This window comes from Sphingomonas sp. OTU376 (genome assembly GCF_038440415.1).
In the GTDB taxonomy this organism is placed as follows: Bacteria; Pseudomonadota; Alphaproteobacteria; order Sphingomonadales; family Sphingomonadaceae; genus Sphingomonas; species Sphingomonas kyeonggiensis_A.
Genome location: NZ_JASATQ010000018.1, coordinates 1 through 81,513, shown reverse-complemented (window position 1 = coordinate 81,513; position 81,513 = coordinate 1). Strand labels below are relative to the sequence as shown.

Sequence of the window (81,513 nt, the reverse complement as noted above, 5' to 3'; positions counted from 1 at the left end):
TCCGCGGGTACCACGGCTACCTCAGACCCGCTCCACCACCAGCGCGATGCCCTGACCGCCGCCGATGCACATCGTCGCGAGGCCATAGCGCCCGCCCACACGCGCCAGTTCATGGACCAGCTTGGTCACGATGATCGCACCCGTTGCTCCCACGGGATGGCCGAGCGAAATGCCGCTGCCATTGGGGTTCACCTTGGCGGGGTCGAAACCGAGCGCATCGGAAACCGCACAGGCCTGTGCCGCGAACGCCTCGTTCGATTCGATCACGTCCATGTCCGCGACCGACAGCCCTGCCCGGGCCAGCGCCGCCCGGGTCGCCGGCACCGGGCCCATGCCCATGTAATCCGGATCGACCCCGGCATGGCCATAGGCGACGATCCGCGCCATCGGCGTCAGTCCGTGCTCGGCCACGGCCTTCTCGCTCGCCAGCACGACGGCAGCGGCACCGTCGTTGATCCCCGAGGCGTTGCCGGCGGTCACGCTGCCGTCCGCCTTGAAGATCGTGCGCAGCTTCGCGAGATCGGCCGCATTGGCGTCCGCCCGGACATGCTCGTCGACATCAAAGACCCTGGTTGCGCGCCCCGCCTTCACCTCGATCGGCACGATCTGTCCGTCGAACCGCCCTTCCGCGATCGCTCGTACTGCACGGGCATGGCTCTCCGCAGCATAGGCGTCCTGGCGGGCCCGATCGATGCCGTGGCGCTCGGCGACATTCTCGGCGGTCACGCCCATCAGCCCGCCGCCGAACGGATCGGTCAGCGCGCCGTTGAGGCCATCGACCAGAGTAGCATCGCCCATCTTCTGCCCCCAGCGGGTGGCCGGTGCATAATAAGGCGCGCGGCTCATCACCTCGGCACCGCCGGCCACCGCGATCTCGGCATCCCCGAGCATCAGCATCTGCGCCGCCGACACGATCGCCTGCACGCCCGAACCGCATAGCCGGTTGACGGTAAGCGCCGGCACTTCCTTGGGGATACCCGCCTCGATACCGGCCACGCGGGCCAGATAGGCGTCACGCGGCGCGGTCGGGATCACCTGGCCGAACACGACATGGCCCACCGCCTCCGGTGCCACGCCCGCGGCATCGAGCGCCGCCCGCGTGACCGTGGCAGCGAGATTGCCAGGCGCCTCGGCCCCGAGCGCCCCGCCAAAGGTGCCGATCGCGGTGCGCCGCGCAGCGACGATGAAGACCTCGGCAGTCATGCGCGCTCCATGCTGGCGGCGCGCGCCGACATCTCATACTGATATTGTTCCTCGCCGCGGGCCGGGATCACTTCCCCTGCCCGGTCGCCGACGGCATCCAGCCGATCGAGCAGCGTGTCGGCCACCCCCGCGCCATCGCCGAGGAACAGCCCTCGCGTCATGCTGACATGCGCCTGCTCGAAGCTGCCGGCGCCGGCCAGCAGGATCGCGCGGTTGGGGGCGTCCTCGGCCGCCAGCGCCACTACCGCCGGGCTCACCAGCGATGCGTCGAGCCCCGCCAGCATCTCTTCCGAATAGAGCCCGTTGGTCATCCCCGTCGCCGCGCTCGGCGCCAGGCTGTTGACCCGGATACCGTAGCGCTCGCCCTCGATTGCCAGGGTCTGCATCAGCCCGACCAGTGCCATCTTGGCAGCGCCGTAATTCGCCTGGCCGAAATTGCCGTAGAGGCCCGAGGACGAGGTGGTGAAGATGATCCGCCCGTAATTCTGGGCGCGCATCGTGTCCCACACCGCCTTGGTGCAGTGGACCGAGCCCATCAGGTGGACGTCGAGCACCAGCCGGAAATCGTCCAGATCCATCTTGGCGAAGCTCTTGTCGCGCAGGATGCCCGCATTGTTGACGAGGATATCGATCCGGCCCCAGCGCGCCAGCGTATCCTCGCACATAGCCTGGACGCCGGCGAAATCGGTGACGCTCACCGCCACCGCCATCGCCTCGCCGCCCTCGGCCTCGATCCGCGCGCAGACGGCGCGGGCCGCATCGCCGTTCATGTCGGCAACGACCACCTTCGCGCCGCGCTTCGCCAATGCGATCGCATGCGCCGCGCCCAGCCCGCCGCCGGCACCGGTGACGATCGCCACCCGGGTCGAGAGATCGATCCCCATCCTATTTTCCTTTCAGAGAGTGGCCGCATCGAGCGACGCGAAGGTGCGCCCCGAAGCCGCGAGTTCGACGAGCAGAGGCGCCGGCGCCCAGGCCCAGCCCTGCGGACCGGCGGCGAATTGTTCGATGCGTTCCAGCACCCTGGGCAAGCCGATCCGGTCGGCGAGATACATCGGCCCGCCGCGCTCGCCGGGGAAGCCATAGCCGTCGAGATAGACGACATCGATATCGACCGCGCGCCAGGCTATCCTCTCGCCGAGGATTTTCGCGCCTTCATTGACCAGGGCATAGATGCAGCGCTCGACGATCTCTTCGTCGCCGATCTCGCGCCGCTCGATGCCCAGCCGCGCGGATTCAGCAAGGATCAGCGCGTCGATCTCCGGGTCTGGCTCGGCGGTGCGTCCATCCGGATAGCGATAGAAGCCCGCCCCGGTCTTCTGCCCGAACCGCCCGAGTTCACAGACCAGATCGGGGATCTTCGAATAGGGCCGGTCAGGCTGGTCCACCGCGCGGCGCTTGCGGATGCTCCAGCCGATATCCTGCCCGGCCAGGTCCATCACCGCGACCGGCCCCATCGCCATGCCCCAGCGCTTGAGCGCACCGTCCAGCTGGCCCGGCAGCGCACCTTCCTCGAGCAGGTACCAGGCCTGGCGGAGATATTCCTCGAACATCCGGTTGCCGACGAACCCGTCGCAAACGCCGACCGCCACCGGGCTCTTGCCGATCGCCTTGCCGAACGCCATTGCCGTCGCCAGCGTCTCGGGCACGGTTTTCGCGCCGCGCACCACTTCCAGCAGCTTCATCACATTGGCGGGCGAGAAGAAGTGCAGCCCCACCACCCGCTCCGGCGTGGCCGTGAAGCCGGCGATCGCATCGAGGTCGAGCGTCGAGGTGTTGCTCGCAAGGATCGCGTCCGTCCGGGCAACCCGCTCCATGCCCTCGAACACCTGGCGCTTCACTTCCATGTCCTCGAACGCCGCCTCGATCAGCAGGTCGGCACCGGCAGCCGCATCGATCTCCGATGCGGCGGTGAGGGCAGCCAGACGGGCATCGGCGACATCCGCCCCGATCCGCCCCTTCTCGACCTCGCGCAGGATGGCTTTGGCGATCGTTGCGCGCGCCCTGTCGAGCGCCTCGGCACGCGGCTCGACCAGCACTATCTTCAGCCCCGCATTGAGCAGTGCCAACGCGATGCCGGTGCCCATCAACCCGCCGCCGATCACCGCGACCTGCCCGATCTTCCCCGGTTTCGCCTCACCCAGCCCGGGCACGCGCGCGGCAATCCGGCGGCCAAAGAAGGCGTGCCGCAATCCGCGTGACTCCTCCGAGCCCAGCAACTCGCTGAACAGATCCGCCTCGACCCGCAGTCCGGCGACGAAATCATGCGTCCCGATCGCCGCTACGCATTCGACGATCCGCCGCTGGGCCAGCGAGCGCGGCCTGGCAGCGGCCAGTGCCTCGGCAAGGTCACCCGGTGCCGGCATCTCGCCGGTGCGGCGCACCGCCGGCACCAGCTCCGCCAGGGCGAGCGCCGCCGCCTCGGCATCTCCCGTCACCACATCATCGACCACGCCTGCCGCCTTGGCCTGGGCACCGTCGAGCACACGCCCGCTCAGCATCAGCTCGAGCCCTGCCTTCGCCCCGATCAGGCGCGGCAGCCGCTGGGTACCGCCGCCGCCGGGCAGCACACCGAGCGTCACTTCGGTCAGCCCGATCCGGGCGTTTCCGGCACTGACCCGATAGTGGCAGGCCAGCGCCAGTTCGAGCCCGCCGCCCATGCAGACGCCGTTAATCGCCGCGACCACAGGCTTGGGCGAGGCCTCGATCGCCTCGATCATCGCGCGATTGGCGTCGATCTTCGACGGATCGCCATCGAACTCGGTGATCTGCGCGCCCGCACTGAAGATCTTCGGCCCGCCGCTGACGACGATCGCGGCCACTGCCGGGTCCGTCACCAGCGCGGCAAACGCCGCGGCGATCACCCCCACCCCGGCAACCGACTGGGTGTTCACCGGCGGATTGGAGAAGCGCAGCAGCGCAACCTTGTCCCGCCGTTCGACCTCGACTTGCAAAGCACCCCTCCCATTGGCAGCGTTGGGCTGCGACCTATCAAATGTTGGATTGTTGGACAAAGGGATTCTGATGGCACTTGGCAAGCTCACGATCGCGCGTGCCTATCAGGCGGTGCAGCAGGCGCTGGAGGAGGCGATCCTCAGCGGCGAACTGGCACCGGGCCAGCCGCTGCCGACCGAAACCGAACTGGCGGAGAAGTTCGGCGTGACGCGCCACACGGTGCGCGAGGGCATGCGTGCGCTCGAGCAAAGCGGCCTGGTGAAGCGCGATGCCGGGCGGCGGCTGCACGTCACGCGGCCGAAGCATGACGCGCTCGCCTCGCAAAGCTCGCGCGCGCTGATGATGCAGCAGGTCTCGTTCCGCGAGATCTGGGAAGTCGCGATGCAGCTCGAACTGCTGGCGATGGACCTGCTCGAGGGGCGGATCGACGATACACTGGTCGAGGCGCTGGAAGCCAATGCCGCGGCCATGGGCGAGGCGCTGGAGCGCGGCGAATCTATCTCGGCGCTCGACGTCGAGTTCCATGCGCTGATCGCCCAGGCCACCGGCAACCGCGTGCTGCTGATGTCCCGCGAACCGGTGTCGCTGCTTTTCTACCCCTCGCTCGACCGGCTGTTCACGCATCCGAGGACGCGCGATCGCTCGCCCTGGCGCATCCTCGAGGCGCATCGCGAGATCGTCGCCGCGCTCAGGGCGCGCGACCTGGCTACCGCCCGGCTATGGATGGAGCGGCATATGGCCGATTTCCGCCGCGGCTACGAACATGCCGGCTTGCCGCTGGATGCGCCGGTGGCGCCCTGAGCTCGCCAATCGGGTCATCTTCGTTTCGCCTGCCCCGGCACGAAGAATACGGAGCGTGCGGCCCTCGGGCAGGCGGATCGTCACCTGCCGGGCGGCTTGCCCTGGTCGGGTGCGGTGCGGTCTGACCGTCTTCGCCCTGCCCGCTCGCGCTCCTATCCGGCATCGCCCGATCAGCGGACGGTGAACTCCACGGGAACCGAGAGCTGCAGTTCGTCCGCCCGGTCCTCGGGGATCGCCGGCAGCGGCTGGGCGCGGCGGATCGTCTCCATCGCGGCGCGATCGAGCGCGGCATTGCCCGACGAACGGAGCAGCGCCGCGTCGAGCACCCGCCCTGCCCGGTTCATCCGGAAGCGCACATAGGCGACGCCCTGCTCGCGCCGCGCCCGGGCCGATGCCGGATAGCGGCGATATTTCTCGAGATGCGCGAGCAGCCGCGCCTCCCAGCTCGCCGGCGCATCGCTGGACATGCGCGGGGCCGGCGGCGCGGGCGTCGATTTGGGCGCGGTCGTCTCGGGCACCGGATCGGCATTGGGCGCGGGCTCGACCGGCGGCGCCGGCGCGGTCGGCTGGGTGAGCAGGTGGGGCACGATCACCTTGGGCGGCTCGGGGCGCACGGGCTCGGCCATCCTGCGCGCCTTGCGTTCCTCCTGCACCCGCCCTTCCGGCACTTCGCGAACCGGTTCGGGCGGCGCGGCGAGCGGCAGCAGCTCCACCATCATCGGTGCCGGCCGCGCCGGGATCGTCGCAGGTGTCGCCCAGCGCAGCACGGCAAGCGCGAGCATCGCCGCCGGCACGGCAAGCGCACCACCCAGCCCGATCGACCGCGTCCGCCAATCCTGCGCACGATAGCCCTGCCGCTGCACCGGCAGGAGCAAAGGCGACGCGACAACATCCTCCGGGAGCATCAGCTTCACGGCAGCCCCGCCCCGCTAGGCAGCGGTCGGGTGACAATCCACAGCGCACAGCCGCCCATCATCACGGCAACGGTGAGCGCCAGGGGCCAATGCGGCCGCGCGCCGAGCCAGAACAGGCCATAGCCGAGCGCGATCCCCATGCAGGCCGCCCGCTTCGCCCGCGCCGGGATCGCCCGCTCGGCCTGCCAGGCGCGGATCGGGGGGCCGAAGCGCGGGTGGGTGCGCAACCAGGCATCGAGCCGCGGCGAGGATCGGGCGAAACACCCGGCGGCGAGGATGACGAAGATCGTCGTCGGCATCAGCGGCACGACGATGCCGACACCGCCCAGGCCCAGGCAGGCGAGCCCGGCGACCAGCCAGGCCGCCCGCGTCGCGCGTCCGCCGCGCGGCGTTGCCGGTTCGGCGTCAGGCAAGGACGCTGTCGGCATGGCGCTGCACCCGGGCAAAGGCCGCCTTCGCCCCTTCGACGGCACGCGCCTCCGCTGCCTCGTCGAGCGGTATCGCGTCGAGCGCGGCGGTGAAGCTGCGCCACTGCGCGGCCGGCCCTTCCGGCGCCGGCGCCAGGTGTCGCGCGCCATGCGTATCGGACAGGCCAAGCTTCGCCGCCGCCTTGCGCAGCAGCGCCGCCCCCATGTTCGATCCTTCCGCGACATAGAGCCAGCCGAGCGCCGTGGCGGGGTCCACCTGGCCGGCCGCGAACGCCGGCGCATCGGCCTCCGCCTCGCCCAGTCCGAGATCGGCCAGGTCGGCTTCGATCAGCGGCAACCGGCGCCGGTCGGCCAGCCCGGGCAGCAGCGCGCGCATCGCGGGATCGGCGTAGAGCGCGTCGATGTCGCGGTGGAAACGCCGCTGCATCGCGACGAAGCGGACATAGCCGGGCAGGCTCTCGAACAGGCCGGCGTCCATGATCGAGCGATCGAGCCCGTCATGCACTTCCCGCGTCGCCTGCTTGAGCCGCTGCGATCGCGGCAGGTTCGTCACATCGGTCATCCACATGCTCCTTCAGAACCGGAAGTTCACGCCGAGACGGATGCTGTGCGCATCGGCATTGCTGCGCGTGCGCCGCCCGTTCACCGTGCTCGACGTGCCGGTGTAGCTGGTCATCTCGCGCAGGATCGCGCCGGTCACCGGATCGCGCAGGATGGCGTTGGTCACCGGATCGCGGAGAACCGCGCCGGCTACGGTGAAGTTCCGCCCCACGCCCGCGCGGGCATCGTCGAACCGGAAGGCGCCGCTGCCATAGCGCGCATAGCCATAGTCGCCGCGCACCGACCAGTTGTTGCCGAGCGCCCACTCGACACCGCCGCCTACGCTCCAGCCGGTCGCCAGCCGCCGGTCCTTCTCCGAGAACATCGGCGCCGAATTCTGGCTGAAACGGCGATTGGCGTTGAAATAGGACGCTGCCGCATTGTCCAGATACTGGGTGCGCGTCTGCACTTCCTGCATCAGCGCAAGACCCGCGCTGCCGAACACCAGCACCGGCCCCGTCGCATAGCCCAGCCGCGCGCGCAGCCCGCCGGTCCAGTCCGAAGCGAACTCGGTATCGGCCTGGTTGCGCATGTCCTGCGGCGTGATGATCGACGTGTTGACCAGCAGCTCGGTCGAGTTGGTGTAGAGCCGCGACCGCGCCCGGCTCAGGCCGAAATCGCCTTCGATGCCGACCACCCAGTGCCGCGCCAGCTGCCAGGTGTAGCCGCCGAGCAGCCCGATCCGGCTGCCATTGCCCTCGGCCTCGCCGACTTCGGTGGCGGGGATGCCGCCGGTCGCGCCGTTGCCGGCGGTCGAGCGGGTGCGGCGGCTTTTGACGAAGTCGTGCCCCGCCGCGAGCCCGATATAGGGGCCGGACCAGTCGCCGTCGAAAGCGGCCAGCGCCGGGCGCCCGTTCAGCGCCTCGATCGCCCGCTGGCGGGCATCGCGCGACCGGTTGTGCGCGGGGCCGCCAAAGCCGGCGGTCATCCCGATCCGGACCGTCCGCCCCGGCGAAGGCATCAGCCCCAGCGTCAGCGCGTCCATGTAATAGCGATCGGTCAGGTTATCGATCGCCACGTCGAGCCGCAGATCGTCGCTGATGTCGAAACTGCCATAGACGTCGAACAGGTCGTACGGCGACCAGTCGATGCTGGTCATCGAGCCGCCAAAGGTGATGATCGGCGTGTCGCGCCCGCCGACATGGCGATAGCGCCCGCCCAGGGTGAGCCGCTCGTCGAGCAGGCGGACGCCCGCGTTGACGTTCAGGCTCAGCTTGGGCGGCAAATGCGCCGGGACATAGCTGTCCGCCGTGCCCCCCTCGCGGCAGGTGTGGTTGGTCCCGCAGAACTGCTTGAAGGTGTAATAGGTGCCGCCGAAATCGGCGAAGACCACGCCGGCATCATATTGGAACGATGCCTCCACACCCTGCAGCCGCGCCTTCTCGATATTGATGATCGAGGTCATGCCCTCGCTGATGCCGCGGGTCAGGTAGTCGTCGATATCGTTGCTGAAATAGGCAAGCTTGGCCTGAAGCAGGTCGCCGGTCTTCGCCAGGTTCGCCAGTTGCAGGTTCGCGCCGACTTCGCTGTTGCGGGCATGCTCCGGCCGGATCGGGTTGCGCGGATCGGGGTAGAAGGAAAAACCCGTGGTGGATTCGAACAGGCTGGGGTTGCGGATCGCCTCGGCATAGCGGGCGTAGAATTGCAGGCCCTTCACGGGCTCGATCAGGAAGGACGCGATCGGCGCGAAGCCGGCATTGCTTTCGCGGTTATAGCCGGTGACCTCGACCTGCGGCGTGCCGGCCCAGGTATGCGTCTCGGTCAGATCCTGCGAGACGGTGTTGGTGTAGCGCAGCGCGGCGTTGAAGGTCACCCAGTCGTTCGGCTTCAGCTCGCCGCCGATGAAGCCGCTGAACTCGTCGCGCCAGCCATGCCGCGGCTCGACGAACGAAGTGTAGCCCGAATTGCCCTTGTAGGTGTCCCAGCCGCGCGGAGGAGTCATGTCCTCGCGCGCATAGCTGCCGCCATAGTCTAGATCGAGCCGGCCGAGCGGCGTGTGCAGCGTCGAGCGGTTCGAGAGGTTGACGCCCCAGCGGGTCGACTGGCTCTGATAGGCCGCGTCGGTCACGCTGACATTGCCGTTGGGGAAGACGTATCGGTACAGCGTCTCGATGCTGGTGAAGCTGTCGGTCTTCCAGGCGTCGATCTTCAGGTTGATCAGGTCGGTGCTGTCCGGATCCCAGCGATAGCGCGCGGTATAGGTGTTGACCTCGGCGCGGCTGAGCGGCGCCTGCAGCGCCCCGCCGAAGCGGATGATCTGCGAGGGCATCATCTCGCCGAAATCGCTTTCGTAGCGGACATAGGACAGGTCGATCCCATGCCCGTCGCCGAAACGCCAGGTGCCGCGCAGCAGGTAGGAGCTGTTGTCCTGCGAGGTGCTGAGCACTTCCTCGCCCAGATTGTAGCGCTGGAGGACATTGCCGAGCGTGCCGGTGCCGCCCGGCGGCACGGTGCCGTGCTCGCCGCCGAAATAGTTGCCGAGCTTGCGCCGCGCGACCGCGCCGACCAGCTCGATATCGCCGACACGCCCGGCGGCAGCGACGCTGAAGTTCCAGCCACCCAGGTCGAGCGCCCCGGGCCGGTCGAACCGCTCGGCGCTGCCCGTGCCGGTGCCCGGCGTCGCCGTCGGCGGCGGCGCGACATTGTTGCCGGACAGTCCGCCGCGGAAGCGGATGCCGAAGTCGTTACCCTCGGCGATCAGGTCCTTCGCGCCGATCGTATCGACACGCACCAGGCCGCCGGTCGCGCCGACGCCGTCGGCAGCGGCGCTCGGCCCCTTCTCGATCGTCACGCTGCCGACCAGGTCGGGATCGAGATAGGTGCGCCCCGCCACGCCGGAATAGCCGCGATAGACGGTCGATTGCTGGAGCGATCCGTCGATAACCACCGGCACGCGGTCCATCCCCTGCATGCCGCGGATGTTGACGTCGAGCGCGCCCGAATTGCGGTTGTCGCCGTTGAGCACGCCCGGCGTGCCGCTCAGGAAGTCGCCCGGCGAGGTGCCGCGGAAGCGCTCGATCCGCTCCCGGCTGAAATAGGCGGTGGACTGGGCGCCGGTGAAGGTCCGTCCCTCGCCCGCATTGCCGGCGACCGTGCCGCCCGCACCCCGGGCACCGCCACCCGCACCGTCATTCGCACCCTCGACGCGCAGCGTGCCGAGCTGGACCGTACCGGCATCGGCACGCGGCGCGGCTTCCAGGATCGCCGAGGTCGCGGCGGTGAAGCGATAGGTCAGCCCCGTCCCCTCGAGCAGCCGGCTCAGCGCGGCTGCGGCGGAGAGATTGCCCTTAACTGCGTTCACCCGGATCGCGGTGCCGTCGATCCCGCTCCAGGATACCTGCACGCCCGATTGCCGCATATAGATACGCAGCGCTTCCTCGAGCGTCGCCGCCGGAATATCGAATCCCTGCACCACCGCACCATTGCCGCTCTGGGCGTGCGCGACGGTCGCGCCCATGGCGAGCGCGATCACGCTCGCGCTGCGCAGGCAGCGAATGGCAACGGACATGGCGAAGTTGGAACGAAGCATGGAGCCCCCGGTTCGATGAGCGCCGCCCCGCGCGGCCCCTTCAAATGCATATGCTAATCATTATCAGTTATGCATCTGAGAGACTGGCGCCGGAGAGAAACACCCAACCCCCTTTCGGTGATTTTTATCGGATCAGCAGAATCCCGCCCGGCAGGCGGGTCATCCGCAGCCCCGCGGCGGCGGCAATCGCGGCCAGCGCATCGTCGGGACGATCGATCCGGAACACGCCGCTGACCGGCTTTGCCCGGCCAAGATCGGCCATCAGTATCACCGGCGCGGCACGATAGCGGCGGATCTCGGCGATTGCGGCAGCGGCGGGCTGCCGATCGATAAGCAGCTCGCCCTCACGCCAGGCCGCAATCCGATCGGGCCGCACGTCCGCCAGCCGCGCAACAGCCCCATCGCCATAATGTGCGCGCTGCCCGGCAGTCAGCGGCGTCGCCCCGCGCGCCGCGATCACCCGTACCGCGCCCTGGCTAACCGCGACATCGGCGCCCTCGCCATTGCCGGTCGAGACTTCGAAGGCGGTGCCGACATCCTCGGTAGTGCCGCCCGCCGCATCGACGCGGAACGGCCGCCGGTCGTCATGCGCGACGTTGAACCAGGCTCGCCCGCGCAGCAGCCGCACCCGGCGCTCGCCCTGGGCATACTCGACGGCAATCGCCGATCCGCTGTCGAGCATGGCGGCGGAACCGTCCGCCAGCGCGACCGAACGGATCTCGCCGGTGCCGGTCAGGTGATCAGCCCGCAGCCGGACGTTCAGCTCAGGTGCGGCGACCAGCACGGCCAGGCAGGCCGCCATTCCCGCCCCCACCAGCCCGCGCCGCACCGGCCGCGGCAGCGCGCGCCATCCGCCTCCACTCCGGCGATCCCGCCGCGCGGTCACCGGCGAAAGCTCGGGCTGGGCGAACAGGCCGCGATGCACCTCCAGTTCCTGCCAGAAGGCCCGCTCGCGCTCGAAGGCGCGGGCATGCGCAGGGTCCGCCGCCAGCCACTGCCGGAGTTCCGCCAGCGCCCCGCCGCGCATCTCACCCGAGACGAGCAGCCGCACCCATTCGCGCGCGCGCTCGGCAATCTCGCCGGACCTGTCCATCGATCCCGTCATCCGTTCGCGCAAGAGCCCCTCCGCGCATAGGACTGTCGGTCGCGCCAAACACCCAACCCCCGATACCGCGATTTCCTCATTCGCCGTCGCGCGCCCTGGCCAGCAGTTGCATCGCGCGCCGCATATGCTTCTCGACCGTGGTGGTCGAAACCCCCAGCCGCTCGGCGACCGCACGCTGCGACAGCCCTTCATAGCGATGCAGCTCGAACACCCGCCGCGTCTGCTCGGGCAGCGCCCGCGCCGCCGCCTCCACCCGGGCGAGCGTGTCGTTGGCGATCGCCACCCGCTCGGCCGCAAGCGCTTCGTCGCATCCCCAGAGCAGCGCCTGCGCCTCGACCTCGATGTCGGATCGGCGCGCCTCGCCCTTGAGGTGATCGATCGCGAGATTGGTGGCGAGGCGATAGAGATAGGCGCGTTGATTGGTGATCGGCGGATCGTCCGCGATGCGCTGCGCCCGCAGCCACAGGCTCTGCGTCACATCCTCAGCCGCCGCCGGATTGCCGACAATCCGCCCGATCAGCCGCAACAGGGACGGCCTCTCCGAAACTACGAGCCGGGATATGACGAGTGCGTTCGTCCGCATGTCGCGGCTCTAGTAAGTTTGCGAATGACTCGCAACAACCAGCGAAGATCGGTCGCTGCGGATCAGGTCCCGCTCAGGCGATGATCCGTCCCGCGGCCAGCGCCCCCTCGCCATAGGCGCGCAGCGACCGGTCCGCCTGGAAGAGCAGGTCCCGTTCGATCGCCAGGCCCAGCGGCCCGCGAAACTTGCCGAGTTCGGCAAGCGAAACCGTGCACACGCGTGGGGCGCCGGGAAGCGGATCGCACAGCCCAAAGGCCCGGTCGGGATCCCTCGGGTCGAGTTCCGTCAGGAGCCAGATGCCCCCGGTATCGGGGCAGTGCAGCTTGACGACGGGCATGGGGTCATGGGCGATACCTGCCAGGGTCTTCTCGCCATTTTCGAGGAGCGCGCCCAGGATCGCGGTGGGCAAATCAAGCGTCATATGGTTTCCGTTACTGACATGCGACGCGGTCCCCGCGCCTCGCCGCCGTTCGGATCCCGGCACTCCGCCGGTCTTCCCCAGGTAAATCAGGGCCTTGGCCCGGACAATCGGAAGCCCGCCTGCCTGACAAGATTTTACATCGGGATGGGGCGCTCCCCTGTCGGCCATGCGCCTAGCCCCGCCGGGCCGGGGGACCCGGCGGGGCAGCACGGCCCGACAATCGAGGGAGAGTCGGACCGGCCGGGACTCCGGGAGCACGTGGGGCGTGCTGTCCGGAGGGGGGCGAATATCGTCTGCACGAACGCGCGCACCCCTGAGCCACGCGTCCCGAGACGGCCCGCCAATATCCCATCCGCCTGGGCAAAGCCCGATCAAATGAGCTTCGGTTACAACAGTTTACAATCGCACTCCGCGACGATTGCGCCAGCGCGCGGACAGGAGGGCTCGAACCGCACCTTCCCGTTACAACAGTTTACACCGGCAATGACTGTCCCCGTGGGCAGCGCTTTGCTAGCACCTCACCATGAGGCGAGTTGGTAGCAGCCCAGGAAAGCCCCGCGTCCATTCGGCGCGATCGATCTGGAGGAAACGCACGCGACACCGACATCTGGAGTTCGGGAATAAGTGCTCGCTCTCAATGACAAAGGACGAGACGTACTTGCGTAACGGTTTCAGCCGCGATGGTCGCTGTTAAGCCGGGGTTCCCGGACCAGAACGGTGCGATGCACATCGCCGTGGTCGACGATGACGAGGAGATCATCGACTTCGTCAGTGCCGCGCTGACCGCAGCCGGATATGTCTGCACCCCGTTCCGGACCGGCGCCGCCCTGCTCGCCGCGCTGCGCCGCCAGACCTTCGACCTCATCCTGCTCGACTGGAACCTGCCCGACAGCCTGGGCATCGACCTGCTCCGCTCGATCCGCGGCACAGGAGCGCATTCGACCGCGATCATCATGCTGACCAGCCGCTCGGACAAGGACGACATCGCCGTCGCCCTGCAGACCGGAGCCGATGACTATGTGGTCAAGCCCGAAAGCTCGATCGTGATCGCCGCGCGCGTTGGCGCGGTGCTCCGCCGCTCGTTGCCCGATGCCGCGCAGCAGCGCGTCTCGATCTTCGGCAAATACGGCTTCGACCGGCTGACCGGCCATGTGCGCTTCGAGGGCGCCGATATCCCGCTCAGCGCCAAGGAGTTCGGGCTCGCGCTGCTGCTCTTCGAGAACATGCACCGGCCGCTGTCGCGCAGCTATCTGCTCGAGAAGATCTGGCAGAGCGCGGGCGACCTCCCTACCCGCACGCTCGACATGCACGTCTCGCGCATCCGCGCCAAACTCAACCTGACCCCCGCCAATGGCTACCGCATCGTGGCGATCTCCGGCTTCGGCTATCGCATGGAGCAGTTCGGCGCGGAGGAGTTGCAATGATCCTCGACACGCCCCCACCCGTCACGCGGCCCGCGCCGCATGCCAATGCCATCGCCTATGTCATCCGGCGCGGCGATACGGCCGACCAGCTGAGCCGCAAATATCTGGTCGAGGGACGCGACTGGCGCGCGCTGCTCAAGCTCGCCCGGGTGCAGAACCCGCGCCGCCTGCCGACGGGTCGGCAGCTCCTGATCCCGCGAAGCTGGCTGCGCTACCGGATCGAGCCCGCCCGGCTGGCCAGCTATCGCGGCAAGGTGGCGATTACCGCCAACGGGCGCGAAGCCTCCGCGGTGATCGGCGCGAGCATCGACGAGGGCATGTTCATCGCCACTGCCGCCAACAGCTTCGCCACGCTGATCCTTGCCGACCAGTCGCGGATCGTTTTGCCCTCGCAAAGCCGTGTGCGGGTCCGTGAATTGCGCCGCATCCTGCTCACGAACGCGATCGACTATCGCCTGGAAATCACCAGCGGCCGGCTGGAGACCAAGGTCCAGCCGCTGGAGGGACCGTCCGGCAGGTACCGGATCGAGACGCCGGTGAGCATGACAGCCGTGCGCGGCACCGAGTTCCGCGTGTCGTTCGCGGCGGGAACGGCGATCACCGAAGTGCTGAGCGGCCATGTGCTCGTCACCGACAGCGACGGGCAGACGCGCGCGCTGGCGCTCGATCCCGGCATCGGCGCGGCCCGCGACGGCGACGGCGCGGTGCGTACCGAGCCGCTGCTCCCTGCCCCCGCGCTCGAGGATCCGGGCGCCGTGCAGCTCGACGACAATGTCGCGTTCCGCGCCGCGCCGACGCCGGGCGCCGCGCGCTATCGGCTGGTCATCGCCAGCGATGCGGGCTTCATCGACAATAATGTCGAGCAGATCTCCGAGGATGGCCGTTTCACCTTCACCGACATTCCCAATGGCAACCAGTTCGCGCGCATCTCGGCGATCGCGCCGAGCGGTGTCGAAGGCTTTGCCCAGAGCTATGGCTTCAAGCGCCGCCTCGCCTCGCTCCACGCCTCGGTCGACATGGCGGACGATGGTTATCGCTTCCGCTGGTGGGGCTCGGGCAATGGCACTCGCCGCTATCGCTTCCAGCTGCTGAGCGACACGCCCGAGGCCCCTCCGATCGTCGATCGAGTCGGGCTCGAGCAGGACTCGCTCACGCTCCACCGGCTCACGCCCGGCGTCTATCACTGGCGCGTCGGCCTGCTGCAGATCGAGACGGACGACACCGTCGAGACCTGGACCAATCCGGAGAAGCTGACGATCGCCGGCCCGTCCGCCAGGCGCAAGGCGGATCGCTGACCTTGGCCCGCACCCGGCTGCTGCTGGAGTGGACGGCGATCGCCCTGCTGGCACTGGCCGTTTCCAGCGGCCTGGTGCTGGGTGGCGGCGTCTCCCGGCTGGACAGTGCGCTCTATGACGGCCTGGTCCGCTTCCGTGCCGCGCCGCCCTCCGACCGGATACTGATCGTCGCGATCGACGATGCCAGCGTTGCCGCGCTCGGCCATTGGCCTTGGCGCCGCGACATCCATGCCCAGGCGCTCGCGCGCATGACGGCGGCCCGGCCCGCCGCGATCGCCTATGACGTGCTCTTTACCGAGCCCGCCGCGCGCCCCGCCGAGGATCGGGCACTGGCCGGGTCGATGCGCCGCGTGCCGATCGCCCTGCCCATCCTTCTCGAGGCACCCGGCACCGCCGGCAGGGAATTCGACGCGACCCTTCCCATCTCGCCCGAGCGCGAGGCTGCGGCGGCGCTCGGCCACGTCGCGCTGCCGCACGATCCGGACGGCAGCGCCCGCGCCGCGCTGCTCGCCCTCGACATCGACGGCCACCCCTTCCCGCATCTCGCCGAGACGGCCTATCGGCTGGCCAACCGCGCGCCCTCGCCGGCCTTTGCCCACGCCGCCGCGCAGGGCGACTACCGGGTGTTCGTGCCCTATGCCGCAGCGGGCAGCTTCCGCACCGTGCCGTTCAAGGACGTGCTCGCGGGCGACGTTCCCCATGGCTTCCTCGAGAACAAGCTGATCCTGGTCGGCGCCACCGCGGCGGGCCTTGGCGACCGGCATTTCGTCGCGGGCGCGGGCACCCTGCCCGGCGTGGAGGTGCAGGCCAATCTGCTGAACGCGCTGCTCGCCGACCGCTTCGTCCAGCTCGCATCGACGCCGTGGCGCCTGCTCTTCGCCGGATTGCCCAGCATCATCCTGCTGCTGCTCTTCCTGCGGTTGCGGCCGACCCAGTCCCTGCTCGCAGCGCTGGCGATCTTCGCGGTGACGGCGACGCTGCCCATCATCCTGCTCCTGCTCGCCGGCATCTGGATCCCGCCGGTATCGGCACTGCTGGCGCTCGCGCTGGTCTATCCGCTCTGGGGATGGCGCCGGTTGAGCGCCATCCACCGCGCGATGTCCGATGAGCTGACCCGCTTCGGGGCGGACAGCGCCATCGCCCCTTCCGCGCCCGTGGGGCTCGATCCGACGGGCAGCAATGCGCTGGCGCTGAGCAGCTCGATTGCGCGCCTGCGCGATCTCAAGCAGTTCGTCGCGGACACGATCGAGGGGGTTGCCGATCCATTGATCGTGACGACCCTGTCAGGCGAGGTGCTCCTGGCCAACCAGCCCGCACAGCTGCTGCTCGACGGCCCGCTCGACCTGTCGGAAGTGGCGCGGCTGATCCAGGAACCGCCGGCGGAGGACTTGCGCCTTTCCGACGGACGCAGCTTCTCGCCGCGCAAGACCGCCCTCACCGGTGCGACTGCCGAGCAGCGCGGCTGGATTCTGCTGCTCGCCGACATCAGCGCGATCCGCGCCGCGGAGCGCGACCGCGAGGTCGCGATCGAGTTCCTCAGCCACGACATGCGCTCCCCCCAGGCCGCGATCGTGGCGCTGGTCGAGGGCGAACCGGGCAAGGATATTCCCGATAGTCTCGCGCGCCGGCTCACCGGCCATGCCCGCCGAACGCTGCGCCTGGCCGAGGATTTCGTACAGTTTGCCCGGCTGGAGACCGCTGCCTTCCAGCCCGAGGAAATCGACGTGGCGGATTGCCTGGCCGAAGCGAGCGACGCGGTCTGGCCGCTCGCCAACGCCAAGGGCGTGCGCGTCGTCGTCGATGCCGGCTTGGAACCGCACTGCATCCAGGGCGAGCACCAGGCATTGACGCGCACGCTGCTCAACCTGCTCGACAATGCCGTGAAATTCAGCCCCGAAGGGGGCGAGGTTCATTGCACCCTGGAAGCGGTTACGGAGGAAGGCGCACGCTGGCAGCGCGTCGAGGTACGGGACGCCGGATCCGGTGTGCCCGCCGAACAGCTGCCCTGGCTGTTCGAGCGCTTCGGCCCGACATCGAAGGAGAAGAAGGGCCTAAGCGCCGGCCTGGGCCTCGCCTATGCCCGTACCGTGGCGGAGCGCCACAACGGCGTCCTGGTCTATCGCGCCGCACCAGGCGGCGGCGCCTGCTTCACCCTAGTCCTTCCCGCCAGTCCAGGGGCTGCCTGACAGGGCGGCGCGGGCCAGCAGCGGCAGCACCTTCCGGACCGAGCGCGGGCAGCGATGCGCGGTCGCCGCGCTCCGGAAGAGCACCCGACCGCTGTCCCGCGCGATCATCGCGACCGACAGGACATACTGGCTACGACGGCAGGTGGCGATGCCTTCGGGATCGTCGGGAACCGGCCTGACGCCCGGAAGCGCTACCTGGAGCGCCTTGCGCGCTACCGCGAACCCCACATCGACGCGGACCGACGCGGCAGGATCCTCCTGCAGGCCGGCTGCGACCAGGGCGCGACGCACTTCCTCGCGCGCCTCGATGCCGATCGGCGTACTGGTGTCCGTGCCGGCGATGGTGAAGCGCGTCGCTGGCGGCACCGAAGGCTCGCCGACGATCAGGTCGCTCCGCTCGATCGGCGCGACGCAACCGGCCAGAAGGGCGCAGGAGGCAGCCGTGATCCAGAAAGCACAACGCAATTCGTTCCCCCTCATGGTCCACCGGGGAGAACCATAGAGATGCCGCCGCCGAGCCTCAACTCGGCGGCGACCGCGACCGATGGGAGGTTCGCAACCATGCGTGTAACCGGTTAGATCATAGGAAGTCGCGCGCCATTTCGCCCGCTTTACAAGGTTTTACAAAGCCCGATCAGAAGCGGGTAACCACGACCCGGTCTCGCCCTTCCTTCTTCGCCCGGTACAATGCCTTGTCGCTCTCCCCGATGATGTCTGCAGGCGCGATCGCGCCGGGATCGGTCACCACAACACAGCCGCAGCTCATCGTCACGAAGGGCGAAATGGGCGACGCGGCATGCGGGAGCCGCGCCCGTGCCAGTTCGGTCGCGATATCCTCGAGCAGCTGTCGGGGCTGGTCTGTGCCGGGCAGCAACAGCATGAACTCCTCACCGCCATAGCGCGCGGCAAGGTCATAAGGCCGCCGGGCCGCGTCGGCGAGGATATCGGCGATCCGCTTCAGCGCGGCATCGCCCCGCACATGGCCGTAGCAATCATTGTAGAGCTTGAAGAAATCGACATCGACCATCGCCAGGGCAAGCGGCTGGCCCGTGCGCGCGGCATGCAGGCAGGCCCGTTTCAACGCTTCGTCGAAGCGGCGGCGGTTGGCGATACCGGTCAGCGCATCCTCGCCGGCCTGCCGCCCCAGCTCGGCGGTGCGCAGGGAAAGCGCCAGCTTCTCCTCTTCCAGCGAGAGATTCGCCTGCGTCAACCGTGCCTCGACCAGGCGGGCGCGCTCGCGAAGATCGGTGACGTCGCGGGCGATACTCACCAGGCCGTCGATCTCGCCCCGTTCGTTGCGATGCGGACTCCGGGTGATGAGGAAGATCCGTTCCCCGCCATCCACCCGGAAGACTTCCTCGGTGACGGAGCAGATGCCAGTCGACAGGACCTGCTCCTCCCCCGCGCGAAGGCGCATGCCGATCGCGTCGCCGAAGATCTCGATCGCGTTCCGGCCGAGGATTTCCCCGCGCGGCAACCCCGCCAGCGCCTCCGCGCTGCGATTGAGCATCAGGCAACGGCCCAGCCGATCCTGGAAAGCGATGACGTCGTCGGCGCTGTCCATAACCGCGCGCAGCTTTCCATGGACCGACTGGGCCTCTCGCGCCCTGTCGCGGGTGGAGATCCCGGGCGATGTGACACGGGGCGATGCGGGGAAGCCCAGGTTCCGCACGAACGCCATGAACAACTTGCGGCCGGCGACCATCTGGCAGGCAAGGCGAACCTCGGCCGGATAGGTGGTGCGATCCTTGCGGACGACGATCTGCGACAAGGTGGCGGCGGCCCCCGGAACCGCGGCGGCCCACAGCCTTGCGTTCGCAGCCGGCGCCCTGCCGCAGGATATCTCGTCGACCGTCAGCCCGGTCAGCTCCGCCCGGCTATAGCCCAGGTCGCGGCAGAAGCGGTCGTTCACGTCGAGGATGCGCCCGGTCATGTCATGCACCAGGAAACCGTCCGGCGAACCTTCGATCAGGATGCGGAGGCTGTCCGCGCCCATCGCCGGCACGTCCGGCACGATCTCCAGGGGATGCGCGCCCATCAGGCCCTGCGCCGCGCGCACGGGATCGCGCGCCCTTCCCCGTTCAGTTCCGGCCGATACCGGCAATAGTTGATCACGCCCCACCCAAGCTCTTCGCAAACCCGATACAGATCGCTGAGCCCATCCGGGATCAGCGCACCCACCGTATCCGCCAAAAGCTTTACCGAAGAACAGCCCCGCAATGTAAAATTCGTTTTACATTACAAGATTTTACAACGGCAATATCCGAGTCAAAGTGAGTTCGTTCTGCAGCTGGTTGCCCGCCCCGGTCGTCGCGAGCCGGCCATGGTTGGCCGCGGAGACCAGTGCGACGAGGTCCGCAGCGTCGGCCTGTGAAAGCGATCCGGGGTCGTCCTGTGGCATCGAGCGCCGGATCTTCTCGTAGAGCCTCACCGTCTGGCCGCGCCACTTCGCTTCGAACCGCGCCCCGGTCAGCGCCGGGGCTTCCTCGACGCCTTCGAAGCTGCGGCCGTGGCAATCGGCGCAGCGGGCGAGATAGACCGAGCGCCCGCGCTCCCCGACGGCAGGCCGGGGCAGCGCCGCCGCTGACAGCAACGCCACCACGCCCGGAAGCAGCAGGTGCAAATGCAGGCGCCTCACTTGATTCGCTTGCGCGTGCCCTTCTCCTGCACCGGTAGCTGCTGTTCCGCGCCCGGCACCGGCGGATTGGGCAGGTTGGCCGCCGCATAGGTCGCGCGGTCAAGCATCGCCTGGGTGCCGGGCAGCGGCGGAAATCTGGTCGCGGACTGCTGGAAGCGGAATGCCGCGGTCAGGTCGCCGAATGCCTGGCGGCGCCATGCGCTGATATTGGGCTCGCGCACGCCGGTCACCTGCTCGCAGAACTGGAGCACCGAGGTATGGTCGAAGGGCTGGCTGCACACCCAGCCACCCGCCGTCCAGGGCGAGATCAGGATGCAAGGCACGCGGAAGCCGCCGCCGATCGGCAGGCCGTTGACGAACTCCTGCGGCGTGCCCGGCGCGGGCACCGGCGGCGCCACGTGATCGAACAGCCCGTCATTCTCGTCATAGTTGAGGATGAAGACGGTCTTGGCCCAGACTTCTGGATTGGCGGCGAGCTCGTTCAGCCGGTCGGCGATGAACTTGGCGCCGGCCGCCGGCATGTGTTCGGGGTGCTCGTTCGCCTCGGCGCTCGGCATGATCCAGGAGACGGCGGGCAAGCGGTCGTGCAGCACGTCCTGCGCGAAGGCGCCCTCGTCGGTGTCGGGCATGCCCTTCACCGCCAGCGGCGAGCCCGCCGGCGCTCCCCGGAACTGGGCGAAATACTTGAACAGATTGTGCGCGCGCTTGCCCTGCTCGCCATATTGATAGACCCGCCACGGCACGCCCGCCGCCTCGAGCCGCTCGGCATAGGTGGTCCAGCGGAAGCCCTCGGGCGGGGCCTTGTTGCTGATCACCGGGCCGCCACCGGTCGCCTCGGTGTCGATCATGCCGGTCATCCAGTAGAGCCGGTTCGGCCAGGTCGGCCCCATCACCGAGCAGTGATAGGCGTCGCAGATCGTGAACGCCTCGGCCAGCGCATAGTGGAACGGGATGTCCTCGCGCTTGAAATAGCCCATGGTGTAGGGCCCATCGGTGCCGTCCGCCGCGCGGTGCGCCGGCAGCCACTGGTCCATCCTGCCTCCGTTCCATGCCTGGTGCTGCACCTTCCAGGCATGGCTGGTCGAGGGCAGCTTCTGCGCGTTGGTGGTCGCGGTATCGAGGTGGAAGGGCAGCAGGTAGCCGGCCGGGTTCTCGGCGTCCGGCTGGTGGAACACGCTCCTGCCGTCCGGCAGCTTCAGCGCATCGGGATCGCCGAAGCCGCGCACGCCGGAGAGCGTGCCGAAATAGTGATCGAAGGAGCGGTTCTCCTGCATCAGCATCACCACATGCTTGATGTCCTTGATCGATCCGGCGCGGTTCGGCGCCTGCGCCAGCGCCTTCTGCACGTTTGGCGGCATCAGCGTGGTGGCGGCGGCGAGCGAGGCGAGCTGCGCTGCATCGGCGATCAGGCGGCGGCGGGTTAAGATCGGGGTATCTGCCATGGGAAGGTTCCGCTGGTTGCGATGAAAGGAGTACGCGCGCCCTAGAAGCGTGCGCGGATGCCGAACGTGCCGGTGCGGCCGTTCTGGACGAAGATGGCGCTGTGGTTCGGGAAGCTGCTCGCGCTGGTGGCAAGCGTGCCCGGCACGATCACGTTGTAGGGCTGGCTGAGCAGGTTGTTCACCGAGAAATAGGCCTCCCAATGCTTCACCAGCTTGATCCGGCCCGACACGCTCAGATCGGTGCGCGCCTGGAACCAGCTCGGCGTGGTGGAGCGGTATTTGTCGTCGTTCCACAGCATGTTGACGAAGAGCTTTACCGGCCCCTTCTCGTACATCAGCGCCGCCGATCCGATGTTCTTGCCGACACGGGTGATCGGCTCGCTCGGCTCGTTGTGCATGAAGCCGCCGCGTACCGACAGCCCGTCGAACGGCGCGGGCAGCCAGCTCAGCGAATGCTGGAACGAGACCTCGATCCCCTTGATGCTCACCACGCCGAGCTGGCGATAGGTGGTGTAGGTATAGTCGGCATAGGACGGGTCGTCGGCGTAGCCGCCGGCCGCGCTGCCCACCTCCGCGGCGCTCAGCCCCTCCTGCAGGTCGGCCAGGCCGTCGATGCGGTTGTAGTAGAAGCCCGCGGTGAACAGGCCGACCGACTTGAAATAGTGCGAGAGCCGGACCGAGATATTGTCCGACATCGCCGGGGTCAGGCCGGGATTGGGCACCGAGATCACCTTGTCGGCATCGTCCACGCTGGCGCTGCCGGCGATCGCGTTGAGGCCCGGGCGCAGGATGGTGCGGCTATACCCCACTTCGGCATCGGTGCTGCGGGCGAAGGTGAACTTGGCCGAGGCGCTCGGATAGAGCTTGAAATAGTCGCCCTTGATCGCCTGATAGCCATTGGTCCGGAACTGATAGTCGACACAGGGAATGGTCGTGGCGATCCCGGTCGAGGCGGTGACCGCGCACTTCACGCCGTTCACCGTCGCTGCCTTAACGTCGGTGGCCGAGAGCGGCGACCAGCCCCAGCTGGTGTTGGCGGTCCATTCGGCACGCAGGCCGGCACGCAGCTTGAGCTTGCCGATCTGCGCGGTCGCCATGCCATAGGCGGCCTTGATGTTCTCCTGGAACCGCGTGTTGTTCGAATAATTGGCCGCGGCGTAGTTCGCGGCGGTGAGCGTGTGCGTCCACTCGTCCGGATGGGTGGCGTACATCTCGTAGAGCTTGCTCATGTCGATCATCGGCACATAGGACGAGCCCGAGATCGAGGTGAAGCTGGCGTTGCTCTTGTCCCACGAGGTGCGGGTGTAGGGGCCGGTCACCGCCGCGAGGAACGCCGCATTCGAGAGGCCGCCCGTATAGGTGTAGAGATTGTCGCCCGAGGTCTCGCCGAAGCGGTAGACCGTGTCGGTGACCTTGAAGCCCGCCTTGAAGGTGATCGGCACATTGCCGAACTGCGCGTCATAGCTGGCGTTCAGCCCGCCCGACTTCTCGTAGATAAAGGCATTGGCGCCGCTGGTGGTGCGGATCTGCGGCGCGGCGGAAAGAGTATAGGAGCCCGTCTTGCTCCAGTCCGGCCCGCTCACCTGGGTGATGTCCCAATCGGTATAGGCCAGGCTCGAGCTGCCCTTCACCGCCGAGAAGTTGCCGGTCGAGGTCACCGTCGGGATGAACGAGGTGACCTGCCCCATGTGCGGCGAGTCATAATAGGACCTGGAATCCGAATAGGCGAAATAGCCGTCGAGATGCAGGTTGCCGCGGTTCCACTCGAAGCTCGGCGCGATGATATTGCCCTTGTTGACCTTGTACTGGGTGGAGTTCGCCGCCTGGAAGGTCTTGGTCGTGGCCGGGTTCAGCGTCGTATAGTCGCTGAGGATATCGCCGCTCACGCCATTGGTGCGGGCGCCGGTGGTGAAGGTCGCGTCGGACTGGTTCTGATAGACATTGCCGCGATAGGCGATGCCGAGCAGAGACACGGTCAGCCGGTCGTCCACCTTGAAGTCGATCACCGTCGAGGCGGTGCGCCGCGTCGTCTGGCGCGCCGAGGTCTCGAACTCCATCGACGTGAAGGCGAGCGGATCAGGGCTCTTGGCGGTCGGCACATAGTTGCGGCTCATGGTGAGCTGCTCGCGCTCGATATAGCTGTTGTTGTAGCCCAGCGAGAGCATCACGCCGAGCCGCCGGTTGAAGAAGCTGTTGGCGTAGAAGAACGATGCCTCGGGCAGGAAGCGATCCTTCCCATAGCCGCGCGGATCGGGGCCGGTGTGGATGGTGCCGTCGAGCATGTTCTCGTGGCTGAAGCCGCCGACCGAGATTACCAGCGCCTGCTTCTTCCGGTCATAGGCATGCTTGGTACGCAGATCGATGATGCCGGCCGGGGCATCGGCATTGTTGTCGGCGCTGACAGTCTTGTAGACCGTCACGGAATCGATCGCCGACATCGAGATCGATTCATAGCTGAAGATCCGCGCGGCGGCCGCCGAATTGGCATAGCCCGACGGCGCATTGGCATTGGCCGACACCACGTCCATGCCGTTCAGCTGGGTGCGGGTATATTCCGCCGGCAGGCCGCGCAGGAAGGCGTAGAGCGAGCTGCCATTGGTGCCGTCCACATCGATGCCCGGCATGAATTTCAGGAACTCGGCCGGATTGCCGCCGGCGATGTCGCCATAGGCATCGGTCGACAGCACATCGACGATGTTCATCGACTTGCGCTGCTGCATGATCTCCTGCGCATAGTCCTCGCGCGCGCCGTTCACGACGATGCGGTTGCTCGCCTGCTCGCCGTCCGCCCCGCTCTCGCTCAGGCTGAAGTCGAGCTTCGCGGTCTTGCGCGGCTGGACCTCCACGTCCGCTTCCTCGGTCGCATAGCCGGTGAAATGGACCGACACCCTGGCCGGCCCGGCCGGCACGTCGTTGAAGCGATAGGCGCCGCCTTCGCCCGAAGTGGCCGAACGGCGTTCCCCGTTGGCAGCGACCAGCTCGACGATCGCGGCGCGCAGATAGTCGCCGCTCGTCGTGTTAGCGACCTGGCCGGCAACCGTACCCCGCCCGCTCACCTGCGCCGCATTGTGCCCGGGCGCCCGGCGCGAGCGCAACGTGATGACCTGGCCATCGTCGCTGGCGATCTCCAGCGCGGTGCCGGCAATCAGGCGATGCAGGGCCTGCCGCACATCCATGGCCCCCTTGATCGCCGGCGTGCGCACACCGGCCAGGTCACGGGCCGACGCGATGACCTGGATCTGCGCCTGGCGGGCGAATTCCGGAATGGCCTTGACCGCGGTCTGTGCGGGAATGTCGAAGCTGCGGACCTGCGCGAAAGCCGGCGCCGTTGCCGTGCATGCGGCAAGGATCGCCGTGGTCGAGAGAATGGCATTCCGGGAAAACATGGTTCTGGGACCCCCAATCCGTGCGGCGGGCGCCGCACCCTTTGGTGGCTGAGAGACCTGGCGGAGAAAGTTCCGCCATTCCGGCGCTAAATTTAGGGACGTCCCTGGGTTCGGCTGAGCACCACCGTGTTGCCGCTCTGCTCGATCCGCGCTCCGAACAGGCTGGCAACCGCGCGGCTGAAGCCGATCGGATCGCTGGCTGCGAACAGTCCGGCAACGGGTTCGCGCGCCAGCGAAGGATCGCGGATCTCGATGCGGACCTTGCTGTAGCGCGCGAACTCGGCGGCGGCGTCGATCAGCGCCTCCCCCTCAAAGGCGATCTTGCCTTCACGCCAGACAAGCTCGCGCGAGACGAGGTCCGGCGCGATCGCTTGCGGGATGGGCAGCTGCCCGATCGGACTTTCCAACGGGAATACCAGCCGGCTGCCCTGGGGAAGCTGCAACGGCGCAGAGGCGCTTGCCGCCACCAACGCGAGCCCGCCCTGATCGGCCAGGATATCGACCGGCTTGCCCTCGAGCTTGCGCACGCGGAAGGTGCCGCGCGTAGCGCGAACCCTTTTGCCGGGCAGCTCGACGAAAAAGGGGCGGCCCGGGTCGGCGAGAACGGTGAAGAAGGCTTCGCCGTAGAGCAGCTCGACGCTGCGCTCGCGGGGCCCGTAGTGCACCTTCACGCTGGTCTGCGTGTTGAGCATCATCGTCGATCCATCCTCGAGCGTGACGAGGCGGACCTCCCCCAGTTCGGTGGTGATCGCGGCGGCTGGCAGGCTGATCCCCAGTGCCACGACCGACGCCGCGATCGCGCCTCCCGTACCGATCATCGCGAGCATCGATCGTCGGGTGACGCGCCGGGTGCGCGGCTGCGGTGCGGGTTCGGGCACGGCAAACTGCTTCGGGTCGAACTGCGGGCCCAATGCTCGGGCGGACTCGCTCAGCATCCCCAGGGCATTGGCGCGCAGCATCGCGCCGCGCCGGCGGGGATCGCCGGCCAGCCAGTCGTTCAGCGCCTGCGATTCCGCTTCCGATAGCCCCCGATCGAGCCTGGCGATCCAGTCGGCGGCTTGCTCGTCAATGGATCGACTGGTTTCTCGCTCGATCGTCAAAAGCGCTACTCTCCATTTCCCTTTCCCTAGAGGCTTTTGCCAGAGCTTTTCCGCCATGGCCAAACCAATCGATCAGGAAACGAAGCCCCCGCGAGATATGCTTCTCGACCGTATTCTCCGAAATCGCCATGCGCGCGGCGATCTCGCGCTGGGACAGTCCGTCCACCCGGCGCAGCATGAAGGCCTGCTGCGTCTTCGCCGGCATCGCCCCGATCGCCTGGGCCAGCCGCCCCAGTTCGTCGCGATCGATCGAAACCTGTTCGGGGGATGGGCGATCATCCGCCATATCCAGCTCGCCGAGATCCTCCACGGTGTGGATCGACACGACCCGGGCGCGGCGGACATGGCGGGTGATTACTGAACGGGCGACCTGGAACAGATAGGCGCGCGGATTGCGGATGCCGTCGATCCCGTCGAGATCGGCCAGGATCGCATAGGATTCCTGGATGATGTCGTCGACATCGAGGCCGATCGGCTGGCGCCGGGCAAGCCAGCTGCGCAGCGCCGGTTCATGCGGCAGGATGTTGCGCAGGAACCATCGCGTCCGTTCGCGGTCAATCGCGTGCATCGGCCATCCCTGCTGGGTGCAACTCGATCCCGCCGGGCGGCGAGTCGGCATTCCGTTAGGCGGCGAATGTGACAGTCTGAGTTTGGAGAACTGCTCAATCAAGCCCGGCGAATATCCCCCGGAGCTGGTCCAGGTCGACCGGCTTGGACAGGACGAAATCGACATGGGCGGGCGCCTGGTCGTCCGTCGCCATCCGGCGCCCCCATCCCGTCAGCAGGATCACCGGGGTGTCGGGGAATATCGCCTTGGCCGTACGCGCGACCTGGTTGCCGTCGACATGCGGCATGCCCAGGTCGGTGATGATGACATCGAAACCCTCGCCCTTCCGCGATGCGTGCTGCATGGCATCGATCCCCGCCTGACCGCCTCCCGCGGCGGTGACGCCATGCCCGCTCAGACAAGAAAGTCGGCATCCGCTGCCACTTGAGGCACGTCCGGTCCGGTCACAAAGCACCAGACCACGAAAGAGCAGATACAGACATATCTTCCCTCGAACCGATCTTAACCTGGATCATACAGGGAAATACTTTGCAATCCACCCTCATCACTTCCACGAGATAGCTTAGGTATATTTCCTGATGCCCAATTTCTCCAAGCATCGCGGGCCGGACGGGCGCATTCACCTGCCTGCGGTGCACGCCGTTATCTTGTGAATGCTCCGCCCCTTCGTCAAAACGAGGCACGCGCCAGCAGGTTCTTCCGCAATCCGGTCCGCATGTTGCGCTTGAGCAGTTGATGCCTGTCGATTCCACGCCATAGTGGCGGCAATGACGAAGAAATCGGCAAGCAAGAACGAACAGCGCCCCAAGCCCGGTGCCCGCCTGACGATGCAGGACATCGCGCGGCTGGCGCAGGTCTCCACGCCCACCGTCTCACGCGTGCTGAACGGCAGCCCGCTGGTGACCGAGGAGACGCGCGAGCGCGTGATGGCAGTGGCGCAGGCGCATGGCTATGCGGTCAACCGCAACGCCGCCAAGCTGCGCCACACCCGCACCAATACCGTGGCGGTGATGCTTGATTTCGGCTCGCACCGGCATGGCGCGATCGGCGATCCCTTCATCTTCGAGCTGCTCGCCGGGGTGTCCGAGGCGCTGTCGATCCGCAACCAGGATCTCCTCCTTTCCCCGCCCGGGCTCGAGGACGTCCGCGCCTTTCGCGATTTCTACCAGGCACGCGGCGCCGACGGGTTCATCGTGCTCGGCCAGGGCACGCGGGACGCGATGCTGCGCGAGCTGGGCCGCGCCGATGTGCCGCTGGTCGTCTGGGGGGCGGTCGCCCCCGATGCCGGCTATTGTGCGATCGGCAGCGACAATTTCCTGGGCGGCGAGCTGGCCGGGCGGCATTTCCTGGCGAAGAAGCGCAAGCACTGGCTGTTCGTCGGCGACATCCGGCATGAGGAGCTGCGCCTCCGCTATGAGGGCCTGTGCGCGGCGGCGAAGGAGCAGGACGACGTCACCGTCGATTTCCTGCCGATCGCCTCGATGGCCTTCCACGCCACCGCCGATACGGTGACTGCCTATCTCGCCGCGGGCCGCCTGCCCGATGCGGTGTTCGCCTTTTCGGACACCGCCGCGATGGCGGTGATCGGTGCGTTCAAGGAACGCGGCCTCGCCGCCCCCACCGATTATTCGCTGGTCGGCTACAACAACATCCCGCCTGCAGCGCATTTCAGCCCTGCGATCACCACGATCAACCAGAAGACCGACGTGGCCGGCGCACTGCTCGTCGAGAAGCTGATGCAGCAAGTCGATGGCGGCCGCGCGCGCTCGACCACGCTGCCGACGGAGATCGTGGTTCGGGATACCTGACCGGCGGCGGCCCAACTCTCCCTCGTCATCCGAAACTGGAAACACCAACCGGTCCTTTATCCTTGAAAACGATATCAAAGACCCTGTATCGCACCACTCGATAAGAGTTGGGGAGCGGGTGTTGGCTCGAGTATTGAACGGCGCGGACGATGGTGTGCTCTTCGCGGAGGACGGCTGGTCGCTCGATGTGATCGGCGACGACCCCGCCCGCGAAGGCTGGGCCGCGACGATTCTCGCTCTCTCGAACGGCGCACTGGGTGTGCGCGGCGCCATCGAGGAGCGCGCCGAGGCGACGACCTTCCTTGCCCATGCCTATGAACAGGCGCCGATCCATTATCACGAAAAGCTGAAGGGCTTTGCCGCCACCTCCGATTCGCGCGTCCCCGTTGCCGAGGCGCTCGGCCTCGAGGTCCGGCTGGACGGCGAAGCAATCGATTTCAGCGCCCTCCGCTCGGCCACCCGCCGCACGCTCGACCTGCGCGCCGGCATGCTCCGCCGCGAGACGCGCTGGTCCTTTCCCGATGGACGGCTGCTGCGCATCCGCAGCGAGCGGATCGTGCCGCTCGATGGCAGCACCCTGCTGCTCCGCCGTTTCCAGGCCGAGATCGACGGGGAGGCCGACGTCACCCTCCACCCCCGCCTCGCCCCCGCTCCCAGCGGCGCCGCGCAGTCGGACGACCCGCGCATCGGCGTGAACCTTGCCTCGCGCGGGTTCGAGACCGAACAGGCAACCGATGAACAGATCGTCGAGCGGCTGCCCGGCAGCGGCATCGGTGTCGCCGCGGTTCAGCGGATTGGCGAGGAAGATGGCTGGCTGCTGGTCGCCACCGGCTTCGCGGCAGGCCGCGACGCTTCCGAGACACTGGTCGCCGATGCCGGCGCGCTGGCCGGCACCGCGCTGGCCGACGGCTTCGTCGCCGCCGCCGCTACCCAGGCCGCCTTGCTCGACCGCTTCTGGGCCGCCGCCGACCTTTCCATCGCCGGAGAGCCGCGCCTTGCCGCGACGCTGCGCGCCAACCTGTTCCACCTCTTCGCCTCTGCGGGCCGCGACGGCCGCTCGAGCGCCGCCGCCAAGGGCCTGACCGGCGAAGGCTATGAGGGCCATTATTTCTGGGACACCGAAGCGTTCATGCTGCCGGTGCTCTCGGTACTGGCGCCGGAGATCGCCCGGGCGATGCTGGTGTACCGCGCCGGCACGCTCGATGCGGCCTTCGCCAATGCCCGCGCGCTCGACCACAAGCAGGGCGCGCTATACGCCTGGCGGACGATCGAGGGCCGCGAATGCTCGGCCCATTATCCGAGCGGATCGGCGCAATATCACATCAATGCGGCCATCGCCTTCGCGATCGGCGCCTATGTCGATGCGACCGGCGACGATGCTTTCCTGGTCGAGCACGGCGTGCGCATGCTCGTCGAGACCGCACGGATCTGGCTGGCGCTGGGCGATTGGGCGGATGGCAAGTTCCACCTGCGCGGCGTCACCGGCCCGGACGAATATACCGCGCTGATTGACGATAACTGGTACACCAACCGGATGGCCCAGAAGCATCTGCGCCTCGCCATCTCGGCCGCCGACCGGGTCTCCGCGCTCGATCCGGAAGCCTGGGGTTGGCTCGCCGCCGAGATGCAGCTCGGCGCCGAGGAACTGGCGGAGTTCACGCGCGTCGCCGATGCGATGCATTTGCCGTTCGATGCCGAACGCAACCTCGATGCGCAGGATGCGAGCTTCCTCGACAAGCCGCGCTGGGACGTTGCCGGCACGCCCGCATCGGACTTCCCGCTGCTGCTCAACTACCACCCGATGACGCTCTACCGGCATCAGGTCTCGAAGCAGGCGGATATCGTCCTCGCCATGGTGCTGGGCGGCGAGGAGGTCTCGGCGGAGCGCAAGCGCCGGGTGTTCGACCATTACGAGCCGATCACCACGCACGATTCCACCCTCTCCGCTTCCACCTTCGCGATCCTCGCCAGTGAGGTCGGGCACGAGGCACAGGCGCTCGATTTCTTCGCCGAGACCAGCCTGGTCGATATCGACGATCGTCACGGCAATACCGGCCACGGCGTCCATATGGCCGCGCTTGCCGGCTCCTGGCTGGCACTGGTCTGGGGGTTCGCGGGTTTCCGCCCCTATGGCCCGCAGCTCCGCTTCCGCCCGACCCGTCCGGCCGCCTGGCCCGGCTACAGCTTCGGCCTCAACTGGCGCGGCACGCTGGTGCGCGTCGAAGTGGCGGGCGAGCAGATCACCTATAGCGCCGTCTCGGGGCCCGCGATCGTGATCGGCCACCACGATGCCGAGATCGCCCTCGCTCCCGGCGAGAGCTGGACGGGCCTGCTGGCATGAACCTCAAGGGTGTCGCCTTCGACCTGGACGGGGTGCTGACCGACACCGCCCGTGCGCATTACCGCGCCTGGAAGAAGCTTGCCGACAGTCTTGGCATCCGCTTCGACGAGGAAGCGAACGAAGCGCTAAAGGGGGTAGACCGGATGGGCAGCCTGGCGCTGATCCTCGGCGACCGTCCCGGCTATGGCGAGACCAAGCGCCTCCGCCTCGCTGCGCAGAAGAACGACTGGTATCTCCAGGAGATCGCCCATTTCGGGCCTGCGGACCTGTTCCCCGGCGCCCGCGAGGCGCTGGAGCAGTGCCGCGCCGCCGGACTGCGCATCGCCCTCGCCTCGGCCAGCCGCAACGCGCCGTTGCTGGTCGCACGGATGCAGGTGGCCGACCTGTTCGACACGATCATCGACCCCGCCAGCCTCGCCGCCGGCAAGCCCGCGCCAGACATCTTCCTTGCCGCCGCCCGGGCGCTGGGCGCCGCTCCCGCCGAGATGCTCGGCGTCGAGGATGCTCCCGCGGGGGTCGAGGCGATCCATGCCGCCGGCATGAAGGCCGTCGGGGTCGGCACCCCGGCCGCGCTCCCCAAAGCCGACTGGATCATCCCGGCGATCGCCGACTTCGACCTGGCCGCCTACTCGGCCTGACGGCTCCCTCCCGCCATCCCTTCCCCCACACCCCGGGGATGGCGGACCTAGTTCCCCGGCGAGGGCCCAGTAGCGCGCCGCTTGCCAGGCCCGGCCTTCTCCGGGGAACCATCTTTTCCAGAAGCATTCCAACCCTGTTCCCCGGCTTCCGCCGGGGAACAGGTAGCGCCTAAATCTTCCGCGTCAGGCGCTCGAGCCGCACCAGTGCGAGCGCAATCAGCACCAGCGGCACCAGCACCAGGTAGAAGGCGGTCTGGCCCGAGAAGCGGTCGAAGGTGAAGCCGGTGATGAACGATCCGATCGTGCCGCCCAGCGCCGAGAAGATCACCATCAGCCCGACCATCGCGGCGTGCCTTTCACGCGGCAGCGCGCTCAGCACCACCGAGGAGACGATCGGGTAGATCGGCGCCATGAACACGCCGATCAGCGGGAAGATGTACGCGGCGATCGGCGCGTCGAACCAGCCCATCTCCGCGCGCGGCTGCAGCCCCTGGGTGGTCGGCAGGGTTAGCAGCACCAAGGCCGCGATCAGGCCCAGGCAACCGAGCAGCAGCTTGAGCCAACCGAGCCGGGCGACCAGCCCGCTCGCGCTCAGCCGCCCCACTGCAAGCGCGGCGATGAAGATGCTCGACGCCTGCACGCTCATCGCGCCGGGCAGGTGGAGCACCTGGTTGTTGAAGGTCGGCAGCCAGGTGCCGACGCCCTGCTCGATCAGCACATAGAGGAAGATCGCGGTGAGGAAGGCGATGGTCGAGGGCAGCACCAGCAGCGCCACCGCGTCGCGGTAGCCGCCGGCCGCCTGGCCTTCGACGGCACGGGCGCCACTCTCGTCGAGATCGGCGAACCACCACAGGATCGCGGCCAGCACCGCCAGCACCGCGACCACCCGGTAGACGCCCAGCCAGCCCTGCCCGGTCGCGTCCTGGCCGATGAACCAGCCGAACAGCCAGATGCCGGCGAGGATGCCGACCATGAACACGCCTTCGATCAGCGAGGTCAGGCTGGCGTGGCGGGCGGGATCCGGACGAACCAGCCCGATCGAGCTGTAGGTCGCCACCTTGGCGATGCCGAAGCACAGGCCGACCAGCACGAAGAACAGCTGCATCGCCCAGAAGCTGTTGGCGAAGCTGATCGCCACCGCCCCGGCCGCCACCGCCAGCATCACCCCGATCTGTGCGCGGCGGAAACCGAAGCGCGGCAGCGTGGTCGCGAACAGGAACGAGGCGACCACCACCGACAGGTCCTTGCACGCCTCGAGCGTCGCGGCATGGGTCTTGGTGACGCCGTAATGCGCGATCGACTGGAGGATCACGGTGCCGACGCTGTTCATCAGCAGCCCGAGCAGGGCGTAGCTGGTGATCAGGGCGGGTACCGCCCAGGCTGCGCGCTTCATGGATGATCCTCTCTCGTCTCTTTGTCCGGCGCAGCCAAGCAGATCATGCAATGCATTTCAACGCCTGCTTCACAGGGCCTCGAATTGGCTGTGGAGTTCCTCGCCGCCGGCGCCGACCCACAGGTCGAAACGCCCCGGCTCGACTCGCCACTGATTGTCGGCGGCGACCAGCGCGAGCTCGGCATAGGGGATGGTCAGCGTCACGATGCGGCGTTCGCCGGGATCGAGGGTGATGCGGGCATAGGCCTTCATCTGCCGCACCGGCCGGGTCCGGCTGGCGACACGATCATGCACATCAGCCCGCACGAACGCCGCGCCGCGCCGGAGCCCGGCATTGGTGACGGCAACGCGGACCTGCACCGCCTCGCCCTTCGCCACCCGCGACGGCACCTGCAGCTCGCCCAGCGCAAAACGCGTATAGCCCTGGCCGCTGCCGAACTCGAACAGCGCCCGGTCCGGCGCATCGCGCCAATGGCTGCGGCCCGGCTCCATCGGATCAGCGTCTCCCGCCGGCCGCCCGGTGCTGCGCCGGTCATAGGACCAGGGCTGCTGCCCGGTGGCGAGCGGGAAGCTGACCGGCAGCCGCCCGGTCGGCTCACGCACCCCGAACAGGACATCCGCCACTGCCGGCCCGGTCTGCTCGCCGAGGAACCAGGTGCAGAGGATCGCCGGCGCATCGCGCACCGCCCCTTCCAGCGCCAGCGCACGCCCGTGGCGCAGCAGCACCACCACCGGCTTGCCCGTGTTCGAAACCGCTTCGGCCAACGCCTGCTGCGCCGCCGGCACAGTGATCTCAACCCGGCTATTGCCCTCACCCGACATGTCGCCCGCCTCGCCGATCGCGAGCAACACCACATCCGCCGCCTTGGCCGCCGCCACCGCCCGCGCGACACCTCCGGCGAGCGGTTCGTGGATCCCGCTCCCCGCCTCCACCGCCAGCGCTGCGGGATCGGCGAGCATCGCGCGGATGCCGGTCGCCAGGTCGATCCCGTCCCCAGCATCGCCAGCAAAGGACCAGGGTCCATTGAGGTTCGCCTTGTCCGCCCCGAACGGGCCGATCAGCGCGATCTTCTTCCCCTTCACCGGCAGCGGCAGCAGATCTCCCGCGTTCCGCAACAGCACGATCGAGCGCGTCGCCACTTCCCGCGCAATCGCCTTGATCGCAGGCGTCGCAGTCCGCTTCTTCTCGGCGACGGCATCGAGCGAGCGGAAGGGATCGTCGAACAGGCCCAGCGTTTCCTTGAGCGCCAGCACCCGCCGCACCGCCTCGTCCACCCGCGCCATCGGCACCTTGCCGTTCTCGACCAGCGCCGGGAGATATTTGTTGTAGAGCCCGCTCTGCATCGAGACATCGACGCCCGCCAGGATCGCCAGCCGCACCGCATCCGCCTCGTCCGCGGCAACGCCGTGCGCGATCAGTTCGCGATCGGCATCATAGTCGGAGACGCAGACGCCCGCGAAGCCCAGCTCGCCGCGCAGCACATCGGTGAGCAGCCAGCGATTGGCGGTTGCCGGCACGCCATTGAAGTCGGTGAACGACGCGATCGTCGCCAGCGCACCCGCGCCGAACCCGGCGGCAAAGGGCGGGAGATAGGTCTCACGCAGCTCGGCCAGGCTCATGTCGACCGCAGCATATTCCATGCCGCCGCGCACCGCCGAATAGCCGGCGAAATGCTTGGGCGTCGCGAGCAGGCTGTCCGCCCGGCGCAGATCCTTCCCCTGGAAACCGCGCACTCGCGCGGCGGCAAGCTGGCGGTTGAGCAGCACGTCCTCGCCCGCCCCCTCGGCCACCCGCCCCCAGCGCTGGTCGCGCGCGACATCGACCACCGGCGCGAAGGTCCAGTGCAGTCCGCCGGCGCTGGCCTCCTCCGCCACCGCCCGTGCCGCGCGCTCGGACAGCGCGGGATCGAACGCCGCCGCCTCGGCCAACGGGATCGGGAAGACGGTGCGACAGCCATGGATCACGTCGGCCGCGAAGATCAGCGGGATGCCGAGCCGGCTCCGTAGCGCCGCGGCCTGCGCCTTGCGCGCGCCAGCCACGCCATAGCCGTTGAACAACATCCCCACCCGACCGGCGGTGATATCGGCGAGCATCGCATCGGCGCCGCGCGGATCGACCACCGGATTGAACACCGCGCCGACCGGACGGATCTCGTCGTTGAAGCAGCTGAGCTGTCCCGCCTTCTCCGCGATCGTCATCCGCGCGATCAGCCCCTCGATCCGCGCCGATGCCGCGCGCGCCCGGACCGGCAGCAAACCGAGCAGCGCCGCCTGCGCCGATCCCGCCATCAAGGCACGCCGGTTGATTCGCATGCCCCCCGCGCCACCCGCGCTTTTCTGTGTCAAAATCTCTCTCCCGCGTGGCGTAGCATTGCAACGAAGCCCGCCGAAATCCGTTGGTTTCGGCACCTGTTGCACCAGCGCACCAGTGCTTGGCAAATTCCGCGTGACAGTTGCAGAAAACGATTTCATTATGCGGGCGTCGTGATTAATCGAGCGGGATCAACCCGCCGGACTGTCCGGCATAAACTCGGTTGGGGAGGATATATGTTGCTTTCCGTTCGCGCTGGCGTTCGCGCCGCGCTGTTGGCCAGTGCCGCGCTCGCGCCGCTCGCCGCCCAGGCCCAGACGGCCACCACTGATGCGGCTGCTCCCGCCGCGCAGGATGACGCCGCCGATGAAGGCCAGATCGTCGTCACCGGCCAGACCACGCCGAACCGCCCGCTGATCACCTCGTCGGCCGACATCACGCTCGCCAATCGCGAGTTGATCGACCAGAAGGCCCCGCGCTCGACCGCCGACCTGCTCGAAATGGTCCCGGGCATCTTCGTCGAGGCGACCGCCGGCGCGGTTTCGAACAACTATTCGGTCCGCGGCCTCCAGGGCGGCGGCCAGCGCTTCGTCCAGCTGCAGGAAGACGGCATGCCGATCCTGTACGGCGGCGGCGGCGCCGACTTCTTCTTCGACCAGGACCTGACCATCGATCGCCTCGAAGCGGTCAAGGGCGGTTCGTCGGGCGTGCTCACCGTCAACGGCGCGGGCGCGACGATCAACTTCATCTCCAAGGCCGTGAACCATGAGCGCCCCGAGGGCGCGGTCCGCTTCACCGGCTATAATTACGGCCTGAAGCGCGCCGACGGCTATTACTCGCAGCCGATCACCGACAAGCTGGCCTTCAGCGTCGGCGGCTATTTCCAGTCGAGCCCGGGCGTTCGCAAGAACACCAACGACTATACCGGCTGGCGCATCAAGGGCGCGCTCGAATACAAGTTCGACGACGGTGGCTATGTCCGCCTGTCGGCCAAGGGCGGCGACATGAAGAACGCCTATTACGCCGACCAGCCGTACAAGTTCACGGATGGCGAGCCGGGCGGCGTGCCGAGCCTCGACACCCAGTTCGGCAATGTCGGCGGCCGCGCCTTCTCGAACATCGCGGTGCCGGTTTCGACCAACGCGCATTCGAGCGGCTATCGCGAATTCAACTATGACGACGGCATCGTCTCGAAGACCTGGCAGGTCCGCCTCGACTTCGAGAAGCCGATCTCGGACTCGTTCACGCTGTTCGGCCATGGCCGCTATCTCGACTACAGCTACGACTTCAACGGCCTGTTCCCCGGCTCGGGCACCGGCAATGCCGGCCTGACCAGCGCGGTGAACTACCTGACCCCGGGCAGCAGCTCGCCGATCAACGACCTGCTGACGCTCGGCCAGGCCGCCTTCCCGACCACCGTGCGCTATGGCATCAAGAACCTGCGCACCGGCCAGGTGATCGGCTCGAACCAGACGGCGCTGCTCAACGCGCTGAACGGCAACGGCTTCCTGCAGCGTACCACGCTCAACCACGACGCGATCGACGCCTATGACCTGGGCTTCAACGTCGGCGGCCGCTGGAACTTCGAGAGCGGCAGCTTCAAGAACTCGCTCACCGCGGGCGTGATGTACTACAAGACCAAGCGCAACCAGGACCAGTCGGCGACGGCGAGCGTGGTCAACGATGTGCGCACCAACAGCGATGTCTATGACATCGTCGCGCTCAACGCGAACAACCAGGTGATCGGCACCCTGTCCGACAACGGCCTGGTCTCGTACGGCGACTGGGGCGCGGGCATCCGCAGCCGCCAGGATTCGAGCCTGTCGCTCTATGTGAACGACGAGTTCTCGATCGGCGACCTGCACATCGACGCCGGCGTGCGCTGGGAGCATGACAGCGCGACGGCGTGGGACGGCAACACCGCGGCGGTGAACCAGGCGGTGCAGCCGGGCACGGCCGGCGTGCTGACCACGGTCGGCTCGACCTGGGACGGCACCTATGCGGTGCGCAAGGCGAACAAGAAGGCGGTGGCCTACACCGTCGGCGCGAACTACCTGATCACGCCGAACTTCTCGATCTATGCCCGCTACGCCAACGGCTTCCAGATGAACAATGTCGATCCCATCACCGGGATCGAGCTGTACGAAGCCGGCGTCCGCTACCAGATGGGCCGCCTGGTCTCGGCTTCGGCGACGGTGTTCCGCACCAACTTCCGCAACCAGAACTACAACTTCGCCGATCCGGTGAACCCGTCGCAGCAGAGCAACATCAACGCCGATCTGCGTACCAACGGCGTCGAGCTCAACCTCAACGTCCGTCCGGTCGATGCCTTCAGCATCGACTTCCAGGGCGTGTTCCAGGATCCGAAGCTCGTCAACCTGGCGATCAACGGCGCCAACCAGCAGGGCTTCGAGGGCAATCGCCCCGAGCGCACGCCGGCACGCCTGTTCACGATCACGCCGAGCTACAAGCTGCCGAACGGTCTCGGTGAGATCTATGGCCGCTACAAGTATATCGGCAAGATCTACGCCGATGCCGGCAACGGCGTGGCGCTGCCGAGCTACGGCGTGACCAGCGTGGGTGCCTCGTTCAACCTCAGCAAGCAGCTGCAGCTGAGCGTGAACGCGGACAACATCTTCAACGTCATCGGCCTGACCGAGGGTAATCCCCGCCAGGGCCAGACGCAGGCGATCACCGACGGCTATTTCTATGCCCGCGGCATCGTCGGCGCCACCTATGGCGGCACGATCACGTTCAAGTTCTGATAAACCCCGCAAGGGTCGCAAAAGGGAGGGCGCGGCAACTGAAAGGTTCGCCGCGCCTTTCCATTTCTGGATTAAGAGGAGAGAGACGGATGCGAGGTTCGATGCGGTTGCTGCTGGCGGGCGGGCTGCTGCTCGCGGGCACCAGCACGGTGGCGATGGCGCAGAAGGCGGCCAGGGCGCCGGAGCTGGCCTACAGCCTGACCGAGGGCCAGAACCTCAACGCGTTCGTGCGCGAGGGCAAGGTCGCGGCGCACCTGCTGCTGCGCAACGGCAGCGATCCGCGCATCCTGGTCGCCTTCCCGGCCGGCAACAGCGGCGTCGGCCTGTGGTTCCAGCCACTTGCCCGCCCCGCCACCTGGCGGCTCGACCAGGCGCCGCGCCCGGTGACCTTCGCCGACGCCAGGGGCCGCCCGCTCCACGGCATCGAGAGCATCGCCACGATCGACACCCCGCGCCTCGCCCCAAAGCAGGCCGTGCTCTCCAATGTCCGCTTCCTGCGCGATTACCAGTCGGTCAGCCGCTTTCCCGCCGAAGTGGCGGCACCGGTCCGCATCGAGGGTAATCGCATCCTCTACGCCCGTGACCGTGTTGACGGTGCGCCGGGCTACAGCCTGGAGATTCAGGTGCTGAGCGGCCGGATCGAGAAGGGCGAGATCGTCGCCGGCGCGAATGGACGCATTCAGTTGCGGATCGTTGCAGCGACCGGCGATACGCCGCTGACCGGCCTCAGCAAGGCAGAGCTGCTCAATAGCAAAGCAGCCTCCGATCCGGCAGCGCGCAACGCGCTCGCTTTCCTCAGCTACCGCGAGAAGTTTCTGGCCGGCTCGTGGCGCTTCGACACCTATTTCGGCCGCGACACGCTGATGTCGGTTCGCCTGCTGATGCCTGCGCTCAAGGGCGCTGCGGTGGAAGCGGGCCTGGGCGCGGTGCTCGCCCGGCTCGATCGGGACGGCGAAGTCGCGCATGAGGAGGGGCTCTCCGAATTCGCGCTGATCGACCATGCCCAGCACAAGCAGCCGGGCGGTGCCGCTGCGACTCTCGATTATGGTATGATCGACGACGATTACATGCTCGGTCCCGTCTCCGCCGATTATCTGCTCGGCTCGGCAACCCGGGCCGCCGCGCAAACTTTCCTGGCCAGAACGGTACAGAGCGAAGCGAATCCGGGCAGTGCGGCGTCGGCAGGAACCCTCCTGGTGCGCAACCTTCGCTACGTTATCGATCAAGTGCGTCCATTCGCCGAGGATCCGCGCTGGAACAACCTCGTGGCGATCCACAAGGGCCGCCTGACCGGCCAGTGGCGCGATAGTGAGGAAGGTTTGGGCCGTGGCCGCTATCCCTATGATGTGAATGCGGTTTTTGTCCCCGCCGCGCTCGAGGCCGCCGACAAACTGCTCCGCGCCGGCCTGCTCGATCGCTTCCTCACCCCGGACGACCGCGCCGCGCTGGAGCGCGCCCACGCCATGGCGGCGACCTGGCGGAGCAAGGCCCCCGGCCTGTTCGCCGTCGAGACCCCCGGCCCCGAGGCCGCAGCCCAGGTCCGCGCCTATGCCGCCCGCGTCGGCGTCCCCGCCGCGCCGGCCCTCGCCTCGCTCAAGGGCCAGCCCCTGCGCTACCACGCGATCGCGCTCGACGATCATGGCAAGCCGGTGCCTATTATCAATTCGGATGAAGGCTTTAGCCTGCTGTTCGGCCATCCCGACCCGGCCGATCTCCAGGCCTATGTCGGCGCGCTGGCACGGCCGTTCCCGGCCGGGCTGATGACCGATATCGGCCTGCTCGTCGCCAATCCGGCGCTGGCCGGCACCGAGGTGCAGGACCGCTTCACCCCGGCCGCCTATCACGGTGCGGTGGTGTGGTCGTGGCAGCAGGCCCTGTTCGCCGCCGGCCTCGAGCGCCAGCTCGCCCGTACCGACCTGCCCCCCGCCACTCGCGCGGTGCTGAAGGATGCGCAGGCCAGGCTGTGGCGCGCGATCCAGGCCACTCGGGCGACGCAGAGCTCCGAGCTCTGGTCCTGGGCGTTCGAGAATGGCCGCTACAAGGTCGTCGCCTTCGGCGCCGGCAAGGCGGACGTCGATGAGTCCAACGCCGCGCAGCTGTGGAGCACGGTCTATCTCGCCGTACAGCCACCCAAGGCTGCGGCGAAGAAGAAGCACTGAGCTGCGCTAACCCTACACCCCACCTCGACCCGTCATCCCTCCCCAGGGATGGCGGGTGATTTTTATGTGGCGGAGAGGAACGCCGTCACCGTCAGCCGCCCGGTCGCCGGATCGCCGTCCAGCACCGCATCCGGCGAGATCGCGCCGCTATGGAGCAGCGCGCTGCGGTAGATCACCGCGCGATTATAGCGTGCCTCGACATGCGCGATCCGCTCGAAAAGCTTCGTATCGCCAAAGGGATAGGCCGCTTCCGGCGGATCAGCGCGCAGCTCGGCGTTGAGCGTGGCGAGATAGCCGGCCGAGCGCGCCGCATCGATCGTCTCGAACCCCGTCGCCCGGTGTCGGAAGAACGCCGTGCCGTCGCCTTCCGACAGATAATGGACCAGCGCGATCAGCCCGGGCTGCACCGCATCGATATGCGGCAGCCGCTGCTCCGCGCCGAGTTCGGCGGGCGGGGTGGTCACCATCGAGAAGCTGGCATCGAGCAGCTCCACGCTCGCAGCCCCCAGCACCTCGCGCAGCACCGGCACCAGCGCCGGGCGCACCTGGGCGAAATACTCGGCCGGCAGCGGCGCGCGGATGCCTGGATAGTGATGCCGTCCTGGCTCGAACGTCGCCGCCAGCGCCGCCGCGCGCAAGGCGTCCGGGTCGGGATGGAAGCCGTCGACGATCGCGATCGGCTGGCCTTCGCTGCCGATCCGCCGCGCGACGATGTCCGGCTTGATCACCCGCCCATCGCCGCCGCAAGCGCCGCGTCGTGCAGCGGTAGCGTCGGCGCGGCGCGCTGGATGACTTCGGCGACCTGACGGACCTGCGCGCTGTTGGCCGCGCTGTCGAGCACGTCGGCGAGCGGGTTATAGTCCTCCGCCACGATCTCCTGCCCGTTGAGCACCGCCAGCCAGCTCGCGTCGCGGAACAGCTCCTCGGGGCCGAGCATCAGCCGCCCGGAGCGGCGATATTGCTCCTCGCGCGCCACCAGCGTCTCGGGCAACGCCATCTCGCGCCGCTCCACCCAGAACGGATCGGTGCGGCCGGGATTGGCGTGGTAGTGCAGGATCAGGAAGTCCTTGATATTGTCCATATCGGCATTGAGGAGCGCATTGTACCGCTCGGCCAGCGCCGGATCCATGTCGCGGTCCGGGAATAGCGTCAGCAGCTTGGCGATGCCGCTCTGGATCAGGTGGATCGACGTCGATTCCAGCGGTTCGAGGAAGCCCGAGGACAAGCCGATCGCGATAACATTGCCGATCCAGGCCTTGCGCCGCGTGCCCGCGGTGAAGCGCAGCGTGCGCGGCTCGGCCAGCGCCTCGCCGTCGAGGTTCGCCAGCAGCATCCCCGTCGCCTCGTCCTCGCTCATGAAGCGGCTGGAGAAGACATGCCCATTGCCGATCCGGTGCTGGAGCGGAATGCGCCACTGCCAGCCCGCGGGGCGCGCGGTGGAGCGGGTGAAAGGCGTGGTATGCTCGGTCCGCGCGCAGGGCACCGCCACGGCACGGTCGCAGGGCAGCCAGTGCGACCAGTCCTCGAACCCACCGCCCATCGTTCCGTCGATCAGCAGCGCGCGGAAGCCCGAACAGTCGATGAACAGGTCGCCCTCGATCCGCTCGCCGCGCTGGGTGGTGAGCGCGGTGACCAGCCCGCTCTCGCCGTCGCACGCGACGTCCTGCAGCTTGCCCTCGATGCGGGTGACGCCCGCCGCCTCGGCAATGCCGCGCAGGTGGCGGGCATAGAGGCTGGCGTCGAAATGATAGGCATAGCCGAGCGTCGACAGGATCGAGCGCGCGTCACCCGTCGGCATGGCGAAACGCCCCTGTCCGGCCAGTTCGGTCGCCAGCGAGAAGGCGGCAAGCGGCAGGTCGAGGCCCTCCGCCCTGGCCTTCATCCAGCGATGGTGGAAGGCCACGCCCGGGAAGCGCACGCCATAGTCGCCGAACGGGTGGAAATAGCGATGCCCCGGCCGCACCCAGTCGACGAACTCGATGCCCAGCTTGAAGCTCGCCTTGGTCTCGCGGAGGAACGCCGCCTCGTCGAGCCCGATCAGCTGGTTGAACCAGTGGATCGTCGGGATCGTCGCTTCACCGACGCCGACCGTGCCGATCTCCTCGGACTCGAGCAGGGTGATATCCAGCGTCCGGCCGAACTGGCGCGCCAGCGCCGTCGCGGTCATCCAGCCGGCCGTTCCACCACCCAGGATGACGACGGAACGCACGCGCCGCGAAGGGGTATCGGACAGGCTCATGGAATCGATTTCTCACTCGTAGTTTCACGAGTGTTTAGCCGAGCGATTTCCTGCTGACGACCTCGGATTTCGATGTTCTACGGGTGACTCCGCCGGGCATGCACCGGCTAGGGATGCGCCGCGGCGGACGCGGCAACCGCCTGGCGCCAGCGCGCCATCAGGTGCGCGCGATCGGCACCGGCGATGCCCGGCTCGAAGCGGTCCTGATCCACTATTGCCCAGGCATTGCCACCCAGCTTCCCGGCAGCCAGCTGCGCCACCCCGCGCGCGCCCAGCTCGAGCTGGCACGGGCGCAGGACCGGGCGATCGATCACGTCGGCGAGGATCTGGACGAGCAGGTCATTCGCCGCAGCACCCCCATCGACGGACAACACATCAAGCGGCGCGCCGAGATCGGCGTCCATCGCGAAGACGATATCGGCGATCTGCAGCGCGATGCCCTCCAGCACGGCGCGGGCGACGTGCGCCGGGCTGGTGCCGAGCGACATGCCGCTGAGCAGCCCCCGCGCTTCCGAGCGCCAGTGCGGCGCGCCGAGCCCGGCCAGCGCGGGTACGAAGGTCACGCCCTGGCTGTCGGGCACTTCGGCGGCGAGCCGGGTCAGCTCGCCCTCGTCGCGCAGGTTGAGCAGGCGCACCGCAAAGGCCGCGGCATGGCCCGACACCGCGACATTGCCTTCGAGCGCATGAAAGACGTCATGCCCGCGTGCCCAGGCGATCGTGCTCCACAGGCCGTGCGCGGAGGTGACGCGCGCCGGCGTCACCGCCATCAGCGAGGAACCGGTGCCGCAGGTGACCTTGGCCTGTCCGGGCGCCGCAAAGCCGTGGCCGAGCAGGGCCGCGTGTGAATCGCCGAGCAGCACTTCGATCGGCAGGCCCGAGGGCACGCCGCTCGCGGCGGTGAAGCCAAACTGGGCGTCGGACGGGCGGATCGTCGGCAGCACCAGCCGGGGCACCCCGAACAGCGCGAGCATCGAGCGGTCCCAGTCGAGCGCGTCGAGCGACATCAGCTGGGTACGCGAGGCGTTGCTCACATCGGTCGCGTGCTGCGCGCCGTTGGTGAGCTTCCACAACAGCCAGCTGTCGATCGTGCCGGCGCGGAGCAGCCCGGCCTCGGCCCTGGCGCGCGCGCCCGGCGTCTCGTCGAGTAGCCAGGCAAGCTTGGTGCTGGGCGCCAGCGGATCGATGCCGAGCCCGGTCGCCGCAATGATTTCGTGCGCACGCGGCGCCAGCGCGGCACAGCGATCGGCGGTGCGCCGGCATTGCCAGCTGATCGCGGGTGCCACCGCCTCGCCGCTCTCGGCGTCCCACAGCACGATCGTCTCGCGCTGGTTGGCGATGGCGAGCGAGGCGACTTCGGCGCCCGGCGTCGTGGCGATGACTTCGCCGATCGCGCCGGCGACGCTGCCCCAGATCGCTTCGGCCGATTGCTCGGCCCAGCCGGGACGCGGATGGACCACGCCCAGCGGGTGCGAGGCACGGCCCAGTACTTCGCCGGTGTCCGCCGCGAACAGCAGCGCCTTGGTGTTGGTCGTGCCCTGGTCGACCGCCAGGATCGCCGGGCGCGCCATCAGCCGAGCTTCTCGACCAGCTCGCGCGCCGCAGCCGCGATGCCTGCCGGTGTCAGCCCGTGCCGCTCGAACAGCCATTCGGCCGAGCCAGTCTCCAGGAAGCCGGGGAAACCCAGGACGCGCATCGGAACCGGCCTCTCCTCCACCACGACTTCGGCCACGGCGCCGCCCAGGCCACCGCGCACGACATGTTCTTCAGCGGTGACGATAGCACCCGTGCCGGCCGCGGCAACGATCGCCTCGCGGTCGATCGGCGAGACCGTCGCCATGTTGAGCACGCGGGCCGAGATGCCTTCCGCCGCCAGCGCGTCGGCGGCGTCGAGCGCACGGTGCACCAGCGTGCCGCAGGCGATGATTGCGACGTCATCGCCTTCGCGCAGCACTTCGGCCTTGCCGGCCTCGAAGCGCGCGCCTTCCGGACGGGCCAGTGCGGGCACTGCCATGCGGCTCACCCGGATGAAGACCGGACCGTCATAGCCGGCGGCCCAGCGGATCGCCTCGGCGGTTTCCCAGGGATCGGACGGCACGATCACCGTCAGCCCCTTCATCGCGCGCAGCCAGGCCAGGTCCTCGATGCTGTGATGCGTCGCGCCAAGCTCACCATAGGCGACGCCGCTCGAGATGCCGCACAGCTTCACATTGACGTTGCTGTACGCGATGTCCGCCTTGATCTGCTCGAGCGCGCGGCCGGTGAGGAAGCACGAGGCGCCGCTGACGAACGGCACCTTGCCGCCATTGGCCAGGCCCGCACCGACGCCGACCATGTTCTGCTCGGCGATGCCGACATTGACCAGCCGCTCGGGAAACTGGTCGCGAAACTTGTTGAGCTTCGACGAACCGACCGAGTCATTGACCACCGCGACGATCCGGGGATCCTCGGCCGCCAGAGCCTCCAAAGTCTCGACATAGGCATTGCGGCAATCGAAGCCCTTGCCCTGCGGCGCCGCACTCATGCCGCAAGCTCCGCGTCGAGTTCGGCGAAAGCCTGGGCCAGCTGCGCGTCATTGGGCGTGCCATGATGCCAGCCCGCCTGATTTTCCATATAGCTCACGCCGCGTCCCTTGATCGTATGCGCGATGATGCAAAGCGGCTTGCCGTCGGCGCCACGCGGTGCGGAGAGCAGTTCGAGCAGGGCCGCGGGATCATGGCCGTCGACATCGGCGACTTCCCAGCCAAAGGCTGCCCATTTGTCGGCGAGCGGCTCGAGCGAATTGGTATCCTCGGTAGGCGCGCCCTGCTGCAGCCGGTTGCGATCGATGATGACCGTCAGCTTGCCGAGCCTGCGATGCCCGGCGAACATCGCCGCTTCCCACATGCTGCCTTCCTGCAGCTCGCCGTCGCCAGTGAGCGCAAAGACCCGGAAGTCCGCCGCGTCGATCTGCCCGGCCACCGCCATGCCGACCGCGACGGGCAGGCCATGACCGAGCGGGCCGGTATTGGTCTCGACGCCCGGCAGGTAATTGCGGTTCGGGTGGCCGTTCAGCCGCGAGCCCGGCTGGAGATAGGTCTCCAGATCGGCGACCGGAAAATAGCCCGCACCTGCAAGCGCCGAATAGAAGGCACCGGTGCAGTGGCCCTTGCTCATCACGAAGCGATCGCGCGCCGGGTCCTGCGGATTGGCGGGATCGAAGCGCAGCACGGCGGAATAGAGCGTCGCCAGGATATCCGCGCACGACATATCGCCGCCCGGATGCCCCTGCTTCGCGCGGTGCGCCATCGTCAGCGCCTGGCGCCGTATCCAGTCCGCGCGGCGGCGAATGTCCGCCACCCGCGCATCGACGAATTCCTCGGTTGCTACTGCCTTGCCCATGGCCGGGCCTTAACCGAGGACGGACATAAACGGCAACCGACTTCTTACGATTATTTTCGTTTACCTCCATTTCACAACGAATCTCGGTTCGTTCGTTGACACTTCGCTGCGTTACCGCTTAGCGTTGCGCAAAATCCGGCGATCAGAGCTGCGATACGGAAGAGGATAGGCTGTGCGGCGTTTCGGCATGGAAAATGGTGAGCAGGCGGGCGCGCCTCCTGCCCTTGCCGCAGCCTCGGAAGTGCGCCGCATCTATGCCGCACGCGCCCGCATGCTAGAGCCACTGCAGCTCCGCATCGCAGGCGGGGATTGGAGACAGGCATGAACACTCGAACCGGAACGCCCGGGCTGCTTGGCGAAGCCCGCCGGATGAAGATCCTGGAATGGATGCAGGAAGAAGGCGCCGCCCGCGTCCGCACGCTTGCGGATGCTTTCGGCGTGTCCGAAGTAACGGTGCGCCAGGACCTGGAGAAGCTCGAGGCGGAAGGCCATGTCGTGCGCGAGCATGGCGGGGCATTCCTCAAGTCGGTCACCCAGCAGGTGCGCGCGATGGCGCTGCACCACATGGTGCACATGGAAGCCAAGCGCCGGATCGGCCGCGCGGCGGCGGCGCTGGTGCAGGATGGCGAGACGATCATCCTCGATTCCGGATCGACCACCACCGAGATCTCGTCCCACCTCGCCACCCGCAGCGGGCTGACGGTGATCACCAACGCGCTCAACATCGCGCTGGCGCTCGGCGGCCTGCCAGGGTTCGACGTCCATATGCCGGGCGGCCATTTCAAGGCACCGACCCTGTCACTCAGCGGCGAGCGCTCAGGCGACTATTTCCGCGGGCTGTTCGCGCAGAAGCTGTTCCTGGCGACGGCAGCGGTGTCGCTCGATGCCGGCCTCACCTTCCCGTCGCTTTCGGACATCACGGTGAAGCGCGCGATGATCGAATCCGCGGCCGAGGTGATCCTGGTCGCCGACAGCAGCAAGATCGGGCAGCGCTCCTTCTCGTCGCTCGGCGGCATCGAGCTGATCCACACGCTGGTGACCGACGACGGCATCCGGGACGAGGACCGTGCGGGCTTCGAGGCCGCCGGGGTGAAGCTACTCATCGCCTGACCGGCAGGCGCACGGCCAGGCGCGAAAACGCGACGGCCCCATGATTTCACGTCCGGCACGAAGCCGGGCGGCACTTCGAGAGGACTGATGATGGCGAGCGAGCAGAAGTACGGCGCGGGGATCTGGCACTTCGCCACCTATGTGGATCGCTATGCGACCGATGGCTATGGCCCGGCGCGCTCGCTGATCGAGATGATCGACCTGGCCGGCGAGGTCGGTGACCTGTCGGTCGTCGACATCAATTACCCCTTCCCGGGCGGCGAGACCGATTTCGCCGCGGTCGAGGCGGCGCTCGCCCGCAACAACCTGTCGGTCATCGGCATCACGCCGGAGATCTACACCCGCAAGTTCGCCAAGGGCGCCTTCACCAATCCCGATCCAGGCATCCGCCGCGAAGCGCATGCGATGATCACCGAGGCCGCCGGCGTCGTCCGCCGCTTCGGCGCCAAATATGTGAAGCTGTGGCCGGGCCAGGATGGATGGGACTATCCCTTCCAGGTCGATCATGGCGATCTGTGGCGGATGAGCATGGACGGCGTCGGCCAGCTCGCCTCCGAGAATCCCGATCTCCAGTTCGTGATCGAATACAAGCCGCGCGAGCCGCGCAATCACATGAGCTTCGACAGCGTCGCGCGCACGCTGCTCGGCATCGAGAAGATCGGGCTGCCCAATATCGGCATCCTGCTCGATTTCGGCCACGCGCTGTACGGCGGCGAGAGCCCGGCGGATTCGGCCCAGCTCGCGATCGATCATGGCCGGCTGTTCGGCATGGACGTGAACGACAATCTGCGCGGCTGGGACGACGACATGATCGCCGGCTCGGTCCACCCGATCGAGCTGTTCGAGTTCTTCTACACGCTGCGCAAGAACAAGTGGGAAGGCGTGTGGCAGCTCGACCAGTTCCCGTTCCGCGAGGATTGCGTCGGCGCCGCCAAGAGCGCGATCGGCTTCCTCAAGCATATCGAGAAGGCGCTCGACCGGCTCGACTTCGACGCGATGAAGGCGGCGCAGGCGAAGCAGGATGCGGTCGAGACGCTGCGCCTGGCGCGCGAGGCGCTGTTCGCGGGCTGACCTCTGCTCTGGTTCCCCGGCGAAGGCCGGGGCCCAGTTTCGGCGCAGCTGATTGGCGTAGTCAAACCTCTCATACGGCATTGCAACTGGGCCCCGGCCTTCGCCGGGGAACAGCTAATCGCCTAGCCTAAGCGAGCCCCCTCAGCCCGCTTTTCGAAACAGCGCGATGTCGATGCTGTCACCCATCGCTCGGTATCCCGCCTCGCCCGGATGGATATGGTCGCCGGAATCATAGGCGGGCAGAAGCTGCAGCGGCGCGGCGGGATCGCGGACCGCCTTGTCGAAATCGATCACGCCGTCGGGCTCGCCCGAGGTGCGGATCCAGCGATTGACCGCCTGGCGCTGCGCTTCCCGCGCCTCATTGTACGAAGTCGCGCCCCGGAACGGGGTCAGCGTCGCCATCACCACCTTGATATTTGCGGCATGCGCCCGGGCGATGATCTGGCGGTAGCCGGCGATCAACTCGTCCACGTCGAGCGGCGGGTTGTTGCCGAACATGGTGCTCGATCCGCCATTGCCGATATCGTTGATGCCTTCAAACAGGATGACGTGGGACACGCCCTGCACGCGGGCGACATCGCGATCGAACCGGGCCAGCGCCGCCTTGCCCCAGCTGGTCGAGAGCACCCGGTTGCCGCCGATACCGGCATTGATCACCGCCAGCGCCGGGCGGCCGGGCGCGGCGGCGATACGCTGGTTCAGCCGTTCCGGCCAGCCATGCAACTGGTCGAGCGCGGGCCGGTTGCCGTCGGTGATCGAATCGCCAAGCGCGACGATAACGCGCGGGGGGCTGGCGCTGCGCACCATGACACCGCTCACCGGCGGCCGGCCGATGATCGTATCGGCATTTGCGATCTTTTCAGCGAGGATTTGGTCGCCCTCCCCCATCGCCATCACCGCATTCCCGAATCCCTTGAGCTTAAGCCCCGCGGGAATATGCACGCTCACCACCAGCTCGCCCATTGCCGGAACGGACAGGGCGACAGGATCGCTCAGCACAGGCGCACCCGGTGCGATCGTCACCTGCGCCGCGCCACCGAAGCTGAGCCGGCGCAGCGTGCCGGGCTTCGCATCGAAGCCGGTCGCGGCGATGCCGGCGCTGGCTGCAACCACGGTGAGCGGCGTTGTGCCATCCTCATTGGACAGGCGGATACGGACCTGCCGCCCGCCCGCCGCAACCGCGAAGCGCATCCGCAGCGTGCCGGTCACCGGCGGACGATCACGCAGACGCTGGCGGGTCTCGGGCGGGAGCTTCATCTCCTTGGGAATGACGAAGTCGTAGTCGGCCGGGCTCGACTGATAGGCGTCGATCCACACCTCTCGACTACCCTGCGCGGCGGCAGGCAAGGCGAACAGCAGCATCGCCGCTGCGAAGAAGCCCGCGTACCGCATCCCTATGCCTGCACCTTGACCATCCGCAGCGCGATCCAGGGCTTGCCCGGCAGCTCCACGGTCGGCCGCGCGGGATCCTGGACGTCATAGTCATTCTTCTTCGCCATCCGGAACAGACCCTCGACCGGAGTGACTGTCATGTTCCAGGTGTCGATGACGTCGATCCGATAGCTCTGCAGCGACTCCGGCCCCTTGCCGGGCAATACCACCGGCCATTCGGTCGGCTGCTCGGCGCCGAAATAGCGGAGGTAATACGCGTTCTGCTGGCCACCGAGATGATAGTTCCACCAGGCCTGGATCGGCTCGACGCCCGGCACCGGCCCTTCCTCCATAATCTTGCGCAGGAAGGCGAGCCGCGGCGCGCTGTGCCCGGCCAGGCTGCCACCCTGCCCCAGCCAGGAACTGTCGGCATTGCGATCCGCCGCGAAGGTCTCGCTATGCCCGACATAGCAGCCGCCGATCAGCCCGTACCAGAAACGCTGGACCATATCCTCGGCGCTCAGATTGCCCCAGCGCTTGGCGATGTTCCCCTCATAGACGACCTCGTCGAAGACCACCGGCTTGAGCGTCATCGCGCGGTGCAGCTCGGCGCGCAGATCGTCGAGCACGGCCGCGCCATTCTGCACGCTGGCATGGGTGATCCACGGCTTGCGATGGTCGTAATAGGTGTTGATCTGGTGGATCGAGCGCAGCCGATCATGCGGATCGGCGGCGACCAGCACCTCGAAGAGATGGTCCCAGTCCGCGATCGTCTTGGTTTCGATATTGTCGTATTCGTTGGCCATCGACCACCAGACGTTGCGGTACGCGCCAAAGCGCGCGGCGACGTAGCGCAGATAGCGCTCGTCATCGGCACGCTGCATGTCCGAATAGCCGCGCTTCTCGTCATAGGGGTGGTAGAGGATCACGTCCGCTTCGATCCCCAGCGCGCCGAGCTTCTGGATGCGATCCTCGTAGCGGCGGAAATAGGCGGGATCGAACCGCGCCGGATCCCAATCCCTTGGCCCGTCGCCGGTGCGCGCGAACGGGTTGGTCGCCACCGACGGGACATTGGGGAACACCAGCATCCGCATCTTGTTGAACGGCGCGCCGGCGAGCGTCTTCAGCGTCTCGGCGCATTTCGCGTCGGACTGGAGCGCCCAGCTGTAGCAGGTCGTGCCGATCTGGCGGAACGGCGTGCCATCGGCATAAGCGAAGTGATAGCCGTCCTTCGACACACGGACCGGTCCGCGACTGCCCTTGCCCGGCGCGACTGCGGTGAACTCGCCCGACTTGCCAGCAAGCGCACCGGCATTGCTCTCGCTGCGCCAACGCCACGCGCCCAGCTCGGGCGGGCTGAAGCGGATGCGGTAGGTGCCATTGCCGTCATAGAAGCCGGGCACGCGGACTTGCTTTCCCGCCCCTTCGAAAACCGCGGCAAGCGTCACGTCGACGAACGGATTGCCTCCGCTCGGGCCGGCCAGCTCGATCTCGAACACACCCCAGCGCTCGACCGTTCGAGGGGCCACGGCGGCCATGGCGGGAGTGGAAGTCGCGGCACCGATCGCCATGGTCTGGGCGAGCATGTTCCGTCGCGTGATCTTCATCCAACCCTCTCCCGATCTGCCGCATCCGCCCCGGAAAGGCGTCGCACTTTATAATAATATTATCGTACTAGAAATCACTGCCCGCACAACCATGATTAAGGGGTCGGCGAGGCGCTGCAAGCGCTTGCCCCGGCCCTCGGGCACCGCTAGGCTGCGCCACAAATAATACTATCATATGTTGTAAAGGAGGGGTGCAAGGCGATGGCCAGCACGAATGCGCAGGACAAGGACGATTGGCGGAACACGATCCTCGCCGGCCTTGCGAACTATATCGACGCCGGGTCGATCGTCGCCGGATCGGCAGCGCTCGCGCTGTGGCAGGAAGCCTATCATCTCAACAACAATACGGTCGGGCTGATCGGCGCTTTCGGGCCGAACGCGATCTCCGCCGGTGTCGGCGCGTTGATCGGCGGGAGGCTGTGCGACCTGTTCGGGCGCAAGAAGATCTACCAGTACGACATGCTGTTTTACGCGTTCGGCATGCTGTGGCTGGTGTTCGCGATGAACGCCTGGATGGTCGTGCTCGGCTTCTTCCTGGTCGGCCTCGCGGTCGGCGCGGACATTCCTGCTTCCTGGTCGATCATCGCCGAGATGGCGCCCAAGGGTAAACGCGGCAAGCATAGCGGCGTGGCGCAGGTGCTTTGGTATCTGGGTCCGGTCGTCGTGCTGCTGCTGTTCCTGGTGCTCACCCCGCTCGGGTTGCTTGGCGCGCGCATCGTCTTCGCGCATCTCGCGCTGCTGGCAATCGGCCTCACCTTCCTGCGCTCGCGCATGCAGGAATCGCCGCGCTGGCTCGAAGCCCAGGCCGCAGACGAGCACAAGCAGATCGAGCCGGCTAGGATCAGCGCGCTGTTCAAGCCGCGCTATCTCGGCTCGATGGCGTTCCTGATCGGCATGTACGGCATGTGGAACCTGTGGGCCGGCACCAACGGCTTCTTCTTCCCCTATATCTTGCGCACCGTCGGCGATGCCAGCCAGGCGACCGCGGTGGCGATCCAGACGCTCAGCTTCCTGATCGGCATGCTGTCGATCTGGGGGGTGTTCATGCAGTTCTCCGACCGGCTGAACCAGCGGACGATGTTCCTCGTCTCGGCAGTGATCCAGGTGGTCGGCATGTCGCTGCTCGCGCTGTTCCCGCTCACCCTGCCGCTGGCGATTCTCCACGTCTTCCTGATGGCGTTCGGCCAGGGCTTCGGTGCCCAGTCCTTCTTCCAGCTGTGGAGCTCGGAGATGTTCCCGACGCTTCTGCGCTCGACCGCGCAGGGTCTGATGTTCGCGGTGGTGCGCATCGGCCTGGGCATCTGGAGCTTCTTCGTGCCGGTGCTGACCGCCACGGGCTTCACTACCCTCGCCTGGATCCTCACCGGCTTCCTCGCGGCGAGCGGCATCATCGGCATGCTCGGCGCCCCGCGCAACGAGGGCAAGTCGCTCGAGGAGCTGGAGGCCAAGCTGAAGGCCTGAACGAACTGCGGGCCGCCGGTTCTTCGACCCGCCGGCATCTCGCACGGGCGGTCTCCGCAAGGAGGCCGCCCTTCTTCATTCGCCCATACCGGCCTATTTCAAGACGCGAACGCTGACGAGACGTTCGATGAGAACGTCCCTGCTGGCATCGCCCAGATAGCGCTTCTTGTGCTGCGCAAGGCTCACTCGCCCCACCAGCTGGACCGTGAAGTTGCCCCAGGGCGGCTCGGCTTTTCGCCAGCCCGATGCCTCCCGGGCTGCGGCATCCAGTTGCCTGCACGTGTCTCCACGGCATTTGATCGATGCCCCGTCGCCTTCCCCCAGCAGCGGTCCTGTCGCGTCCCGGCATTGCTCGAATCGGCTATTCTCGAAATTGGTGAACCAGGTGCAGCTAAGGGTGCGCTGTGGGCCGAAGGCCACGCCGTCGAAAGTCACGCCCTGCCCCGCGGGCGAAGCAGACATCAGAGCAAGGATAGCCGGTTGCCACATCGGGCCAGCATACCCTCGCGCTCCCCGCTGGCAATCCAGTCGATTTGGGCGCCCCTGCCGCGCACAAAAAAAGGGGCGGTGCAATGCACCGCCCCGACAGGAGGCAACTTGGGGGGCCTTCAGAACTTGAGACGGATACCCGCATAGTAACGGCGACCGATGATATCCCAGATCGCGTTCGGGCTGCCGTTGGGCGTGCCGGTCCAGAGCGGCGGCGCCTGGACGTTGAACAGATTGTTCACACCCGCATAGAGCTCGAAATTCTCGATGCCCTTGTAGCGGATTTGGGCGTTGTTGTAGTTCTTCGCGCCGATCGTGAAGTACTTCTTGTCCGGAAGCGAACCGTTGGCCAGACGGAACGTCGTCTGGTAGTTCTCATAGTCGAACATCTGCGAGCCGGTGACTTCACCCGTGATGGTGAACCCGAACGAGTCATTGTCCCAGTTCAGGCCGTAGTTGAACGAGTCGCGCGGCGTGCCGATCTCGCCCATGGTGTTGTCATAGGCGTCGCCGGTCAGCGGAACGATGCCCTGCTTGAGCAGGTGGGTCCAGCTGCCCGACCAGGTCGCCGTGCCGCCCAGGATCTTGTGGCTGTAGCTCAGCGTCATGTCGATGCCGCGGGTGAACTGGCCACCGCTGTTGACGAGACCGCGCACCACCTGCTCGACCGAGCCGACGCTGAACGCGCCCGAGGGCTGCTGGCGGCGGGTCACGAACTGGCAGAAGTCCGCCAGGCCGCTGACATAGCATTTGTTGAGCACGGTCGCCGCAGCGAGGCGGTTGATCGCGTTCTCGAGCTTGATGTCGTAGTAGTCGGCGGTGATCGTCAGGCCGCGCAGCGCGTGGATCGAGCGCGGGTTGATCACCACGCCGAACGTCTTGGTCTTGCCGGTTTCCTGCTGGATGCCGGGGTTGCTAGCCGTGATGCTGCCGACGCCCGCCGTGTCCGACGAAGTCAGCGTCATCGACCCGTTCGCGTTGATGTTCGCGAGCACGCCCGGATCCTTGCGGCAGTTCACTGCCACCGCCGAGGTCTGCGCCAGCGTCACGCCCTGGCACGGATCGGTGATGGTGATGATGCCAGCCGCCGCTGCCGCATAGAGCTCGCCGATGTTCGGCGCGCGGACGGCATGGGCATAGACCGCACGGAAGCGGATATCCTCGACCGGCGCCCATTCGCCGCCGACGTTCCAGGCCCAGAAGCTGCCGACGGTGGAGTAGTCGGACAGGCGCGCAGCGCCGCGCAGCGTCAGGTTCTGGAAGAAGGGCGTGTCGCGCAGGATAGGCACGACGAGTTCGCCATACGCTTCCTTGACGTTGAACTTGCCCTTGGTGTCGAGCAGCTGGACATAGCCGTTACGCGCGGTGTTGGTCAGCGGATCGAAGTCGTCCATGCTGTACTCGGAACGCCACTCGGCGCCGACCGAGACCTGCACCGGGCCGGCCGGCAGGTTGAACAGCGTACCGCCGACGTTCACCGCCGCCGTCTGCAGCTCCTGCTTCGAATAGCGGCTCATCTCGGTCATCAGCCACGCAGCGGCTTCCTTCGAGACCTTCGAAGTACCGTCCGCGTTCAGGCCGAAGACGTTGATCGGCACGCAGCCATTCGCACGCGCGGTCGCGTCGACGCACACGGCTTCGGTGGTGTTGCCGTTCTTGTTGTAGTCGAACACGTCGGGCATCACCTGCACCGCCTGGGCAAGGCGGTTGAGGTCGGCGAGGCCGGTCATGCTCTGGCGCTGCTTGGTGAAGCCGTACTGATAGTAGAAGTCGGCGGTCCAGTCGCCGCCGATCTTGTAGGTGCCGCCGATCACCGCGCGGAAATTGTCACGCTCGGTCGGGGTACTGCGCGTGCCGTCGCCGAACATCGTCGTGCGGAGCAGGAAGCTGACGTCCTTCGAAGCGATCGCGTCGTTGACGGCGCGATTGTCCGCCGCGTTGAACACCGCGGTCGGCACAAACGGGTTGTTGACGATGCGGACATCAGCCGGGTTGCTCGGGTTCACGACCTGGAACTGGATCGGGAAATACCCGTTCGTGCCGTTGAACGCGCCAAGCGCGCTGTCCGTGCGCATCGGCGAGGCTTCGCGACGACCCTTGGTCTTGTAGTTCGAGAAGGTCGATTCAACGAACAGGTTCAGCTTGTCGCTCACGTCGAAGTTCGCGCGCGTGGCGACCGTGATCTGGTTCGACGGCGAGGCCTGCTGGCCGAGCGCGGCCGCGTTATAGCCGTACTTGTTGATCTTCGCGACGACCGTGGGGTCGTTGTAGTTCGTGCCGTTCACCGCCGGATAGGTGTCGAGCGTGCCGTCCGCCAGGATCAGCCGGCTGCCGACGCCACCGAAGTTGAACACGCCGCCCGGACCGACGTTCGACGGCTGGTAGAAGCGCGTGAACAGGTTCTGCGCGGCGGTCAGGTTCGCGTCGCTGTTGCCTCCAACGCGCTGCGTGTTGCCCAGGCTGCTATAGCCGGCTGCGGTCCGCTCGCGCTTGTAGTTGGGCACGTCACCTTCGTGATTGTACCCGGCATAGATCATCACGTTGCCACGGCCGTCGGCGAAATTCTGGCCGAAGGTTCCGTTGATCGAATAGCGCTTGTCGTCGCCGAGTTCCGAGATGCCGGCCTGTGCATTGGCCTGGAAGCCCTGGAAATTCTTCTTGTAGACGAAGTTGACCACGCCCGCGATCGCGTCCGAGCCATAGACGGCTGAGGCGCCGCCGGTCAGCACGTCGACACGCTCGACGAACGAGGTCGGGATCATCGACAGGTCGACGGTCGAGGTGCCCGGAATGCCGGCGACCGAGCGGCGGCCGTCGATCAGCACCAGGGTGCGGTTGTCGCCAAGGTTGCGCAGGTTGACGGTGGCGAGACCCGGATTGGTATCGCCGGCGTTGCTGACGCGGGTCTGGCCGGGCACGCCGACCGCCGGGATCTGGGCCAGTGCTTCCTGGACGTTGGTCGCGCCGATATTCTGGATCGTCTCGGCGGTAACGGCCTGCAGCGGCGACGGCGAAGTCAGCGTCGGGCTTTTGATGCGGCTGCCGGTGACGACGATCGCATCATTCTGCGTCACTGGCTCCTGCGGCGTCTCGGCCACGGTGTCCGGCGCCGGCGCGGTCTGCTGCGCGAATGCGGCAGGCGCGACGACGAGCGTCATGGCGCTGACCCCGGTCAGCAGCATTCCGCGCAGCAGCGGCGCGGGACGCACTGTCTTGAACGACTTATTCATTTCCACTCCCTTCCCAATTCTTATGTTCTCGTGCCGAAGCACCTCACGTCATTCGTTGCGGCCCCACCGCCGCCCCGTCACGTTCCCCCCGGCGGCAGCGCGGAGCGCTCCGCCATGTTGCGACCGGTCGATGCCGACGGCGCTGCCATCAGCCTTTCCCCGCCACCAGTTCGCGGGCGGCATCGGCGATGCCTTCCGCGGTGAGTCCGAAATGCTCCATCAGCCAGCTCGCCGACCCGGTCGGTAGGAAGCCGGGGAAGCCCAGCATCCGCATCGGTACCGGGCGGTGGCGCGCGCAATGCTCGGCAACCGCGCCGCCAAGCCCGCCGGTCGCCAGCCCTTCCTCGGCCGTCACGATCGCGCCGGTTCCAGCCGCGGCAAGCACCGCATCGCAGTCGAGCGGCGACACCGTCGTCATGTTGACCACGCGCGCCTCGATTCCCTCGTCGGCCAGCAGCGCGGCAGCGGCCAGCGCGCGGTGCACCAGTGTGCCATTGGCGAGGATCGCAACGTCGCCGCCGTCGCGCAGCAGCTCTGCCTTGCCGATCGTGAAGGCCGCATCCTCGCCGCGCGCGAGCGCCGGCACCGGCATCCGGCTGATCCGGACGAACACTGGCCCGGCGTGCGCCGCTGCCGCCTTGATCGCCTCCGCGGTTTCCCAGGGATCCGACGGGACGATCACGGTCAGCTTGTCGATCGCGCGCAGCCAGGCGACGTCCTCGATGCCGTGATGCGTCGCGCCGAGCTCGCCATAGGCGACGCCGCTCGAGATGCCGCACAGCTTCACATTGGCCTGGCTATAGGCGCAATCGACCTTGATCTGCTCCATCGCGCGGGCGGTCAGGAAGCAGGCCGCCCCGCTGACGAAGGGGATCTTGCCGCCATTGGCGAGACCGGCGCCGACGCCGACCATGTTCTGCTCGGCGATGCCGACATTGATCAGCCGCGCCGGAAAGCGATCGCGAAACTTGCCGAGCTTGGACGAGCCCACCGAATCATTGACCACGGCGACGATGCGCGCATCCGCCGCGGCCAGTTCCTCGAGCGCACCGACATAGGCGTCGCGGCAATCGAACATGTCGGGTGCGACCACGTCCTTCACGCGCGCAGCTCCGCTTCCAGCTCGGCGATCGCCTGGGCATATTGCTCGGCGTCCGGCACGCCGTGGTGCCAGCCTGCCTGGTCGCGCATGTAGCTGACGCCCTGCCCCTTGAAGGTGTTCGCGATCAGCACGCGCGGCTTGTCGCGCGGCTCGGCAGCTTCATCGAACGCCGCGAGCAGCGCTTCATGGTCATGGCCATCGACTTCGACCACGTCCCAGCCGAACGCGCGCCACTTGTCGGCCAGCGGTTCGAGCGAATTGGTGTCCTCGGTGCGGGCGCCCTGCTGCAGCCGGTTGCGGTCCACGATCACGGTGAGGTTGCCGAGGCCGCGATGGCCGGCGAACATCGCCGCTTCCCACATGCTGCCTTCCTGCAGCTCGCCGTCGCCGGTGAGCACGAACACGCGGTAGTCCGCGCCGTCAATCTGCCCGGCCACCGCGACGCCCACGCCCACCGGGAAACCGTGCCCGAGTGGTCCGGTGTTGGTCTCGACGCCAGGCAGATAGTTGCGATTCGGGTGGCCGTTCAGCCGCGAGCCCGGCTGAAGATAGGTGTCGAGCTCGGCCTCGGGAAAGAAACCCGCCCCCGCCAGCGCGCTATAAAGCGCGCCGGTGCAATGGCCCTTGCTGAGGATGAAGCGATCGCGCTCCGGCGCATCGGGCGATTTCGGATCGATCCGAAGGATATCGAAATAGAGCGATGCCACGATGTCAGCGGCTGAGAGGTCGCCGCCCGGGTGCCCCTGGCCGGCAACGAAGATCATCTTCAAGAGACGCCGGCGCATCCAATTGGCGCGCTCACGCACGTGGTTTGCACGAATTTCCAAGCGCGTGGAGCGGTCGCCCGCCACCTCCGGCCTTTCCAGCTTATGCATCTATCTCTCCTTTCCGCTCGTTAGCCGGGGAAAGGGGCAATTGCAACGATTAGTACTATAATATCTTCAATATCCCGGGTATCCGGCTTACGACTTTTTTGTTTTCCGTCATTTAGCGAAGAAATTGACAATATCGAAACCGGGCCGTTAGACCGGCGCAGCACCCCCAAGACGCTGCCAGAGGGGCGAATTTTAGGATCGAGATGATGAAAGCACGCGACTCGCGCCGGTCGGGAAAGCGCCGGCGCGCTCCCTTCGGAGCAGCCCTCATCGCCGGGAAAAATGTGGCGACGATGATTGCACAATCCGTTTCCCGCGGCCGCGCCGAACGCCATAAGGCATTTCCATGATCATCGCTTCAGCCACTGATTTCCGCGAGGCCGCCCGCCGCCGCCTGCCGCGCTTCCTGTTCGACTATGCCGATGGCGGAGCCTATGCAGAGGAGACGCTCCGCCGCAACGTGAGCGACCTGTCGGGCATCGCCCTGCGCCAGCGCGTGCTGAAGGATGTCGCCACGATCGACCTTTCCACCACCCTGTTCGGCCGCGAGATCGCGCTGCCGGTGGGGCTCGGTCCGGTCGGGATCAGTGGCATGTACGCCCGGCGCGGCGAGCTCCAGGCAGCAAGCGCCGCCCGCGCAGCCGGCGTGCCGATGTGCCTGTCCACCGTGTCGATCTGCCCGATCGAGGACGTCGCGCAAAAGGCCGATCCCTTCTGGTTCCAGCTCTATGTGATCCGCGACCGCGCCTTCATGAAGGACCTCATCGCCCGCGCGAAGGCGGCCGGAGCGAAGGCGCTGGTATTCACCGTCGACATGCCGGTGCCCGGCGCACGCTACCGCGACGCGCATTCGGGCATGTCCGGCCCCAATGCGCCCCTGCGCCGCGTGCTCCAGGCAATGGGCAAGCCGCACTGGTCCTGGGATGTCGGCCTGCGCGGCCGCCCGCACACGCTGGGCAACCTTCTTCCGGTGCTCGGCAAGGACAGCGGCCTCAACGACTATATGGGCTGGCTCGGCGCCAATTTCGATCCGTCGATCCAGTGGCGCGATCTCGAATGGATCCGCGCCGCCTGGGATGGCCCGCTGATCATCAAGGGCATCCTCGATCCCGAGGACGCGCGTGAGGCCGCCGCGATCGGCGCCGACGGCATCGTCGTCTCGAACCATGGCGGCCGTCAGCTCGACGGCGTGCTGTCGAGCGCCCGGGCGCTGCCCGCGATCGCCGATGCCGTCCGCGATAGACTGACCATCCTGGCGGATGGCGGCGTGCGCAACGGGCTCGATGTGGTGCGGATGCTCGCGCTCGGCGCGCACTCGGTGCTGCTCGGCCGGGCCTGGGTCTATGCCCTCGCCGCGCAGGGCGAAGCAGGCGTGACGAAGCTGCTCGAGCTGATCGCCAAGGAAATGACGGTCGCGATGACGCTGACCGGGGTCAATCGGATCGAAGCGATCGATCGCTCGATCCTGGCAGAGGATGTAAGATGAAGCTTCTTGAAGGAAAGACCGTGCTGGTCACCGGCGGCTCCACCGGCATCGGCCGCGCAGCCGCGATCGGCGCCGCGCAGCACGGCGCCGATGTCGCGATCAACTATGTGGCGAGCGACGAGAAGGCCCAGTCCTGTCTCGCCGAGATCGAGGCGCTGGGCCGCCGGGGCATTGCGGTGAAGGGCGACGTCGCACTGCCCGAGACCGCGACCGATTTCGTGGCCAAGGCGGTCGAGGCATTCGGCAAGGTCGACGTGATGGTCTCGAACGCGGGCATCTGCCCGTTCCACGCGTTCCTCGACATGCCGGTCGAGACCGTGGACCGCACTTTCCGGGTCAATCTCCACGGCGCCTATTACATGGTGCAGGCCGCGGCGAACCAGATGGTCAAGCAAGGCCATGGCGGCGCGATCGTCGCGGTGTCGTCGATCTCGGCGCTCGTCGGCGGCGAGTTCCAGACGCACTACACGCCCACCAAGGCCGGCGTGCATTCGCTGATGCAGTCGGCTGCGATTGCGCTCGGCAAGCACGGCATCCGCTGCAACAGCGTGCTGCCTGGCACCATCCTCACCGAGATCAACAAGGACGATCTCGCCGACGAAGCGAAGCGCCATTACATGGAAGAGCGCACCCCGCTCGGCCGCCTCGGCATGCCCGAGGATCTCGCCGGGCCGATCGTCTTCCTTGCTTCGGACATGGCAGCCTATGTCACCGGCGCCGCGCTGCTGGTCGACGGCGGCATGTTCGTGAACCTCCAATAAGCCCGCCGCCCCGTTTGGGGCCGGAGGGATCGCCGGACAGCGCATCATGCTCCGCGTGATGCGCTCGACTGCGTACTTCGCGCGCCGGCCAGTATCCACCGCAATTAACGGCAGAAGTGCGCGACGGCGGTTGACTTAAATAATACTATTATACAATGAACGTCAGACAGCGGGGGCCACGATTCCCGCGCTTCGGGAGAGGGAAGTCTGATGCACGCCGGCTCGTTTCTGCTGGCCGCGCTTGCGGCCGCTGCGGCAGTCGCCACGCCGGCCGCCGCGCAGACTCCCCCCCTCTCGGTCGCGCCGAACGGCCATTATCTGCTCGCCGGCGGCAAGCCCTTCTTCTGGATGGGCGATACCGGCTGGCTGCTGCTCAGCCGCACCAGCCGCGCCGAGGCAGAACAGTACCTCCTCACCCGCAAGCGCCAGGGCTTCAACGTCGTCCAGATCATGGTGCTCCACACCGAGAAGATGACCAACCCGGCTACTGGCCCCGCGCTGGTCGATGGCGATCCTGGCCGCCCGCGCACGACGCCGGGCAATGATCCGGCCAGGGCCGGCGAATATGACTATTGGGACCATCTCGACTGGGTCGCGAAGCGCGCCGAGGAACTCGGCATCTATCTCGCGCTGGTGCCCTGCTGGGGCTCGATCGCAGACGGCGGCAAGCTGAACCCGCAAAACGCACCCGCCTATGGCCGCTTCCTCGCCGAGCGCTACAGGAACCAGCCCAACATCATCTGGCTCAACGGCGGCGACACCCGTTCGGAGATACGCACCGCAGTGTGGGACGCGCTGGGATCGACGATCAAGCGCTACGATCCCGGCCATCTGATGACCTTCCACCCGATCGGCCGCACCGACTCCTCCTGGCAATATCACGACGCGCCCTGGCTCGATTTCAACATGTTCCAGTCAGGCCACCGCTCCTATGCCCAGGAAGGCGCGAGCGCGATTGGTGAGGACAATTGGCGCTATGTCGCCACCGACTGGATCCGCCTGCCCACCAAGCCGGTGATCGACGGCGAGCCGAGCTATGAGGGCATCCCCCACGGCCTGCACGAGGCGAACCAGCCGCGCTGGCTGGCCCCTGACGCGCGCCGCTATGCCTGGTGGGCGGTGATGGCCGGCGCGTTCGGCCACACCTATGGCGAAAACCACGTCATGCAGTTCTTCACGCCCGGTGCGGACACGGCCAATTTCGAGCCGGTCACGCCGTGGCAGCAGGCGATCGAGGCGCCCGGCGCCAACCAGATGCAGTATCTGCGTCGCCTGATCGAATCGCGCCCGATGCTCGAGCGCGTGCCCGATCCGTCGCTGATCACCGACAATGGCACCCGCTATGACCGTGTGCTGGCGAGCCGCGGCAAGGGCTATGTATTTGTCTATACATATACCGGTCGCCCGTTCACGCTGCGGCTCGGCACGACCACGGGCAAGCAAGTCAGCGCGCACTGGTATTCGCCGCGCGACGGCCAGTTGGTGGAAATCGGGACTTTCAACAACACAGGCCAGCACCGCTTCGATCCGCCGGGGGAAACCGCGCCGGGCAATGACTGGGTGCTGGTGCTCGACGACGCGCGCACGCCGCGCGCCGGTCAATAAGGGAATGCGCATGAGCCTGCCGAAGATCAAACATGTCCGCGCCTTCGTCGTGCGCGGCGGTGGCGGCGCCGATTATCACGACCAGGGCGAAGGCCATTGGATCGACGATCACATCGCCACGCCGATGGCGCGCTATCCCGAATATCGCGCCTCGCGGCAGAGCTTCGGCATCAACGTGCTCGGCACTTTGGTGGTTGAGCTGGAGGCCGAGGACGGCACGGTCGGCTTCGCGGTCACCACCGGCGGCGAGCCCGCCGCCTATATCGTCGAGAAGCATCTCGCCCGCTTCCTCGAAGGGCGCAGCCCGTACGAGTTCGAGAAGATCTGGGACCAGATGTATTTCTCGACCCAATATTATGGCCGCAAGGGCCTGGTGATCAACGCGATCTCGGGCGTCGACCTCGCGCTTTGGGACCTGCTCGGCAAGCTGCGCGGCGAGCCAGTCTATCACATGCTCGGCGGTGCGGTGCGCGACGAGCTGCAATTCTACGCGACCGGCGCGCGGCCGGACATCGCCAAGGAACTCGGCTTCATCGGCGGCAAGCTTCCGCTCCACCACGGCCCGGCCGAAGGCTTTGAGGGGCTGGAGAAGAACATCGCCCTGCTCGCCGACATGCGCGCCAAGTGCGGCGACGATTTCTGGCTGATGTATGATTGCTGGATGTCGCTCGACCTCGACTATGCCACCCGCCTTGCCCACCGTGCCTGGAACGAATGCGGGCTCAAGTGGATCGAGGAGGCGCTGAGCCCCGACGACTATTGGGCCTATGCCCAGCTCAAGAAGAATGCCCCCAAGGGCCTGCTCGTCACCACTGGCGAGCATGAGGCGACCCGCTGGGGCTTCCGCATGCTGATGGACATGGAATGCTGCGACATCATCCAGCCCGATGTGGGCTGGTGCGGCGGCGTCACCGAGCTGATCAAGATCGCCAATTATGCCGATTCAAAGGGCGTGATGATGGTCCCGCACGGCTCGTCGGTCTACAGCTACCACTTCGTCATCACCCGCCACAATTCGCCCTTCGCCGAGTTCCTGATGATGCATCCGGGGCCGACCGAAGTGGTGCCGATGTTCGCGCCGCAGCTGCTCGGCGAGCCGGTGCCCGTAAACGGCAGGATCCGCGCGAGCGAACTCGACAGGCCGGGCTTCGGCGTCGAGCTCAACCGCGATATCGCCCTTCACCGCCCCTATTCCCGCTAAGGAACCGAACCCATGAAGCTTTGCCGTTATGGCGCCCCGGGCGCCGAGAAGCCCGGCCTGATCGACAGCGATGGCCGCATCCGTGATCTCTCCGCGCATGTCGCCGATATCGGCCCCGACGCGCTCGGCAAGGATGCCCTCGCCCGCCTCGCCGCGATCGATCCCGCCAGCCTGCCCTTGGTCGAGGCCGATGTCCGCTACGGCGCGTGCGTCGGCGGCACCCGCCAGTTCATCGCGATCGGCACCAACTTCGCCGATCACGCCGCGGAATCGAACCTGCCGGTGCCCGAAGAGCCCGTGGTCTTCCAGAAGTGGGTGAGCTGCATCCAGGGCCCGAACGACCCGGTCACCATCCCCAAGGACTCGAAGAAGACCGACTGGGAAGTCGAACTCGGCGTCGTGATCGGCACCGCCGCTTCCTATGTCTCCGAGGAGGACGCGCTGGATTACGTCGCCGGCTATTGCGTGATCAACGACGTGTCCGAGCGCCACTGGCAGGTCGAGCGCGGCCTGACCTGGGACAAGGGCAAGGGCTTCCCGACCTTCGGCCCGATCGGCCCGTGGATGGTGACCAAGGACGAAGTCGGCGATCCGCAGGATCTCGGCATGTGGCTGTCGGTCAACGGCAAGAAGATGCAGAACGGCAACAGCAAGACGATGATCTTCACCGTCGCGCAGATCGTCGCCTATTGCTCGCAGTTCATGACGCTGCTCCCCGGCGACGTCATCACCACCGGCACCCCGCCGGGCGTCGGCCTCGGCCAGAAGCCCGAGCCCTGGTATCTGAAGGCCGGCGACGTGGTCGAGCTGGGCATCGAGAAGCTCGGCGAGCAGCGCCAGGAGTTCGTCGCCTGGCAGGCCGCCAAGTGAGCGTGTTCGCGGGACGCTATGCCGGCCGCTGCGCCGTCGTCACCGGCGGCGCGTCGGGCCTCGGCAAGGCCGTGGCGACGCGGATCGTCGCGGAGGGCGGCAAGGTCGTCCTCTGGGATCTCAACGCAGACGCCCTCGCCGCCGCCCAGGCGGAAGTCGGCGCTGCCGGCGTGCAGGCGCTCGACGTGTCCGATGCCGCCGCGGTCGAAGCCGCTGCGAAAGCCAGTGCCGAAATCCTCGGCAAGATCGACGTGCTGGTCTGCTCGGCCGGGATCACCGGCGCGACCGTGCCGGTCCATGAATTCCCGCTCGACAGCTGGCTGCGGGTGATGGACATCAACCTGAACGGCCTGTTCTACTGCAACCGCGCGATCGTGCCGCTGATGCTCGAGAACGGCTATGGCCGCATCGTCAACATCGCCTCGGTCGCCGGCAAGGAAGGCAATCCGAACGCCAGCGCCTATTCGGCGTCCAAGGCCGGCGTGATCGGCTTCACCAAGTCGCTCGGCAAGGAACTCGCCGGCAAGGGCGTGATCGCCAACGCGCTCACCCCCGCCACCTTCGAGAGCCCGATCCTCGCCCAGCTGCCGCAAAGCCAGGTCGATTACATGCGCTCGAAGATCCCGATGGGTCGCCTCGGCGAAGTCGAAGAATCGGCGGCGATGGTGTGCTTCATGGCCTCGGAGGAGTGCAGCTTCACCACTGCATCCACCTTCGACACCTCGGGCGGCCGAACCACCTTCTGATGCCCACGCGCCCGCCCTTCATCGATCCGCACGTCCATCTCTGGAACCTGTCGCACATCCGCTATCCGTGGCTGATGCCGCCATTCAGCGATGACGGGCCCAATGGCAGTGTCGAGCCCATCGCCAGCGATTACGGGCTCGACGAATACCTGGTCGATGCGGGCGATTGGGACGTGCGTGGGATCGTCCATATCGATGCGGGCGCGCATCCCGACGATGCGCTCCGCGAGACCGAGTGGCTGCAGGCCATGGCCGACGCGCGCGGCCTGCCGAACGGCATCGTCGCCTTTGCTGCACTCGAAAGCCCGACGCTGGAGGGCCTACTCGGCGCCCATGTCGCGCACCCCAATGTGCGCGGCATCCGCCATATCGTGAACTGGCATGCCGACCCGCAGCGCAGCTATTCCCCGGCGGACATCACCACCTCGGACGCATGGATGCGCGGCTTCGGCCTGCTCGCCAAATATGACCTGAGCTTCGATCTCCAGGCCTATCCCGGCCAGTTCGCGCATCTCGCCGGGCTGATCGCGAAGCACCCGGACATCCAGGTGATCATCGATCATGCCGGCATGGCGATCCCCGCCGACGAAGACGGCTGGGCGGTCTGGCGGCAGGGCATGGCGGCGCTCGCCGCGCTGCCCAATGTCGCAGTCAAGATCTCGGGCATGGGCTTCACCTGGCGCCCCTGGGACCTCGACCGGGCCCGCCCCTATGTGCTCGAGACAATCGAGCTGTTCGGCGCCGACCGGGCGATGTTCGCCAGCAACTTCCCCACCGACAAGCTGTTCGGCAGCTTCGACCGGCATCTCGGTGCCTATGACGCGATCACCTTCGATTTCTCGGCGGACGAGCGCCTCGCCCTATTCGCCGGCAATGCCAACCGTCTCTATCGTCTGGGCCTGACCCTATGACCCTGCGCGTCGTCGATCTGCGTACCGAGAACACCACCGACCTGCTCGGCACCGAGGCCCCGCGGCCCCGGCTCTCCTGGCGGATCGAGAGCGACGCGCCCGCCATGGTGCAGACGCAGTACCGCATCCGCGCCGCGGCCAGCGCCGAAGCGCTCTCGGGCCGCGAACTGCTCTGGGACAGCGGCGACGTCGCGAGCGATGCCAGCTTCAACATCGCCTATGCCGGCCCACCCCTCGCCTCGATGCAGCGCGTCTGGTGGTCGGTCGAGGCCCGCGATGAAACCGGGCGCATCGCCCATTCCGATCCCGCCTGGTTCGAGACCGGCCTGCTCGCGCCCGCTGACTGGCGCGCCGACTGGATCGAAGCCGAAGACGCATTCGCCGCAGCCGAACGCGCCGCCGGGGTCACCTGGGTGTGGAGCGAAACCGCGCTCGACGACCGACCCCACGCCTTCCGCCTCGATTTCGACGCCCCCGCCGATCTCGTCCGCGCCGAGGTGCTGGTCGCCGGCAAGGACCACCTCCGCGGCGTCTGGGTCAATGGCGAGAAGTCGCCGCTCGACTGGCATTTCGACTGGGACACCTATCTCCCCTTCTGGGGCACGCTCGCCCCCTATGCCGGCGAAGTGAAGCCAGGCCGCAACAGCGTCTGTGCATTGGTCGAAGCCGACACCACCGGCTTCTTCCCCGTGGATGGCGGCGCCTTCGCCGCGCTGATCCGGCTGTACCGCGCCGATGGCAGCGTCGATCGCATCGTCAGCAGCGCATTCCGCCTGATTCCGTCCCCGCCCGAGGGTTGGACGGAGTCCGGCTTCGACGCGAGCGGCTGGGCCGCGCCCGTCCCCAGCGGCGCCAATGTCCATAACGATCCGCGTCCCAGCGAACCGGCGATGCTGCTGCGCACGGAGTTCACCGCCGACCAGCCGGTCGTCGCGGCACGGCTCTATGCCACCGCGCTCGGCGCCTATGACGCGCGGATCAACGGCCAGCCCGTCTCCGGCGCGATCCTCGCCCCCGAGATCAGCGTCGCCGCCGACCATGTCCTCTACCAGACGTACGACGTCACCGACCTGATCCGCCCCGGCGCCAACGCGTTCGGCGCGACGGTCGGCGACGGCTTCTATGCCAGCCCGTTCGGTTGGCGGATCGAGCGCTATGGCTTCGGCCCCGCCCCACGCCGCTTCCGCGCCCAGCTGCGCCTCGATTACGCCGACGGCACCAGCCGATGGATCGAGACCGGCCCCGACTGGCGCCTCGCCCCCTCGGCGATCTCCAAGTCCGAAATCTATGACGGCGAGACCCGCGATGCCCGCGACGAGCAGCCTGGCTGGGACCTGCCCGGCTTCGACGCCTCGGCATGGACGCAAGCCAAGCGCGGCGCGGAGCCCGACACCCGCCTGATCGCCCTGACCTCGCCCCTGCTCGAACGCACCGGCAGCCTGAAGGCACGCAGTGTCAGCGAGCCGCTGCCCGGCCGCTACGTGTTCGACTTCGGCCAGAACTTCCCCGGCTGGGTCCGCATCCTTGCGACCGGCCCGGCGGGTACGACGATCACCGCCAAGTTCGCCGAACTGCTCAACCCCGACGGCACCGCCGATCTCGCCAATCTCCGCCTGGCAAAAGCGACCGACAGCTTCACCCTGGCCGGCACCGGCGAGGAAGTCTTCGAGCCGAGCTTCACCTATCACGGCTTCCGCTATGTCGAGATCGCCGGCTATCCCGGCGTGCCGACCATCGACGACATCGAGGGCGTCGTCGTCCACAGCGCCTGCCGCGAGACCGGCGGCGTGACCTTCCACGACACGCCGCTGCTCCAGACCATCTTCGACAACGCATTGTGGAGCCAGCGCTCGAACTTCTTCGCGGTGCCCACCGATTGCCCGCAGCGCGACGAGCGCATGGGCTGGATGGGCGACATCCAGGTGTTCGCGGACGCCGCCGCGTTCAACATGGAGGTCGATCCCTTCCTCCGCCGCTTCCTGCTCGAAGCGCGCGCGGCGCAGCGGCCCGACGGTGCCTATCCGATCGTGGTGCCGCAGCCGCTCTCCTTCCCTGACGTCGTGACCGCGGGCTGGAGCGAGGCCGGGATCATCCTGCCCTGGCAGCTCTGGCGGCGTTACGGCGACACCGCCGTGATCGACGAGAATTGGGACGCGATGGCAGGCTGGATGGCCTTTGTCGCACGCACCAACCCCGACCATATCTGGCGCAACGATCGCGGGCTCGATCTCGGCGACTGGCTCTCGGTCGATGCGATCAAGCCCGATGACGAGACCACTCCGCGCGTGCTGTGCGCCACTGCCTATTGGGCCTGGTGCGCCGAGCTGATGGCCGAGATGGCCGAGGCCACCGGCCGCGACGCCGGCGAATGGCGCGCGCTGCACGCGAAGATCGCCGCCGCCTTCGCCGCCGAGTTCGTCGCCGCTGACGGCACCGCCGGCAATGGCAGCCAGGCGAGCCAGGTGCTCGCGCTGTTCATGGGTCTGGTGCCCGAGGATAGCCGCGCCGCCGCTGCCGAAGTGCTGGCCAAGGACATCCGCGCACGCGGCATGAGGCTCTCCACCGGCTTCCTCGGCACGCCCTATATCCTTGACGTGCTCGCCGATGCCGGCCGGCATGACGAGGTCGCGGGGCTGCTGCTCCAGACCGGCTATCCGAGCTGGGGCTATATGCCTGCCCAAGGCGCTACGACGATGTGGGAACGCTGGAACGGCGACACCGGCGACCTGTCGATGAACAGCTACAACCACTATGCCTTCGGCGCGATCGTCGGCTTCTTCTACCGGCGACTGGCGGGCATCGCGCCAGCCGCGCCCGGCTTCCGCCGGATCGCCGCGCGGCCGCTCTGGTATCCGGCGATCGGCCGGGTCTCGGCGCGCTACGAGTCCGTGGTCGGCCTTATCGCCGCCGAAACCGATGGCGATGCGAGCGGCCTCACCCGCTTCACGCTCACCATCCCCGCCAACACCACCGCCGAAGTCGACCTGCCCGGAAGCGGCTGGTGCCTCGGCGATACGCCGGTCGACAGCCGCACGGAAGTCGGCGCCGGCACCCATGCATTCACGAAATCCGGAGAGTGACGATGCCTACCCTCGGTCTGATCCATAATTCGGCAACGCTGGTGCCGATCTTCACCGAGATCGCGGCGCGGGTGATGCCAGCCGACGTCAAGCTGCTCCACTTCGTAGACGAGAGCACGATCAAGAACACGATCGCCGCCGGCCATCTCCAGAAGTCGACGATGCGTCAGGTCGTCCGGCTGGTCGGCTCGGCCTTCGATGCCGGCTGCGACGTCGCGATGGTCACCTGCTCGTCGATCGGCAAGGCAGTCGAGATGGCGGCCGAGCTTTACGACCAGCCCGTACTCCGCGTCGATCGCGCCATGGCCGAGAAGGCCGTCGCCAGCGGCACCCGCATCGGCGTGGTCGCCACCCTCTCCACCACCCTCCAGCCGACCGCCGACCTCGTCCGCCGCGTCGCCGCCGAGCAGGGCAAGCAGATCGAGATCGTCGAGCATCTCTGCGAAGGCGCGTTCCAGGCCGTGATGGCCGGCGACGGCGCCACGCATGACCGCATCGTGAGCGAGGGCCTGACCGAGGGCATGAAGGGCGTTGACGCCATCGTCCTCGCCCAGGCATCGATGGCCCGCGTCGTCGCCAGCCTGCCGGAGGGAGCAGTGTCGGCGCCGGTCTATGCCAGCCCCGAACTCGGCATGGAGCATGCCCGCGCCGTGCTGGCGGGCCTCGGCCAAGGCTCGGGGAAGTGAAGAAGCGGCGGCTGGTCCTCGGCTTCCTCGCCACCCTATCGATCATCACCTTTATCGACCGGCTGGCGATCGCGGTCACCGGCCCGTCGATCCAGAAGGATCTCGGCATCACCCCCGCCGAATGGGGCTGGGTGCTGAGCGCCTATGTCATCGCCTATGCGGTGTTCGAGATCCCCTCGGGCGCGATGGGCGACAAGCATGGCTATCGCAAGGAGCTGACCCGGATCACGGTCTGGTGGTCCTTCTTCACCGCGATCACCGCAGTGTGCCGCAACTTCTGGCAGCTCGCCGCCGCGCGCTTCCTGTTCGGTCTCGGCGCGGCCGGCGCCTATCCCAACATGACCGGCGTGCTCTATCGCTGGCTGCCGGCGCGCGAGCGAGCGCGTGGCCAGGGCGTGATCTGGGCCGCCAGCCGCTTCGGCGGTGCCCTCGCCCCGCTACTACTGGTTCCCGCCAACAAGCATCTCGGCTGGCAGGCGGTGTTCGTCCTGCTCGGCGTAATCGGCGCGATCTGGGCGCTGGCCTGGTGGAAATGGTTCCACGACAAGCCCGCCGAACAGCCCGGCATTACGCCTGAGGAAGTCGCCGAGATCGGCAGCGACGAGCATGCCGGCCATAGCGGCACGCCGTGGAAGCAGCTGTTCGCCCTGCCTCAGCTCTGGCTGATCTCCATCGCCTATCTGTTCTACGCGTTCGGCAGCTGGTTCTTCTTCGGCTGGTTCCCGACCTGGATGGTCAAGGGCGCCGGCTTCACCGTCGACGAGATGGGCCTGTACGGCTCGATTCCGTTCCTGCTCGGCGTGGTCGGCAACCTCGTCGGCGGCGTGCTGTGCGATCGCCTCGCGGCGCGGATCGGCATCCGCAACGCCTATCGCCTGATCGCCTCGACCTGCCTGGTGGTCACCGCTGCTTTGCTCGTCGCAATGAGCCTGGCGACCAGCAAGTTCGCGATCGTGGCACTTGCCGGCGCCGCCTTCATGGTGATGGACCTGATGCTCCCCGCCGCCTGGGCGATGTGCATGGCGATCGGCGGTCGCTTCGGCGGCACCGCCTCGGGCGTGATGAACACCGCCGGCAATCTCGGCGGCTTCGTATGCTCGGTGGCGTTCGGCTACGTCGTCGCCGCCACCGGCAACTACAACCTGCCGCTGCAGGGCATCGCGCTGATGGTGGTCCTGGCGGCCGTGATCTTCGCGACCATCGATTGCACCAAGGGCTTCGACCACAAGAAGTCGATCTGAGGAGGGAAGACATGCGCTGGCTGATCGCCGCCGCCGCCGGATGCGCGCTCGCCGCATCCGCTGTGTCCGCGCAAGACCGCACGCCGCCGCTCAAGGTATCGGCGAACGGCCGCTATCTGGAATCGAACGGCAAGCCCTTCTTCTGGCTCGGCGACACCGGCTGGCTGCTGCTCGGCAAGCTCAACCGCGAGGAGACCGAGGCCTATTTCGCCAAGCGCGAGGCGCAGGGCTACAACGTCATCCAGGTGATGATGCTGCACGGGCCGAAGATGGAGAACCCCGTCGCCGGCCCGGCCCTGGTGGACGGCGACCTCACCCGCCCCCGCGTCACCCCCGGCAATGACCCCGCCAAGCCCGGCGAATATGACTATTGGGATCATCTCGACTGGGTGTTCGATCGTGCCGCCGCGCACGGTCTCTATATCGCGCTGGTGCCGGTGTGGGGCGACTTCGCCGATTTCCGCCTGCTCAACGCCGATACCGCCCCGGTGATCGGCCGCTTCGCCGCCGAACGCTACAGGAACAAGCCCAACCTGATCTGGGTCAATGGCGGCGATCGCTATCCCGAGCTCTCCCCGCTCGCCTGGGACATCCTCGGCAAGACGATCCGCGCGATCGATCCCAACCATCTGATGACCTATCATCCGGCCGGCCGCGCCAGCTCGTCCTGGATGTTCCACGACGCGCCCTGGCTCGATTTCAACATGTACCAGTCGGGCCACCAGAGCTACGCGCAGGACCACCAGCTCAACGCGCGCGGCGAGGATAACTGGGTCTACACCACCGACGATCTCTCGCGCAGCCCGGCCAAGCCGACGATCGACGCCGAGCCGAGCTACGAGAACATCCCCCACGGCCTCGACCGTGCACCCGAGCCGCGCTGGGGCGCCGCCGATGTCCGCCGCTATGCCTGGTGGTCGGTCCTCGCCGGCGCGTTCGGCCACACCTATGGCGAGAACAGCGTCATGCAGTTCTTCACGCCGGGCAAGAAGGCCAATGCCTATTGGCCCAGCCTCTCCTGGCAGCAGGGCCTCGACGCCCCCGGCGGCAGCCAGATGCATCACCTCAAGGACCTGATCCTCTCGCGCCCCTTCTTCGAGCGCGTGCCCGATCAGTCGCTGATCCCCGACAGCGGCCCGCGCTACGACCGCGTCGCCGCCACCCGCGGCAAGAACTACGCCATCGCCTATACCTATACCGGCCGCCCCTTCCACGTGCGCATGGGCAAGATCAGCGGCACCCGTGTCCGCGCCGCCTGGTTCGATCCGCGCACCGGGGCCAGCACGCCGATCGGCACATTCGCCAACACGGGCGTCCGCCTGTTCACGCCGCCCGGCAGGACCGCACCGGGCAATGACTGGGCGCTCGTGCTCGACGACGCCAAGGGGAACAACCAGTGAAGACCTTCGCCCTCGCCACCGCCCTCCTGCTCGCCGGCGCCGCCGCGCCGCTGCCCGCGCTCGCGCAGCAGGAAGCGCAAAAGGCCTCCCCCGCCGCCGCCAAGGTCGCGCACGAACGCCTCTATATCGGTTCGGCATGGTATCCCGAGCAATGGCCCGAAAGCGCATGGGCAGAGGATCTCCGCCTGATGCAGGGCCACGGCGCCAATGTCGTGCGGATCGGCGAATATGCCTGGAGCAAGATGGAGCCGGAGGAAGGCAAGTACGACATGGACTGGCTGGTCCGCGCCGTGCGCATGGCCAACAAATACGGCATGAAGGTCGTCATCGGCACGCCGACCGACACGCCCCCGGCCTGGATGACCCAGAAATACCCGGACACGCTCCAGATCGACGGCACCGGCAAGCAGATCGGCCATGGCGGCCGCCGGCAATTCTCGATCTCCTCAAGCCGCTATCGGACGTTCGCCCGCGACATCGTCACCCGCATGGCCCAGGCGCTCAAGGACGAGCCCAATGTCATCGGCTGGCAGATCGGCAACGAGCCGACCGACGAGAGCTATGACCCCGAAGCCCGCGCCGCCTGGGTGGCGTGGCTCAAGCAGCGCTACGGCACGCTCGACAAGCTCAACGCCGCCTGGACCACCGAGTACTGGTCGCAGACCTACACCGCCTGGGAGCAGGTGCCGTTCAACAGCGACAAGGCCAATCCCGGCTGGATGCTCGAGCTCAAGCGCTTCATCACCTCGCAGTGGCGCGCCTTCCACCGCAACCAGATCGACGCGGTCCGCGCCGTGGTCGGCGACAAGCAGTTCATCACGATCAACTTCGGCGGCCTCGGCTGGGCCAATCGCTTCGATCGCTACGAGATGAACCGCGACCTCGATTTCGCCTCCTGGGACGAATATGTCGGCATGGGCCATGTGAAGCCCTATCGCATGGGCGCCACCCATGACCTCGTCCGCGGCTGGAAGCGCAAGAATTTCTGGGTGATGGAAACCCAGCCCGGCTTCGTGAACTGGGCACCCGTAAGCAACATGCTCTATCCCGGCGAGACCCGCGCAGTCGCCTGGCAGGCAGTCGGCCACGGCGCCGACGCGGTGCTCTACTGGCAATGGCGCAACGCGCTGAACGGCCAGGAGACGATGCACGGCTCGATCGTCGGCCCCGACGGCAAGCCGCTGCCCGTCTATCCCGAGATCCAGCAGATCGGCCGCGAGATGAAGGCCGCCTCGCCGGCGCTGGCCGGCACCACCCCGGTCTCCCCGGTCGCGATCCTCCAGGACTATCCGAGCCGCTGGGCGATCGACTTCCAGCTCCACCACAAGGATTACGACCAGATCGAGACGCTGCTCGACTATTACCAGCCGCTCAAGGACGCGCTGGGCGCCGTCGATGTCGTCGAGGCAGCGGAAGCCCCGCTCGCCGGCTACAAACTGGTCGTCGCCCCCAGCCTCAACGTCATCACGGACGCGACTGCCAAGCGCCTGACCGACTATGTCCGCGGCGGCGGGCACCTGATCCTTGGGCCCCGCTCGGGCATGAAGGACGAGTACAACCGCCTAGACACCGTCCGCCAGCCCGGCCCACTCGCCGAACTGCTCGGCGGCCAGGTCGAGCAATTCTACGCGCTCGACGAGCCGATCGAGGTTGGCACCGGCAAGGCAACGATCTGGGCCGAAATGCTCTCCACCAGCGCACCGGATACCCAGGTGCTGCTGCGCTACGGCAAGGCCAATGGCTGGCTCGACGGCAAGCCCGCCGCGATCTCGCGCAAGGTCGGCAAGGGCTCGATCACCTATGTCGGCGCGCTGGTCGATGACGGCGTGATGAAGGGGCTGATCGACACCGCCCTCGCCGACGCCAGAGTATCGCGTGAGTTCGCCGTGCCCGAGGATATCGAGCTGATGACCCGCGAAGGCCAGGGCAAGCGTATCGTCATTCTGGTCAACCATAGCCGCGAGACCCGCGAGGTGGCACTGCCGGCGGCGATGACCGACCTGCTGACGGGTGGGAAGGTGAGCAAGGTTACGCTGGGCAGTGAGGGTGTCGCGGTGCTGCAGCGGTGAGAGGCAACAATTCCCCTCCCTGCAAGGGAGGGGCAAGGGGTGGGTTAGAAAAGGTCGGGCTCAATGCCCGGCCTTTTCTTTTCTCCCCCAACGGCCAGCTGAGCTCGCTACGCTCGCAACCCACCCCCAACCCCTCCCTTGCAGGGAGGGGAGCAAGAAGGCGGGGTGGTGTGTTCGCTCACCCCCCCCGTTCCCCGGCGAAGGCCGGGGCCCAGTTTCGGCGCAGTATCGATGGCGCAGGAACCTCACGAACGACATCGCAACTGGGCCCCGGCCTTCGCCGGGGGAACGAAAATAGCGAAATGCCGACGGCCTGGGCTCTTGCCTTCAGCTTCAAAGCCCGATGAACCGGCGGCGCCGAACTAACGTCGAGGATGCTTCATGCTCTTGGAGCTCTCGATCCGCCATCTATTGTCGGCTCTAGGCTTCAGGGTAGCTATCTCAAGGATAGCGAAAGATCGATATTTGACCGTATATCGACAATCGACTGCCGGTCCCAACGCATCTGTCGCATCGACGCATGCTATATCGCTGATTCTGGGGTCGTTTGTCGTCTTGACGAACTCCATATCCCCGTCGAGCACCGAAAGACCGGCCGTAGCTCTGCCAAATTCTTCAGAGTCCCGCTCGATAACCGCTTCAAGTAATTGCCCTTTCGTTGGGCACACGGGCATGGATTGGCAATTCAGAGCTTGCACCAATGCGAACAACAGCATCCTGATCTCCCCCGCTGTCGAGAATCAGATGCTACGCGGGAGATCAACCTCCGCATACCCCTACGGGCCTTTGACCTATTCCGTCCGCGCGGATTGGTGGCTGCCGGGCACAAGGCCGGAGTGAGGCGGCATCCTGGGAAAGCCCGACGCTGATAGGCCCCAAACCTATCCCCCCAGCCGAACCGTCTCGAAGAACCCGTCCCCGCCCATCTGCCCGCCCTTGAGCACCAGCTCGAGCCCATCCACGGCAGGATCGGCAGCATGCGCCCGCACCAGCGGCGCACCGCGCTCGATCGGCGCGGCCCAGGTCAGCGCGTCAATGCCGAGCTGCGCGACGCCGTGGCTCGACGTGTCGCCGCCCGCGAACAGCAGCCGCTGCAATCCGGCCCGGCGCACCACCTGCGCGGCAACCCGGCCCAATGCCTGACCCAGCTTCTCGCCCGCCGCCGGTGCCGTCGCGTCCAGTGGCCCCTCGGCCGAATGGATCAGCGCCTTGCCCTGCCCGGCCAGCGCCGCCAGCGCCGCATCGGCCAGCCGCGCCTCTTCCGCCGAAGACCCCTCCAGCAGCGCTCCGACATCTGCCAGCGTCGCCGCAAAGCCATCCGCCGCACTCCGCCCGATCTGCCGCGCCGTCGCCGGCGAGCAGCTCCCGCTCACTACCAGCAACCGGTCGACCGCCCCGGCGCGCACCTCCGCCGGTCGCCCGTCGATCAGCCCGGCCGCCTGCCAAGCCAGCACCAGCGCCCGGGTCACGCCTGAGCTGCCCGCCGCGAAGCGCACGCCGCGCGACAGCAGCACCTCGCCCGTCGCCGCCAGATCCTCCATCGCGACGCCGTCGAACAGCACTGCATCGGCATCGGCCGCGTCGAACCCCGCGCCCGCCTGCCCGGCCCGGATCGCTTCCAGCGACACCAGCGCCACCCGTGCTTCGCTCTGCCCGGCGAGATGGCGGATCAGGTCGGCCTCATGCATCGGCGTTACCGGATGGCGCGCCATGGTCGGGTGCCGGTCGATGCGGAACACCTCTGCCCCCGCCGCCGCGAACAGATTGCCGAAGGCGACATAGCGGCGCAGGTGCGGCGCGCCGACCAGGATCGCCGCCTTGCCCAGAAACGCCGCCCGGCCCAGCTCGATCGCGCGACCGATCGATCCGGTGGTCGGGCTGGAATCGAAGGTCGAGCAGGTCTTGTAATGAACCGTTGCGCTCTCCCCCAGCGCCGCGAAGGCGGGGGGAAGATGCGCGTCCATCCATTCGGGCGACTGGCTGCGGCTGTCCCCGGCAATGCCGATCGCCCGCACCTCCGCGAAGCGCGCCCGCAGCGCCGCATCGGGCGCACGCAGGAACAGCACCGCCGGCACCCCACCCTCGGCAAGCTGCTCGAGCACATCGGTGGAGCCGGTGAAATCGTCGCCGTAAAAGCCGTAGAGAAGGTCGGTCATTTCACTCTCATCCGTCATCCCGGCGAAAGCCGGGATCTCAGGCGAAGGCACGGGACAGGAGCCGCACGAGATCCCGGCTTTCGCCGGGATGACGACGGTGGCGGATCATCCCCCAAACGCCCCCAGCGCCGCCGCCAGCTCGGGCGCGTCCTTCGCCGCCTGCTCGGCCGGCACGCCGGCAACCGCCGCGTCCCAGGCCTGGCGCAGCGCGCGCACGCCCGCTGCCGGGCCGCCCGGATGCGCCATGATCCCGCCGCCCGCGGCGAACATGCAATCGACCGATCCGAGCGCGGCATAGGTCGGCGCCGCCTGCCGGGCCGACTGGCCCGAGGAGAAGACCGGCATGATCTCGCAGCCCTTGTTCGGCGCGTCGAACATCGGCGTCAGGCATTCGCGGGCCGAGGCGATCACGCTCTCATTGGTCTCGCAGAACTTGTTGTCGATGCCGTTGACATGCGTGTGGTCGATGCCCGCAAGCCGCCACAGCTTCTGGAAGGCGATATAGCTCATCCCGATCGCCGGCGAGCGGCCGAGCATGCCCCAGCCGTTGCGGTGCCCGTGGATCGGCAGCTGCGAATGGGCGCGCAGCACCTTCATCGCCGGCAGCCCGATCGAATTCATGCTTGCCATGATGCAGGTGCCGCCCTCGGCCAGAACATGGTCGTGCCGCGCCAGCATCTCGTCGATCTCGCCGGTCAGGTTCGCGGCGTACATCACCTTCTTGCCGGTGCGCTGCGCATGATCGTTGATGACGCGCATGACCGCGCTCACCCGCTCGTTGAACGGGCAATGCGGCCCGTCGGCCTGGAGCTCGTCATCCTTGATGAAGTCGATCCCGGCCTCGACCAGCCCGCGCACCTGCTCGGCGGTAGCTTCCGGTGACAGCCCGACGCTCGGCTTGATGATCGTGCCGATGATCGGGCGACCATGCACCCCGGCCAGCTTGCGCGTGCCCTCCACGCCGAATTGCGGCCCCTGGTAACGGGTGAGGAATTCGGGCGGCAGCTTCAGGTCGATCAGCCGCAGGCCCGAAAAGGCCTTGAGCTCGCTGAGGTTGCCGTTGACCGTCGCCAGCAAATTGGGAAGCGACAGCCCCATGTTCGACACCGGCCAGGACAGCACCACGCGTGCCGCCCGCCGGGTCGCGTCACCCGATTTGGGCAGCCCCGATCCCGGCAGCGACGGCACCGCGACTTCGCCCAGCTCGGTCAGTTCCTCGACACGGGCCGCATGGGCCTCGCGCAGCTCATCGGTCTCGCCCGGCACGCGGACGAAGGTGCCGGTCGATTGCTCGCCGGCCATCGTCGCCGCCGCCTGGGCGAGCGGGAAAGCGGTTTCGATCCAGTAGGTAGCGTAGATCCGCGGTTCCATCCGATCAGGCCGTCTTGAAGTAAGTGGTCGAACGCTCGGTATCGACGTTGAAATAGGGGATGAAGACGAGGTTCCGACCGTCGACCTTCACGCGGTAGGCCTGGTCCTGGTCGGGCATCGCTTCCAGCGCGCCCGGCAGCGCGATCGCCTGGCTGTCGATGCCGTCCCACGGATTGATCCCGGCATACATCACCGCACCGCGCATCACTGCGGCAAGGTTCGGATTCTGGTCGTCGATCGGCAGCGTGCGCAGCGGCTGCGGGATAGTCAGCTCGACCACGTCGCCCGCCTTCCACGTCCGCTTGACCACCGCGAGCGAGCCCGGCGTCGCGGCCTGCGCCACGCCATTGACCTTGAGCGTCGCGCCCTTGGTCCAGGCCGGGATGCGCAGCTTCATCGCGAAGCGGCCATTGCCGGCCTTGCGCACCTTGAGCTTCACCGTGTCGCGCGCCGGATAGTCGGTCTCCTGCACCACCTCGACCGTGCCGCCGGCGCGATCCCAGCTGACTTCGGACGGCGCGTACATGTTGACCAGCAGGCTGTCGTCGTCATGGAAATAGAGGTTGAGGACATAGTCCGCCACGCCCTGCACCAGCGTGCCCGAGCAGCACGGCCATTTCTGGTGATAGTAGCGCTTCTCGCCCGCCGCGCCGTAGTCCGAATAATAGGGATAGCCGCCGTCGCTGTCGGGCAGGCGGACGGCGAGCATCGTGTTGTACAGCGTCCGCTCCAGCCCGTCGCCATAGCGCGCGTCGCCGGTGAAGCGCATCAGGTAGCGCGCCAGCTTGAGGTCGGCAAAGGCGCCGCACGGCGTCTCGAAATGCGCCTTGGAGCTCTTCAGGCTCGCGGCGAGCTTGCCCTGGTGGAGGTGCACGAACTGCTCCTCCGGCCCCCAGCCGCCCGAGGCGAAGCGCTGCGGCTCCATGAACTTCCAGGCATTCTCCAGCGCCTTGCGGTACTTGTCGTCGCCGAGGTGCAGATAGGCCTGCGCGCCCGAGCTCAGCGCGATCGTGTGGCTATAGGCATGCTTCTCCGGCAACACGTCCTGCCCGGCCGCGAGCGGATCGAACCATTCCTTGTCGAGCAGATAGTGCACCGCCATGTCGCGATACTTCTGGTCGCCGGTGATGTCGGCGACATGGAACAGGTTCTCCGACATGATATAGGTTTCGTCATACGGCGGGTTCACCTTGCCGATGCGATCGCGCGAGACCGGCGAGATATAGGGCCGGCACTTCTCGATGATGATCGGCAGCAGCTTCTTCGCCTGCTCGACGCCCGACAGCCGGTACGCGTCGATCATGCCGACGACGTACTTGTCCATCACATAGGCGGCCCACTGGTCCTGCGCCTTGGGACCGGCATAGGGGTTGCTGCCCTTGACGAACGCCTCGCCGAACCCCTGGACGAGGGCTGCGACCTTGGCGTGGATGTCCTTGTCGCCGGTGGTGGCGCCAAGCCGGGCGAGGCCCGAGATATACTGGCCGATCGTCAGCCCGGGGACGAAGCCATCCTTGTCGTACCAGCCGCCCATGTTCGGGCCCGGCGCCGGCAGCCCGGCATTCTCGCGGAACACCTTGAGCACCCGGTCATTGTCGAGCGCCAGGTAATGCGACTGGATATGGTCGTACTGCTGCTTGATCCGCCCGCCGGTCAGCCGGACCTTGCCATAGGCGAACTCGTGCACGGCTTCCTTGCCGCCCGCCACCGCGGCGGCGGCCGCCAGCGCTGCGGGGCTCGCGATCGTCGTGCCGGCAGCGGCAGTCGCGCACGCAGCGCAATGGACGAACTCGCGACGCGAAATTCCGGCCTTTTCGAAGCCCTTCATAGCGATCCTCTCACATGGAATCGGCTACCCTTACGCGGCGCGCCGATCGTTATCGCTAGGCTTATAATAATACTAATCAGAGGCGCAAGGCCGGACAAACTTTGTAACGCAAATCCTCCGCCAGGGGGAAGGATTGCGGAATCAATCCTTGCCGCGCTTCTTCCGCGCCCCACCGCTGCCCGCCCGCTCGAGCCGCGCGAAGCCGTGCCCGATGATATCCCGCATCGCCTGCGCCGCGCCTTCGCCGTCGCGTGCCTCGATCGCATCGACGATCCGGCTGTGCCCCTTCACGCTCTCCTCATGCACTTCCGCCTCGCGCACCGGCGAGCTCATCCGGAACGAAGCGAGCAGCGCGGTCTCGATCACCGCGGAGAGCGAGCGCATCAGCACATTGCCCGAAGCCTGGCCCACTGCCTTGTGGAACTCGAGATCGGCGGTGGCGAACTCGCCCGCATCGCCCGGCGCATCGCCCATCCGCGCCACACAGTCGCGCATCACCGCGATGTCCGCCTCGGTCGCCTGCTCGGCCGCCGCCTGCGCCGCCGCCGGCTCGATCGCCAGCCGGATCGCGGCGAGATCGCGCACGAACGCCATGTCGAAGCCCTGCGACACCTTCCAGGTCAGCACATCGGCGTCGAAGAAATTCCAGTGCGCGCTGTCCAGCACCGTGGTGCCAACCCGGGTGCGCGACACGATCAGCCCCTTGGCGGTCAGCGTCTTGAACGCCTCGCGCAGCACGGTGCGCGACACGCCGAAGCGCGCCAGCATCTCGGCCTCGGAGGGCAGCTTCGCGCCGGGCGGATAGACGCCCGCGAGGATCTCGCCCCCCAGCGCCCGCGCCACCTGATCGTGGCTCGACAGCGCTGTCTCTGCAAAACGGCTGAAGTTCGGGCGGGCCAGCATTTTCAAGGTTCTCCAGGGGACCGGAATAGCCGGCCAGTCCACTTCCTTACAGTTATAATAGTATTTGTGGCCAGCCCCTCGTCGCGGTTCCGGTGCTATCTCCCCCGCCCGGAAAGCGCCGCCTCCAGCGGTCCGTCGGCGGCGTTGCGCCAATGCCAGTGCGGGTAGAGCTCGGCCGGCGCGGTCAGCGCATCGAGCCGCGCCACAACGTCATCGGGCAGCACCAGTTGCGCCGCTCCCAGATTGTCGGCCAGCTGCTCGGGCCGCGACGCCCCCAGGATCACGCTGTCCACCGACTTGGCGAGCAACCAGGCCAGCGACACCTGCGCCACGCTCGCCCCCAGCTCCCCGGCGATCGTCCGCAATGCGTCGAGCAGCGCGAAGCCCAGCTCCCGGTCGAACGGCATATATCCGGTCGCCGCCAGCCGATCCTCCGTCCCGCCCGGCCGGTCGCGATCATATTTCCCCGACAGGAAGCCGCCCGCCAGCGGGCTCCACGCGGTAACCCCGATCCCGTAGCGCCCCCGCATCATCATCAGGTCGCGCTCGATGTCGCGGCCGAGCAGCGAATAGTACATCTGGCCATGGGTGAATTGCGCCCAGCCATTGGCCCGCTGCAGCTCGAGCGCGGCGGCGACCTTCCAGGCCGACCAGTTGGAGAAGCCGAGATAGCGCGCCTTGCCCGCGCGGACGACCGCGTCGAGCGCCTCCAGCGTCTCCTCCAGCGGCGTGCGCACATCCTCGTTATGCGCGATATAGACGTCCACCCAGTCCGTCCCGAGCCGCCTCAGGCTCTGGTCGATCGCCCAGCCGATATGCCGCCGGGTCAGCCCCGCCTGCACCAGCGGCCCGCCCATCCGCCCCATCACCTTGGTCGCGATCACCACACCGTCGCGGTGCGGCCCCAACGCCTTGCCCAGCACTTCCTCGGACTGGCCGCCCGCATAGATGTCGGCGGTGTCGAAGAAGTTGATCCCGGCATCGAGCGCCTGGCCGACCAGCGCATCGGCATCCGCCCCGCGCACCTTGGCAAGGCCCTGCATCGGATCGTCCCGGGTCAGCGTCAGCGCGCCGAACGCAAGCCGCGAGACGACCAGCCCGCTATTGCCGAGCAGGGCGTATTGCATGACCTCAGGCATCCATCGTCATCCCGCTCCTTCGCTTCCCCGGCGAACGCCTGGGCCCAGGGTTACTCTGCCGTCTCGCTTGTGACCCTGGGCCCCCGCGGGGGGCCGGGGGAAACCGGCCCCCCCCAAGGTTGTTGCCCCAAAAC

Annotated in this window: 60 protein-coding genes; 24 read left to right on the top strand and 36 right to left on the bottom strand. The window is 67.3% G+C overall.

The features are described 5' to 3' along the window. Positions 1–21: 21 nt before the first annotated feature. The 3 genes from bktB to AAHM44_RS10115 are packed head-to-tail and all read right to left on the bottom strand — an operon-like array spanning position 22 to position 4,157. Entirely contained in the window at positions 22–1,203 is a 1,182-nt protein-coding gene (bktB, locus tag AAHM44_RS10125) for a beta-ketothiolase BktB (protein ID WP_342249896.1), read from the bottom strand. Further along, the gene (locus tag AAHM44_RS10120) at positions 1,200–2,087 is read right to left on the bottom strand and encodes an SDR family NAD(P)-dependent oxidoreductase (RefSeq protein WP_342249895.1); all 888 of its coding nucleotides are present in this window, start codon (positions 2,085–2,087) and stop codon (positions 1,200–1,202) included. The genes bktB and AAHM44_RS10120 overlap by 4 nt, the downstream gene beginning before the upstream one ends. 12 nt (positions 2,088–2,099) lie before the next feature. Then, entirely contained in the window at positions 2,100–4,157 is a 2,058-nt protein-coding gene (locus AAHM44_RS10115; protein ID WP_342249894.1) for a 3-hydroxyacyl-CoA dehydrogenase NAD-binding domain-containing protein, read from the bottom strand. Positions 4,158–4,227: 70 nt separating this feature from the next. Here AAHM44_RS10115 and AAHM44_RS10110 point away from each other — a divergent pair, with 70 nt between their 5' ends. Continuing rightward, on the top strand, positions 4,228–4,959 hold the full coding sequence (locus AAHM44_RS10110) for a FadR/GntR family transcriptional regulator (protein WP_342249893.1): 732 nt from the start codon (positions 4,228–4,230) through the stop codon (positions 4,957–4,959). 170 nt (positions 4,960–5,129) lie between these two features. On the opposite strand, the gene AAHM44_RS10105 is transcribed toward AAHM44_RS10110, so the two are convergent. From AAHM44_RS10105 to AAHM44_RS10075, 7 genes are all read right to left on the bottom strand, one after another. After that, complete coding sequence (locus AAHM44_RS10105) at positions 5,130–5,864, bottom strand: energy transducer TonB family protein (protein WP_342249898.1); 735 nt, start codon at positions 5,862–5,864, stop codon at positions 5,130–5,132. A gap of 5 nt (positions 5,865–5,869) precedes the next feature. Continuing rightward, positions 5,870–6,286 carry a YbaN family protein gene (locus AAHM44_RS10100; RefSeq protein WP_342249892.1) on the bottom strand — a complete coding sequence of 139 codons (417 nt, stop codon included), beginning with the start codon at positions 6,284–6,286 and terminating at the stop codon, positions 5,870–5,872. Further along, the gene (locus tag AAHM44_RS10095; RefSeq protein WP_342249891.1) at positions 6,279–6,863 is read right to left on the bottom strand and encodes a biliverdin-producing heme oxygenase; all 585 of its coding nucleotides are present in this window, start codon (positions 6,861–6,863) and stop codon (positions 6,279–6,281) included. The genes AAHM44_RS10100 and AAHM44_RS10095 overlap by 8 nt, the downstream gene beginning before the upstream one ends. A gap of 12 nt (positions 6,864–6,875) precedes the next feature. After that, on the bottom strand, positions 6,876–10,409 hold the full coding sequence (locus AAHM44_RS10090) for a TonB-dependent receptor domain-containing protein (protein WP_342249890.1): 3,534 nt from the start codon (positions 10,407–10,409) through the stop codon (positions 6,876–6,878). Between the two features lie 145 nt (positions 10,410–10,554). Next, positions 10,555–11,547, bottom strand: coding sequence for a FecR family protein (locus AAHM44_RS10085; RefSeq protein WP_342249889.1), 993 nt, complete (start codon positions 11,545–11,547; stop codon positions 10,555–10,557). Positions 11,548–11,611: 64 nt separating this feature from the next. Further along, a complete protein-coding gene (locus AAHM44_RS10080; RefSeq protein ID WP_269575923.1) occupies positions 11,612–12,118 on the bottom strand; it encodes an RNA polymerase sigma factor in 507 nt (168 codons plus the stop codon). A 73-nt stretch (positions 12,119–12,191) separates the two neighbouring features. Beyond that, positions 12,192–12,539 carry a DUF2958 domain-containing protein gene (locus AAHM44_RS10075; protein WP_269575924.1) on the bottom strand — a complete coding sequence of 116 codons (348 nt, stop codon included), beginning with the start codon at positions 12,537–12,539 and terminating at the stop codon, positions 12,192–12,194. A gap of 680 nt (positions 12,540–13,219) precedes the next feature. On the opposite strand from AAHM44_RS10075, the gene AAHM44_RS10070 reads away from it, so the two are divergent. Genes AAHM44_RS10070 through AAHM44_RS10060 form a run of 3 tightly spaced genes read left to right on the top strand, consistent with a single transcriptional unit; the run spans position 13,220 to position 17,444 of the window. Then, positions 13,220–13,963 carry a response regulator transcription factor gene (locus AAHM44_RS10070; RefSeq protein WP_269575925.1) on the top strand — a complete coding sequence of 248 codons (744 nt, stop codon included), beginning with the start codon at positions 13,220–13,222 and terminating at the stop codon, positions 13,961–13,963. Next, on the top strand, positions 13,960–15,258 hold the full coding sequence (locus tag AAHM44_RS10065; protein WP_342249888.1) for a FecR domain-containing protein: 1,299 nt from the start codon (positions 13,960–13,962) through the stop codon (positions 15,256–15,258). Before AAHM44_RS10070 ends, AAHM44_RS10065 begins: the two co-directional genes overlap by 4 nt. Positions 15,259–15,260: 2 nt before the next feature. After that, a complete protein-coding gene (locus AAHM44_RS10060) occupies positions 15,261–17,444 on the top strand; it encodes a CHASE2 domain-containing protein (RefSeq protein WP_342249887.1) in 2,184 nt (727 codons plus the stop codon). Here the strand turns inward: AAHM44_RS10060 and AAHM44_RS10055 are convergent. The 8 genes from AAHM44_RS10055 to AAHM44_RS10020 form a co-directional block, all read right to left on the bottom strand. Next, on the bottom strand, positions 17,412–17,909 hold the full coding sequence (locus tag AAHM44_RS10055) for a hypothetical protein (RefSeq protein WP_342249886.1): 498 nt from the start codon (positions 17,907–17,909) through the stop codon (positions 17,412–17,414). The two genes, AAHM44_RS10060 and AAHM44_RS10055, sit on opposite strands and share 33 nt — an antisense overlap. Before the next feature lie 169 nt (positions 17,910–18,078). Beyond that, complete coding sequence (locus tag AAHM44_RS10050) at positions 18,079–19,503, bottom strand: sensor domain-containing diguanylate cyclase (RefSeq protein WP_342249885.1); 1,425 nt, start codon at positions 19,501–19,503, stop codon at positions 18,079–18,081. A gap of 189 nt (positions 19,504–19,692) precedes the next feature. Then, the gene (locus AAHM44_RS10045; RefSeq protein WP_342249884.1) at positions 19,693–20,067 is read right to left on the bottom strand and encodes a c-type cytochrome; all 375 of its coding nucleotides are present in this window, start codon (positions 20,065–20,067) and stop codon (positions 19,693–19,695) included. 11 nt (positions 20,068–20,078) lie between these two features. Beyond that, complete coding sequence (locus AAHM44_RS10040) at positions 20,079–21,524, bottom strand: alkaline phosphatase family protein (RefSeq protein ID WP_342249883.1); 1,446 nt, start codon at positions 21,522–21,524, stop codon at positions 20,079–20,081. Between the two features lie 41 nt (positions 21,525–21,565). Further along, complete coding sequence (locus AAHM44_RS10035) at positions 21,566–24,910, bottom strand: outer membrane beta-barrel protein (protein ID WP_342249882.1); 3,345 nt, start codon at positions 24,908–24,910, stop codon at positions 21,566–21,568. Positions 24,911–25,002: 92 nt separating this feature from the next. Continuing rightward, a complete protein-coding gene (locus AAHM44_RS10030) occupies positions 25,003–26,010 on the bottom strand; it encodes a FecR family protein (protein WP_342249881.1) in 1,008 nt (335 codons plus the stop codon). Next, on the bottom strand, positions 25,976–26,578 hold the full coding sequence (locus tag AAHM44_RS10025; RefSeq protein ID WP_184168426.1) for an RNA polymerase sigma factor: 603 nt from the start codon (positions 26,576–26,578) through the stop codon (positions 25,976–25,978). The genes AAHM44_RS10030 and AAHM44_RS10025 overlap by 35 nt, the downstream gene beginning before the upstream one ends. A gap of 94 nt (positions 26,579–26,672) precedes the next feature. Further along, entirely contained in the window at positions 26,673–27,032 is a 360-nt protein-coding gene (locus AAHM44_RS10020) for a response regulator (protein WP_342249880.1), read from the bottom strand. 313 nt (positions 27,033–27,345) lie between these two features. Between AAHM44_RS10020 and AAHM44_RS10015 the strand changes: the two genes are divergently transcribed. The 3 genes from AAHM44_RS10015 (at position 27,346) to pgmB (ending at position 31,365) form a co-directional block, all read left to right on the top strand. After that, a complete protein-coding gene (locus AAHM44_RS10015) occupies positions 27,346–28,386 on the top strand; it encodes a LacI family DNA-binding transcriptional regulator (RefSeq protein WP_342249879.1) in 1,041 nt (346 codons plus the stop codon). 121 nt (positions 28,387–28,507) lie between these two features. After that, positions 28,508–30,727, top strand: a complete 2,220-nt coding sequence (locus AAHM44_RS10010) for a glycoside hydrolase family 65 protein (protein WP_342249878.1) — start codon at positions 28,508–28,510, stop codon at positions 30,725–30,727. After that, positions 30,724–31,365: a beta-phosphoglucomutase gene (gene pgmB / locus AAHM44_RS10005; RefSeq protein ID WP_269575938.1), complete on the top strand. Its 642-nt coding sequence runs from the start codon at positions 30,724–30,726 to the stop codon at positions 31,363–31,365. Before AAHM44_RS10010 ends, pgmB begins: the two co-directional genes overlap by 4 nt. 169 nt (positions 31,366–31,534) lie before the next feature. Here the strand turns inward: pgmB and AAHM44_RS10000 are convergent, their stop codons facing one another. Together AAHM44_RS10000 and AAHM44_RS09995 are read right to left on the bottom strand one after the other, a co-directional pair. Then, entirely contained in the window at positions 31,535–32,758 is a 1,224-nt protein-coding gene (locus AAHM44_RS10000) for an MFS transporter (RefSeq protein ID WP_342249877.1), read from the bottom strand. Positions 32,759–32,827: 69 nt separating this feature from the next. After that, on the bottom strand, positions 32,828–35,071 hold the full coding sequence (locus AAHM44_RS09995; protein ID WP_342249876.1) for a glycoside hydrolase family 3 N-terminal domain-containing protein: 2,244 nt from the start codon (positions 35,069–35,071) through the stop codon (positions 32,828–32,830). Between the two features lie 234 nt (positions 35,072–35,305). Here AAHM44_RS09995 and AAHM44_RS09990 point away from each other — a divergent pair, with 234 nt between their 5' ends. Both AAHM44_RS09990 and AAHM44_RS09985 read left to right on the top strand, forming a co-directional pair. Next, complete coding sequence (locus AAHM44_RS09990) at positions 35,306–37,834, top strand: TonB-dependent siderophore receptor (protein ID WP_184168432.1); 2,529 nt, start codon at positions 35,306–35,308, stop codon at positions 37,832–37,834. 89 nt (positions 37,835–37,923) lie between these two features. After that, the gene (locus AAHM44_RS09985) at positions 37,924–39,993 is read left to right on the top strand and encodes a hypothetical protein (RefSeq protein WP_342249875.1); all 2,070 of its coding nucleotides are present in this window, start codon (positions 37,924–37,926) and stop codon (positions 39,991–39,993) included. Positions 39,994–40,055: 62 nt separating this feature from the next. Here the strand turns inward: AAHM44_RS09985 and AAHM44_RS09980 are convergent, their stop codons facing one another. From AAHM44_RS09980 to AAHM44_RS09960, 5 genes are all read right to left on the bottom strand, one after another. After that, positions 40,056–40,721 carry a DUF6445 family protein gene (locus AAHM44_RS09980; RefSeq protein ID WP_342249874.1) on the bottom strand — a complete coding sequence of 222 codons (666 nt, stop codon included), beginning with the start codon at positions 40,719–40,721 and terminating at the stop codon, positions 40,056–40,058. After that, positions 40,718–42,232: a tryptophan halogenase family protein gene (locus AAHM44_RS09975; protein WP_446745980.1), complete on the bottom strand. Its 1,515-nt coding sequence runs from the start codon at positions 42,230–42,232 to the stop codon at positions 40,718–40,720. Before AAHM44_RS09975 ends, AAHM44_RS09980 begins: the two co-directional genes overlap by 4 nt. Positions 42,233–42,339: 107 nt before the next feature. Continuing rightward, on the bottom strand, positions 42,340–43,800 hold the full coding sequence (locus AAHM44_RS09970) for an FGGY family carbohydrate kinase (RefSeq protein WP_342249872.1): 1,461 nt from the start codon (positions 43,798–43,800) through the stop codon (positions 42,340–42,342). Continuing rightward, complete coding sequence (locus AAHM44_RS09965; RefSeq protein ID WP_342249871.1) at positions 43,800–44,753, bottom strand: transketolase family protein; 954 nt, start codon at positions 44,751–44,753, stop codon at positions 43,800–43,802. The genes AAHM44_RS09970 and AAHM44_RS09965 overlap by 1 nt, the downstream gene beginning before the upstream one ends. After that, positions 44,750–45,610, bottom strand: a complete 861-nt coding sequence (locus AAHM44_RS09960; RefSeq protein ID WP_342249870.1) for a transketolase — start codon at positions 45,608–45,610, stop codon at positions 44,750–44,752. The genes AAHM44_RS09965 and AAHM44_RS09960 overlap by 4 nt, the downstream gene beginning before the upstream one ends. 321 nt (positions 45,611–45,931) lie before the next feature. Here AAHM44_RS09960 and AAHM44_RS09955 point away from each other — a divergent pair, with 321 nt between their 5' ends. Both AAHM44_RS09955 and AAHM44_RS09950 read left to right on the top strand, forming a co-directional pair. Continuing rightward, positions 45,932–46,720, top strand: coding sequence for a DeoR/GlpR family DNA-binding transcription regulator (locus AAHM44_RS09955; protein WP_342249869.1), 789 nt, complete (start codon positions 45,932–45,934; stop codon positions 46,718–46,720). A 90-nt stretch (positions 46,721–46,810) separates the two neighbouring features. Next, positions 46,811–47,791: a sugar phosphate isomerase/epimerase family protein gene (locus AAHM44_RS09950; RefSeq protein WP_342249868.1), complete on the top strand. Its 981-nt coding sequence runs from the start codon at positions 46,811–46,813 to the stop codon at positions 47,789–47,791. Positions 47,792–47,932: 141 nt separating this feature from the next. Here the strand turns inward: AAHM44_RS09950 and AAHM44_RS09945 are convergent, their stop codons facing one another. Further along, on the bottom strand, positions 47,933–49,183 hold the full coding sequence (locus tag AAHM44_RS09945; protein WP_342249867.1) for an SGNH/GDSL hydrolase family protein: 1,251 nt from the start codon (positions 49,181–49,183) through the stop codon (positions 47,933–47,935). A 2-nt stretch (positions 49,184–49,185) separates the two neighbouring features. Then, positions 49,186–50,769: a DUF5060 domain-containing protein gene (locus AAHM44_RS09940; protein ID WP_342249866.1), complete on the bottom strand. Its 1,584-nt coding sequence runs from the start codon at positions 50,767–50,769 to the stop codon at positions 49,186–49,188. Positions 50,770–50,970: 201 nt separating this feature from the next. Between AAHM44_RS09940 and AAHM44_RS09935 the strand changes: the two genes are divergently transcribed. Beyond that, complete coding sequence (locus AAHM44_RS09935; RefSeq protein WP_342249865.1) at positions 50,971–52,230, top strand: MFS transporter; 1,260 nt, start codon at positions 50,971–50,973, stop codon at positions 52,228–52,230. Positions 52,231–52,323: 93 nt separating this feature from the next. Here AAHM44_RS09935 and AAHM44_RS09930 read toward each other — a convergent pair whose 3' ends face one another. From AAHM44_RS09930 to AAHM44_RS09915, 4 genes are all read right to left on the bottom strand, one after another. Beyond that, positions 52,324–52,665, bottom strand: a complete 342-nt coding sequence (locus AAHM44_RS09930) for a hypothetical protein (protein ID WP_342249864.1) — start codon at positions 52,663–52,665, stop codon at positions 52,324–52,326. Between the two features lie 173 nt (positions 52,666–52,838). Then, the gene (locus AAHM44_RS09925) at positions 52,839–55,949 is read right to left on the bottom strand and encodes a TonB-dependent receptor domain-containing protein (RefSeq protein ID WP_269575954.1); all 3,111 of its coding nucleotides are present in this window, start codon (positions 55,947–55,949) and stop codon (positions 52,839–52,841) included. Between the two features lie 148 nt (positions 55,950–56,097). Continuing rightward, positions 56,098–57,051 carry a transketolase family protein gene (locus AAHM44_RS09920; protein WP_342249863.1) on the bottom strand — a complete coding sequence of 318 codons (954 nt, stop codon included), beginning with the start codon at positions 57,049–57,051 and terminating at the stop codon, positions 56,098–56,100. Continuing rightward, a complete protein-coding gene (locus AAHM44_RS09915) occupies positions 57,048–57,836 on the bottom strand; it encodes a transketolase (protein ID WP_342249862.1) in 789 nt (262 codons plus the stop codon). The genes AAHM44_RS09920 and AAHM44_RS09915 overlap by 4 nt, the downstream gene beginning before the upstream one ends. A gap of 436 nt (positions 57,837–58,272) precedes the next feature. On the opposite strand from AAHM44_RS09915, the gene lldD reads away from it, so the two are divergent. The 12 genes from lldD to AAHM44_RS09855 all read left to right on the top strand — a co-directional run bounded on the left by lldD (position 58,273) and on the right by AAHM44_RS09855 (position 73,982). Next, complete coding sequence (gene lldD, locus AAHM44_RS09910) at positions 58,273–59,412, top strand: FMN-dependent L-lactate dehydrogenase LldD (protein WP_269575957.1); 1,140 nt, start codon at positions 58,273–58,275, stop codon at positions 59,410–59,412. Beyond that, positions 59,409–60,173, top strand: coding sequence for an SDR family NAD(P)-dependent oxidoreductase (locus AAHM44_RS09905; protein ID WP_342249861.1), 765 nt, complete (start codon positions 59,409–59,411; stop codon positions 60,171–60,173). The genes lldD and AAHM44_RS09905 overlap by 4 nt, the downstream gene beginning before the upstream one ends. Positions 60,174–60,383: 210 nt before the next feature. Continuing rightward, positions 60,384–61,778 carry a glycoside hydrolase family 140 protein gene (locus AAHM44_RS09900; protein WP_342249860.1) on the top strand — a complete coding sequence of 465 codons (1,395 nt, stop codon included), beginning with the start codon at positions 60,384–60,386 and terminating at the stop codon, positions 61,776–61,778. Between the two features lie 10 nt (positions 61,779–61,788). After that, a complete protein-coding gene (gene rhmD / locus AAHM44_RS09895; RefSeq protein ID WP_269575960.1) occupies positions 61,789–62,979 on the top strand; it encodes an L-rhamnonate dehydratase in 1,191 nt (396 codons plus the stop codon). Between the two features lie 12 nt (positions 62,980–62,991). Next, a complete protein-coding gene (locus tag AAHM44_RS09890; RefSeq protein ID WP_342249859.1) occupies positions 62,992–63,849 on the top strand; it encodes a fumarylacetoacetate hydrolase family protein in 858 nt (285 codons plus the stop codon). After that, positions 63,846–64,595, top strand: coding sequence for an SDR family NAD(P)-dependent oxidoreductase (locus AAHM44_RS09885; protein WP_269575962.1), 750 nt, complete (start codon positions 63,846–63,848; stop codon positions 64,593–64,595). The genes AAHM44_RS09890 and AAHM44_RS09885 overlap by 4 nt, the downstream gene beginning before the upstream one ends. After that, positions 64,595–65,506: an amidohydrolase family protein gene (locus AAHM44_RS09880; RefSeq protein ID WP_342249858.1), complete on the top strand. Its 912-nt coding sequence runs from the start codon at positions 64,595–64,597 to the stop codon at positions 65,504–65,506. The genes AAHM44_RS09885 and AAHM44_RS09880 overlap by 1 nt, the downstream gene beginning before the upstream one ends. After that, positions 65,503–68,586, top strand: a complete 3,084-nt coding sequence (locus tag AAHM44_RS09875) for a family 78 glycoside hydrolase catalytic domain (RefSeq protein ID WP_342249857.1) — start codon at positions 65,503–65,505, stop codon at positions 68,584–68,586. The genes AAHM44_RS09880 and AAHM44_RS09875 overlap by 4 nt, the downstream gene beginning before the upstream one ends. Positions 68,587–68,588: 2 nt before the next feature. Beyond that, positions 68,589–69,272 carry an aspartate/glutamate racemase family protein gene (locus AAHM44_RS09870; protein ID WP_269576478.1) on the top strand — a complete coding sequence of 228 codons (684 nt, stop codon included), beginning with the start codon at positions 68,589–68,591 and terminating at the stop codon, positions 69,270–69,272. Further along, entirely contained in the window at positions 69,269–70,513 is a 1,245-nt protein-coding gene (locus AAHM44_RS09865) for an MFS transporter (RefSeq protein WP_342249856.1), read from the top strand. The genes AAHM44_RS09870 and AAHM44_RS09865 overlap by 4 nt, the downstream gene beginning before the upstream one ends. Before the next feature lie 11 nt (positions 70,514–70,524). After that, a complete protein-coding gene (locus AAHM44_RS09860; protein ID WP_342249855.1) occupies positions 70,525–71,913 on the top strand; it encodes a glycoside hydrolase family 140 protein in 1,389 nt (462 codons plus the stop codon). Continuing rightward, complete coding sequence (locus AAHM44_RS09855; protein ID WP_342249854.1) at positions 71,910–73,982, top strand: beta-galactosidase; 2,073 nt, start codon at positions 71,910–71,912, stop codon at positions 73,980–73,982. Before AAHM44_RS09860 ends, AAHM44_RS09855 begins: the two co-directional genes overlap by 4 nt. Before the next feature lie 881 nt (positions 73,983–74,863). On the opposite strand, the gene AAHM44_RS09850 is transcribed toward AAHM44_RS09855, so the two are convergent. From AAHM44_RS09850 to AAHM44_RS09830, 5 genes are all read right to left on the bottom strand, one after another. Further along, on the bottom strand, positions 74,864–76,138 hold the full coding sequence (locus AAHM44_RS09850; RefSeq protein WP_342249853.1) for a four-carbon acid sugar kinase family protein: 1,275 nt from the start codon (positions 76,136–76,138) through the stop codon (positions 74,864–74,866). A 105-nt stretch (positions 76,139–76,243) separates the two neighbouring features. Then, positions 76,244–77,509 carry a ribulose-bisphosphate carboxylase large subunit family protein gene (locus AAHM44_RS09845; protein WP_342249852.1) on the bottom strand — a complete coding sequence of 422 codons (1,266 nt, stop codon included), beginning with the start codon at positions 77,507–77,509 and terminating at the stop codon, positions 76,244–76,246. Between the two features lie 4 nt (positions 77,510–77,513). Continuing rightward, positions 77,514–79,337: a beta-L-arabinofuranosidase domain-containing protein gene (locus AAHM44_RS09840; protein WP_342249851.1), complete on the bottom strand. Its 1,824-nt coding sequence runs from the start codon at positions 79,335–79,337 to the stop codon at positions 77,514–77,516. Between the two features lie 141 nt (positions 79,338–79,478). Further along, positions 79,479–80,240: a FadR/GntR family transcriptional regulator gene (locus AAHM44_RS09835; RefSeq protein WP_342249897.1), complete on the bottom strand. Its 762-nt coding sequence runs from the start codon at positions 80,238–80,240 to the stop codon at positions 79,479–79,481. A 95-nt stretch (positions 80,241–80,335) separates the two neighbouring features. Continuing rightward, the gene (locus AAHM44_RS09830) at positions 80,336–81,379 is read right to left on the bottom strand and encodes an aldo/keto reductase (protein WP_342249850.1); all 1,044 of its coding nucleotides are present in this window, start codon (positions 81,377–81,379) and stop codon (positions 80,336–80,338) included. Between the last annotated feature and the right edge of the window lie 134 nt (positions 81,380–81,513).

Excerpts from the sequence above, each read along its gene's own strand:
- bktB (WP_342249896.1), bottom strand. The coding sequence starts at position 1,203 with ATGACTGCCGAGGTCTTCATCGTCGCTGCGCGGCGCACCGCGATCGGC.
- AAHM44_RS10120 (WP_342249895.1), bottom strand. The coding sequence starts at position 2,087 with ATGGGGATCGATCTCTCGACCCGGGTGGCGATCGTCACCGGTGCCGGC.
- AAHM44_RS10110 (WP_342249893.1), top strand. The coding sequence starts at position 4,228 with ATGGCACTTGGCAAGCTCACGATCGCGCGTGCCTATCAGGCGGTGCAG.
- AAHM44_RS10105 (WP_342249898.1), bottom strand. The coding sequence starts at position 5,864 with ATGCTCCCGGAGGATGTTGTCGCGTCGCCTTTGCTCCTGCCGGTGCAG.
- AAHM44_RS10095 (WP_342249891.1), bottom strand. The coding sequence starts at position 6,863 with ATGACCGATGTGACGAACCTGCCGCGATCGCAGCGGCTCAAGCAGGCG.
- AAHM44_RS10090 (WP_342249890.1), bottom strand. The coding sequence starts at position 10,409 with ATGTCCGTTGCCATTCGCTGCCTGCGCAGCGCGAGCGTGATCGCGCTC.
- AAHM44_RS10080 (WP_269575923.1), bottom strand. The coding sequence starts at position 12,118 with ATGCGGACGAACGCACTCGTCATATCCCGGCTCGTAGTTTCGGAGAGG.
- AAHM44_RS10075 (WP_269575924.1), bottom strand. The coding sequence starts at position 12,539 with ATGACGCTTGATTTGCCCACCGCGATCCTGGGCGCGCTCCTCGAAAAT.
- AAHM44_RS10070 (WP_269575925.1), top strand. The coding sequence starts at position 13,220 with ATGGTCGCTGTTAAGCCGGGGTTCCCGGACCAGAACGGTGCGATGCAC.
- AAHM44_RS10065 (WP_342249888.1), top strand. The coding sequence starts at position 13,960 with ATGATCCTCGACACGCCCCCACCCGTCACGCGGCCCGCGCCGCATGCC.
- AAHM44_RS10040 (WP_342249883.1), bottom strand. The coding sequence starts at position 21,524 with ATGGCAGATACCCCGATCTTAACCCGCCGCCGCCTGATCGCCGATGCA.
- AAHM44_RS10035 (WP_342249882.1), bottom strand. The coding sequence starts at position 24,910 with ATGTTTTCCCGGAATGCCATTCTCTCGACCACGGCGATCCTTGCCGCA.
- AAHM44_RS10025 (WP_184168426.1), bottom strand. The coding sequence starts at position 26,578 with ATGCACGCGATTGACCGCGAACGGACGCGATGGTTCCTGCGCAACATC.
- AAHM44_RS10015 (WP_342249879.1), top strand. The coding sequence starts at position 27,346 with ATGACGAAGAAATCGGCAAGCAAGAACGAACAGCGCCCCAAGCCCGGT.
- pgmB (WP_269575938.1), top strand. The coding sequence starts at position 30,724 with ATGAACCTCAAGGGTGTCGCCTTCGACCTGGACGGGGTGCTGACCGAC.
- AAHM44_RS10000 (WP_342249877.1), bottom strand. The coding sequence starts at position 32,758 with ATGAAGCGCGCAGCCTGGGCGGTACCCGCCCTGATCACCAGCTACGCC.
- AAHM44_RS09995 (WP_342249876.1), bottom strand. The coding sequence starts at position 35,071 with ATGCGAATCAACCGGCGTGCCTTGATGGCGGGATCGGCGCAGGCGGCG.
- AAHM44_RS09990 (WP_184168432.1), top strand. The coding sequence starts at position 35,306 with ATGTTGCTTTCCGTTCGCGCTGGCGTTCGCGCCGCGCTGTTGGCCAGT.
- AAHM44_RS09985 (WP_342249875.1), top strand. The coding sequence starts at position 37,924 with ATGCGAGGTTCGATGCGGTTGCTGCTGGCGGGCGGGCTGCTGCTCGCG.
- AAHM44_RS09975 (WP_446745980.1), bottom strand. The coding sequence starts at position 42,232 with ATGAGCCTGTCCGATACCCCTTCGCGGCGCGTGCGTTCCGTCGTCATC.
- AAHM44_RS09970 (WP_342249872.1), bottom strand. The coding sequence starts at position 43,800 with ATGGCGCGCCCGGCGATCCTGGCGGTCGACCAGGGCACGACCAACACC.
- AAHM44_RS09965 (WP_342249871.1), bottom strand. The coding sequence starts at position 44,753 with ATGAGTGCGGCGCCGCAGGGCAAGGGCTTCGATTGCCGCAATGCCTAT.
- AAHM44_RS09960 (WP_342249870.1), bottom strand. The coding sequence starts at position 45,610 with ATGGGCAAGGCAGTAGCAACCGAGGAATTCGTCGATGCGCGGGTGGCG.
- AAHM44_RS09955 (WP_342249869.1), top strand. The coding sequence starts at position 45,932 with ATGAACACTCGAACCGGAACGCCCGGGCTGCTTGGCGAAGCCCGCCGG.
- AAHM44_RS09950 (WP_342249868.1), top strand. The coding sequence starts at position 46,811 with ATGGCGAGCGAGCAGAAGTACGGCGCGGGGATCTGGCACTTCGCCACC.
- AAHM44_RS09945 (WP_342249867.1), bottom strand. The coding sequence starts at position 49,183 with ATGCGGTACGCGGGCTTCTTCGCAGCGGCGATGCTGCTGTTCGCCTTG.
- AAHM44_RS09940 (WP_342249866.1), bottom strand. The coding sequence starts at position 50,769 with ATGAAGATCACGCGACGGAACATGCTCGCCCAGACCATGGCGATCGGT.
- AAHM44_RS09935 (WP_342249865.1), top strand. The coding sequence starts at position 50,971 with ATGGCCAGCACGAATGCGCAGGACAAGGACGATTGGCGGAACACGATC.
- AAHM44_RS09925 (WP_269575954.1), bottom strand. The coding sequence starts at position 55,949 with ATGAATAAGTCGTTCAAGACAGTGCGTCCCGCGCCGCTGCTGCGCGGA.
- AAHM44_RS09915 (WP_342249862.1), bottom strand. The coding sequence starts at position 57,836 with ATGCGCCGGCGTCTCTTGAAGATGATCTTCGTTGCCGGCCAGGGGCAC.
- lldD (WP_269575957.1), top strand. The coding sequence starts at position 58,273 with ATGATCATCGCTTCAGCCACTGATTTCCGCGAGGCCGCCCGCCGCCGC.
- AAHM44_RS09905 (WP_342249861.1), top strand. The coding sequence starts at position 59,409 with ATGAAGCTTCTTGAAGGAAAGACCGTGCTGGTCACCGGCGGCTCCACC.
- AAHM44_RS09900 (WP_342249860.1), top strand. The coding sequence starts at position 60,384 with ATGCACGCCGGCTCGTTTCTGCTGGCCGCGCTTGCGGCCGCTGCGGCA.
- rhmD (WP_269575960.1), top strand. The coding sequence starts at position 61,789 with ATGAGCCTGCCGAAGATCAAACATGTCCGCGCCTTCGTCGTGCGCGGC.
- AAHM44_RS09890 (WP_342249859.1), top strand. The coding sequence starts at position 62,992 with ATGAAGCTTTGCCGTTATGGCGCCCCGGGCGCCGAGAAGCCCGGCCTG.
- AAHM44_RS09880 (WP_342249858.1), top strand. The coding sequence starts at position 64,595 with ATGCCCACGCGCCCGCCCTTCATCGATCCGCACGTCCATCTCTGGAAC.
- AAHM44_RS09875 (WP_342249857.1), top strand. The coding sequence starts at position 65,503 with ATGACCCTGCGCGTCGTCGATCTGCGTACCGAGAACACCACCGACCTG.
- AAHM44_RS09870 (WP_269576478.1), top strand. The coding sequence starts at position 68,589 with ATGCCTACCCTCGGTCTGATCCATAATTCGGCAACGCTGGTGCCGATC.
- AAHM44_RS09860 (WP_342249855.1), top strand. The coding sequence starts at position 70,525 with ATGCGCTGGCTGATCGCCGCCGCCGCCGGATGCGCGCTCGCCGCATCC.
- AAHM44_RS09850 (WP_342249853.1), bottom strand. The coding sequence starts at position 76,138 with ATGACCGACCTTCTCTACGGCTTTTACGGCGACGATTTCACCGGCTCC.
- AAHM44_RS09845 (WP_342249852.1), bottom strand. The coding sequence starts at position 77,509 with ATGGAACCGCGGATCTACGCTACCTACTGGATCGAAACCGCTTTCCCG.
- AAHM44_RS09840 (WP_342249851.1), bottom strand. The coding sequence starts at position 79,337 with ATGAAGGGCTTCGAAAAGGCCGGAATTTCGCGTCGCGAGTTCGTCCAT.
- AAHM44_RS09835 (WP_342249897.1), bottom strand. The coding sequence starts at position 80,240 with ATGCTGGCCCGCCCGAACTTCAGCCGTTTTGCAGAGACAGCGCTGTCG.
- AAHM44_RS09830 (WP_342249850.1), bottom strand. The coding sequence starts at position 81,379 with ATGCCTGAGGTCATGCAATACGCCCTGCTCGGCAATAGCGGGCTGGTC.